The organism is Micromonospora sp. NPDC005087, assembly GCF_042872965.1.
Lineage (GTDB): Bacteria > Actinomycetota > Actinomycetes > Mycobacteriales > Micromonosporaceae > Micromonospora.
Window position 1 is genome coordinate 335,739 of record NZ_JBIALB010000005.1, and the last position, 89,889, is coordinate 425,627.

Below are 89,889 nucleotides of genomic sequence, written 5' to 3' on the forward strand. Positions count from 1 at the left end.
GGAAGGTGCCCACGGTGACGTCCTCGGCGACCGGGCCGAGCAGCCCGTCGAGGCGGTGCCGCAGCTCCTCGGCGGCCCGGCGGGTGAAGGTGATGGCCAGACAGTGCTCGGGAAAGACGTTCAGCTCCGCGCAGAGGTACGCGATCCGGTGCGTCAGCGTCCGGGTCTTGCCGGTGCCCGGGCCGGCCACGATCAGCAGCGGGCCGCCGGGCGCGGACGCGGCCACCCGTTGCATCGCGTCCAGCCGGTCCAGCAAGCCGGTGCCGACCTCCTCCATGCCCGCGAGCATCGGCTCGAACGGCTCGTGCGGCGACGGCGGCGATGCGATCGGGGGGGCCGGCGGCGGAGCGGTCTTGCGCTTCGGCTCCGCCTTCGCCGCCGCGGGGCGCTTGGCCGCCGCCTGAGCTGCCGGCTCCGCGCGCTTCCGCTGCGCCGGCACCGGTACGTCGAACAGCGTCTCCTGCGCCGCGCCGGTGCTGACGCCCAGCTCCGCCGGGTCGAAGAGGGTGATCACTCCGTACTCGCCGTCGTAGCCCGGCACCCGGCGTACGTCGCCGCGCCGCAGCCGTCCGATACCCTCGGCGAGCAGCTCACCGCCGGCCCGGGCGATGTCGGTCAGCGGCGTCGTGGTCAGGATCTCCAGCTCGGGGCCGAGCGCGGCGAGCAGCTCGTTGAGTCGCCCCTCGACCTTCTTCGACCGGGCACCCACCCTGTTGATCTCGCCGAGGATCTCGGCCAGCGGCACCAGGTGGGTGACCTCCCGGGCGTGCGCCGGCCGGTGCCCCTCCGGGCGGTCCGCCAGCTCCTCGATCCGGCTGAGCACGCCCACGGTGAGCGGCTTGCCGCACTCGGGGCAGCGCCCGTCCGCGGCGCGGGTGCGCTCCGGCGTCCAGTTGATCCCGCACAGCCGGTGCCCGTCCGCGTGGTACTTGCCCTCCTCGGGGAAGAACTCGACGGTGCCGGCCAGGCCATCACCGGTCCGCAGCGCCTCCCGGACGGCGAAGTAGTTCCGCTCGGCGGTCAGCACGGTCGCCTCCCGGCCCAGCGCCGGCGGGGAGTGCGCGTCCGAGTTGGACACCAACTGGTAGCCGTCCAGGCTGCCGACCCGCCAGTTCATCGCCGGGTCGGAGGAGAGGCCGGTTTCCACGGCGAAGATGTGCTCGGCCAGGTCGGCGTAGCAGTCGGCGATCGCGTCGAAGCCGGACTTCGAGCCCAGCGCCGAGAACCACGGCGTCCAGATGTGCGCCGGAACCAGATACCCGTCCGGGCTCGCCTCCAGGGTGATCTCCAGCAGGTCGCGGGAGTCCAGCCCGAGGATCGGCCGGCCGTCGGAGCCGAGGTTGCCGATCCGGCCGAGCGCGGCGTTGAACCGGGCCACCGCGTCCAGGTCGGGCAGGTAGATCAGGTGGTGCACCTTGCGGGTCCGGTCGTCCCGCTTGTAGATCGTGGAGATCTCCACGCTCAGCATGAACCGGACCGGGTCTGCCTCCGCCGTGCCGGCGAGTCGGGGCGGCAGCCGGCGGGCGACGTCCCGCTCCGCCTCCGGGTCGAGCCGGTAGAGCCCCGGTTCGGCCGGGCGCAGCGTCTCCCGGAGATGGTCGTACCAGGCGGGGTGGGTGAAGTCGCCGGTGCCGAGCAGGGCGATGCCCTTACGCCGGGCCCACCACGCGAGGTTCGGCGTGGTGAGGTCACGGCTGCACGCGCGCGAGTACTTCGAGTGGATGTGCAGGTCCGCGACGAATGGCGGGGGGCCACCGGGGGGTACGGCGCTGAACGGGGGCACGCCGCATCCTGTCACGCCCGCCGCGCCGGCCGCCCGCCGCCACGCGCGGACGTGACGTCCGCTATGCCGAGCGCAGCTCGACCAGGGTGATCTGCGGTTCGGCCCCGACCCGGACCGGCGGACCCCAGAAACCGGCGCCGTTGGTCACGTAGACCTTGGTGCCGTCGACCTCGCCGAGCCCACTGACCACCGGCTGTTCGAGTCGGACGGCCAGGTTGAACGGCACCACCTGCCCGCCGTGGGTGTGCCCGGACAGTTGCAGGTCGACGCCGTACCGGGCCGCCTCCTTCGCCGCCACCGGCTGGTGCGCGAGCAGCACCACCGGGCGGTTCGGGTCGCGGTCACCGAGGGCGGCGGCGAAGTCCGGCCCGGCGGCGAGGCCGGTGCCCGTGCCCGAAAGGTCGTTGACGCCGGCCAGGTCGAGTACGCCGCCCCGGGCCTGGATCTCCTGCCGCTGGTTCTGCAGCACCCGCAGGCCGAGCCGGTCCACCTCCTGGACCCACTCCTCCACGCCCGAGTAGTACTCGTGGTTGCCGGTGACGAAGAAGCTGCCGTAGCGGGAGCGCAGGTCGCGCAGCGGCGCGGCGGCCGACCCAAGCTCGGCGACCGAGCCGTCGACCAGGTCACCGACGACCGCGACCAGGTCCGCGTCGAGGCGGTTGATCGCGGCGACGATGCGCTCGGTGTGCGCCCGGCCGCGCAGCGGCCCGAGGTGGATGTCGGAGACGGTGGCGATGCGCAGGCCGTCCATGCTGCGCGGAAGCTTGCCGAGCGGGATCTGCACCCGGTCCAGCTGCGGCGGGCCGAGCGCGGTGCGTACCCCGTACCCCGTGATGCCGGTGGCGGTGAGACCGGCGAAGATGGCTGCCCCGCGGGCCAGCAGCAGCCGGCGTGCCGGGTCGTGGTCGGGCGCACGGACCGCGCTGGCGGCCGGTGGATCGGTCGGCCCGGCGGCGCCGACCAGCACCGGCGCCGGTGCGGCGGTCGTCGCATCGGCGCCGGTGACCCGGCGGCGCAGCACCAGCCGGGTGACCAGCATCGGCACTTCCAGCACGACGAGCAGGACCAGCAGGTAGAACATCAACGCGAGCCAGAGGTAGCCCGGCCAGGCGAGCCAGTAGAGCCCGGCCTGGGTCCCGACGAGGGTGGCCGGCACGAGCAGCGCCAGCACCAGGCCCGCGACACCGCCGATGCGCCGCCAGCGGCCCGGCCCGGTGGTGTCCCGGATCAGCCGCTTCCACAGGTAGAGGTGGATGAGGCCGATGACCAGCGCCAGGACGGCCACGAACCCCAGAACCGCCAACATCTGCTGTGCCTCCCTCAGCCGCCCGCGAACGGTGGCAGAACATCGATCGTGGCCCCGCCTGGCAGGGGTGCCTGCCGATCATGACAGGTGACGCCGTCCACGAGGAAACTCGCCACCCGCAGCACGGCGGCCAGCCGGTCACCGTGCCGCTGGGCCAGCTCGACGGTGAGGTCGTCGAGCGACCGGCCGGCGGCGACGGCCTCCTCGGGGCGGCCGGCGGCGGCGCGCGCGCCGGCGAAGTAGCGGATGGTCAGCGGCCTCGGGTCCACGTCTCAGCCTCCGATCGCGGACATCGGCCGGGTCGGCTGGAGGAAGGTGGGGTCGTCGATGCCGTGCCCGGCGCGCTTGCCCCACATCGCGGTGCGCCAGCGTCGGGCCAGGTCGTCGTCGTCCGCGTCGGCGCGCAGGGCGGCGCGGAGGTCGGACTCCTCGGTGGCGAAGAGGCAGGCGCGGACCTGGCCGTCGGCGGTCAGCCGGGTGCGGTCGCAGTCGCCGCAGAAGGGGCGGGTGACGCTGGCGATCACGCCGACCCGGGCCGGACCGCCGTCGACCAGCCAGGTCTCGGCCGGCGCCGCGCCGCGTTCGGCCGGGTCGGGGCTGAGGTCGAAGCGGGTACGCAGGGAGGTGAGGATCTCCTCGGCGGTGACCATCGTGCTGCGGTCCCAGCCGTGCTGGGCGTCCAGTGGCATCTGCTCGATGATCCGCAGCTGGTAGTCGTGGTCGACGGCGAAGCGCAGCAGGGCCGGTGCCTCGTCCTCGTTGACGCCCCGCATCAACACAGTATTGATCTTGACGGGGTTGAGGCCGGCGGCGGCGGCCCCGGCGAGCCCGGCGAGCACCGCGTCCAGCCGGGCGCGACGGGTGAGCTGGGCGAACCGGCCCGGGTCCAGGGTGTCCAGCGAGACGTTCACCCGGTCGAGGCCGGCCGTGCGCAGCGCCGGGGCGAGCCGGTCGAGGCCGATGCCGTTGGTGGTGAGCGAGATCCGCGGGCGGGGCTCCAGCGCGGCGACCGCGGCCACGATGCCAACCAGCCCGGGTCGGATCAGTGGCTCGCCGCCGGTGAACCGCACCTCGGTCACGCCGAGCCGCTCGACGGCCACCCGGACCAGCCGGACGATCTCCGCGTCGGTGAGCAGCTCGGGACCGGCCAGCCAGGGCAGCCCCTCGGCCGGCATGCAGTAGGTGCACCGAAGGTTGCACTTGTCGGTGAGGGACACGCGCAGGTCCCGGGCGACCCGGCCGAACCGGTCGACGAGGACGCCGTCGGTCCGCGGGGCGACGCTCACCTGTCGACCGTAGCGCGCTCGGGCCGGCCCAGGGCGGCACGGGCAGTCTGGACGACGGCATCTCGGTAACCGCCGCCGAACAGCGCGGTGTGCACCAGCAGCAGGTGTAGTTGGTGCAGCGGCACCCGGTCGGGCCAGCCGTCGGGAAGCGGCCAGCTCTCCCGATAGGCGGCCAGGGCCCGGGCCAGATGCGGGATGCCGCCGAAGAGTGCCAGCTGGGCGAGATCCGTCTCCCGGTGCCCGCCGTGCGCCGCCGGGTCGACCAGCCAGGCGCGGTCGTCGGCGCCCCAGAGCACGTTGCCCGGCCACAGGTCGCCGTGGATGCGGGCCGGCGGCTCCTCCCCGCCGAACTCGCCGACCCGACCGATCACCTGCTCGACCAGGCTGGCGTCGTCGCTGCTCAGCGCGCCGGCGTCGACCGATCGCCGCAGGTAGGGAGCGAGCCGCCGCTGGGCGAACCACGTCGACCAGGGGCCGTCGTCGGGATTGTTGTCCTGCTCGAGCGCACCGATGAAGCCGGGCCAGGTCGCACCGAAGGCCGGTGCGCCGGCCCGGTGCAGGTCGGCCAACTCCCGGCCGAAGCGCTCGGCCGCCTCCGACGTCGGCTCGCCGGGCTCCACCCAGTCGAGCGCCAGCATGTCGGGCAGCGCCACGATCACCTCGGGTACGGCGACCGCGCCGGCCTCCCGCAGCCAGCGCAACCCGGCGGCCTCGGCGGCGAAGAAGCCCTCCGGCACCGGCCGGCCTGCCCGCTCGGGCCAGGATTTGGCGAAGACCGAGTGGCCGTCGTCCAGGGTGAGTCGGGCGGCGGCGCAGATGTCCCCACCGGCGACCGGCGTCTCCCTGATCCGCTGGTGGGTCAGGAACGTCGGCAGGTGTGCCGGGTGCGCGCGCAGATACGCCAGGTCCATCAGCGCACGGTAACCGCTCCCCACGACACAACGGCACCGCCCGAACACATCAGGTCGGCCACCGGTGCCACCCGTTCCGTCCCAGCACCCGAGGATGCGCGTTGACCAGGGGCAACACGGAGAGTGACTGTGGATAAGCCGCGTGTCGTCCACAGGGGCGGCGAAGCCGGGCCAGCCCGTCGCAGGCTCCCGGCATGACCTCGACCGAACGCCCCCGGCTCGCCGTCCGCTCACCCGCCGACCTGCTCGCCGCCGTGCCGTACCTGCTCGGCTTCCACCCCGCCGACAGCGTGGTCGCGGTGGCGCTGCGCGGGCGGCGGATCATCTTCGCCGCCCGCGCCGACCTGCCCGATCCGTCGGCCGATCCGGTCGAGCCGGCCCGGCACCTGGCCGGGGTGATCCACCGCCAGGGCGCCGAGGCCGCGACCGTGGTGGGCTACGGACCGCCCGACCGGGTGACGCCGAGCGTGGACGCCGTGCGCGCCGCCCTGACCGGGGCCGGGCTGGAGGTGCTGGACGCGCTGCGGGTGACCGACGGCCGGTGGTGGTCCTACCTCTGCGCCGAGGTCGACTGCTGCCCGCCCGAGGGCCGGCCCTACGACCCGGCGGCCAACCAGGTGACCGCCTCGGCGGTCTTCGCCGGCCAGGTCGCGCTCCCCGACCGGGCCGCCCTCGTGGCGCAGGTGGCACCGGTGGACGGCCCGGCGCGGGACGCGCTGCGCGAGGCCACCGCCCGGGCCGAGCGGCGACTGACCGACCTGGTCGAGGAGGCGCCCGCGAGCGATCTGCTCGGCGGCCGGGCGCTGCGCTCCGCCGGGGTGGCGGCGGTCCGCGAGGCGCAACGCCGGCAACGGCGCGGCGAACGGCTCGACGACGACGAGGTGGCCTGGCTGAGCCTCCTGTTGACGCACCTGCCGATCCGCGACCACGCCTGGGAACGCACCGACGGTCGGGACCGGGACATCGCCCTCTGGACCGACGTGCTGCGCCGGGCCGAGTCGGAGCTGACCGCCGCTCCGGGCGCGCTGCTGGCGTTCGCGGCCTGGCGGGCGGGGCAGGGGGCACTGGCGGCGGTCGCGCTGGAGCGGACGCTGAGCCTGCACCCCGACTACTCGCTCGCCCTGCTCCTGGACGACCTGCTCCGGCGCGGCGTCCCCCCGTCCGAGCTGGACGGCTGGCCGTCGGTCGGTCTGCCCGGCGTGGTCCGCCCCCGCAGGCGGAGCCGACGTGGCCGCCGGTGACCGATCCCCTCCAGCATCTGGTAATACCGTGGGTGCTACCAGGTTTGGTAGGCTGGCGAGCATGACCGCGAAGCGCTCCGTGAGCCTCCCCGACGACGTGGCAGAGTGGCTCGACCGGCAGCCCAACGTCTCGGCGGCGATCACCGTGGCGGTCCGGGCTCAGATGGCCCGCGCGCACCTCGACGAGGTGCTGCGGCGTGCCGGCATTGAGGTGACCGAGGCGGGCAAGGCGCGGTGGCGTGAGCGCCTGGCGGCACCCATTCCGGCGGACGCCCTGGCCGAGGGGCGCCGGATGTTGGGCGACGCCGGATGAGCGATCGGATCGCGGCCGTGTTCGACGCGTCGGCGTTGACGGCCTACATCGAGGGCAACGTCTCGGTGGGGGAGTTGATGCTCCAGGTCGCCGATGAGGGACGTCAGGTGGCCGTCCCGGCCGCCTGTCTGGCGGTTGCCTTCGCGGGCGCGGGCGACGAGGTTGGTGCCGCGCTGCTGGCCCTGATGATGAGTGCCCCGGTCATACGCCTGCTGCCGCTCGATGCGGACGACGTGCGAGACGCCGGCACGCTGGCCCGCGCCGCGGATGGAGACATCTCACTCGGCCATGCCGCCAGCGCGGCACTCACCCACGAGGCGCACTACGCGACCGCGCAGCCCAGGCTGGCGGCGAAGGTGCTACCGACCAACTGGAGCATCCTCGACCTGGACTGACGAGCGGCTGCATTCCGGCGCCAGGAGGCCGGCAGGCGATCGGCGTGTTCGGTGTGGTCCGAACGATGTACGCGTTTCTCCTGTCAGCGGTCGACTCGGCAGAGCAGACGCCACCGGACAATCATCAGGTGCCCCTGCCAAACGAATGCCCCAGATGAGCGTCGGACTGCTGCTGTCGCTCGCAGGCCTGGCCCTGGTCGACAGCACCAGCATCGGGACTCTCTTCATCCCGGTCTGGTTGCTGCTCGCGCCCGGGACGGTCAACGCCCGGCGGATCCTCGTCTACCTCGGCACGATCGCCGTCTTCTACTTCGCCGTCGGGCTGCTGCTCGCCGTGGGCGGCAGCCGGCTGGCCGACGTACTCGGCGGGGCGCTGGACAACCGGCCGGTGCTCTGGGCGCAGCTCGTCCTCGGGGTCGGGCTGTTCGCGCTCAGCTTCCGCTACGACGGCAAACGACGCCCGCGCGGCGGCGGTGTGCCGCGCTGGCGGGACCGGGTCACCGCCGGCGACTCCTCGGCGCGATGGCTGGTGGGGCTGGCGCTGCTCGCCGCGCTCGCGGAGGTGGCGACGATGCTGCCGTACCTCGGCGCGGTCGGCCTGCTGACCACCTCCGGGCTCGGCGCGGCGGAGATCGTGGGGCTGCTCGCCGGCTACTGCCTGGTCATGGTGCTGCCGGCGGTGGTGCTGCTGGGGGCGCGGATGGCGTGGCCGAGCCTGGTCGAGCCGGTGCTGGTCCGGCTCAACGCCTGGATCGCGCGGCACTCCTGCGGCATGCTCGGCTGGATCCTCGGCATCGCCGGTTTCCTGCTGGCCCGTGACGCCGGGATCCGGCTGGGGCTGTTCGACTAGCTGGCCGATCAGATGGTGACCCGCTCGGTACGGGTGTAGACGTTCATCGTGGTGCCACGCAGGAAGCCGACCAGCGTCATTCCCGCCTCCTCGGCCAGCTCGGCGGCGAGGGTGCTCGGCGCGGAGACCGCGGCCAGCAGTGGCACTCCGGCCATCCACGCCTTCTGGGTCAGCTCGAAGCTGGCGCGGCCGGAAACCAGCAGCAGGTGCCCGGCCAGCGGCAGTCGTCGTTCCCGCACCGCCCAGCCGATCACCTTGTCCACGGCATTGTGTCGACCCACGTCCTCCCGGAGCACCACCAGCTCTCCGGCGGGCGAGAAAAGCCCCGCCGCGTGGAGCCCGCCGGTCCGGTCGAAGCCGCGTTGGCCGGCACGCAGCCGGTCGGGCAGCTCGGCGAGCAGGGCGGCCGGCACGGTGAGCGGGTCCGCCGCCACCGGGAACAGCGAACGGGTTCGGACGGCGTCGATGCTGGCCTTGCCGCAGACCCCGCAGGAGCTGGTCGTGTAGAAGGTCCGGGTCGGGTCGGTGGTCGGTTCCGGCACCCCAGGGGCGAGCATCACGTCCACCACGTTGTACGTGTTCGGCGTCTCCGCGCCGGCGCAGAGCTGCGCGGTCTGCACGTCGTCGGTCGACCGGATCAGCCCCTCGGTCAGCAGGAAGCCGATGGCCAGGTCCAGGTCGTCCCCGGGGGTGCGCATGGTGACCGCGAGCGGCCGTCGCCGGCCGGGGCCGGCCGGGCCCACCCGGATCTCCAGCGGCTCCTCCACCGCCAGGCTGTCCGGCCGGCGGACGGGTCCACGCCCGTCGGTCGCCGCGTCCAGGTCGATCCGGAGTACGCCCCGTCGGTCAGTCGCCCGTCCCATCCCGCCATCCTGCACCCCGCGCCGGTACGCCCGCACGGCCACCGGGCATCGGCGCCGGCCGCCGACCGGATGGTGGCACGGCTACCGTGGCCGGATGGGGACGTACGCCGCGGTGGTGCTCGCCGGTGGGGCGGCCCGACGGATGGGCGGGGTGGACAAGCCCGCGCTCCCGGTCGGCGGCCGGTCGATGCGCGACCGGGTGCTGGCCGCCGTCGCCGATGCCGCGCCGAGGGTGCTGGTCGGTCCGGCGGGCGCGGTCCCGCCCGGCGTACGGGTGACCCGGGAGGATCCGCCCGGCGGGGGACCGGTCGCCGCGGCGGCGGCCGGGCTGGCACTGCTCGACCCGGCAGCGAACCTGGTCGCGCTGCTCGCCGCCGACCTGCCGCTGCTCACCCGCGCCGCGATCGGCGAGCTGCTGACCCACCTGGCCGCGTCGCACACCGGACCGGCGGGCGGCGGCACCGTCGGGCTGGAGCGGCTACCCGACGGGGCGTGCTTCGTCGACGCGGATGGGCGGCGGCAGTCGCTCTGCGGGGTGTGGCGGGTCACCGCGCTGCGTGCCGGGATGGACCGGCTGGCGGCCGAGCGGGGCGGCAGCCTCGCCGGGGCTCCGGTCCGGGCGCTGCTGGCCGGCCTCGTCGTCCGCGAGGTGCCGTGGTCCGGCGACGGCCCGCCGCCCTGGTTCGACTGCGACACTGACGAGGACGTACGCCGGGCGGAGGAGTGGGCGCGATGACGGTGATGGACGACTGGGTGACGGCGGCCTGTACCGAGCTGGACCTGGGCCCGGCCCAGGTGCCCGTGCCGGTGGTGCTGGACCTGGCCCGCGACGTCGCCCACCAGGTGTTGCGACCCGGCGCGCCGGTCACGGCGTACCTGCTCGGGCTGGCGGTGGGCCGGGGCGCCGACCCGGCGGACGCCGCCGCCCGGCTCAGCGCCCTCGCGGCCACCTGGCCGGTCGAGCTGGGCTCCGATCCCGCCGGTCCGTCAGCGGTCTGACCGGCGGCTTCCGCGCCGATGAGAACCGCCGCGGATCCGTGGCGGGCCATGCCGGTGTCCGATCCCGGTCGGGGCCGATCCGACGCCCGGACGGCGTGGGTAGGGTGATCGTGACGGACGGAGGCGATCATGACGGCTGACCACCCCTCGGCGCCGAACAATGAGCTGCCCGGCGGTACGGCCGAGCCGGCGGAGTCGATCCTGCTCGACGAGCCGAGCACCACGGATCTGCGGGCCAAGGTGACGGAGGCGTGGCAGGAGTTCGCCCGCGCGCTCGCCGTCCGGCTGCGGGAGCTGCCCGCTGGCGCGCACCTCGAACTGACCCTGGACCCCACCGCCTCCGGCACCGGGGACGCCGTCTACTCGATCAGCGTCGACGTGGACGGCGACGGCCGGTTCTCCGCCCGGGCGGTCGGCAACGCCACCCTGCCGGCGGGCTACCGCCTGGATCGCGCCGCGGTGGCGGACATGGTCGCGCTCGGCTGGTCCCCGCCGGGGGTGGTGGCCGGCTCCGGTGGTTTCTTCGGGTTGGACGGCACGACAGCGGAGGCGACCCGGATCGCCGCGCTGCTCTCCCGGACGCTGCGCGACGTCTACGGCGCCCCGCACCCGGCGTTCCTCGTCTTCCTGGTGCAGGACGCCGAGGGTGAGCCGCTGACCGTGGAGCCGCTGGGCACCGCGCGTAGCGAGTTCGGCCCGGACGCCGACGTCGAGGCCGACCTGGAGGAGGCACTGGCCGAGGCGGCCGCCGCGCAGGTCGAGCGGGACGACGTGCTCGACCTGGCGGATCGGGTCCGCACCGTGGTCTCCACCATGCTGAAGTCCGACACCGACCGGTTGCAGGTCGACTCGGACGGCGACATCAACATCCGCGCCGGTTCGGCGATGGTCTTCGTCCGGGTGCGGGACAACCCGCCCCTGGTGGACGTCTTCTCCCCGGTGCTCACCGAGGTGGAGCCGACCGAGCGGCTCTACGTCAAGCTCTCCGAGTTGACCAACCGGATGCCGATCGGCCGCCTCTACTGCGCGGAGGACACGGTCTGGGCGTCCATTCCGGTCTTCGGCCGCAACTTCCAGGCCACCCACCTGATGCTGGCGGTGCAGGTGATGACCGGGCTCGCCGACGAGCTGGACGACCGGCTGCACGGCGAGTTCGGCGGCAAGCGGTTCTTCGGCGAGGGCGACAAGCCGGTCCGGCGTGACGAGTCCGAGCACCGCACCGGCATGTATCTCTGAGCGTGGTTTCAGGAGACGTCGAGCAGGGTCTTGCCGACCGTCGAGCGGGCCTCGATGGCGGCGTGCGCGTCGGCGGCGCGCTCCAGCGGGAAACGCTGCCCGATCACTGGCCGCAGCCGGCCGGCCGCCGCCTCCGCCAGCGCCCGACCGGTGTACGCCCGCAGCCGCGCGGGCGGCACGTCCGGCCGGATCAACGCGACCTGCCGTGCGGTGGCGGCCTCCACGGACACCGGTGACCACTCGCCGCTGGCCAGCCCGAAGCTGACCATGCGGCCGCCCGGGGCCAGCAGCTCGAAGGCCGTCTGGGCGACCGGTCCGCCGACACCGTCGAACACCACGTCGACCCCGCCCACCGCGTCCCGGATCCGGGCGGCCCAGCCCGGCGCGCGGTAGTCAACGGACAGCTCGGCACCCAGTCCGGGTAGCAGGTCCACCTTGCGTTGCCCACCGGCCACGCCGATCACCCGGGCACCGGCCCGGGCCGCGAGCTGCACCAGCAGACTGCCCACCCCGCCCGCCGCGGCCTCCACCAGCACCCGGTCCCCCGGGTGGACGCCGACCGCCTCGGTCAGCATCGTGGCGGTACGTCCGTCGGCCAGCAGCGCGACCGCCGCGTCCAGCGCCAGCCCGGCCGGAACCTCGATCGGCGCGGTCGCGTGCACCGCCACCCGTTCGGCGTATCCGCCGGAGCCGCCCGTGGCGCTGACCACCCGCCGCCCGGTCAGCCCGGGGTCGACGCCCGGCCCGACGGCGGCGATCACCCCGCCGACGCCGTTGCCGGGGATCAGCGGCGGGGTGACCCGGAACGGCCCGGGGCGACCGGAGCGCTGCTGCGTCTCGACGAAGGTGATGTTCGCGTGCGCGACGTCGACCAGCACCTGACCTGGGCCGGGTGCCGGGTCGGGTGCCGGGCCAGGCACCAGCACCTCGGGCCCACCGAATGCACGTATCCAGACCGCCCGCACGGAACCCCCTCGGCCGTGGTGGGCGTTCTGCCCACACTCCGCCGCCAGTTCATCTGTTGAACCGGGCTTGAGGTCAAGGGCGGGTGGGGCCCGGAAACCCCGAGGTCGGCCGGTGCGGCGGGCGGATCCGGTCAGCGGGTGGAGGGGCCGACGCCGGGGGATTCGACCAGCCGGGAGAGCACGATGGTGCTGCGGGTGGAGGTCACGAAGGACTCGGCGCGTAGCCGCTCCAACGCCGCCTCCAGGTGGGCGATGTCGGCGGCGCGCAGGTGCACCAGCGCGTCTGCCTCACCGGAGACGGTGTACGCGCCGACCACCTCCGGGTGCCGGCGGGCCGCCACGCCGATCTGCGCCGGGGTGGTCCGGCCGGCACAGAACAGCTCGACGAACGCCTCGGTGGTCCAGCCGACGGCCGCCGGATCAACCACGGCCGTGAATCCCCTGATCACGCCGGTGGCGCGCAGTCTGTCGACCCGGCGCTTGACCGCCGGGGCGGAGAGTGACACCCGGGTGCCGATGTCGGCGTACGACGCGCGGGCGTCGGCGACGAGCAACGCAATGATCCGCTGGTCTACCGCGTCTATCTGCAACGTTCCGCCTCTGGGAAGCAATGGTTGTGGCTGTTACCAAAGTTCAACGGTACCTACTCTTGGTGACCGTGAACCAGCAGCGAGTCCCGCGAAAGCGGACATATCTCATGTGCTCGCCCGAGCACTTCGCGGTGGAATACGCGATCAATCCGTGGATGGACGTGACCACTCCCGTCGACCGGGACCTGGCCGTCAAGCAGTGGGACCGGCTGCGCGAGACGCTGGTCGGTCTCGGCCACGAGGTGCACCTGCTCACGCCCGAGCGCGGCCTGCCCGACATGGTGTACGCCGCCAACGGCGGCGTCGCGGTGGACGGCAGTGTCTACGGCGCGCGGTTCAAACACGAGCAGCGGGCCGCCGAGGCCGCCCTGCACCATGCCTTCTACGAGTCGCAGGGCTGGCGGTTCATCGCCCCGAGCGAGACCAACGAGGGCGAGGGTGACTTCGCGTACGTGCCGGAGGCGCACGGCGGGCTCATCCTGGCCGGGCACGGCTTCCGCACCGAGATCCCGGCGCACGCCGAGGCGCAGGAGGCGCTGGGCCGGCCGGTGGTGTCACTGCGTCTGATCGACCCGCGCTTCTACCACCTGGACGTGGCGCTCGCCGCCATCGACGACTCGAACATCGTCTACTTCCCCGGCGCGTTCTCCGCGGCCAGCCAGCGGGTGCTCACCCAGCTCTTCCCGGACGCCGTGATCGCGGACGACGAGGACGCGATGGCCTTCGGGATCAACCTGGTCAGCGACGGCGCGAACGTGGTGCTCAGCAGCGAGGCCACCCGGCTGGCCGGCAAGCTCAAGGCCGCCGGCTACACCCCGGTCCCGGTCGATCTGGCCGAGCTGAAGAAGGGCGGCGGCAGCGTAAAGTGCTGCATCGGGGAACTCCGGCACTGACCGGAACACCGCCGCGTACGTCCGGGCCGGCCTCCCGTTGGGGAGGCCAGCCCGGGACCGTGCTCGTGGTGGGCGGTCAGCCCAGCGTGGCCAGCTCGTTGATCAGCACGTTCGACATGACCTGACCGTCGCGCTGCACCTCCCGCAGGTACCACTTCTGCTGCGGGGTGCGCGGCTGGTTGAACTGCCAGATGCCGCGCGGGCTGTCGATCTGGCCGATCTTGCCCAGCGCCAGGTTGACCTGCTGGGGGGTGGGTGACCCGCCGGTCAGCTGGATCGCCTGGTCGAGCACCTGCGCCGCGTCGTACGAGGCCATCGCGTAGGTGGTCGGCGTGACCTGGTACTTCTTGCGGTAGGCCGAGGCGAAGACCCGGTTGGACGTGTTGTTCAGGTCGGCCGAGTAGTTCAGGGCGGTCTGGATGCCGAGCGCGTCCCTGTCCATGCTCTCCAGCACGCTGCCCTCGGTGAGGAAGCCGGGTGCGTACACCGGCCCGGAGAACTGGTCACGCAGCTGCTTGATGAACTCCACCGCCGCCGCGCCGGCGTAGAAGCAGACGACCGCGGTCGGCTTCTTGGTCAGCGCCTTGCGGATGTCCGCGCCGTACGTGTTCTTCCCGGGGTTCGGGGTGGGGTTGGTGTTGGTCACCGGGTCGGCGATCCGCGGGTCGCTGGCGCCGAACTCCTGCCGGAAGCCCCGCACCACGTCCGGGCTGCCGACGTTCTCCGGCATGATCATCGCGATGCGGCCGTTCGACGGCAGCTGGTCGCGCAGGTAGCGGCCGAGCGCCCGGCCGGCCTCGTCCAGCACGTAGGACGTCCGCCAGATGTAGAAGACACTCTGCAGGCTGCTCGGCGAGGCGTTGGAGCCGATCAGCGGGACCCGGGCCTGCTCGACGGTGTCCCGGATGCCGACCATCACCGCCGAGTTGACCACACCGGTGAGCGCCAGCACGCCCTTCTTGAGCAGGTCCTCGACGGCGGCCTTGCCGGTCTTGGCGGTGTCACCCTCGTCGGCGGTCAGCAGCTCCACCGGGTGCCCGCCCAGCCGCTGGTCGTGCAGGTCGAGGAAGAGCTGGAAGCCGTTGGTGATGTCCTCACCGATGCTCTTGAAACCGCCGGCCTCCGGCGTGATCAGACCGATCTTGATCGGGCCCCGGCTGGCGGTCGACGGGTCGTCGGTGTCGGAGCCGCACGCGGCGGCGAATCCGGTGGTACCGAGCGCGGCCAACAGCTGGAGCGCCCGCCTGCGATTCATCTGCGACACCGAGTTCCTTCCCAGAAGCGTTGCAGGGCAGAACACCGCCCCTCCGGCGTTCTACCTGCTCCGCGACGCTGCGTCAATGGCTAATGATCATCGTGCAGGGACCGCAACATAACCAGGACCCGGGGCCAGGCCGGGGACTCCGGGTCGATCAGCCCGAAATGCTCGCATCCGGGCAGTTCGACAAGGGAGATGTCGGATCCCGCGGCACGCGCCGCCGCCACGAACTCCCGGCTCATCGTCACCGGCACCTGCTGGTCGGCCGAACCATGCATGACTACTGTGCGTGTCCGAGTCGGCACCAATGACCGTGGATCAGTCGCCGCGTACCGGTCCGGGACCTGCGCCGGGCCGCCGCCGAGCAGCGCCGCCACCGCGCCCGAGTCCAGGTCCTGCCGGTACGCCTCAACCAGGTCGGCCACCGGGGCCAGGGCGAGCACGCCGCCCACCGTCGCGGGCGCGGTGGCCGCCACGTACAGCGCCAGGTGGCCACCGGCGGAGTGGCCGATCAGGATCGGGGCGGCCCGGGACACCCGGCCGGGCAGCGCCTCGGCGGCCAGCCCGGGCAGTTCGGCGACCCCGGTCAGCACGTCGGTCATGGTCCCCGGCCAGCCGCCGCCCGGCTGCCCGGTGCGCCGGTACTCCAGTTGCGCCACCGGGTGGCCGGCCGAGGCGAGCGCGGCGGCCAGCGGCCCGGTGTGCCGCCGGTCGTACTCGGCCCGCCAGAAGCCACCGTGCACCACGACGACCAGTGGTCGTGCCGGGCCGGCGCCGGCCGGTTGCCGCAGGTCGGCCACCTGGTCGGGGTGGTCGCCGTACGCCACGGTCCGGTCGGGCTCCGGAGCGGGCCGGGTCAGCACGGCGCGCGGGTCGGCAGGCATGGCGCGACGGTAGCGCGCCCCGCCCGGGTGGTTCGGCCCCGGGAGTCGGTCCCGGGGGGCATGGGTTGCGCCCGCTGGGTAAAGATGGACCCCATGACCGAAGCGCACTCCGACGCACAAGACGACGAGACCGACCGCGACGATTCCGGCCACTCCGGCACCGTGGTGGTGGTCGGCCCGGACGGTCGGCCGATCGGCACGGTGCAGACCGAGGAGGGGCAGGGCGAGGACCCGACCCGCCTGGTCGAGCAGCCGGCCAAGGTCATGCGGATCGGCAGCATGATCAAGCAGTTGCTGGAGGAGGTCAAGGCGGCCCCGCTCGACGACGCCAGCCGCAGCCGGATGCGTGAGATCCACGAGCGGTCCATCGTCGAGCTGAAGGAGGGCCTCGCCCCCGAGCTGCGCGACGAGTTGGAGCGGATCTCGCTGCCGTTCACCGAGGACAAGGCCCCGAGCGAGAGCGAACTGCGGATCGCGCACGCCCAGCTCGTCGGCTGGCTGGAGGGTCTGTTCCACGGCATCCAGGCGGCCCTGGTCGCTCAGCAGATGGCCGCCCGGGTGCAGCTGGAGCAGATGCGCTCCGGCCGGCAGGCGCTGCCCAGCGGTCCCGGCGGGATGGTGCCGGGGATGCCGGGCATCGGCCAGCCGAGCGGTGGCGAGGGGCACAACACCGGCCAGTACCTCTGACCCGGCCGGCTCAGTCCAACCCGAAGATCTTCTCCAGGTACGCCGCCACGCCGTCCTCGGAGTTCGCCGCGGTCACCTCGTCGGCGACCGCCAGGACGGCGCGGTGTGCGTTGGCCACCGCCACGCCCCTCCCGGCCCAGCTCAGCATCGGCACGTCGTTGGGCATGTCGCCGAAGGCCAGCACATCCGCCGCGCGCACCCCGAGCCGGTCGCAGTACCAGTCCAGCCCGGCAGCCTTGGTCACCCCGGCTGCGGAGATCTCCACCAGCCCCGAGGACGACGAGTGCGTCGCCTCGGCCAGCCCGGCCACCGCCGCGGCGACCAGCGCGACGAACGCGTCCGGGTCCTGCTCGCCGGCGCGGGCGAGCAGCTTCACCGCCGGGGCCGAGAGCAGCTCCTCCGGCGTCTCGACCGGGCGGATCATTTCCGGGTCGGTGTCCCAGCGCAGCGGGTAGTCGGCCTCGTGCCGCATCTGCCGGCTGTCGAGGATCTCCACCGCGAAGCTGATCCCGGGCACCTCGGCGCGCAGCCGTCGGGCCACCTCGGCCAGGTGCTGCGGCGCGAGCGGGTCCGCCCGCAGCACCTCGTCCTCGAACGGGTCGTAGACCACGGCGCCGTTGGCGCAGACCGCCGGCAGCGGCTCGGCCAGCTGGTCGTACACCATCTTCAGCCAGCGGACGGGACGGCCGGTGACCAGCACGACCGGCGTGCCCCGCGCGGAGATCCGGGCGAGCACGTCGGCGGTGTGCGGGCTGACGGTGTGGTCGTCGCGGATCAGCGTGCCGTCGATGTCGGTGGCGATCAGTCGGGGCGTCTCTCCCATCACCGGGACAGTAGCCGGTCCAGATACACCGCCACCCCGTCGTCGTCGTTGCGGAGGGTCACCTCGTCGGCGGCGGCACGGACGGCGGGGTGCGCGTTGGCCACCGCCACCCGGGACCAGCCGGCCCATTCGAACATCGGCAGGTCGTTGGGCATGTCACCGAAGACCAGCACGTCGGCGGGGTCGACCCCGAGCGTCTGCGCGACCACGGTCAGCCCCGTCGCCTTGTCCACCCCTGGCGGGCAGATCTCGATGAACCCGAGCCCGGCCTGGGTGAGTGTGGCGACCTGCGGCGGGACGATCCGGCGGGCCACGGCCAGCAGCTCGTCCACGTGGTGGTCGGCGGTCCGGGCGAAGGCCTTGATCACGTCGCAGGAGAGGCACTCCGCGCGGGTACGCGCCTCGAACCTGTCCTGGTAGGGCCAGCTCGCGTGATAGTCGCCCCAGAGCGGGGCGTCGTGCTCGTCGGAGGCCTCGACCATGACGGTCAACGGGCCCACCTCGGCCTCCAGGTCGGCGAGCAGCCGGGCCAGCACCTCGCCGGCCAGTCGCTCCTCGCGGAGCACCACCGGGCCGGTCGGGTCGCTCTGGTCGACCACCCACCCGCCGCCAGCCATCACCAGAAAGTCGGCGGCCCGGATGTCGTTGCGGCTCAGCTCGGTCAGCCGCGGTCCGCGCCCGGTCGCGCCGACCACCGGAATGCCGGCGGCCCGCACCCGGTCGAGCACCCCATGGGTGTACGCGGAGACGGTGTCGTCGCTGCGAACCAGCGTCCCGTCAAGGTCGGTCGCGATCAGCTTGGGCAGTCCCGGGCGGGTCATCGTTCCTCCTTCGCCCGCCGCCGTCGCAGCCTGCCGTGCGGTACTGGTGCCGAGATCCGGCGTTACGGCGGGCAGCAACCGTACCTCGCGGAACAGGTCGCAACCATGGCTTCCAGGCGAATCGGGCGCCAACGCACGGCGCACCGCCGGTGTCCACGAATCGCAGGTCAGGCGGTGCGGGCAGAGCGTCGGACCGCGCCCCTGACGCGGCTCAGGCCGGGGGTTCGGGGCGGGCGAACGGAGCGGCCGAGGTGACCGTCAGGTCGGCCGGCGGGGGCGGGCCGTCCTCGTCGATCGGGCCGCGGTCCCGACGGCGGCGCCAGCCTCGTCCCGCCGCACCGTCCCCGGCCCGGTCGTCCTCCGCCGGCCCCGCCGGTGCGCCGATCGCAGCGGCCGCTGGCAGCCGCAGCGCGAGACCGAGCAGCACGCACGCGATGAACGCCATCACCAGGCCGCGACCGTACTCGACCCCGAAACCGTCCTGCGGTGAGTAGTAGAGGCTGCGCTCACTGGGGTCGTCGAGCGTGCCCGTTGCGACGGCCAGCAGCGCCAGCAGGGCGCCGGCGAGCGTAAGCCCGGCCAACCGGGCGTTCGGCCGGACAGTCGCCGTGCCCCGCAGCGCCAGCGCGACGGTGCAGACCAGGCCGAGCAGCCCGACCAGGTAACCGACTCCCAGGCCGCCGACCTCGGAAACCCCGACGGGCACCTCGATCGTGGTGTTCCCCTCCGGGCCGCCGTTCGGCATGGTCATCACCAGCCACTCCCCGACCAGCGAGGCGACCCCGGCCACCGCGCCGAGCCCCGCGAGCAGCAGAGGCAGCCGGGGGTCCCGGGCGAAACTGGCCAGGGTTCGGACCAACGCGCGCCGCCGCGTCGGATCGTCGGCACCCCACTCGACCACGGCGGGGCCGTCGGACCGCTCGCCTTGCCGGGGGATCGGCAGCTCCTCGGACATCGGCCATCCTTCCGCCGGTCACGGGCCTGCGTCGAATCATGGCACAGCCGACGGGTGGTGACGGGAATCGCAGGGCCGGCGTCCGTGCCGGTCGGTCGCCCGGTGGTCGCCTATCCGCTAGCGTTCTGGTCATGCCTATCCGTACCGCTTCCGCACAATGGCAGGGCAATCTCACCGAGGGTTCGGGCACCGTCCGCACCAGTAAGGGCGGCCTGTCGGGCACCTACTCCTTCAAGTCACGCTTCGAGGAGGGCGAGGGCACCAATCCCGAGGAGCTGATCGCCGCCGCGCACTCCGGCTGCTTCTCGATGGCGTTCTCGAAGGCCCTCGCCGACGCCGGCTCGACGCCCACCTCGGTCGACACCACCGCCAAGGTCCACCTGGACAAGACCGACGCCGGGATGACCGTGACCCGGATCGAGCTGGAGACCGTCGGCCAGGTGCCGGGCATCGACGACGCGGAGTTCCAGAAGCTCGCCGAGACCGCCAAGGCCAACTGCCCGATCTCACGCCTGCTCTCGCCGGGCGCCGAGATCACCCTCACCGCCCGCCTGGCCTCCTGAGCCGGTCGACCCGTACGCCGCGCGTTCACGGACAGGGTCTCCGCCCGCAGTCGGGCGGCCGCTCTCTCCGTGAACGCGCGGATCCCGGCCCGGCGCCGCTGATCGTGACCCGTCGGTTGGCACGAGGTCGGGCAGAATGGGTGGGGTGCCGGTGGAGATGACTCGCGAACGCTTCGAGGAGCTGGTCGGCGACGCCCTCGACGAGGTGCCCGAGGAACTGCTCGGCCTGATGAGCAACGTGGTGATCCTGGTCGAGGACGACCCGCCCCCGGGCGAGCCCGACCTGCTGGGCCTCTACGAGGGGCACGCGCTCACCGACCGGGGCTGGGACTACTCGGGTGTGCTGCCGGACCGGATCTTCATCTACCGCCGCCCGATCCTGCGGATCTGCGACAACGACGAGGACGTCGTCGACGAGGTGGCGGTGACCGTGGTGCACGAGATCGCCCACCACTTCGGCATCGACGACGCGCGGCTGCACGCGCTGGGCTGGGGCTGAGCGCGACCGATCGCCGCCTGACCGATCCGCCGCGCCGCTCGGCCGATGGCCCGTGGTTGCCCTGGTCGCCTACCGTCGGTGCAGCGACCGCGACCTTTTCAGGAGGCACCTTTCATGCGCAGCGAGCTGTTCTCCACGGAGAATCTGGAGAAGGAGTCCGCGCAGCCCGGCATGCGGCTGCAGAACTCCAAGATGTTGAAGATCGAGCTCAACGGCGAGGCGATGGCCCGGGTCGGGTCGATGGTCGCCTACCAGGGGCAGGTGCAGTTTCAGGCGCTGGGCTCGGGCGGGCTCGGCAAGTTCCTCAAGCAGAAGCTCACCGGCGAGGGCGTCCCGCTGATGAAGGTCTCCGGTCAGGGTGACGTCTTCCTCGCCGAGCTGGCCAAGGACGTGCACATCATCGACCTTGAGCCGGGCGACGCGCTCTCCATCAACGGCTCCAGTGTGCTCGCCTTCGACTCCACCCTCCAGTACGACATCAAGATGGTCGGCGGCGCCGGGATGGCCTCCTCTTCCGGCCTGTTCAACTGCGTGTTCAGTGGGTACGGCCGGATCGCCATCACGACCAGGGGCACTCCGGTGGTGTTGAACGTGGACGCCCCGACGTACGTCGACCCGCAGGCCGCGGTCTGCTGGTCGGCCAACCTCCAGACCGGCTACCACCGGGCCGAGCAGCTCGGCCTCGGCACGCTCCTCGGGCGACGCACCGGCGAGTCCTTCACGATGAGCTTCGCCGGCCAGGGCTTCGTTGTGGTGCAGCCCTCCGAGGAGCCGCCGATCATGGGCAGTGGCGCGCAGCAGCAGGAGGGCGGCCTGCTCGGCGGTCTGCTGAGCTGATCACACCGGTGCCGGCGCTCCCGGTCCAGGGCGTGCCGGCACCCGCGTTCAGCTCAGTTCGCCGCTGCGCAGCTGGGCCAGCCAGGCCGCCGCGTCCGCGTAGTCGGCGTCGGAGAGGCCGGCCGGCGCCGGCACCGGCCGCTCGCCCGCCGTCTCGGCCCACCGGTGCCGGGGGTACGAGCCCAGGAAGCGGACGTCGGCGCAGACCCGGCGCAGGCCCTGCAACGCCTCGCCCAGCCGTGCGTCGGCCACGTGCCCCGTGCAGTCCAGGAAGAAGACGTACCGGCCCAGCGCCTCGCCGGTCGGGCGGGACTCGATCCGGGTCATGTTGACCCCCCGGACGGCCAGCTCCATCAGCACCGACAGCAGTGCGCCGACCCGGTCGTGGGCGATGTAGACCGCGAGCGAGGTGAGGTCGTCGCCGGTCGGCGGCGGGGGCGGCCCGGGGCGGGAGACGAGCGCGAACCGGGTCACCGCGTCCGGATGGTCGGCGATCTTGTCGGCGAGCACCGCGAGGCGGTGCCGGGCCGCACCGATCGGCGCGCAGATCGCGGCGTCGTACTCGCCCGCCCCGGCGCCGCCGGCGGCGGCGCCGTTGGAGAGCACGTCGACCACCACCGCGTCGGGCAGGTGGTCGCGCAGCCAGCCCCGGCACTGGGTGGACGCCTGCGGGTGGGCCGCCACGGTGCGGACCGAGGTCAGCGAGGTGCCCGGGCGGGCACCGAGCACGAACTCCACCGGCAGGACCACCTCCCGGGTGATCACCAGTGGCTCGCCCTCGGCCATCTCGTCGAGGGTGACACCGACCGCGCCGCCGATCGAGTTCTCCAGCGGCACCAGCGCGGCGTCGGCGTCCCCGGCCCGAACGCTGTCCAGCGCCTCACCCACGCTGCGGGCGGGCGTACGGTTGCCGCGTTCGGCGGCGGGGACGGTGCGCAGCGCCTGTTCGGCGAAGGTGCCCTCCGGGCCGAGGTAGACGAAGCGCGTCGGCGGTGTTCCTGGCATGCGGACCAGCCTACGCACCCGGTCCGAGGACCGGCCCGGCGTCGCAGGCGAGCGTCCGGATCCCCACCGGACCGGTGGCACGTACCTCGATGGTGCACACGTCGGTGCCGGCGGTGACCAGCTCCGGCGCGGCGACCCGACCGCGGGTGACGACCTGGAGTTCCTCGTGCCCGGTCACCTCCAGCACGGTGTACTGCCAGTCGGCGGCGCAGAGCGGCCCGGTGCGGACCCGGACCCGGACGTTGTCCGGAAGCACGCCGCCCCGGCCGCGCAGCAGCTGCACGATCCGCTGCCCGGTTGGCCCGTTCTGGCAAAGCGTCGCGACCAGTCCCGCGTCCGGGGTGGCGGTCGCGGTGCCGACCGGCGGGGTGGCGGGCGCGGTGCTCGGGGCGCCGGTCGGGCCGGGTGCCGTCGGGGCGCCGGTGCCGGTCGGCGTGCTGGTCGGCTCCCGCAGCTCGGGCGGGGCGCCGCAGCCTGTCAGCGCTCCGAAGGCGAGCAGCGCGAGCGCCGCCCGCAGGACCCGGGTCGTGGGTAGCGCGCGGGTCGCCACCGGATCGTGGGTCGCCGGTGGGGCGTGGGTGATCGCCCGCGGTGGGGTGGACACGCGGCAAAACGGGGTGAACGGCACTGGCCGATCCTCGGGACATCGGAGAACGTCGTCGTGGCCGGGGTGGCCGAGCCCATCGTAGGGGGAGCGGCCGAACGGGTGAAGCTCAGCCGAGGACGCGGTGCCCGGCACGCTCCAGGGCGGCCGTGCCCTCCGTCAATCGCACGGCCGGCACCAGCAGGTAGTCGGTATCGAAGGTGGAGAACGTGACCACGCTGACCCGGGCCTCGGCGAGCGGGTCGACAAGCGCGGCCAGGGTGTCGGTGCCGGCCACGTCCACCGGGCCGGCGACACGCAGGCAGCGCCAGACGGTCTCCACCACGGCCTGTGCGGGGGCCCGCTCGGTCGGGCAGATCACCGAGATCCCGTCGGCCGTCCAGCTCACGGTGACCACGTCGGTGCGACCCAGCCCGCTCGACAACGCGTCCGGCAGGGTGGAGCCGGCGGCCAACCGGCACACGGCGTACTCCCCCGGCAGCAGAGCGATATCGAGCATGAGCGCACCTTACGGCCTCGGTGCGGACCCACCCCAGCATCGCCGCGTGCGGCGAACGACACACTCCGTCGCAGGTCAGACCTCGGAGAAGAAGGTGAGCGAGCCGGCCACGGCACCGTGGGCGAGCACCGGGGTGGAGATCGCGTCGACGGTCGCGTCGGAGCTGTTCGCCGAGGCCGCCTGCACCCGGAGCAGACCGCGGGCGAGCCGGCCGGACGAGAGCGCCAGCAGGGGCGGAATCTTGTCGATCTCGGCCTCGGTCAGCTCGCCGCGGTTGGCGGTGAAGTCCAGTAGGCGCAAGCCGCCGTCGAGCAGCGGCCGCCCGATCAGGCCGTCCGGCTCGCCCAGGCAGAGCAGCTCGCAGCCGGCCGTGGAGATCGCGATCACCCGGGTTTCGGCGTCGATCAGCAGGCACGGCTCATCGGCCCGGCCGACCGTCGAGGACCACTGGCCGAAGTTGTCGGACTCCGGCTCTGTCGAGGCCCGCGCCGCCGGCACGAACACTTCCGAGAGCGAGAGTTCGACGTGGGCCACCGAGCCTCCTATGTACACCGACGGACTGTCCACGCTAGCGGGTCGCCGACGAAACCACCGAGCGCGCCGGGCCACCGGCCGCACTGCCTGAGCCGGGGCGGCAAGTGACGGCGCGAGAGCCGGTGGGGTGGACGGGGACCGGAGCCGCGTGGCGTCGCCGGTGACGTTACCGGCGGTTGGCCGGCTTGTCAGCGGCCGTTCGGCCCTCGTCATACCACCGGTAGTCGGCGGTGTGACGGTACGTGCCGTTCAGCCAGGTGCCCGGGTGCTGCGCGACCCGGGACAGCTTCTCGGCCGTGGCGGGGCTGATCCGGCTGCCGCCGGCCACGAGGAGCCGGTCAAGCTCCCGGTGGGTGGCCATCAGACAGTCCTTCGGCAGGCCGTAGACGCTGATCACGCCGGAGCCGACGAAGGTCAGCACCGGCGTCACCGGCACGGTCAGCCGCACCGCGGTGGAGAGAGCCTTGCTGGCCCGCTTGGCATCCCGGCGGGCCTCCGCCACGTACGGCGGGCGCTTGCCGTTGATCTGCACGACGTCCCCCGCGACGAGCACACGGGCCCGGCCGTGGTCGGCGATGGTCACCGCGAACAGGCCGCTCGGCCCGATGGCGAGGAACCCGGCGCGCTCGTCCTGACCACGGTCGAGCAGGACGTCGGCCACATCGGTGCGGGGCCACTCGATGACGTGCCAGGCCGGCCCGAGATGGTCGAGCTGGCCCAGGGCCCGTGCTCCGGCCGCCTCCAGCCTCCGGGCGCCCCGCTCGGCCCGACGACGGCGGGCCCATTCGAGCGGTGTCGGACGGACCGGTGCGAGAACCCCCGGCGCCTCGACGCGGGGATGGGGCACCGCGACGGGCGGCAGTGCCCGGGCGGTTGGTACGGCTCGTCGTGCGGGAAAGACAGTCATCGCGACCTCCGGCAAAAGGTCCCTCGAAGTTATGTCCCCACTACCCTACGTTGACACTCCCCGTGTTGGGCAAGCCGGAACGCCGGAGTGACTGTGGATGAATGCCATATTCATCCACAGTTCTTTACTCGGATGCCGCCAAACCCTGCCCTACGCTGCGGGAGTGACCCACTACGTCGACAGCGAAGTCGGCCGGCTCGGCACCGTACTGCTGCACCGGCCCGGCCCGGAACTGGCCCGGCTCACCCCCCGCAACAACGACTCACTCCTGTTCGACGCGATCCCCTGGGTCGGTCGGGCCCAGGAGGAGCACGACGCGTTCGCCGCCGCGCTGCGCGAGCGCGGCGTCGAGGTGCTCTACCTGGCCACCCTGCTGGCCGAGACGTTGGCCGTCGCGGACGCCCGGGCCGAACTCACCGAGCAGGTGCTCCGCTCACGCCGGCTCGGTGACACCCTGCGCGCCCGGGTCGCCGACCACCTCTCCTACCTGGACCCGGTCGCGCTGGCCGACGTGCTCACCGCCGGGCTGGCCCACGAGGAACTGCGGATCAGCTCGGAACGGCCCGGCGGCCTGGTCTACACCCTGATGGACCGGCACGACTTCGTCATCGACCCGCTGCCCAACCTGCTCTTCACCCGGGACTCGTCGCTGTGGATCGGCGACCGGGTCGGAGTCACCAGCCTGGCCATGCCGGCCCGCCGCCGGGAGACCACCCTCACCGACGCCATCTACCGCCACCACCCGCGCTTCGCCGGCACCGAGTTCGTCTACCGCCCGCACCTGGAGCACCTGGAGGGCGGGGACGTGCTGCTGCTCGCACCCGGGGTGCTGGCGGTCGGGGTGGGTGAGCGGACGACCCCGGCCGGTGCCGAACGGCTCGGCCGGCAGGTCTTCGCCGCCGGGCTGGCCCACACCATCCTGGTGGTGCCGATCGCCCAGGAGCGCGCCACCATGCACCTGGACACCGTCTGCACGATGGTCGACGTGGACGCCGTGCTGATGTATCCCAACGTCGCCAGCACGCTCTCCGCGTACACCGTGATCGCCGGCGCGGACGGCGAGGACCCACGGGTGGACGGCCCCGCGCCCTTCCTGCGGGCCGCCGCCGACGCGATGGACCTCGACCAGCTCCGGGTCATCGACACCGGGCTCGACCCGGTCACCGCGGAACGCGAGCAGTGGGACGACGGCAACAACACGCTCGCCCTGGCACCCCGGCTCTGCGTCGGCTACGAGCGCAACACCGAAACCAACGCCCAGTTGGAGCGGGCCGGCATCGAGGTGATCCCGATCGCCGGCTCGGAGCTGGGCTCCGGGCGGGGTGGGCCGCGCTGCATGTCCTGCCCGATCACCCGCGACCCCTTGAAGGAAGGGCCCCTTGTTAACGCCTAGTGCATAACAAGGGGCCCTTCCTAACGTCAGCGGAGGGTGAGCTGGCGACCGAGCAGCCCCTGGCGGGCCCGGCGGCCGGCGGCGTCCAGCGGGTCGGTGGCGGCGAGGGCCTCGGCGTACCGCTTGGCGAACTGCGCCACCGGGTCCTCCCAGTCGGTCGCCGGAGTCTCCTCCGGCAGGTCCCAGACCGGCACCAGCCGACCGTGCGCGCGGAACATGCCGGCGAACCGGGTCTGCTCGCCCAGCGGCAGCGTGCCAGCCGCGCCGAGCCGGGCCAGCGCGTCGAGGGCGGCGTCCTCCTCGTCCGGCAGCACCCAGCGCACGTGCGCCTTCTCCGGGACCTGGCACCAGTACGCGGCCTTCGCCGCGGTCAGCCGCACCGTCGGGTAGATGGCCGCGTTCGCCCGCTCCAGCGACGCCTGCACGGTCGGGTCGTCCGTGGCGCCAGGGTCGAGCCAGAACTCGAACCCGTCGTGCATGGTGATCTCCAGTGGGCCGTCCACCACGACGTCCTGCAGTCGGGGGCCTAGCCCGGGCAGCGGCGGCACGGCCACCTGGCCGCCCGGCTCGGTCCGCAACGCGCACAGCAGCGCCTCGGCCAGATCCCGGGAGACGTCACCGGACTGCTGGTGACGTTGCAGACCGATGAGCACCCGGCCGTCCGGCTTGGTGATCGCCGGGGCGGCCATCGGCAGCACCGTGGCCAGCGTGACCGGCCGGTCCCCGAACTCTTCGACAAGGGCGGGCGACAGCCGCAGCGGCGCGGATGCGGCGGGCACCAGCTCGCGCAGCGCGATCCACTCGGGCTCGTCGACCAGCCCCTCGAACGGTCGGGGCACGAAGATGTCCCGCACCTTGTCCCGACGGGGGGCGGTATCGGCGGCGGCGCGCTGGCTCTTTCGACGCTTGCTCACGGCGTCACAGCCTAGAGGCCCGACCGGCTCGTCGTGGGCGGGACCCGCCACCGGCGGTCAGTCAGCCCGCCGGCACCAGGTCGGGCCGGGGTGCCGGGGCCGGATCGAACTCCGCCCAGACGCGCTGGCCCAGACCGTCCCGCTCGACGCCCCACCGGGTGGCCAGACCGGCCACGATGTGCAGCCCCCGGCCATCCGCCGCGTCGGGGTTGGCCGTCCGGATCCGTGGCCTGGTGCCCGCGCCGCCATCGGTCACCCGCAGCTGGATCCGCGGCCCGTCGACCGAGGGCCGCAACCGCCAGGCCACCCGGACCACGCCGCCGGGCAGCGGTCGGGCGTGCCGCACCGCGTTGCCCACCAGCTCGGCGAGCACCGCGATCAGGTCCGCGAGGAGCGTCGGGGGTACGACCTCCGCCAGGTCGTCGGCAAGCCGGTGCCGGGACAGCCGCGCTCCGGTGGGATGGTGGGGGACCACCACGCACCATGCCCGTTCCTTCGCTGCCACCGTCGCCTCCACGTCGCGCCACCGCCGGTCAACCACGCGGCAGCCGCACCTCTGCGACCGTACCGCCGCCGGCCCTCGGACGTAGGGATACCCATCCATTCTGCTGTTCAACGATCCGGCGGACGAGATAGAGGCCGAGCCCCGCGCCCGGGTAGCCGCGCCGGTCGCCGGACTCGCCCTGCCAGAACCGGTCGAACGCCCGCTCCACGTGCTCCGGGCGGATGCCGATGCCCCGGTCGCTGACCCGGAAGGCCACCAGCTGACCGTCGACCGCGGCGGTGATCTCGATCGGCGCGTGCGGCGCCGAATACTTGCCGGCGTTGGTCGTCAGCTCGGTCAGCACGGTGACCAGGCTGGGCCGGTGGCCGAGTGCCTTGGGCAGGTCCGCCGGGAGGCGGAGCACCAGTCGGCGGCGCAGCTCCGCCGGCAGGTCGACGACCGCGGAGCGCAGCGCCTCGCCGAGGTCGAACGGGGTGGGCGGGTCGTCCCCCGGCCCCGCCTCGGCGGCCGAGGAGAGCAGCCGGTCGACCAGCCGGGCCAGCTCGCTGGCGCGCTGCCCGATCACCCGGGCGGCCTGCCGCCGGTCCGACTCGATCAGCGAATCCCAGTGGTCGGTGAGGGTGTCCGCGTACCCCTTGATCACGGTGACCGGGGTGCGCAGCTCGTGGCTGGTCACCGCGACGAACAGCTCGCGGTCGTGGTCCCGACGCTGCTGGTCGGTGATGTCGCGGAAGGTGACCACCCGCAGCGTGCCCGGGCCGGGCAGCTCGCCGGAGGTGATCCGCAGCCAGCGCCCGTCCGGCAGGCGGTGGTCGCGGACCTGGCCGGACGGCGGCAGCGGGAACGGCAGCGGGCGGCTCAGAGCCTGCTCGGCCGCCCGGCCGGTGACCTGGGCGGCGGCCGGGTTCCAGAGTCGGACGTGCCCGTCCCGGTCGACCACGGCCAGCCCGTCGGCGAGCGCGGCCACCACCGGCCCGTCGCCGTGCACGGGCAGCCCGGTCTGGTCGCCGTACATGTGCGCGATGCAGGAGGCGAGGTAGGCGACGACCCCCTGCTGCTCGGCGCTCGGCTCCTCGTCGCCCGGGTAGAGCGCGTGCAGGCTGCCGACGGTGTGACCGCCGATCTCGGCCCGGGACACCACCATCCGGCGCAGGCCGCAGCCGGCCAGCTCGTCGGCGAGCTTGCCGCTGAGGTGGGCGACCCGGGTCTGGCGGACCCGGGGGCCGGAGAGCAGGCAGACAGTGTCCGGGTCGTCGGCCGCCAGCGGGCGGCCGAGGATCCACTCCGCCGCCCCCGTCGCGGCGATCACCCGACCACCGGTCGGGCCGAACTCGGCGAACGCCATGCCGGCCGCGCCGAGCGCGGGTTGGGCCACCCGTAGCAGCTGGGTGAGGACCGGCAGGCCGGCATCGCCAGAGTTGATCATCTCGATCACGACGGTGTGGCCGGCGATGAGAGCGGGGAAGTCGATACGCTCCGGCATGTGCCGAGTGTGCCCCGCCGACCCGGATTTCGGCACCCCTGCCGGGTGGGCGCCGGTCAGCGGTCCAGCCGGGCCAGGGCGTGCGCGGGCCGGTCGGTGATGATCCCGTCCACCCCGGCGGCCAGGACCAGCTCCAGGTCCGCCGGGTCGTTGACCGTCCAGACGTACACCTCGTTGCCGGCCGCACGCAGCGCGGGCAGCAGTTGCGGGCGAGCCCGGACCAGGCCGATACCCGGCCCGGCGATGCGCGTGCCGAACGGCAGCCGCCCCAGGCGGAGCCAGCGCGGCAGCACCTCCAGCAACAGCACCGTGGGCAGCGTCGGTGCCAGCTCGTGGACCCGCCGGACCGCCAGCGGGGAGAACGACATGACGGTGACCTGGACCGGGTCGTCCGGCGCCGGGTCGGTCAGCCCGTACCGGCGCAGCAGGGCGACCAGCCGCCGCTCCACGTTCGAGCCGTAACGGGACGGGTGCTTCGTCTCCACCAGCAGCCGGACCGGACGGCCGGCGGCCAGCACCGCGTCCAGCAGCCGGGCCAGGGTCAGCAGCCGGGTGTGCGACTCGTCGGGCGGCACGTCACCGCTCGGCGTGCCGCCGGGATGCCACGAGCCGAAGTCCAGCGCATCCAGCTCGGCGAGCGTACGCGCGCTGACCAGGCCGCGACCGCTGCTGGTGCGGTCCAGTCGGCGGTCGTGCACGCAGACCAGATGCCCGTCCCGGGTCAGCCGGACGTCGCACTCCAGACCGTCGGCGCCCTCGTCGAGGGCACGCAGGTAGGCGGCGAGGGTGTGTTCCGGAAGGTCGTATGAGGCGCCGCGGTGCGCGAAGACCAGAGGCCCGCCCATCCCGGCCGCCTTCAGATGACCTGGCCGGGCTGCCCGTTGGCGTCGACCACCGGGCGGCCGACGGCGGCCCACTGGCGCATCCCGCCGTCGGCGTTGCGCACCTGCTCCCAGCCGTTGTTGACCAGGTAGGCGACGACCTGGGCGGAGCGCCCGCCGGAGCGGCAGATGACCGCCACGTCCCGGTCGGTCGGCACCTCGGCCAGCCGCGCCGGCAGCTCCATCATCGGCAGGTGGTGGGCGCCGGGAGCGTGGCCGGCCGCCCACTCGTCGTCTTCCCGCACATCAAGCAGGTAGGTGTCGTCGGCGATCTCGGTCACGGGCACGGTGGGAACCTGGGGTCCGAACACAGGTACCAACACTAGATCCTCGTCGGCCGGATCGGCATCGACCCGGCCGTCGGCACCATCACAACCGGGTCACCCACCGTGGGTTGGCCTGAGTCCAGGCCGGCACCCTGGTGCCGCGTACGGCCTCGAAGAGCCCGCTGCCGCCGTTGTCCAGCATCACGTACGAGACCTCGCCGATGGTCTGCGGAGACGAGGGCACCTGGACACCCCGCAACCCGTCGGCCGGCAGCGCGCGCAGCGCGAGGAGCAGGTCCTCCAGGGGTACGCCGTTGGTGTCGACGGTCAACGAGCCGCCGACCGCCCGGAGCACCTGGTCCAGCTTGACCGGGTTGCTGCGCAGGTCCGCCTGGCCGGCCCGGTCCAGCATCGCCTTGAGCAGTTGCTGCTGGTGGTGCTGCCGGTCGTAGTCGCCGCCGGGCAGGTCGTAGCGCTGCCGTACGTAGTCCAGCGCCTGCGCGCCGTCCATCTGCTGACAGCCGGTGGGGAAGACCCGGTTGGTGTGGATCGAGCGGACTTCGGTGTCCACGCACATCCGCACCCCACCGAGCAGGTCGATCACCTTCCGGAAGCCGGAGAAGTCGATCAGCGCGGCACCGTCGAACCGGATCCCGGTGAGTCGGGTCAGGGTGGCGGAGAGCAACCGTGTGCCGGCCTGCCCGCCTCCGCCGTGCTCGTACGCCGCATTGATCTTGTCCTGGCCGCCGGGGAAGCCGTTCGTCGGCGGGATGGCCACCAGCAGGTCACGCGGGATGGAGACCAGGTACGCCTCCCTGCGCCCGGCGGGTACGTGCACGATGAGGATGGTGTCCGAACGTTGGTCCGGCCCGCTGCCGCCGGGCCGGCGGTCGGAGCCGACCAGCAGGTAGTTCAGTGGCCCGTGCAGATCGGTCCGGTCGGTGCGGGCGTCGAGGTCGAGCAGGATCTCCTTGGCCACCGCTCGGTCGTACCGGTGGCTGAGCGTCTTGAGCCCGACCACGGCGAGCCCGGCCAGCAGGACGAGGGCCAGGCCGATGCCGAGCAGGATCCGCGACCCACGGGCGCGGCGCCGACGGGCGGCTCCGGCCTCGTCGGCCCGGTCCGCCTCGTTCCGCCCCGACCTGGACGTGACCGCCTCCCCGCAGCCGATACGTGAAACCTGCTCACGTCAGGCTACGGGCGGTGACGGGACGGTCGCCGGCTTTCCGGGACTTTCGGTCGGCCGCCGCCTGCGGAAGGACCCGTCACTTCCGGCTGGAGATCATCTCCGGGTGGGCGAAGACGAATTCGCCCAGCTTGTCCTGCTTCATCGCCCGGAACATCTCCATGGTCTCCTCGTTCAACGCCTCGCGCTTGTTGGCGTTGCCGTTGAACGTGCCGTTGTTGGTCTTGAGCATGGTCAGGTCGTTCGCGGCCACCCCGCGCAGGGTGAAGATGAACTTCTCGATCGGCACACCGCCGGTGTCCAGCACCAACGCCTTGCCGGCCGCCTTGGTCAGCTGCTGGAGCTTCGCCGGGTTGGTCAGCATGCCGCCGTCGGTGGCCTTGCGGGCCATCGCCTTGATCAGCTGCTGCTGGTTCTGCTGGCGGTCGTAGTCGCCACCGGGCAGCCCGTAGCGTTGCCGGGCGTAGTCCAGGGCCGCCCAGCCCTCCATCTGCTGGCAGCCCTTCTTGTGCACCACCGTGGTCATCTGCTTGCCGGTCTTCTTGGCGTCGGCGTTCCACATCGGCTCGCCGTCGACGAACGACATGTGCTTCGACTTGACCTCGTGACTCACGCAGATCTTCACGGTGCCGAGGGTGTCGATGACGTTCTTGAAGCCACCGAAGTTGATGATCGCCGCACCGTCGAAGCTGACTCCGGTGAGCCGCTTGATCGTCTGCGCCATCAGCTGGGCGCCACCCTCCCAGCCGCCGCCGTTGCGGGCGCCCGCCTGGAAAGCGGCGTTGATCTTGTCGGTGCCACCGTCGAACCCGCTCGTCGGGAACGCCGGGATCTGCGCCTCGGTGTCCCGGGGGATGGAGATCAGGTACGCCTGGTCGTGTGAGGCCGGGATGTGCAGGATGATGATGCTGTCCGACCGGACGTCGTCCGCGGCCCAGCGCTCCCGCGCGTCCACGCCGAGCAGCAGCATGTCGATCGGGCCGTCCAGGCTCGCGCCGCCCTCGGCGTCGGACTTGCTGGCGTCACCGAGCAGGTTCCGCTGGGCGATGTCCCCGGTCGCCTGGCTGATCAGCACCTTGCTGCCGACGATGCCCACTCCGCTGCTGAGCATCAGCACGGCACCGAAGATCACCGTCAGTCGGGCCCAGAGCGGGTCCCTGCGCTTCGGGCGCTTCTTCGCCGGCCCGCCGCCCGAGCGGCCACCGCCGCTGGAGCGGCCACCGCCGCCGGGCGGGCGACCACCCGGGCCGCCGCCCGCGGGGCCCGGCTGCATCGGAATGGACGAGGCGATCCGGCCGCTGGGGACGGCGGACCCGGTAGACGAAGGGCGACGGCTGGCCTGAACCGGCATGCGTGCTCCAGCTCGTGATCAGGAGGGGGGCGGCACCACTGTACGTACATCGATTCGACTTGGCGAGTTCATCCCGGGTCAATCCGGACGCCGATTTCGCCGAGGTCGGTCGATCATCGACACCTGATGACCCGAACGGGCGGCTGCCTTTCGGGCAGCCGGCCCGGTCGCCACGGGTCGTACCCATCGTCGGCCGTCCCGCGGGTCAGCCGCCCTCGGTGCCCTTGGGCTGGTTCGCCTTGACCCAGTCCGCCATGGTGTCCGCCGACATGGCCCGGTACATCGCCAGCGCCTTCTCCCGGTCGGAAACCACCACCGACTCGCCGTTGATCGTCTGGCTGCCCGAGTTCGGGCTGGTCACGAAGGTGAGGTTCTGGCCGCGCAGGTTGCGGAACTGCAGGGCCATGTCCGTCACCGAGAAACCCTCGTCGACGGTGGCGGCCGCGGTCACCGACTGGAGGAAGCCGTTGAGCTTCTTCGGGTTCGCCAGCGTGCCCGTGCTCGCCGCCTTGTCCAGCAGCGCCCGGAGGAACTCCTGCTGGTGCCGCATCCGGGCGAAGTCGCCGTCCGGGAACTGCTTGCGCTGGCGGATCCAGTCCAGCGCCTCCGCGCCGTCCATGTGGTTGGTGCCCTTGGTGAACGTCCGGTACGGCTTGTGGATCGAGGTGATGGTCCGCTCCACCTTCAGGTCGACCCCGCCGAGGGCGTCGGTGACCTGCTTGAAGCCGGCGAAGTCGATCGCCATCACGTGATCGATCCGGACGTCGGTGAAGCACTCCACGGTGCGGACCGCGAGCGGCAGTCCGCCGAACGCGAACGCCGCATTGATCTTCGCGCGCTGGCCGGAGCCGCAGTCCGCGCCGGCACTCTGCGGGATCGGCACGTAGAGGTCACGAGGGATGGAGACCAGGTACGCCTCCTGGTGGTCGGCCGGGATGTGCATCACGATGATCGTGTCGGCCCGCCACTGGCTCTTCGTGTCGACCGGAGCGTCCGGGTCCCGGGAGTCGCTGCCGACCAGCAGGATGTTCAGCGCGCCGTCGACGGTCTTGGCCGGCCGGCCACCGGTGATCTCCGCGAACGGATCGGTCCGGGCCAGGTCGCCGTCGAGGTTGCGCGCGTACAGCCAGGCGCCGATGCCGCCGAGCAGCGCCAGCACCAGCACCGCGATCCCGGCGACCAGGCCGATCCGACCCCAGCGCGGCCGTGGGCCGCGCCGGCCCGGCCCGCCGGCGCCACCCGGCCCACCCGGTCCGCCGGGCCCCCGCGGCCCCGCCGGGCCGCCCGGCCGAGGCAGCTCCTCATCGGGCGACGGGTACCAGCGCGTCTCGCTCGGACGGGCACGTCCGGAGGCGCCCCGGTCGGGGCCGGGCACGGAGGCACGCCCGGCGCTGCGGTGCAGGTACGGGTGCGGAACGCCGGCAGACGAGGTCGCTGACATGTAACTCAGGGTACGTAGGACGAGCCACTACCGCCCTCAGGCGACACTCAGCCAGCTGTCGTGCGTCGCCGGCCGGTTACCCTAGCCGCGCCCGGAAGTGCTCGATCGTGCGTCGCAGGCCGTCTTCGGGCGCCACGGCCGGCTCATATCCGAGCAGTTCGCGGGCGAGGGTCAGGTCCGGGCGGCGCATCTCCGGGTCATCCGAGCTCCGGGTGATGTACGTCACTTCCGAGTTGCTGTCGGAGAGCGACACGATCAACTCAGCCAGTTGCCGCATGGTGAGCTCGTGCTCGGTGCCGCAGTTGATCGGACCGGTCTCGGTCGAGTCGAGCAGCAGCAGGATGCCTCGCACCAGGTCCTCGACGAAACAGATGGACCGGGTCTGGTTACCGGTGCCGTGCACGGTGAGCGGCTCGCCGCGCAGCGCCTGGGAGATGAAGGTCGGGATGGCGCGGCCGTCGTCCGGGCGCATCCGCGGGCCGTACGTGTTGAAGATCCGGACGATCGCCGCGTCGAGCCCGCGGTGGCGGTGGTACGCCATGGTGGCCGCCTCGGAGAAGCGCTTCGCCTCGTCGTAGACGCTGCGTACCCCGATCGGGTTGACGTTGCCCCAGTAGGTCTCGCGCTGCGGGTGCTCCTTCGGGTCCCCGTACGCCTCGGAGGTGGAGGCCATCAGGAACCGGGCGCCATCGGCGACCGCGCGGTCCAGCAGGTGCAGGGTGCCCACCGAGCCGACCCGCAGGATCTCCACCGGCAAATGGGCGAAGTCGGTGGGGCTGGCCGGCGACGCCATGTGCAGGATCGCGTCGAACCGCTCGGCCAGCGCCGGGTGGTGCGTCGGCAGACCGTCGGAGATGTCCGCCTCGACCAGGGTGAAGGTCGGCCGGTCCAGCAGGTGGGCGACGTTCTCCTTGGACCCGGTGACGAAGTTGTCCAGCGCCACCACCGTGCAACCCCGGGCGATCAGGGCGTCCACCAGGTGCGACGGGACGAAACCGGCGCCGCCGGTGACGAGAATGCGGTGACCGGAACCGAAGCGCTCAGCAACCTTCATGCCGATCAGCCTACCGACCCCCGGAATTAAGGAAGGGCCCCCTGTTAACGCCTGGCGTTGTACAGGGGGCCCTTCTTAACAAGGTGCCGCGGTTAGTGGGCGCCGGCGCCGGTGAGGGCGCGGACCTCCAGCTCCGCGTACTTGTCCTCGTCATGCTCCTTGGAAACGAGGGTGCCGATCCAGCCGCACAGGAAGCCGAACGGGATGGAGAGGATGCCCGGGTTGGACAGCGGGAACCACTGCCAGTCGTGCTCCGGGAACATCGACGTCGCCGCCCCGGAGACCACCGGCGAGAAGAACACCAGCAGTACGGCCGAGATCAGCCCGCCGTAGATCGCCCACACCGCGCCGGAGGTGTTGAACCGCCGCCAGAACAGGCTGTAGAGGATCGCCGGCAGGTTGCCCGAGGCGGCCACGGCGAACGCCAGCGCCACCAGGAATGCCACGTTCAGGTTCTGCGCGAAGATCGACAAGGCGATCGAGACCGCGCCGATCACCAGGGCGGAGATCCGGGCGACCCGTACCTCCTGCCGCTCCGACGCCTCGCCCCTCCGCATGACGTTTGCGTAGAAGTCGTGCGCCAGGCTGGACGAGGAGGCCAGAGTCAACCCGGCGACCACCGCCAGGATCGTGGCGAAGGCGACCGCCGCGATGATCGCCAGCAGAGCCGCCCCACCCACGTCGCCGCCGAGGAAGTCGATGCCGAGCGCCTCGGCCAGCTGTGGCGCGGCCGTGTTGCCAGCCTTGTCCTGTGCGGTGATCGCCTCGCCGCCGACCAGTGCCGCGGCGCCGAAGCCGAGGGCCAGGGTGAGCAGGTAGAACGTGCCGATGATGCCGATCGCCCAGAGCACGCTCTTGCGGGCCGCCTTCGCGGTCGGCACGGTGTAGAAGCGGATCAGGATGTGCGGCAGGCCGGCGGTGCCGAGCACCAGGGCGATGCCGAGCGAGAGCAGGTCCATCTTGCTGTAGAAGGTCTTCAGCGCGTCGCCGGGTGTCTCCACCCCGTAGCGGAGTCCGGGTTCCAGGAAGGCGGCTCCCTTGCCGGAGGCGTCCGCGGCGTCGCCGAGCAGCGAGGAGAGGTTGAACTTGTACTTCGCCAGCACCAGCAGGGTCATCACCAGCGCGCCGCTCATCAGCAGGAACGCCTTGACGATCTGCACGTAGGTGGTGCCCTTCATGCCACCCACGGTGACGTAGATGATCATCAGGGCGCCGACCATGATGATGGTGGCGATCTTCGCGGCGTCCGCGTCCATGCCGAGGAAGGTGGTCCCCGGCTTGATGCCGAGCAGCAGTGCCACCAGCGCGCCGGCGCCCACCATCTGGGCCAGCAGGTAGAAGATCGACACCGTGATTGTCGAGACCGCCGCCGCTGTACGCACCGGACGCTGGCGCATCCGGAACGCCAGGACGTCGGCCATCGTGTACCGGCCGGAGTTGCGCAGCAGCTCCGCGACCAGCAGGAGGGCGACCAGCCAGGCGACCAGGAAGCCGATGGAATAGAGGAAGCCGTCGTAGCCGTAGAGCGCGATGATGCCGGCGATGCCGAGGAATGAGGCGGCCGACATGTAGTCGCCACCGATCGCCATGCCGTTTTGGAAGCCGGAGAAGGACCGGCCGCCCGCGTAGAAGTCGGTCGCGGTCTTGGTCTGCCGGCTGGCCCAGATGGTGATGGCCAGGGTCACGGCCACGAAGACCAGGAAGAGCGTGATGGTCAGGTTACGGGCGGTGTTGCTGCCCGCCTCGGCCGCGAGGAGCGGGTTAGCCGCGAGGACCGTCTTCATGGGTCACCTCCCCGATCTCGGCGCGGATCCGGTCGGCGACCGGGTCGATCTTCCGGTCCGCGTACCGGGAGTAGAGCCAGGCGATCACGAACGTGGAGACGAACTGGAGCAGACCGAAGACCAGCGCGACGTTGATGTTGCTGCCGAACAGCTTCGTGCCCATGAAGTCCCGGGCGTACGCGGAGAGAATGACGTAGAGCGCATACCACAGGAAGAACGCGACGGTCATCGGGAAGACGAAGCCGCGCAGCGCGCGCCGCAGCCCGGCGAACTCGTCCGACCGTTGTACGGCCAGGTATCTGTCCGGCTGGGAAGCGGTCGACGCGGGTGTGTCCGTGGACATCTGTGGATCACCACCTTCACAGGCGTTGGAGGAGTTTCGCGCACGGTAAAGAGCGCGCTCCCCGCCGGGGAAGGCCGAGATCGACGCCGGTCAGCGAGTGCGCCGAGCGGTTGACTGGCTGCGCCGAGTGACCCAGGTCACTCCGGTGACCGGTCGGTCGTCGCGACGGCCGTCAGGACCTGCGTTCAGCCGGGCAGCTCGTGGTAGCGACCACGGTAGTGCAGCAGCGGGCTGGCCTCCTCGGCCAGGTCGACCGCCTCGATCGTGGCCTCCACCAGCAGCGCCCAGCCGTACTCCCGGGCGGTGTCCAGTCGGCAGCCGACCCATCCGCCGGCGTCCGTCGGGACCGGCCCGTACGGGGTGTCGGTCCACGCCCCGCTGGCGAAGAGCCCACCTGGGGCGGGGAAGAGGCCGGCGAACCGGTCGGCGAGCTGCCGGTGCGGCGGCCCGAGCGGCGCGACCGCGAACCGGCCCGCCTCCTCGATCGCCGCCCAGAGATCGGACTCCGCGTCGATCAACCCGAGCAGCCGGTCTGGCTCCCCCTCGGCGACCAGGGTGGACGAGACGGTCAGCCCGGCCGGGCCCGGCGCGGTCCAGAGGGTCACCGGCGCGGCGAGCCGACCACGCAGCCGGCGGACCGGCGACCGTTGCCCGGCCGGCACCGCGAACGGGTCGGTGTGGTGGATCTCGGCGCCCGGCTCATGATTCACGTGAAACATTGTGACCCCACCGCCCCGCCCCGAGGACCCGACCGGCGAAGGTCCGGACCAGGGCAGGTCGGCGGCCCGGGACAGCGGGCCGTGCTCAGCGGCGCGGGGTGACCGTGGCCAGCAGCTCCGGCTGCCGCCGGTCCAGCACGTCGCCGGCCAGGTACGCACCCAGCAGCGCCGCGCCCAGCCCATACGCCGCACCGACCGGCAGGGCCAACCAGAGCCAGGCGTCATCGAGCAGCGCCGCGGCCACCACCATCGGCACCCCGGCGACCGCCGCGACGACCATGGCCAGCAGGGTGAGCAGGCCCTTCGCCATGCCCGCACCGGTGTTCATCGCGAACGGGTTGCTCGTTTCCGGCAGCGAGTACGCCCCGAGTACCGACACGAAGCTGCTCACCGCCAGCCCGGCACCGTAGGTGGCGACCATGCTGCCGGCGGTCAGCCCGATCCAGCCCGGGTGGCCGAGCAGCAGCGACAGCGCCACCGCGACGACCGTCAGCATCGGCAGCACGTACAACGAGAAGGCCGTCATCCGCGCACGCAGCTCGACCCGGCCGGGCACCCCGGCCACCACGTTCGCGGCGTACGAGCTGCCGTCGAAGCCGAACTGGTTGGCCAGGGTGACCGAGGCGAGCACACCGACGAAGAGCATGGAGATGGTGACCAGGACCGGTGAGCTGTCGGCGGCACTCATCGTCATGCCCTGCTCGCCCTCGACGAAGCCCGCACCGCCGAGGTTGGTCATCACCGGCACGAAGATGCCGACCACCGCGATCGTGATCAGGTTGGCCCGGCGGCGGGCGTCCCGCCACCAGTAGCGGGCCTCCCGGGCGACCAGGGCGCCGAACCGGTCCCGACGCATCCGGCCGGTGATCCGGGGAAACAGCTGGGCGACCGCGCCACCGGCGGCGCCTCGCCGGACCGGGGCCCGGCCGGAGCTGACCGCTCCCACCATCGCCGACTCCAGCGACCGTGACCACCAGGCCAGCAGGGCGCCGAGCGCGACCACGGTGATCAGCAGCTTGACCGGAGCGGCCCAGACCCGCCCCTGGGCCATGTCGATGCCGGCGGTCCACGGTGCGCCGAACGGCGTCCACCCGATCACGGTCGCCACCCCGGTCAGCCGGTCCCAGTCCGTCTCGCGCAGCGCGGCCAGGCCGAAGATCTGCAGCGGGCCGAGCAGCGCGGCGGTCACCGCCAGCAGGACAGCCGCCAGGTCACGCACCCGGCGCGACCGCAGCATGCTGGCGAAGGCGCTGGTCACCGCCCGGCTGGCGGCCACACAGAGCAGCAGCCCGGCGACCACACCGACGACGGCCACCACTCCGGCGGACCAACCACCCAGCGTCCAGGCGGTGAGCACCAACCCGAACGTCGCGATCAGCATCGCCAGCGCCGACACGCTGACCAGGGCCGCGGAGAACAGGCCGACGACCAGGGTGCGGCGGGGCAGGGGCAGCAGCGCGAACCGGGCCGGGTCCAGTGTCTCGTCGACCCCGAAGAAGACCAGCGGCAGCAGCAGCCAACCGAGCACCAGCAGCCCGCCACCGCCCGCCGCGACCAGCATCGCGTACCGGCCGTTGTCCGTCATGCCCGGCACGGCGAAGAGGAAGAAGCCGCTGGCGGCGAACCAGAGCCCGACCAGCGCGCCGCCGATGAACATCGCGATCCGCCAGCCCTGGCCGCGGAAGCTGTTGCCCATCACCCGCAGTTTCAGCCGCAGGAAGTGCCGGGCGGAGACGGCGCGGACCGGCCCGGCGGGCGCGCCGGCGGTGCTCACCGGGAGAGCCACGACAGCTCCTCACCGGTCGCGGTACGCCCGCCGACCACCTCGACGAAGACCTGCTCCAACGAGCGGTCGCCGCGTACCTCCCCGATCGTGCCGACCCGCTTGATGACGCCCCCGGCGAGAATCGCCACGTGCGAGCAGAGCCGCTCGACGACCTCCATCACGTGGCTGGAGAAGACCACGGTGCCGCCGCCGGCCGCGTACCGGGTGAGGATGTCCCGGATCAGGGCGGCGGAGACCGGGTCGACGGCCTCGAACGGCTCGTCCAGCACCAGCACCCGGGGGCCGTGCAGCAGCGCGCAGGCAAGGCCGATCTTCTTCTTCATGCCCGCCGAGTAGTCCACCACCAGCGTCCGGCCGGCGTCGCCGAGGGCCAGCACGTCCAGCAGCTCCGCGGCCCGCTGGTCGACCACCGCCGGGTCCATCCCGCGCAACAACCCGTTGTACGCCAGCAGCTCCGCCCCGGTCAGCCGGTCGAACAGCCGGACCCCGTCCGGCATCACGCCGAGCAGCCGCTTGGCCGCGACCGGGTCCCGCCACACGTCGTGCCCGAGCACCCAGGCCGAACCGGCATCCGGCCGCAACAGCCCGACCGCCATCGACAGCGTGGTGGTCTTGCCGGCGCCATTCGGGCCGAGCAGGCCGTAGAAGGAGCCGGCGGGGACATCGAGGTCGACGCCAGCCACTGCGATCGTGCCGTCGAACCGCTTCGCCAGGCCACGCAGCGCCAGCGCGGGATGCTCACCAGTCATGAGCCGACGTTATCCGTCGGCTACCACTTGCGCGCTCCGGCGGCAGGCGGACCCGTCGTCATCCCCAGGACGGACGTCTCCTACATGCGGAGGGCCTCGGGGGTGTGCAGGCGGAGCATGGTGGCAGCGACGTCGGCGGGGGCCCGCCGACGGGTCGCCACCGACACCGCGACCATCACGGTGAAGGCCAGGGGCACCGTCCAGGCGGCCGGCTGCGCGGTGAGCGTGGCCGGCCAGCCGGACAGCGGCGGGCCGAGCACGGTGACCAGCACCGCGCCGATCGCCGCGCCGCCGCCAACCAGCACACCGGCGGCGGCGCCCAGGTCGGTCAATCCGCGCCACCAGATGCCGAGCACCAGCAGAGGGCAGAAACTCGACGCGGCGACCGCGAAGGCGAGCCCGACCACCTGCGACACGTCCAGCCCGGCGAGGTTGAGCGCCAGCACCGCCGGCACGCCCCCGGCGATCACCGTGGCCAGCCGGAAGCCGCGCACCGAGCCTCGGCCGAGCACGTCCGTCGAGATCACCCCGGCGACGCTGGTCAGCAGACCGGACGAGGTGGAGAGGAAAGCCGCGAACGCGCCCGCCGCGACCAGCGCGGCGAGCAGCCGCCCGACCAGCCCGTCGCCGAGGGCCGCGCCGGGCAGCAGCACCACCACCGCGTCGGTCTGCCCGCTGACCAGCAACTGCGGGGTGTAGATCCGACCGAGCACCCCGTACAGGGTCGGGAGCAGGTAGAAGGCGCCGACCAGGGCCAGCACGACCAGCGTGGTCCGGCGGGCCGCCGCGCCGTCGGGATTGGTGTAGAAGCGGACCAGCACGTGCGGCAGACCCATGGTGCCCAGGAAGGTGGCCAGAATCAGCGAGTACGTGGCGAACAGGCCCCGGTCGTCGTCGCCGGCGGTGCTGGGCAGCAGCCAGTCGCCGGCGTCGGTGGCGACTCCGGACACCTCCGGCACCGGGTCGCCCGCGGCGAAGGTCAGCTCATCGCCGGGGCTCACCTCCCGGACGTCGCCGTCGGGCAGGGTGAGGGTCGCGCGGTGCTCGACCACGACGGTGGTCGCGGTCCGGAACGTCGGCCCGTCGGGAGGGGTCACCGCCGGCCGGGCATCGGCCTGCCACTGCAACGCCAGGAAGATCGCCGGTACGGCGAGCGCGGTCAGCTTGAGCCAGTACTGGAACGCCTGGACGAAGGTGATCGCCCGCATCCCGCCGAGCGCCACGTTCGCGGTGACGACGGCTGCCACCAGCAGGGCGCCGAGCGGGTACGGGGAGCCGGTCACCGTGGCCAGGGTGAGCCCCGCGCCCTGGAGCTGTGGCACCAGGTAGAGCCACCCGATGAAGATCACGAAGGCGGTGGCCAGGATGCGCAGCCGGCGCGATCCCAGCCTCAGCTCGCAGAAGTCGGGCAGGGTGAACGCGCCCGAGCGGCGCAGCGGTGCGGCCACGAAGAGCAGCAGGGCGAGGTAGCCGGCAGCGAATCCGACCGGGTACCAGAGCACGTCCACGCCGTACTTGAGGACGAGGCCGGCGATGCCGAGGAAGCTAGCCGCCGACAGGTACTCCCCGCCGATGGCGGCGGCGTTCCAGGTCGGACTGATCACCCGGGAGGCGACCAGGAAATCGGAGGTGGTCCGGGCCAGCCGCAGCCCGTAGAAGCCGATCCCGACGGTGACCAGGGTGACCGCGACGATAGCCGGGACCACGTAGTCGTTGCCCACCTCAGCGCTCCGGCCGCTGCACCAGGTCGGTGAAGTCCTGCTCGTTGCGCTCGGCCAGCCGCACGTACGCCCAGCCCACCGCGATCAGGAACGGGAAGGACGCCACCCCCAGCAGCAGCCAGGGCAGGTTGACGCCGGCGACCGTCGTCCGGCCGAGCGACGGTGCGATGGCGAACAGCCAGGGCAGCCCGCCGAGCCCGATGGCCACCACGAGCGAGAGCCGCAGCGCCAGCGCGAGCTGGGCCCGGACCAGGCCGCGGACCAGCGCCTCGCCGACCTGCGTCTGCTGCGCCAGTTCGGCGCGGGTCCGCTCGGCGCGGGTGTCCTGCCGGGTGATGTCGGCCAGCACGATCCGGGTCCGGCGGGGCGGCGGTGCCGTACCGCCGGGCCCCACGTCTGGGAGTCGCTCGGCCACCCCGGCAGTCTCACCCGCCCTGCCGGAATGTCAAGCAGTCTCGTTCACCAGCGCAGTGGGTGGCATTGTGAATAACCTGTGGAGAACGGGTCACCCCTGTGGATAACCCGGTGGGCATCGCCGTGCGGGCCCCGCCTGGCAGCCCACCGGCGTCGTCCTCACTCCAGCCCGACGCGTTCCGGGCGGGCGGAGGCGGAGCCGAGCCAGGTGTGCGGGTTGCCGTGCCAGCACCAGCCCAGTTTTGGCGCGCCCTGGCTGATCCAGATCGCTGGCACCCGCTTGTCGCCGCAGCGCGAGCCGACCAGCGAGAAGCACTTGTTCTTCGCCAGCGCCGCTGGGTACAGGGTGACGAAGGCGAGCCCCTCGTCGATGGTGAGCGGCAGTCGGTCCTGGCCGATGATCACCTCCATCGCAGACGCGGGGGCCAGGTTCAGCGTCTCCTCACCGCGGTCCACATCGAAAAGCAGGTACGCGGGACCCGGCGGCACCTCCAGTTCCTTGATCGGATCGAACTTCGGCAGGTCGTCCTCGCCGTAGTGCCGGTCGAGGAAGCCGGGCTTGCGCTTGCCGGCCAGCGTGGTGAGTGCCAGCCGCTGCTCGACCGTTGCCAGGTCGCGGGTGATGACCAGCAGGAACGGCACCCGGCCCTCGGTCGGTGCGGGCAGCCCGGCCGCGCCCGCGATCGCCGCCGCGCGGAGTGGGGCGACCACGGCACGGAAGGCGTCCTCGGTCAGGTCGGCGAGCGCCGGGTATCCCAGCTCCACCAGGCGGTCGAGCTGGCGGTCGAATTCGGTGGCGGCGTCGAACACGGGCGGGCTCCATTCGTCGTTCGCTCGGGATACCGTACGACGTACGACAAGGATGGGTTATTCCCGCTGCGTGATGCAACCCTCGTGGGCGACGACTCCGTCGTACGACCGTGATGGTCAGCAAAGAGGGAAGACCGCGGTGAGGCGGGCCGACGAGGACGACTTCCACGACTTCGTCGCGGACCGGATGGACCGCTGGCGACGGAGCGCGTTCCTGCTCTGTCAGGACTGGCACGCCGCCGACGACGTCGTCTCGGTCACGGTGGCGAAGCTCTACCGGAGCTGGCGCACGGTGCGTCGGGCGGAGAACCGCGACGCGTACGCGCAGCGGGTCCTGACCCGCTCCTGGCTCGACGAGCGGCGCCGGCCCTGGAGCAACCGGGAGCAGTCGTGGGCGGAGGTGCCGGACGTGGCCGGCGCCGTGCCGGAGACGGTGACCGATCGCGACGGGCTCGCCGCGCTGCTGCGCTCGCTCGCCCCGAAGCAACGGACGGTGCTCGTCCTGCGCTTCTACCTCGACTACTCGGTCGAGGAGACCGCCAGGATGCTCGGCATCTCCGCCGGCACCGTCAAGAGCCAGTCCGCACGCGGGCTGGCGAACCTGCGCACCGCCGTCAACCGTCAGTACTGAGCGGGAGGCACCAGATGAGTCACCAACTGTTCGACGAGTTGATCGGCAACCCCCCGCCGCCCAAGGTCGATGTCAGGGGCATCGTCCGGCGGGAGCGGCGGGCCAGGGCCGCCCGGCGGCTCGGCGGCTCGTTGGCCGCCGTGCTGGCTCTGGCGGTGGCCGGCGGCGTCAGCGCCGCCGTACGCCATCAGGAGCCCGGTGCGGCACCGACCACGCCGCGGGCCGCTGCCTCCTCGCCCGCTGCGGACACCCGGTTCCGCCTGGTCTTCGACACCGACGAGACGGCCGACGCCACCGCCAGGCGCCTCAGCCAGGAGCTGGACCGGGCGCTGCGGACGGTGGCGCCCGGCGCGAAGTGGACCTGGATGCCGGACTACGTCGGCGAGCCTCGCAAGCCGGACGGGCAGCCGCCAGAGTTCACCCACCGGGGCACCCCGGACTTCGTCGGTACCTCCTCCGGCATCTCCTACCAGGGGCGCAAGGGTTCCCTGGGCGTGTCGGTCACACCGGACGTGTATCCGGACGCGTCCGACGGACCGGCCGGGTTTCACTGGCCGTGCCAGCTGCCGCCGGGCATCCACGAGGACAGCCGTTACCGCAGGATGTGCGAGGCGGGCACGACCCCGAGCGGCGCCCAGATGAAGATCGAGACGCTGACCGGTAAGCGGCAGAAGAGCGTGCAGTACCTCGTCGCGATCCAGTTGCCCGGCAACCGGGCGCTCCAGGCGGACGTGCTGAACATGGTCGGGGTCGACGAGTCGGCCGTTCCCGCGCAGGCGCAGGCTCCGCTGTCCATGGAGCAGCTGAAGGCCATCGCACTGGCGATCGCCGACCAGGTCAAGGCCTGACGACCGCCGAGGCGGAGAGGATCCGACGAGGGTGAGCGGGGCTGGGAGCCGGGGTCACCGGTTCCAGTCCTGCTTCGCCGCCCGCACCAGCTTGTCCTTCAGCTCCCGGGTGTGCCGCCGACTCACCGGCAGTTCCGTCCCGTCGATCACCACCACGTAGCCGGAGTTGACCAGCCGCAGCTCCGCGATCAACTTCAGCTGGACCAGGTACGACCGGTGCACCCGGACGAAACCGGCGTCGGCCCACCGCTCGGCGAGCGTGGCCAGCGAGACCCGCACCAGGTGTGACCCCTCCGCCGTGTGCAACCGGGCGTAGTCCCCCTGGGCCTCCACCCAGCGCACCGCCGAGCGGGGCAGCATCCGGGTGGTGCCGGCCAACTCGATCGGGATGGTCGGGTCCTCCTCGGCCCGGGCCAGCGCCGCCGGATGCGACGGCACCACCCGCGAACCGATCACCCGGCGCAGCGACTCGGCCAGCCGCTCGGCGCGCACCGGTTTGCGTACGTAGTCGGTGGCCCCCAGGTCGAAGGCGTCCACCGCGCCGTCGTCGTACGCGGTGACGAAGACGATCGCCGGTGGCCGGGCGAACCGGCGCAGCACCCGGGCCAGCTCCATGCCGTCCAGGCCGGGCATCCGGATGTCCAGGAAGACCACGTCCACGTCACCGTCGCGGAGCAGCCGCAGCGCCTCGGTGGCGTCCCCCGCCGTGTGCAGACGGGCCACCCGGGGGTCGGCCCGCAGGTGGTACGCCAGCTCGTCGAGCGCGGGCGGCTCGTCGTCCACCGCCAGCACCCGGAGGAAACCGGATGCGCTCACGACCCGGCCCGCACGCCGGGATGGAACTTCGGCACCCGCATGCTCACCCTGGTGCCCGAGCCGAGTCCGGTCTCAACGACCAGGCCGAACCGGTCCCCGAAGACCGACCGCAGGCGCTCGTCGACGTTGGAGAGGCCGACGTGCTGGCCCGTCTCGTCGCCCGGGTCGCCGGTGCTGCGGGCCAGCTCGGCGATGCCGGCGGTCAGCGTGGTCGGATCCATTCCCACCCCGTCGTCCTCCACGGTGATGTGGCATTCGGCACCCGCGTCCCGGGCCTCGATGCTCACCATGCCTGTGCCCGGCTTGCGGGACAACCCGTGCCGGACCGCGTTCTCCACGAGCGGCTGCAGGCAGAGAAACGGCAGCGTCACCGGCAGCACCTCCGGGGCGATCTGCAACCGCACCTGCAACCGGTCGCCGAACCGGGCCCGCTCGATGGTCAGGTAGCGGTCGATCGACCGCAGCTCCTCGGCCAGCGTGGTGAACTCCCCGTGCGCCCGGAACGAGTACCGGGTGAACTCCGCGAACTCCAGGATCAGCTCGCGGGCCCGCTCCGGGTCGGTGCGCACGAACGAGCCGATCGCGGTCAGCGCGTTGTAGATGAAGTGCGGGCTGATCTGCGCCCGCAGCGCCCGGATCTCGGCCCGCGCGAGCCGCTCCCGCGACGAGTCCAGCTCAGCCAGGGCGAGCTGGTTGCCGGCCCAGTGCGCGGTCTCCAGGGTGGCCTGCACCAGCCCGGGCGCCGGCGGGCTGTCGGCGATCGCCACCAGCGCGCCGACCACCCGGCCGTCCGCGCCCTGCAGGGGTGCGACCACCGCTCCCCGGATCGGGCAGTCCACCCGGTCACAGCGCAGCTCGGATTCACCGAGCACCGTCGAGCGCCCGGTCTCCATCGCCCGGCGGGCCGCCGCGAGCAGTTGCTCGCCGTGGTGCGCGCCGCGTCCATCGAGGGCGAGCACCACGTCGGCGTCGGTGAGCGCCAGCCCGACCGCCCCCACCAGAGCCCGCAGATGGCGTACGGCCTTCGCCGCGCCCGCCGCGCTCAGCCCCGCCCGCAGCGGTTCGGCGGCCAGCCCGGCGGTGTGCAGCACCTCGTAGGTGGCCCGCTGGGTGGCGGTGGCGATGCCCCGGCGGGCACGCAGGCGCAGCACCGCCAACAGGGCCGCGGTCAGCGCGGTGACCAGTGAGACGACGCCGACGACGGCGGAGAGGTTGCCACCCACGCAGCGATCCTGGCCCCTCCGGGCCGGCGAGCCAACCCCTAGTACGCGCCCTTGCGGGCGAGCACGACCCCCACGGTGCGCCACAGGATGCTCAGGTCGTACGCCAACGACCAGTTGTCGACGTAGTAGAGGTCGAGCCGGACGGACTCGTCCCAGGACAGGTCCGAGCGGCCGGAGACCTGCCACAGGCCGGTCATGCCGGGGCGGACCAGCAGCCGGCGGCGCACGTCGCCCAGGAAGTCGCCATCGTCGGCCGGCAACGGGCGGGGCCCGACCAGCGACATCTCACCCCAGAGCACGTTGATCAGCTGCGGCAGCTCGTCCAGCGAGGTGGCCCGCAGGAAGCGGCCCACGGGGAAGACCCGCGGGTCCTCCTTCATCTTGAACAGCATGCCGTCGGTCTCGTTCCGGTCGACCAGGCTCGCCAGCCGGTCCTCGGCGTCGACGTACATGGTCCGGAACTTCCACACCCGGAACGTGCGTCCCTCGTGCCCCACCCGCGGCTGGCGGAAGTAGACCGGCCCGGGGTCGGAGATCCGGATCGCCACGGCGATGGAGAGGAAGAGCGGAGCCAGCAGCAGCAGACCGAGGCCGGCGGCGACCCGATCCATCAGGTTCTTGGCCAGCAGCGCCGGCCCGGAGAGGGTCGGCTCCTCGACGTGCAGCAGCGGCAGACCCTCGATCGGCCGGATGTGCACCCGGGGACCGGCGATGTCGGTCAGCTGGGGCGCGACCACCAGATCGACGCCGGAGCCCTCCAACTGCCAGGCCAGCCGGCGCAGCTCACCCGGCTCGGCGCTGGCCGACCCGCAGATCGCGATGGTGTCCCCGCCGACCTCCCGGACCAGGGCCAGCACGTCCCGGCCGGCGTGCACCGGCACCGGGGTCGGCATCCCCCGGGCCGCGGCGTAGCCGTCGGTGATGTGGATGGCGACCGGCACCAGCCCGGCGTTCGGGCTGCGGGTGACCGCCGCGTAGACCTCCAGGCACTCCGGCAGGGTGCCGACCAGCACCATCCGGTGCGCGGCCTGGCCGGCCCGGCGGCGGATGTAGTGCAGCGCCCAGCGGGCCACGAAACGGCCCCAGAGGATCAGCACGGTGGCGCCCACCAGCGCGGTGCCCACCGTGTACCGGGAGAGCTGGGTCACAGTGGCGAAGGCGAGGAACGAGACGCTCGCGGCGACCGTCACCGCGCCCCGGATCACGCGCTTGAACTCGTCCGGCCCGAGCCCCAGGTAACGCCGGTCGTAGGCCCGGTTGCCCCAGAGGATGATCACCCAACCGAGTGGGAGCAGGAGATAGGAGATGGTGTGGAACCAGGTCGGGTCCTGCTTGGTGCCGGAGAAACCGGAGGCCGCCTGATCGAAGAGCTGGATCGCGATCCAGCTGGCGAAGGCCGCCGCCCCGAAATCGAGCACGAGGAGGATCGCCGTGTAGGGGCGGTGCCAGCGGGAGACACGGCGTCGCGCCCTGGCCCATGCCGACCGGGGGACGCCGTTGTGCGACGGCGGGGTCGGCGGCTGGATTTCGAAGCTGTCGACGTGCCGCACGAGTCTGCTCCGGCCTTCGTTGGTTACCGGGCGCTGGAGGCTTGCCGTCACCTCACCCATGTCCTCCCGCATGACACGTGCCGCTCACTCGCCGTGAGGGCCCGGGTCGCCCACCGTCCCAGTCTCCCACGCGGGATCCGACCGGTCGCGGCCCCGGAAAGGATTGGCGACCGATGGTGCCGGCGGGATCTGGCCGGCTCCGCACCATTTCAGAAGCCGGGGACCGGGCCACTATACCGATGGATGCGCGTGTGGCGGGAACCGTGGACCGGCGCTTCGGCCCAGTCGGGTCGATTCCGCTCCGTAATCGCCGAGTGGGATTACTCACCGTACGAGGCGGGACAACCGTCGGTCAGCGAGCGGCTTGCCGCCGGTCTGGCACGTCGGGCAGTACTGAAGGCTCGAGTCAGCGAACGACACCTCCCGCACGGTGTCACCGCAGACCGGGCAGGGAAGGCCGGTGCGGGCGTGCACCTTCAACCCGGAGCGCTTCTCGCCCTTCAGCTCCGCGGCACGCTGCCCGAGGGACCGCTGGACCGCGTCGCCGAGCACCTGCCGGGTAGCCGCGTGCAGAGTGGCGAGCTGGTCGTCGGTGAGCCGGTCGGTGATCGCGAACGGGGACAGCTTCGCCGCGTGCAGGATCTCGTCGGAGTACGCGTTGCCCACCCCGGACAGCACCGCCTGATCGGTCAGCACCCCCTTGACCTGCCCGCGCCGGCTGCGCAGCCGCTCGGCAAAGGTGGGCAGGTCCGCGGCGAGCGCGTCCGGGCCCAGCTTGGCCACGCCGGGCACCGCCGACGGGTCCGTGACCAGGTACGCGGCCAGCTTCTTCTGCGTGCCGGCCTCGGTGAGGTCGAACCCGGAACCGTCGTCGAGGCGGACCCGCAGCGCGATCGGGCCCTTGCCGGGGCGCAGCGGGGTGGTGGCCGGGAACGCCTCCCGGTAGTGCAGCCAACCCGCCCGGGCCAGGTGGACCACCAGGTGCAGGTCGCCCTCGACGAGCACGTCGAGGAACTTGCCGTGCCGGCGGGCGTCGACCACCGCCCGCCCGGCGACCGCGGTCGGTGCCGGGTCGTACGTTTTCAGGGCGCTGATCGCGGCGACCTCGAGCCGGTCGACACGCCGCCCCACCGCGCGCTGTCGCAGGTAACCCGCGAGCGCCTCAACCTCCGGTAGTTCGGGCACCAGCCAACGGTAGCCTTCTTTCCCGTGAGAATCGTGGTGGCACACAACCGGTACCGGGAAGCCCAGCCCTCCGGCGAGAACACGATCGTCGACTCGGAGATCGCTCAGCTCGCCGCCGCCGGCGTGGAGGTGCTGCCGTTCATTCGCAGCTCGGACGAGATCCCGTCGATGTCGAAGGTGGCGAAGGCGCTGCTGCCGATCTCGCCGATCTGGGCGCCCCGGGCCCAGCACGACCTGAGCCGGCTGCTCACCGAGCATCGGCCGGACGCGCTGCACCTGCACAACCCGTACCCGCTGCTCTCGCCCTGGGTGGTGCGGACCGCGCACCGGCACGGCGTGCCGGTGGTGCAGACGGTGCACAACTACCGACAGGTCTGCTCCTCGGGGATCTACTTCCGCGACGGCGTGATCTGTCAGGACTGCAAGGGCCGGGCATTGGGGGTGCCGGCGATCAAGCATCGCTGCTACCGCGACTCGGCGGCGCAGAGTGCGCTGATGGCGACCACCCTGGCCGTGCACCGGGGAACCTGGCGGTCGGTGGACCGGTACATCGCGCTGACCACGGCGATCGCCGACCACCTGAGCGACTACGGCATTCCGGACGAACGGATCGTGGTGAAGCCGAACGCCGTGCCCGATCCGGGCCGGCCCGCGCCGCTCGGTGACGGTTTTCTCTTCATGGCCCGGCTGAGCCCCGAGAAGGGCGTCGACCTGCTGCTGGACGCCTGGCGCCGGCATCCGGTGGGCGCACTGGGCACGCTGCGCGTGGCCGGGGACGGCGAGTTGCGCCCGCTGGTGGAGGCCGCCGCCGCCGAGCGACCCGACGTGGTCTACCTCGGTCAGCTCGACCGGGCCGGAGTGCGGGCGGCGGTCGAGGCGAGCGCGGTGGTGATCGCCGCCGCCATGTGGCACGACGTGCTGCCGACCGTGATCATCGAGGCGATGGCCAGTGGCCGGCCGGTGCTCGGCACCGCGTTGGGTGGCATCCCGTACCTGGTTGGGGCGGACGCCCCGCACGAGCCCGCCGGCACCGGGCCGGCCGAGGTCGCCTCCGCCGTCGCCGGGGGCGGCGGGTCGCCGATGCCGGCCGGAATCGGTCAGGGTGAGGCCGGCTGGGTGGTCGCCCCGGAGCCGGCCGGGCTGGCCGCCGCGCTACCGGTGGCCCGGGCCGGTGCCGCCGGGCTGGCCCCGGCCGCCCGCGCCCGCTACGAGCGGACCTTCCACCCCGACGTGGTCACCAAGCAGCTCATCAACATCTATGCCGGCATGGCCCGTACCGCGCACCGCCGCTGACCTCGGCCGTGCTTCCGCCCACCGCCCGCCACGCCCACCGCCCGCTGCTTCCCAGGGTGGCCGTCCCCCCTTCCGGCGGCCGGCGCACCGGCGGACCCGGTGGGGGTCAGCGCATGGAGGCGCGGGCGGAGAAGGCGATGCTCGCCAGCAGGAAGCCGCCGTTGACGATGGTGAACGCGACGATCACCCAGAGGACCAGCGCGGGGGCCACGGCCAGCACCAGGGCGGCCACGAAGATCACCGCGCCGTAGTCACGGACCAGCTTCACCAGGCGGACCGGCAGCGAGGTCGAGGTGACCATGCTGGCTGCGTTCGGGCCGGCCTGCATCACCGAGGTGACCAGGTTGACCATCCAGGTGCCGGCGAAGGTCGCCACCAGCCAGGTCGGGGTCGACGGCTCCTGCGCCACCGCCGTGGCGGCCAGCGCCGCCACCAGGGCGATCTGCGCGGCCACGTCGCACAGCACGTCGACCCGGGCACCGGCCGCGCTGCCCTGGCCGGTCACCCGGGCCAGTTGCCCGTCCGCACAGTCCAGGGAGTACGCCACCTGCCAGCCCACCAGGGCGAGCACGCCGACCACCCAGGCCGGCACGTCACCGGCCGCGACCGGGCCGGCGAGCGCCACCACGGTGACCGAGGTCGCCAACCCGAGCACCAGGTTGGTGATGGTCAGCGTGGTCGGCCGCAGCCCCAGCCGCTGGGCGACCAGCGCGAAGGCGGCGCCCAGCCACTGGCTGATCGACTCGCTGAACAGACCACCGCCCCGGTTCACCCGGTGGAAGTCGGCGATGGTGGGACGGGGGTCAGCCAAGCTGGTCGCGGATTGCACCGGCGTAGTCTGCCAGCCGCTCCCGCGTCTCGGTAGGCGACAACGCCAGGTGCTCGAGGATCGTGTACCGGTCCGGTCGGGTGCGCGGTGCGAACTGCACCGCCTCGACGAACTGGTCGTCGGTCAGCCCCACCTCGGCGGGAAGCCGGGGCAGCGCGTGCCGGGACAGACAGGCCGACATCTCCCCGAAGCGGCGGAGATCCCCACGCAGCCAGGTGCAGAAGAGCGCGCCCAGCCCGGCCAGCTCGCCGTGCGAGGCGGTGCCGGGGAAGAGCGCGTCCACCGCGTGCATGATCTCGTGGCAGCCGCCGCTGGACGGGCGACTGGTGCCGCAGACCGCCATGGCGAGGCCGCTGGAGATCAACGCCTCGGCCAGCACGGTGACGAACGCGTCGTCGGTCATGTCGCCCGGATGGTTCAGCACCGCTTCGGCGCCCGCCCGGGCCAGTGACGCGGCCAGTCCGTCGACGGGCTCGCCGCGTACCTGGCGGGCGAGCTCCCAGTCCGCCAACGCGCTGATGTTACTGATGACGTCACCGATGCCGGCTCGGTTGTGCCGGTCAGGACCGCTTTCCACGAAGTCCAGGTCAACGATCACCGCGATCGGGATGTGCACCCCGTAGGAACCCTTGATCCCATCGGTGATCAGGCTCGCCACCGGGGAGGCGATGCCATCGTTGGCCAGGCTGGTGGCCACCGAGACCATCGGCAGGCCCCGCCGGGTGGCCGCGTACTTCGCCACGTCTATGGTCTTGCCGCCGCCGATGCCGACCACCGCGTCGTACGAGCGGGCGCGCAGCTTGGCGCCCAGGTCGTCGGCGGCGTCCAGAGTCGCCCCGGCGACGGTGAACACGTCGGCCGACCGCAGTGACGGTCGGATCAGCTCGGCGATCTGGGCACCCTGGCCCGGACCGACCACCACCGCGACGTCGCCGCCGGCGGAGATTCGCCCGTCCGCCAGGATCGCGCCGAGGTCGGCCACCGCGCCCCGCCGCACGTCGATGTGGAGCGGGGTCAGCACGCTTCGGGCTAGTAGCGGCACGCGATCTCCCGCGCGCGGGCCAGGTCGGCGTGGTTGTCGACCTCGACCCAGGGCACGTCGCCGATCGGCGCCGCCCGCACCTCGCCACCCCGGTCGGCGAACTCCTGGTAGCCGTCCTCGTAGTACAGGTTCGGGTCGCGCCGCCAGGTGGCCTCCAGCGCGTCGGCGAGGGCGTCGGCGACCTGCGGCTCGATCAGCGTGGCGCCGATGTACTCCCCGTACGCCTCGCCCGGGTCCATCACCTTGGTGATCCGGGTGAGCTGGCCGGCGGCGTCGAAGATGGTCTTCATCTCCTCCTCGGCCAGCGGCTTGAGCGTGTCCACGGCGAGCAGGATGCCTGGCCCACGCTCCGCGAGCAGGGTCTTCTCCACGCTCACCGGGTGCACGGTGTCCCCGTTGACCAGCAGTACCCCGCGCGCGAAGTACTCCCGGGCCAGCCAGAGCGAGTAGGCGTTGTTCCACTCCTCGGCCTTGTCGTTCTGCACCAGGGTGAGCGTGACCCCGTACCGCTTCTCCAGGTCGGCCTGCCGCTCGCGGACCGCGTCCGCCGCGTAGCCGACCACGATCACGATGTCGGTGAGCCCGACTTCGGCCAGGTTGCCCAGCGCGATGTCCAGGATCGTGGTCTCCCCGTCCACCGGCACCAACGCCTTGGGCAGCGTGTCGGTGTACGGGCGCAGCCGGCGCCCTGCCCCGGCCGCGAGCACCATCCCGATCATCCCGACATCCTCCCTCGTCCTGCTCCCCGTCACCGGTGGAGGATAGCCCCGCGTGGACGAGCCGCTCCGGTCAACCAGGTCAGCCGGGCAGCGCCGCCAGGTCGGCGAGCATGGTCAACCGCTCCTCCGCGCTGAGCACGGCGTACGGGCCGGCCGCCCGCCGGTCGGTCTCCAGCTCGATGGCGAGCCGCTCCGGGCCGGCCGGCAGGGCGGCGATGCTCGACGCGGTGTGCCCGGCGGCGGTCCAGGCGGCGGCGTGCGCGTCGGCCCGGTGGTAGCGCATCGTGCCGAGCCGGTTGAGCAGCAGCACGCCCGGCGGGGTGCCGTCCGGCTCGTACGGGGGCGCCATCGCGGCGAACGCCGACGCGTCCCGGTCCCCCTCCTCGTCGGCCAGCACCAGGGCGTACGCCAGCAGCCGGCCGAGCGCCGCGACCAGCCGCGGCACCCGCTCGTCCTGCCCGGCCCACAGCTCCTCGGTGACCTCGGCGTGCACCTGGTACAGCTCGGTGAGGAACGCGGCACCGCGGTCGGTGGCGGAGAGCCCGCCGTCCGGGCGGCGGTGGATCATGCCGTGCGCCACGTGCTTGTCCACGCTCCGGTGGCAGACGACCGGGTCGCGGTACCGGGTGATCGCGGCGAACCCCGGCCCGTCCACCGTGCCGCTGGGTGCGGCCAGCCGGGTGCGCAGCTCCACCAGGAAGCCGGTCGCGGCCGGCCCGCCGTACCGCTGGCTCAGCTCGGCGCCACCACCGTTCCGACCGGCCAGCATGCCGGCGACGAAGGCCCGGTCCACGGCCGGGGCGAGCAGACCGGCGAACCGGTGCGGCGCCAGCTCGACGGTGTTCACAGACCGATCGACCGCAGGACGGCGAAGCCCTCCTCCGCGATCCGCCGGATCAGCCCGTCGTTGACGTGGCGGTGCTCGTCCAGAACGGTCACCTCGTGCTCGGCCAGCCACCGGTACTCGGTGTGCTTGCCGGCCTCCAGCTTCGGGTGGCCCAGGTCGCCGTCCACCCGGACCAGGAAGTCGTGCTCGATCCGGGCGAGACCGTCGTCGCCGACGTAGTGGTACTCACCCACCTGACCGAGGACGTGCGAGAGGGTCCAGCCGGTCTCCTCGGTGACCTCCCGCCGGAGCGCCTCGTCGACGTCCTCGCCCGGCTCCAGGTGGCCGCCGACGATGTCCCAGCAGTTGGGAAAGAGGCGCCGGTGCGGCGAGCGGCGCTGAAAGAAGATCCGGCCGTCGTGGTCGACGATCAGCGCGCCGGCGCAGCGCAGGGGCTCGGTGGACACCGTCCGACAGTAGCGAGCGTGCCGGCGAAACGGCGATGCCCGGTCTTGTCCAGGAGTCATTCACGGACCACCATGTCGGTACCGGATGCCACCGTCCCAAAGGGGTGATGCGTGATGCAGGTACGGGAAGCGATGTCCAGCCAGGTCCTCGTCGTCGGTCCGGAGCACACGCTCCGCCAGGCGGCCCGGATGATGTCGGCCCGTGGTGTCGGGTCGGCGGTCGTGATCGACCCGGACTCCGAGGGGATCGGGATCATGACCGAACGCGACGTGTTGAAGGCCATCGGCGCCGGCCTGGACTGCGACGTGGAACGCACCGGCGCTCACCTGACCTGGGACGTGGTCTACGCCGGCCCGGACTGGACGGTGGCCGAGGCGGCCGCCGCGATGGCCCGGGGCGGGTTCCGGCACCTGGTGGTGCTGGACGGCCGTGAGGTGGCGGGGGTGATCTCCGTCCGGGACATCATGCGGGTCTGGGCGGAGAGCCAGGTGGTCGCCGCGATCTGACCGGGCGCACCGGGGTTCGGGCGGGCAGGTGTGCCGGCCGGATCGACGGGTAGGGATACCTTGCGGGAGCGGAGACGCCGTGGCCCGTGGGGGAGGGTCCGATGCGCGACGCGGAGCGCCTGGTCGAGCAGCAGTACGCCATGCTCCTGCGTCGGGACGTGGCCCGGCTGCCGGACCTCTACGCCGCGGAGGCGTTCTACTCCATGCCGGGCGTCACGGTCCGCCCGATCGAGTTGCCCGCGCTGCTGCGGACCTGGACCGGCGCCTTCCCGGACCTGCGGGTCGACCCGCTGGGCGCGGTGCGCACGGCCGGGGGCGCGGCCGTGGAGCTGCGCCTGAGCGGCACCCACGCCGGCACGCTGCACTCGCCGTTCGGCACCGTCGCGCCCACCGGCCGCACGGTGAGCTGGGACGTGGCCGACGTGGTTCGGGCCCGCCGGGGACGGATCGTCGCCTGGCGGTCCTACTTCGACTGGAGCCAGCTCCTCGACGCGCTCGGCGTGCAGCTGGAGGGACTTTCCCGGGGAGCGCAGCACGACTCGCTCGGCCTTCCGGTCTGATCTGACGCCGACCGGTGGAGCCGGGTCACCCGACCCGGTGGCTCAGGATGCGGACATCGCCGTGCCGTCGGCGCGTCCCCCGCCGCCGCCCGTACGCTCAACATCCATGACCGCCGAGCAGCTGATCTCCTTCGCCCGTGGGGCTCCCTCGCTGGACATCGTCGATGTCGAGGGGCTCAAGGCCGCCGCCATCCGCGCCTTCGACGCCGACCCAGCCGGGGTCACGGCCTACGGCACCTCCGTCGGCTACGGTCCGCTGCGAAAGTGGATCGCCGAGAAGCACGGGGTCGAAGCCAATCAGGTGCTGGTCACCAACGGGTCGCTGCAGGCCGACGCGTTCCTCTTCGACCACCTGGTCCGCCCCGGCGACGCGGTGGTGGTGGAACGGCCGACGTACGACCGGACGCTGCTCAACCTCCAGCGGATGGGCAGCGAGCTGCACGGTGTCTCGGTCCAGCCGGACGGCCTGGACACCGCCGAGCTGCGCAAGTTGCTGGAGTCCGGGGTCCGGCCCCGGCTGGCGCACGTCATCCCGAACTACCAGAACCCGGCCGGCATGACGCTCTCCCTGGAGAAGCGCCGGGAGCTGCTCGACCTGGCCGCGGAGTACGAGTTCACGATCTTCGAGGACGACCCGTACGCGGACGTCCGGTTCCGCGGCGAGGCACTGCCGTCGATGCTCTCGCTGGACACCCGCAACGTGGTGGTGCACGCGTCGAGCTTCACCAAGACGGTCTGCCCGGGCGTGCGGGTCGGATACCTGGTCGGCTCGGCGGATCTGATCGCCGACATCGCCAAGAACGCGACCAGCCTCTACATCTCGCCCGGCATGGTGTCCCAGGCGATCGTGCACCAGTTCTGCGTCTCCGGCGACATCGACCGCTCGATCGAGACCGTCCGGGCGGCGCTGGGCGAGCGGGCCGGGGTGCTCGCCGAGTCGCTGCGCCGGCACCTGCCGCAGGCCCGGTTCGTGGAGCCGGACGGCGGCTACTTCCTCTGGGTGGAGTTCCCGGACGACGTGCTGGTCGACCGGCTCGCCTCCGCGGCGGCCGAGCGTGGGGTCGCCGTGGTCAAGGGCAGCGACTTCATGCTGGACGGCGGGCAGCACGCCCTGCGGCTGGCCTTCTCGGCGGTCACCGCCGACCGGATCGACGAGGGTGTCCGCCGGCTCGCGGCGGCCGTCGAGGCCGTCCGCGGCTGAGCTTTCTGTCAATTTCCTGACAGAACGACGATGCCGGTCGTCGCGGGACTCCCGCCGGGGCGGCCGGCGGCTCACAATGCTGCGAGCGTCACCCGTCAGGTGCAGTGGAGATCGCCGTCCGGTTTTCCCGGGCCAACCCCCGCCCCGGTGACGCGTGCAGCACAACCCCCGCCCCCACAGGCGCCGGGTGGGCCGTGTCGTCCCCACACCCCCCGATGCGGCACGGCCCGCCCGGCGTCGCCCCACGCGACCGCCGTCACACGTGCCCTCCGCCGGGATCGGCGTAGCCTCAAGCCGCAGCCGAGCGCGGGGAGGTGGCGCGATGACGGATCGGGCAGGTCAGGACGGGACCACACCGTCGCACGCCGCTCGGGTGCTGCGACCCCGGGCGTGGCCGTCACCGGTCCGGGCGATGACCCGGATCCTCAACGCCGACGGCTCGCCGCCCGTGCCGACCCCGGCCGGCACCGGGCGCAGCGGCGTCGTCGACTGCGCGCTCTACGTCGACGGCAAGCGGCAACCCGGCGACTGGACGTACGCCGATGCGCTGGCCGCGGCCCGCCGCGAGGAGCACGGCTTCGTCTGGCTCGGGCTGCATGAGCCCGAACTGGCCGAGATGACCGCCATCGCGGACACCTACGGGCTGCACGAGCTGGCCGTCGAGGACGCGGTGAAGGCCCAGCAGCGTCCGAAGTTGGAGCGGTTCGGCGACGTCAGCTTCCTGGTGCTGCGCACCGCCCGGTACTGCGAGCATGCCGAGCTGAACGAGAACTCCGAGGTCGTCGAGACCGGCCAGGTGATGCTCTTCATCGGCCCGAACTTCCTGATCAGCGTCCGGCACGGCGACGCCTGCCGGCTCTCCCCGGTACGTGCCGACCTGGAGACCAAGCAGGACCTGCTGCTCCAGGGCCCGTGGTCGGTCGCGTACGCGATCACCGACCGGGTGGTCGACCTCTACCTGGAGGTCGCCGAGCAGATCGAGGACGACCTCGACGTGCTGGAGGCCGAGGTCTTCGACCGCAACGGCCATGGGCGGATTCAGCGGATCTACCAGATGAAGCGGGAGCTGGTGGAGTTCAAGCGGGCCGTGGTGCCGCTGCAGCGGCCGTTGATGACGTTGACCTCGCAGGTCAACCGGGAGGTTCCGAAGGAGATTCGGCGCTACTTCCGGGACGTGCAGGACCATCTCAGCCGCACCGTCGAGCAGGTGAACTCCTACGACGACCTGCTGAACTCGATCCTCCAGGCGCGGCTGGCCCAGGTCACCGTCGACCAGAACAACGACATGCGCAAGATCGCCGCGTGGGCGGCCATCGCCGCGGTCTGGACCTCCATCGCGGGCGTCGAGGGGATGAACTTCGACAACATGCCCGAGCTGAACATGACGTACGGCTATCCCGTCGTACTCGCCCTGATGCTCGGCGTCTCCCTGGCCCTCTACCGATGGTTCCGCCGCAACGGCTGGCTCTGACGCCGCGCGCGAAAGCGCCGGCGGGCGCGGGGAACCCGCGTCGCCGGCGCTCGATGCGCTGCCGCTGGGTCAGCGGCGGCCGTTGGTGCGGGTGGTGTCCTTGCCCAGCGCCTTGGTGAGGTCGTCGGCCGGGCGCCCGGAGGTGTCCTTGGCGCCCTCGGCGACCGAGGGGACCTTGTCGGTCGGGCGGACGCCGGCCGGCTTGGCGACACCGGTGGTGCTGGCACTGTCGCCACCGGCCACCGCCGAACTACCGGCGGCGGTCATCCCGGCCATGCTGGACCCGTCGGTCCCCTTGGTGGTGGACGGGGTCCGTACCTCGATCGAATCCACCTCGTCGCGCATCGGCTCCAGGTTGCGGGTTGGGTCGTACTCGGCCCACTCCTGCTGCTCGCGGCGGCGGCGCAGCGCGACCGCGCCAGCCAACCCGACGATGGCGCCCGCTGCGAGCAGCCCGGTCATCTTCGATCCGCGACGGCGCGGCTGCTTCTTCTTGCCGGTGATCCGCATGTTGTTCGACCTGGCCTTCCTGGTGAGCGGCCCCGCCTGCGCGGCGCCGTCACGGGCGGCCGCGGCCAGCGGTGCCAGCGTGGTGAGTGTCGTCCCCCAGCCGGTCGAGGCGCTGTCGCGCACTTTCGCCGCGGCCGGCTCGACGTAGCCGCGGGCCATCTGCACCCGTGGACCGACCGTCGCGCCCGCGCCCTTGGCGGCGTGGCTGGCTGCCTGCATCAGGTGGCTGATGCTCTGGTTCAGCTCGGCCCTGGCCAGCTGCCCCTCGGACTTACGCCGCCCGATTCCAAACACGGTCCCACCTCCTGGGAGTTGTTCCTTCGTCATCCTCCACCTTCGGATGCCTCCGCGATGCCAGATCGGGCACATGGGAGGATCCGCATGGAACTGACCAACGAGTGAGGAGTACCCGTGGCCGAGGCTGTCTACGCCACCTTGCACACCAACGCTGGCCCGATCCGGCTGGAGCTCTTCCCCAACCACGCGCCGAAGACGGTTCGCAACTTCATCGACCTGGCCGAGGGCAACCGGGAGTACACCGACCCGCGCACCGGTCAGCCGGGCAGCGGGCCGTACTACGACGGCACCATCTCGCACCGGGTGATCAGCGGCTTCATGGTCCAGATGGGCGACCCGACCGGCACCGGTCGGGGCGGGCCGGGCTACAAGTTCGCCGACGAGTTCCACCCGGAGCTGCGCTTCGATCGGCCTTACCTGCTGGCGATGGCGAACGCCGGACCGGGCACCAACGGTTCGCAGTTCTTCATCACCGTGTCCCCGACGCCGCACCTCAACAACCGGCACACCATCTTCGGCCAGGTGGCCGACGAGCAGTCGGTGAAGATCGTCGACTCGATCGCGAGCACCCCGACCGGCCCGAGCGACCGTCCGCTGCAGGACGTCGTCATCGAGCGGGTCGAGATCGAGCGGTCCGCTGCCTGATCGACAGGCGAGGTACCTTTGCTCGCATGATTGAGCGCTCCGGAGCACCGCACCGGCTGGCGTCGGTGGACCGCGCGGTGGCGGACGGAGGGTCGGCCCGGTGAGCGAGTCTCCGCCGACCACCCCGGTCTGCTACCGGCACCCCGGCCGGGAGACCTACGTCCGGTGCACCCGCTGCGACCGGCCGATCTGCCCGGACTGCATGCGGGAGGCGTCCGTCGGGCACCAGTGCCCGGAGTGCGTCAACGAGGGACGCCGCAGTGTCCGGCCGGCGCGTACCGCCTTCGGTGGTGGTACCGCCGGCCGGCACGGCTACGTCACCAAGGCGCTGATCGCGCTGAACGTGCTGCTCATGCTGCTCTCCATCGCCTCCGACCGTGGTGGGGACGCGGCGGTGGGCGGCTCCGGCTTCGGCGGCCTGATGGGCGGCAGCACGCCGCTGACCAACTGGGGTTCGGTGCTCGGGCTGGCGGTCTTCCCCGACGGCACGCTCGGTGGGATCGCCGACGGCGAGTGGTACCGGCTGGTCACCGCGATGTTCCTGCACTACGGCGTGATCCACCTGCTGCTCAACATGTGGGCACTGTGGGTGCTCGGCCGGTCGCTGGAGGCCAACCTCGGGCCGCTGCGCTTCGGCGCGCTCTATCTGATCGCGGGTCTCGGCGGCAACGTCTCGGCCTACCTGTTCAGCGCCCAGAACTCGGCCACCGCCGGCGCGTCGACCGCCGTCTTCGGCCTCTTCGCCGCGCTCATCATCATCGAACGCAAGTTGGGCCGGGACATCTCCCAGGTGATCCCGATCCTGGTGATCAACCTGGTGTTCACGCTGACCGTGCCGGGCATCTCCATCCCGGGGCACCTGGGTGGCCTGGTGGTCGGCGGGGCGATGGCCCTGGTGCTCGCGTACGCGCCGCGCGGTCGGCGCACGCTGGTCCAGGTCGCCGGTGGCGCGATCATCCTGCTGATACTGCTCGGGCTGGTCCTGTTCCGCACCGCGCAGCTGCTCGCCGGCTGACCGACCGGCTCACTGTCCGGCGGCGATCACGCCGGGCGGGCGGCCCGCAGCGCCTCGGCCACCTCGTCCGGGGCGGCCCCCAGGTCGTACCGGCCGAACAGGTGCAGCGACTCCCCGGCGTCGATCTCCAGCAGTTCGGTGGTCAGGCCGAGCCGGGGTCGACGGTCCACGGTGATCCGCTCGACCGTGGCCCAGGGCAGCAGCCGGCGGCCGGCGTAACCATGGGCGACGACCACGCCGGCCGGGTCGACCGCGAGTCGGACCGGCGCCAGCAGGTCGCGCAGCGCCCAGCCGAGCAGGCCGGCGACGACCAGCCCGATCAGCGCCAGCTGCACCGGGTCGCCTTCGGCGAGGAGCAGGCCGAGCGCCACCAGGACGACCGCGCCGGCCAGCTTCGCCAGCGGCACGCCCGCCGGTACCCGCCACTGCCGGTCCGGGAAAGCTTCGGCATCCATCCGGCCAGCATGCCAGCGTTCGCCGGGGGACCGCGCCGGCACCCGTTCGCGGCCGGGCCAGACCGGGGGCGGACGACCGGTCCGTGGACGACGTAGGATCGGGACAGCCCAAGTTACCCGGGAGTAAACATGAGTGACGCGGTCATCGTCGGCGCGGTACGCACTCCGGTCGGGCGGCGCAAGGGCAGCCTCGCCGGCGTCCACCCGGTCGACCTTTCAGCACACGTGCTGCGCGCCCTCGCCGAGCGCACCGGGCTCGACGCCGCACTGGTCGACGACGTCTTCTGGGGCTGCGTGTCCCAGGTCGGTGAGCAGTCCTGGAACATCGCCCGCAACGGCGTGCTCGCCGCCGGGTGGCCCGAGTCCGTGCCCGGCACCACGCTGGACCGGCAGTGCGGCTCCAGCCAGCAGGCGCTGCACTTCGCCGCCGCGACGGTCCTCTCCGGCCAGGCCGATCTGGTGGTCGCCGGCGGGGTGGAGTCGATGACTCGGGTGCCGATGGGCTCCAGTGTGGCCGGCGGCATGCCGTTCAGCGACCAACTGCGGGACCGCTACCGGGGCGTCGAGGGCTTCGCCGACGACGCGGCGCTGCCGTTCAACCAGGGGGTCGGGGCCGAGCTGATCGCCCGGCGGTGGCGCTTCTCGCGTACCCAGCTCGACGAGTTCGCGCTGGCCAGCCACGAGAAGGCGGCCGCCGCGCAGGACGCCGGCGCGTTCGACCCGGAGCTCGCGTCGGTGCCGCTCACCGACGGCGGCAAGTTCGCCGCCGACGAGGGCATCCGCCGGGACACCTCGCTGGAGAAGCTCGGTGAGCTGGCCACCCCGTTCCGCACCGACGGGGTGGTGACCGCCGGGTCCGCGTCCCAGATCTCCGACGGCGCGGCGGCCCTCGCGGTCACCACCGGCGAGTGGGCCAGCCGGCACGGGCTGCGTCCGCTGGCCCGGATCCACACCGCCGTGGTCGCCGCCGACGACCCGGTCACCATGCTCACCGCGCCCATCCCGGCCACCGCGAAGGCGCTGCGCCGCGCGGGGTTGGGCATCGAGGAGATCGGTGTGTACGAGGTGAACGAGGCGTTCGCCCCGGTGCCGCTGGCCTGGCTGGCGGAGACCGAGGCGGACCCGGAGCGGCTCAACCCGCGCGGCGGGGCGATCGCCCTCGGTCATCCGCTCGGCGGCTCCGGTGCCCGGATCATGACCACGATGCTCCAGCACATGCGGGACAACGGGATCCGCTACGGCCTGCAGACCATGTGCGAGGGTGGCGGCATGGCCAACGCCACCATCGTCGAGCTTCTCTGACCTCCACCCGGCTCGTTACGGGAAAAGGCCTCGCCCCGGCCCGGCTCGGCCGCCTAGGGTGCGCACGTGACGACGATCGCCGGTGAGCGCGCCCCCGACTGGTCCGGAGAGCAGTGGCAGGTGCGGGCCCGTTCCTGGGTGGATGCGCAGCTGAGCCGGGCCGGCCGGCGGGTGACCGGGCCCGTGGAGCCGCGGGTGCGGCCGTGGTCGCTGGTGTGGCGGGTGCCCACCGACGGTGGGCCGGTCTGGTTCAAGGCCAACAACCCGGGCACCGTGCACGAGGCCGTCCTGATCGCGGCGCTGGCCGGGCTGGCGCCCGAGCGGGTGCTCGCACCAATCGCGGTGGACCCGGCTCGGGGCTGGTCGCTGCTGCCCGACGGCGGAGAGTCGCTGCGGGACGTGCTGGGCCGCGACGCGGACCTGGCGCACTGGGAGCGGGCGCTGCCCGGTTACGCCGCGCTCCAACTGGCCACCGCGTCACGGGCCGAGGAACTGATCGCCCTCGGCGTGCCGGACCACCGTCCCGAGGTGCTCGCCGGGCTGCTCGCCCAACTGCTCGACGATCGCGAGTCGCTGCGGATCGGCGACGAGGGCGGGCTCAGCCCGGAGACGTACGAGCGGCTGCAGGCCGAGTTGCCGGCGTACGCCGAGCGGTGCCGCCGGCTCGCCGACTTCGGCATCCCGGCCACTGTGCAGCACGACGACCTGCACGACGGCAATGTGTTCGCCGGCCCGACCGGGTACCGCTACTTCGACTGGGGCGACGCCTCGGTGGCGCACCCGTTCGGCACGCTGTTGGTGACCCTTCGCTCCATCCGGTACGCCACCGACCTGGCTGCCGACGACGCCCGGCTGGCCCGGCTGCGCGACGGTTACCTGGAGGCGTGGACCGACCGGTACGACCGTCGGACCCTGGTTGAGGCCGCGGACCTGGCGATGAACCTGGGCGCGGTCAGCCGGTCGCTCTCCTGGCGGCGCGCTCTGGACACGGCCGATCCGGCCCGGGCCGAGTACGCCGACGCGGTCCCCGGCTGGCTCGGCGAGCTGTTCGAGCCCAGCCCGCTCTGACCCACTTCTGACCACGATCCGTACGGGTGGGAAGTCGGACAGGCGGTGCGACGCGCCGCGTGGAACTTCCAAAAAATCGGCGTGACCCACGTCACCTCCGCTGAGGAGGTCGTTGGGCAGGTCATGGACGTCTTCTCCCGAACGTTCCTTCCGGCCGCCGTCGAGGCTGGCCTGGCCGCGCAGACCCTGAACCGGCACATGCCGGTCTTCCGGCGCTGTGTCGGCTCCGGTGACGCCACCATCCTGGTCACCCGCTGCAGCCGTCCGGACCGTCCGGTCACCGGCGACTACCTGCTGCTGCTCACCCACCGTCGGCTGGTGGTGACCCAGCAGACCCGGCTGCTGCACCGGCTGCGCCTGCATCTCAACACCGAGCTGCGCGAGCTGAGCAACGTCACCTGGAGCCCCGACCCGCGGCTGCACTCGGTCGAGCTGGCCGCCACCGCCATCGATGGGATCCGCGAGCGGTTCCTGATCCACACCACGCATCCGAAGCGGGTGTGGCAGCTCGACGCGCTGCTCAACCACGCCTTCCGGACTCGTCTGCGTACCCCCCGGGAGCGGATCGTCGCCACCATCGGCGAGGTGCCGGTCGCTGCGAGGCCCAGCGTGCTGCGACCCGTCGTGGCGCGCTGACGCCCCACCGCTCCACCGCTCGCGGCGGCCTTTCGCCCCGCCTTTACCGAACTCGAACACGCGCTGATCGCACCGAGCGCACCGGGTCGGCAATCATGGGCCGGTGACCGTCGAACCGCCGCACCGCGGGCTCGTCCTCGTGGTCGAGGACGAGCCGGCCATCGCCGACCTGGTCCGGCTCTATCTCACCCGCGACGGGTTCGGGGTCCATCTGGAACGGGACGGCGAGGCCGGCCTGACCGCCGCCCGCCGGCTGCGCCCGGTGGCCTGCGTCCTGGACATCGCCCTGCCCGGGCTGCCCGGCACGGAGATCTGCCGCCGGCTGCGCGAGGGCGGCGACTGGACCCCGGTCATCTTCCTCACCGCCCGGGACGACGAGGTGGACCGGATCGTCGGCCTGGAGTTGGGCGCCGACGACTACGTCACCAAGCCGTTCAGCCCCCGTGAGCTGGTAGCCCGGGTGCGCGCGGTGCTGCGCCGCTCCGCCGGCGGCCCGGAGGGTGCGGACCGGGCCCGTGTCGTCGGTCCGGTGACGCTCGACCCCGCCCGGCGGACGGTCACCGCCGCCGGCGCGCCGGTGCAGCTCACCTCCACCGAGTTCGACCTGCTGGCCCACCTGATGGCCCGGCCCGGGCGGGTCTTCACCCGGGAGGAGTTGTTGGCCGGCGTGTGGGGCTACGCCGCACACGCCGGCACCCGCACCGTCGACGTGCACGTCGCACAGGTGCGGGCGAAGCTTGGCCCGGCCAGCGTGATCCGGACCCACCGCGGCGTGGGGTACGCGGCCGATGCCTGACCGTCCCGGTTGGCAGCAGCCCGCGGCGCGACCGGAGTCGCCGACGATGGCGCTGCCGGTGGTCGGCGCCCAACCCCCGGCCGCGTCCCGGCGCAGCCGATTCGGTCGGACGCTGACCGCCCGGGCGGTGCTGGTCACCTGTGCCGTGGCGCTGGTGTCGGTGCTGGTCACCGCGATCGTCGCGGTCCCGCTGGCGATCCGGGGCGCGGAGCGACGCGATCAGGAGGCGCTCGCCGCGCAGGCCCGACTCGCCGCCGAGGTGCTGCGGACCCGGCTGGACCGGGGTCGTACCGCCGACGAAGAGCGGCTCATCCAGCAACTGCGCGCCCAGGACATCGACGCGTACCTGATCCGGCGGGGGGCGGTCGACCGGCCGGGCCTGCCGCCTCGGGTGGTGCAGCGGATCGAGCAGGGTCGCAACGTGTCGGTCCGTCGCCCGGTCAACGGCAGGCGCGCACTGGTCGAGGGCCGGGCGCTGCCCGGCGGCAACGGGGTGGTCCTCTCCCGCGCCTCGGGGACCGGGCTGTGGCGGCAGGTGCTGCTCAGCCTCTGGTTGCCACTGCTGGCCGGGCTCGCCGCCGGCGTGGTGGCCGGGCTGCTGCTGGCCCGCTGGCTGGCCGGGCCGATTCGTGCCGCGGCCACCGCCGCCGCTCGCCTGCGCGCCGGGGACCGCACCATACGGGTGCCGGTCGAGCCGCCGGACGAGGTCGCAGACCTGGCCGAGGCGCTGAACGGGTTGGCCGCCGCGCTGGCCACCAGCGAGGGCCGGCAGCGGGAGTTCCTGCTCTCCGTCTCGCACGAGCTGAGGACCCCGTTGACCGCGATCCGGGGGTACGCCGAGGCGCTGGCCGACGGGGTGATCGACGCGGACGGCACGGCCAGCACCGGCCGGACGGTGCTGGCCGAGGCCCAGCACCTGGACCGGTTGATCGGCGACCTGCTGGCGCTCGCCCGGCTGGAGGCCGCCGACTTCCCGCTGGAACCGGTGCCGGTGGACCTGGCCCGGCTGGCCGTCGACGCCGAAGCGACCTGGTCCGGCCGGTGTATGGCGGTCGGAGTGCCGTTCCGGGTGGAGACGCCGGGCGGACCGGTGCCGGTGTACACCGATCCGGGGCGGATCCGGCAGGTGGTGGACGGGCTGCTGGAGAACGCGCTGCGGGTCGTACCCCCGGGGGCGCCGGTGGTGCTCGCGGTCCGGGCGGCCGGCGCGGACCCGGCCGCTGGCGGCGTGCTGGAGGTCCGCGACGGCGGGCCCGGCTTCACCGACGACGATCTGGCGGTGGCGTTCGAGCGCGGTGCGCTGCACCAGCGTTACCGGGGGGTGCGCAAGGTGGGCAGCGGGCTGGGGCTGGCACTGGCCGCCGGGCTGGTCCGCCGGCTGGGCGGAGAAATCGTCGCGGGTCACGCGCCGGAGGGCGGCGCCGCGTTCACGGTCCGGCTGCCCGGAGATCCTTACCAGACACGAACATCGGCCTGATGATCCGCTCGTCGTCGCCGGGCAGGCTTAGGGCTCCACGGACGAGAGGGAGAGTCATGCCACGTTGGGGATCTGCGGCAGTCACCACGTCACTGCTCGCGGTGGTCGCGCTCGGCGTCAGCGGCTGCGGCGCGGCCGAGGTGGCCAGCCAACCCGCCCGGGAGGCCGCGGTCGAGGTCGCCGCGGCGATGGGTGTGGAGGGCCAGGCACTGGCCGCCATGGGCTTCGACGCCAACGACCTGGACGTGCAGACCGTCGCCGCGCCGGCCGCCCCGGCACCCGGCGGGTCGGCCACGCCCGGCGCTTCCCCGAGCGCGCAGGAGAAGGCGCGGCAGAAGCGCGGCGAGGAGTGGCGCAAGCGCCGCCAGGCCCGGGTGCTGCTGCGCAGGAACACCCTGCACGGTGAGGCGGTGGTGCAGACGAAGGACGGCGGTACGAAGACGGTCGCCGTGCAGCGCGGCGAGGTGACCGCGATCGACGGCGACTCGATGACCGTGAAGTCCACCGACGGCTTCACCATGACGTGGACCTTCGGTGACGACCTGCGGGTCGTCGAGCGGCGCGCCACCGTGCAGCCGAGCGACGTGAAGGTCGGTACGACGCTCGGCGTCGCCGGCGCGAAGGACGGCGACAAGGGCGTGGCCCGCCTCATCCTCATCCCCCGCGCCAAGTAAGCGCCCAGTGAAAGGAAGCGCCCCTTATTAACGCCAGGCGTTAATAAGGGGCCCTTCCTTTCACTTCGTCAGTAGACGCGGGAGCCGATGAAGTCGTCGTGACCGTAGCCGACCGGGTTGGCGGCGGTCCGGGGCTCGAACGACCACTGCTGCCGGGTGCTGGTGGAGCAGCCGGCGAACCGCAGCCGGGGACTGCCCAGCCACGGGTTGTCGAACGCCACGCAGAGGTTGCTGGCGCCGGCCGGCTTGATCTGGTTGCCGGCGAAGACGAACTGCTGGGCGGGGGTGCCGTTGCAGTCGTAGATGTTGACCGCGGCGCCGGAGGTCAGCGACCCATTCGCGATGTCGAGGCATCGGTCGTGGGACAGCTCCGAGTGCAACGACCGTCGGCCCGGGTCGTACCAGAAGCCCTGGTTACGCCCACCGTGGCAGGCGTACGGCTGCTGGACGGTGCCGTTGCGGGAGTCGTACCCCTTGCCGTCGACACAGGTGCCGGTGGCCAGGTTGCGCAGCTGCTTGAACTCCAGCAACCCCGGGTAGAGCACGCCGCCGCCGGTGCTGGCCGGGTCGACGCAGCTGGCCCGATCCTGCCCCGAGTTCCAGAACTGGGTGATGCACTGGGCGAACATGCCGTGTCCGCGGGCGTTGGGGTGGAACGACTGTCGGGCGGCGTTCTCGTCCCAGATTCCCAACTCGATGTAGAGGCCGCGGACCGAGGTGTTGTCCGTGCACACCTCGTGGCCGTGGAAGAGCCGGCTGGCATCCAGGTAGCGGGTGCCGGTCTGGGTGGCCGCGGCGCGCAGCGCCGACTCGAACATCGGTACGGCCTTGTTCCGGGCGAACGCCGCGTCGGCCAGGTAGAGCAGGCAGCCGCCGGAGTACCAGCCGGGGAAGTTCGGGTTGTCCTCCACGTCCGGGCTGCCCGGGCTCGGGTACGACATGAGCACCAGCTCGTAGTCCGAGCGCAGGTAGCCGGCGTTGGTCATGGTCTGCCGGATGTCGTTGAGCGCGTCGACCACGGCCTGCCGACTGCCGTCGGTGCGGATCGTCCACTGGTCGGTGTAGCGCGGGTAGCAGGGGCCTTGGAAGAAGACCCGGCTGATCGCGCAGTCGGTGGCGACCGGGCCGAACTGGATGGTGCCGTCGCCGTTCGCGCCGACGACGACCCAGATGAGCTTCACGTGCGTGTTACGCGCCTTGATTCCCAGGTAGTCGCCCTGGTTCAGCTCGTTGTGCTGGGTCGGGCCGCCGGCGATCAGGTTCCACGGGGTGGCGCCGGAGCAGGCCAGGTTGTACTGCGCGTCCGAGGGGATGCCGGTGCGGAACAGCGCCTGGTCGTACGAGCGGTCGCACCAGTTGCCGGGTTCGTGGGTGCCGGGGACGTAGTTGCCGACCCCCTCACCGGAGATCTCGCTGTCACCCATGGTGATCAGCGTGGTGCGGCGTTGGTCGATCGGGCGGATCGCCGGGGTGCCGTAGAGGGCGGTCGCCTCGGCGGCCCGGATGGCCTCCAGGTTGGCGGGGAGTGGTTGGACGCTCGGCCGGTCGGCGGCGGTGGCGGGGGCGGCCGGTCCGGCGAGCATCGGCAGGACGAGAGCGGCGACGGCGACGGTGAGAGCCCGTCGTCGGGTCGCGCGTTCGGGCCTGGCGGGGGTAGCAGGCATCGACGCACTCCTTTCGGCTCAATCGCGGGACGTCGATTGAGTTACCAGACGGTAACGTGCTGATCAACGGATGTGAATACGCTTCGGATCCTTGCGCGCGGGATGCAGAACCGCCCGGATCGGACGATCCGGGCGGCGTGGGTGCGGGGTGGGTGGTCCGGGCTCGCTGCGGGCGATGCGGTCCGGCGGTCAGCGGCCGGGCGGCAGCGCGTAACCGACGTAGCCGCGGAACTCCAGTCGCCAGCCGGCCGGGACCAGCTTGGCGCACGCCGGCTGGCTGCCGGTGCAGACGATCGCGTCCACCGAGGTGGGGTCGGCCGGCGGGCGTTCCGGCAGCACCGACTGCAACGCCACCAGGTCCGGCGAGCGTCCGTCCGGCTGCCGCAGCAGCAGCCACCACGGGTACTCCCAGTTGTCGTTCTGCTCCACCAGACCGATCCGGCGTGCACCGCTGCCGTGGACCGCTGCCGCGGCCCAGCGGAACTCGTCGGCCCACTGTGGGCGACGCAGGAACCGGGTGTCCCAGTCCGACGTGGTGAAGACCGATCCGCTGCCGACGAGCCGGCGTGGGAACCCGTACGACAGCGCGAGCACCCCGGCCAGCGCCGAGGTGGCCAGCACGCTGACCGCCGCCACCGTGGCCACCGACCGCCGCCCCCGGTCGGTCCCGGGCCTGTCTGCCGCAGCGCCGAACTGGCGGCGGAAGAGCGCGTCCAGCCACAGCCCGGCCAGCGGCACGGCGAGCACCAGGGCGTAGAGCAGCAGCCGGTTTCCCCACGGTTGCCACTTGATCATCGCGGTGTGCAGCAGCACGGTGGCCAGCACCACCACCGCGTACCCACGCATCGGCCCGGCCTGCCCCGGGTCGATCCGGCGCGGCCGGACGAGCGCGACCGCCACGCCGATCAGCGCCAGTGCTCCGGCGATCGGGTACGCCACCCGGTCCTCGTCCGGGTACCAGGCGGGCTCCGGAAAGACCTCCCGGCCGAAGGTGATCGCCCGGTCCTGCGGGTCGACGCCGATCAGGTCCGCCCCGCCGATGATCGCCTCGGCGCCCACCCGGCGCAGCGGCGCCAGCGGCGTGTCGAACGCGGTGTGCCCGATCCGTAGCGCGTTGACCAGGATCGACGGCGGGTCGTGTCGTTCCATCGGGATCGACTCGCGCAGCCGGGGTGGCCCCAGCGGATGCCCGAACTCGACGGTCACCCGGGCCAGGAACGGACCGACCACCGTGGCCGCGACCAGGAGGATCAGCGCCGAACCGCCGACGGTGCGCGCCACCGCGCCGGTCGGCCGCGGCCGACGCACCCCACCGACCGCCGTCGCGTCGGCCGGTGCCCGGTCGCCGGTCAGGGCCAGCCGGAGCTGGGCCAACCCCCAGAGCACCAGCAGCGGGCCGACAGCGATCAGGCCGCTGGTCTTGGTCACCGCGGTCAGGCCGGTGGCGGCGCCGAGCGCGAGCAGGGTGCCCCAGCCGGTACGGCGGCGCAGCCCGTCCAGCACCAGGGTGGCCGCGCAGGCCACCCACGCCGCGCAGACCAGGTCGGTCTGCGTACTCGTCGCCTGCAGCACCACCATCGGTGTGCTGGCCAGTACGAACGCGGTGATCAACTGGGCCCGCCGGCCGCCGCCGAGTTGCGCGGTGATCCGCGCGGTCACCAGCAGGCAGGCCACCCCGGCCGCCCACTGCACCAGGTTGTGCAGTTGGTCCCCACCGGTGAGCAGGCGCAGGTGCAGCAGCAGATACTCGGCGCCGGGCGGAATGGTCACCTGCCGGTGGATGGCCGTGGCCCAGAAGTCGAGGTCGCCTTGGGCCACCCAGTGCTCGACCTTGGGCAGGTGGTACGTCTGCGAGTCGAAGTTGTTCGGCTCGGCCAGCAGCGCGACCAGCAACTCCAGCAGGACCAGCCCGCCGACCGTGCCGGCGAGCAGGCGCTCGCCCCGACCCGCCGTACGCCAGGTGTCGACCGCCCTGCCGAGCAGGCCGGCGAGAGTCCGATCGACCCGCCGCGGCGCGGGGTCACGCCCGGCTTCACCGCCGTCGGCGGGCGGGGCGGACGTTTCCGGGTCGGTGCCAGCGGCCACGGTGGCACCGACCGCGACCGGCCGGGGTGCCGCGGCGGCCGGCTGCGCGAGCCGGGTCACCTGGCGCCACCGCAGCCCTGCGGCCGTCGCGGCGGCAGTCAGGAAGAGCAGCCAGGCGGCGACGAACGCCGGTCGGGTGAGCGCGTGCAGCGCGCCGAGCAACTCGACGACGAGCACCGCGTACGCGCCGGTGAGCAGGGTGGCGCGCACCACCGCGAGCCGCAGCGGTGCCACCGCGTCGACCCCGCGCGGTCTCGTCGCGACGGTGAGCAGGAGCACCGCGGCGGCAGGAACCGCCGCGAGCAGGGAGCCGGCAGCCGACATGGCGGAGAGTAAACACCATCCGGCTGAATCCGCCACGCTGACTGCCCGGTGGTGACGGCCGGCGTTCGGCCGACCAGCCAGGCTAGGCTATGCCCGACGTATTGTCGCCACCGTGGAGATTTCCGTGAAGCTCTCGATCCTCATGCCGGTCTACAACGAGGAAGAACGCATCGCGGATGCCCTCAAGCAGGCACTGGCGGTGGACTATCCGTGTGAGATCGAGCTGGTCGTGGTCGACGACGGCAGCCGGGACGGCACCGGCGAGATCCTGGGTTGCGCCGACGACGCCCGCCTGCGGGTCATCACCCATCAGCGCAACGCCGGCAAGGGCGCGGCCATCAAGACGGCTGTGGACAGCGCCGAGGGTGACTACATGGTCATCCTCGACGCCGACCTGGAATACGACCCACAGGACATCCCCAAGCTCCTCGACCCGGTGCTCGACGGGCGGGCCACCGTTGTCTACGGCAATCGCACCTTCGGCAGCCACAGCGCCTACAGCTTCTGGTACGTGATGGGCAACAAGGGCGTCACGATGGCGGCGAACGTGCTGTTCAACTCGTACATCGGTGACCTGGAGACCTGCTTCAAGCTGATGCCGGTGGCGCTCTACCGGTCGCTCGACGTGCGCTCGCGCGGCTTCGGCATGGAGGCCGAGGTGACCGGCAAGCTGCTGCGCCGCCGGATCCGGCCGTACGAGGTGCCGATCAGCTACCGGGCGCGTGGCCGGGAAGAGGGCAAGAAGATCACCTGGAAGGACGGCGTCGAGGCGATCTGGATCCTCGGCCGGGAACGCGCCCGCCGCCGTCCCACCACGCCGGCTCGCTGACCGCTCAGCGGCCGGCGGCCAGCAGCGCCCCGGCCAGGAAGGCGTCGACCGAACGGCGCAGGCCGGCGCTGTCGAGCGCGTGCCACCGGGTGTGGTCCTCGGGCGAGCCGTAGCGGCGCAGATCCTTCCTCCCCACCCCTAGGGCCAGTAGCCGATGTGGCCGGTCCACCAGTGCCGCCGACACCACCCGGCTGGACGTGCCGGCCAGGTACGGCTCGACCAGGATCACCTCGGTTCCCGCCAGTGCCCGCAGCCCGGCGGTGTCGAACGGTCGCGGCCGGTGGGTGTAGGCCACGGTGACCGGCAGGTCGGCGACGGCGGCCAGCGCCGCGTCCAGCACCGGTCCGACCGCCACCAGCAGCGGGGCCCCGGGCCCGGCATCACGCACCACCGCGAGCGAGCCGTCGCCGCCGCGTGGCCGGTCGTTCTGCAGTACCGAGAGTCGCAGGTACGCCGAGCCGTCGCCGGCCACCGCGTTCCGCAGCAGCGCGGGCACCTCCCCCGGGTGGCCGGGGACGTGCACCGTCCAGCCGTGCAAGGTGTCGATCAGTGACACGTCCGCCGGGGACAGATGCGTCCGGCCGGATGCAGCGCGGTCGTACGAGCCTCCGACGCCGACCAGCACCGCGGACGCGTCCTGGTGGTCCAGGTCCAACTTGAGCTGCTCGTATGCCCGCTCGACCAGGAACGGCGCGTAGCTGTGCACGATCGGCCGCAGGCCGGTGAGGGCGAGCCCGCCGGCCACTCCGACCATCAGTTGCTCCCGGATGCCGACGTTGAGCACCCGGTCCGGATGCCGCGCGGCGGCCGGGGCGAACGCGGCGGCGGAGATGTCGGCGAGCACCAGCGCGGTGTGCGGATCCTCGGCCAGCAACTCGGTGGTGGTGGCGGTGAAGATGTCGCGCATTGTCACTCCTTCGTCTTGACGACCGCGACGACGACGTGCGGCCGGTCCCGGTGCTGGCTGGTGAGGGCGGTGTGCAGCGCGTCGTGGTCGTGTCCGTCGACGGTGGTGGCGGTCCAGCCGTTCACCGTGAACCGGGCCGCCACGCCACCCGGCCAGCCGTGGGTGGCCGAGTGGTTGTCGACAACCACGGCGGTCAGGCTTCCGAGGCCGGTGGCGCCGGCGTACGCGATCGCCTCGTGGTTCGATCCCTCGTCCAGCTCGGCGTCGCCGAGCAGCACGTACACCCGGGGGGTGAGCTGGCCCTGGGCTCGCAGCCCGAGCGCGGTGCCCACACCAAGGCCGAGACCGTGCCCGAGCGAGCCGGAGCCGATCTCCACTCCCGGCACCAGGGTCCGATCCGGGTGGTCGCCGAGGCGGCTCGCCGGACCGCCCTGGTCGTCGAGCCAGCCGGCGGGGAGGAAGCCCTTGGCGGCGAGCACCGCGTAGTAGCCGGCTACGGCGTGGCCCTTGGAGAGCAGGAACCGGTCCCGCTCGGGGTCGTCGATGGTGCCCGGGGTGATCCGCAGGACGCGGTGGTAGAGCACCCAGAGCACATCGATGGTGGAGTACACGTTGGCGCCGAACTCCCGGCCGGCCCGTAGCCGCTCCAGTGGGCCGGCCACCGGCCCCGGCACCAGCGGCATGGCCGTGTTGGTGGTGATCGTCGTCATGTGGATAGTCTGGGAGTTGAAGGGAACTTCAACTCAAGGACCGGGTGATGCAGGACTCACTGACCATCGGGGAGCTGTCCGCCCGCTCGGGTGTGGCGCCGTCGGCGCTGCGCTACTACGAGCGGCTCGGTCTGATCCGCGCCGACCGTACCGGCGGCAACCAGCGCCGGTACGCCCGCGCCGAGCTGCGCCGGGTCGCCTTCATCCGGATCTCCCAGCAGGTCGGCGTCTCGCTCGACGAGATCCGCGCGGCGCTGGACTCGCTGCCCGAGGCGCGTACGCCCAGCCCGCAGGACTGGGCGCGGCTCTCCGCCAGCTGGCGTGGTCGGCTGGACGAGAAGATCCGGCTGCTCACCAAGCTCCGCGACGACCTGGACGGCTGTATCGGCTGCGGCTGCCTGTCCCTGCAGCGCTGCACGCTCTACAACCCCGGTGACGCCCTCGGCGGGGAGGGGCCTGGCGCCCGCCTGATGCTGCCCCGCCCGGCGGCCGACGCGTCCGCCTGACGCGCACCCCGCCCCGCCCGGTTCCCGGCGTCACCCGACGGTGAGCAGCACCTTGCCAACGTGATCGTTCGACTCGACCAGCCGGTGCGCCTCGGCTGCCTCGGTCATCGGCAGCCGCCGGTCCACCACCGGCCGGATCCTGCCAGCCTCGATCAACGGCCACACCTCGTCCCGTACGCCCTGGACGATCTCCGCCTTCTCGGTGAGCGGCCGGGCGCGCAGGGTCGTCGCCAGAACGCTGGCTCGCTTGGTCAGCAGAGCGCCGAGATCCAGTTCGGCGTTGCGGCCACCCTGTAGCCCGATCACCACCAGCCGGCCACCGGTGGCCAACGCGGCGACGTTGCGGTCCAGGTAGGCCGCACCCATGATGTCGAGGATGACGTCGACGCCGTGGCCGTCGGTGGCTCGCCGGGCCTCCTCGACGAAGTCCTGCTCCCGGTAGTCGATCGTGTGCGCCGCGCCTAGTTCGCGCAGCCTGGAATGCTTGGTCGCGCGAGCGGTCGCCAGGATCGTGGCGCCCAGGGCCGCCCCGAACTGGATCGCGAAGGTGCCGATCCCGCTGCCGCCGCCGTGCACCAGCAGCGTGTCGCCCGAGTTCAGGCGGCCCACCGGGACCAGGTTCGACCAGACGGTGCAGGCCACCTCGGGCAGCGCCGCGGCGTCGACCAGGTCGACGCCGGCCGGCACTGGCAGCAACTGCCCGGCGGGGACCGCGACCCGCTCGGCGTACCCGCCGCCGGTCAGAAGGGCGCAGACCTGCTGGCCGATCGCCCACCCGGTCACCTCCGGACCGATCGCGCTGATCACCCCGGAGCACTCCAGCCCCAGGTATTCGGGTGCGCCGGGCGGCGGAGGGTAGTGCCCCTGCCGCTGCAGCAGGTCCGCGCGGTTGACTCCGGCGGCCCGCACATCCACGATCACCTCGCCCGGGCCGGGCTCGGGATCGGGGACCTCTGCCCAGATCAGCGCGTCGGGTCCACCGGGCTGCGGAATGGTGATGGCTCGCATGGGCTCAGTCTTACCCGATGACACTGCGGGCCGCAGGCGCACCCGATCCCGTCCCGTTGCCCACTGTGGACGATCAGACGTGGTTCCGGCGCCGCGCCACCCCGTCGGGGAGGGACGCCGGGCCGCGCGCCCGGTGCCATGGCAGACTAGGCACGGCCGCGCACCCCCGGGTGGCGGCGGCCCGGGAGGGTTCGCCTAGTGGCCGATGGCGCTGGTCTTGAAAACCGGTAAGGCAGCGATGTCTTCGTGGGTTCGAATCCCACACCCTCCGCCCCCCGGAACAGCTTAAATGCCCCCTGACCAGCGCAAACGCCGGTCAGGGGACGTGTCTGTGGACGGCGAGCGGTCCCGCTCGGGGCGATCCAGCATGATTGTGGGCGTGCGCTACTTGATCTCTCACCCAGACGCGTTGGCCGAGCTTGGCGATCTGGACGTTGCGCTGTACGACGGCACTCGACCCGTGCTCGAGAATCTGGACGACGTCGAGTTCTACGCGGTTCCGTACGGGATCATCGATCCGCGCTTCTGCGAGCCGATCGCCCGGATGCCCCGGCTCAAGGTGGTGCAGACCGTGACCGCCGGTTACGACCATGTCCTGCCGTACCTGCGGCCCGGCCTGACTCTGGCCAACGGCCGGGGCGTGCACGACGCGGCCACCGCCGAGCTGGCCGTGGCGCTCACCCTTGCCGCCCGGCGTCGGCTGCCGGAGTTCGTCCGGGCCGGGGGCGAGGGCCGCTGGGCCTCGGGTTGGTCGACCGGGCTGGCTGACGCCCGGGTGCTGATCGTCGGGTACGGCTCGATCGGCGCCGCGATCGAGCGCCGGCTCGCTGGGTTCGAGGTGGAGATCAGCCGGGTGGCGCGGAGCCCCCGCCCCGGCGTACGGCCAGTTTCCGATCTTCCGGAGATGGTGCCGCAAGCGGATGTCGTCATCCTGGCCACGCCGCTGACCCCGGAGACCGAGGGCCTGGTGAACAAGGAGTTCCTCGCCAGCATGGCCGACGGCGCCCTGCTGGTGAACGTGTCACGGGGGCGGGTGGTGGACACCGATGCGCTGCTCGCCGAGCTCAGCACGGGCCGGCTGCACGCCGCCCTGGACGTCACCGAACCCGAGCCGCTGCCCGCCGACCACCCGCTGTGGTCCGCACCGAACGTCCTGATCAGCCCGCACGTCGGTGGCCTGACCGCCGCGTTGGCGCCCCGGGCCCGCCGGCTGCTGGTCGACCAGGTCCGGCGGTACGCCGCGGGCGAGCCGCTCGCGAACGTCGTCATCGGGCCGTGAGTTCCGGGTCCGACCGGGCACCGGGCCCTCGCCCGCGTCCGGCCGCCGCCTCGTAGCTGACAAGAACGACGAGGAACGCGGTGAGCAGGCCGAGACCGGTCAGGCCGGGCAGATACCGTCCGGCGGGAAGTAACAGCAGTGCCACGCCGGGGGCGAGGAATTGCCCCGGCCGCACGGACCGGACGCTGAAACTCAGGAACGTCGCCCTGCCCGCGAGGTAGAGGGCCGTCCCGCCGAACAGGGCGACGGCCGGGATCCAGTTCACGGCGTCGGTTCTGTGCGACTCGTCATGTGCCAGGCCGGCGAGCACCTGCTCCACCCCCAGCGCCAGGTAGATGGTGCCGGCGATCAGCGGGAAGTGGGCAAGGGTGTAGGCGTTGGCGGCCACCTGATCCCGTCGCAGGCCGAAATTCATGGTCAGCGCCTGCCGTGCGGCCGCCGCGCTATGGGAGTAGAGCCAGTACAGGCAGACCGTGGCGGCGAGCGTGAGGAGCGCGGCCACCAGGACCGGTCCACGGATCATTTCCGCCCCGACCCCGGCGCCCACCGAGATCAGGGACTCGCCGAGCGCGATGATCACCACGAGGCTGTGCCGCTCCGTGAAGTGGCCCGGGCTGCGCACGGGCCATCCGCTCAGCACGGAGGCGACCACCCCGCCGCCCATGTCGATCACGAGCGCTGCCGTCCAGAGCAGGATCTGCGCGGTGCCGCCGAACACGGCACCAACGACCAGTGGGACCCAGGACAGTGGGGTGGTGAGGGCGTACACGCGAATGGTCCGGAGCAGCCGTGGACTGCCCACCGCTGCCCAGTGGTAGAGGACCAGATGGATCACTCGCACCACGATGTAGGCCAGTACCAGGATCAGCCGGGGTCCCAACGCTGACGGTCCGGATTCCCACACGTCGGGGATGACGAGAGCGGCGAGGAAGACGGCTGCCATCCCGACGGTGACGCCGGCACGGATCAGCCCGACATCGATTCGGGCCTGGTTTCCCAACCAGGAGTACACCAGCCAGGAGTTCCACAACAGCAGGAGGACGAGGAAACCCTGCACCAGGGTCACCGGCGCGGGCCGTGCGCTCATGAACTCGGTGACCCGGATGAACCCGAAGACGAACACCAGATCGAAGAAGATCTCGAAAAGGGTCGTACGGTGCGTCTCTGCGGTCACCACCGGCCGTGACCGGAAGATCCGCCCCATCACCTCATCTTCATCGCTCGCCACGCCGCGCTGGCGTCATTCAGGCAACCCGAGCGGCGCGCCGGCGTCCGGTGGCTGGCTTTTCGTCGCGGAGAGACGCGCCAGCGGTTGGTTCCGTACCCCTCGCCGCCGTCACCCCGGTGGGTCCGTGGCCCGCAGGCTCTCCCGGATCGTCTCGTCGGCCAGCCGCTCGATCGCGCGCCGGCGCTCCTCGGCGATGGCCCGCTCGTCCCGGCGGCGCAGCGCGGTGAAGACGGCTGCTACGAAGTCCCGCCAGATCCCGGCCACGAGGTCCCCCTGTGGAGCGTTGGCCCAGACTCAACGGTAGCGCCGTTGACCCGGCACTACCGCTTTCCGGTCGTCGGAGAGGCCGCGAAGGGGTAAGAAGGGGCAGGAATCTCCGCGAAAACCGGAAGGACGCGTCCCGATGACCCTGGAACGACCGATCGCCCCGGACCCGTACGAGCTGCTGCCGACGGTGCCCTCGTTCACGCTGACCAGTGACGACGTGCAGAACGGCGAGCCGATGGATGCCCGGCACGCGCACGGCAGCACGGGGGGTGACAACGTCTCCCCGCAGCTGACCTGGTCGGACTTCCCCGCCGAGACGAAGAGCTTCACCGTGACCTGCTACGACCCCGACGCGCCGACCGGTAGCGGCTTCTGGCACTGGGTGCTGGTGAACGTGCCGCTCGGCGTCACCCAGCTGCCCAGCGGCGCGGGTGGCGCGGCGGGCGCGGATCTCGGTGGAGCGTTCTCGGTCCGCAACGACTACGGCGAGCAGGGCTACGGCGGCGTGGCTCCGCCCCCCGGTGACCGCCCGCACCGGTACGTCTTCGCGGTGCACGCCCTGGACGTCGACCGTCTCGACCTGACCCCCGACGCCAGCCCCGCCTACGTCGGCTTCAACCTCACGTTCCACACCCTCGCCCGAGCGGTGATCCGCCCGACGTACCAAATCAAGGACTAACCGCTCCCCTCCCCCCGCTCCCCCCACCCCCAGACCCGCGCGATCTTGCACTTCCTGCCCGGACATACCCGGCATGAGGGGCATGTCGACGACCGAAAGTGCAAGATCGCGGGGTGGGGTGGGTGGGCGGGGTGGGGCGGGGGTGGGGGTTAGGCGGGGACGCGGGCCACGGCGAAGACGGACTGGCCGAACGGGGGGCGGATGCGCTGTTCGGCGGCCTTGGTGGCGGGGAGGACGATCGTGTCGTACACCTTCACCATCGGGCCCTCCTTCGGCATCAGCCGGAAGACCTTGGTGGCCATGAAGTAGCCGAGCAGCCCCAGCGCGTTGGCGTAGTGGATCTTCTCCACGGTCAGGCCCGCCTCGGTCATCGCCGCTCCGAGCGTCTTCTTCGTGTAGCGGCGGACGTGCCCGGTGGCGATGTCGGCCGGGCTCATGGCGAACTGGAACGCCGGCACGATGATGATCACGGCACCGCCGGGTCGGACCAGGTCACGCATGCTGCGCAGCGCGCCCACGTGGTCCTCGATGTGCTCCAGCACGTTGTACGAGACCGCGGCGCTGTAGTCGCCCCGATCGTTGTGCGGCAGCAGCATCTGCCGGACATCGATGCTCGGCTGGTCGGCGAGGCGCTCCTTGAGCTGCACCAGTCGGTCCGGATCGGCCTCGGTGGCGGTGAACCGGGGCAGCCGCCGCGACCATTCCAGCGCGTAGTCACCGAGACCGCTGCCGATCTCGATCGGGTCGTCACCGAGGTACGGCACCGCCAGTTCGACGAACCAGCGACGGTGGTTGACAGCGGTCGCCAGGCCTTCCAGAACCTCGGACTGGACGCGCTGATCCCCAGTGATTTCTGCCATGCGTCGATTCCTCACGATATGAACTCGACCCGTGCCTGGACCGACAGAGTGAATCATCCGCTCGGATGGCAGAAGAATCGGGGCAGCGGCGTGGCCGAATTGCGGTCGGGGGTGGGCACGTGATCGGCGGTCGGCGAACCCGGCACATAGTACGGCAGTACCCCGAAACATGTCACGGCAGTGCCATACGCTGACTACCCTATGAATTGCCATGACTACTCCTGAATCGGACGCGCCCGGAGGCGGCCCGGTCGCCGCGTCGACGGCGCAGGGCGATGGCGTCCGTGCGGCCGGCAGCGGCAAGCGGGCCGATCTGGCCGCCGTGCTGAGCTTCGTGGTGCTCGGCTTCTGGGTCACCGGGCGGCTCTGGCTGGAGCCGGGCAGCGGGGTACGGGACAACCGCTCCGATCAGTCGCAGTTCGAATGGATGATGGCGCACGGTGCACGGGTCGTCACCCATTTCGCATATCCGTTCCATTCGGACCGGATGAACGTGCCGGACGGCGTCAATCTCATGGCGAATACATCCGTATTATCCGGTTCGCTGCCAATGACACCGGTCACCGTGCTCCTCGGACCGCGCGCGGCATTCCTGCTCTTTCTCACCGCTGGAATGATTGCCACCGCCACGGCCTGGTACTTCCTGCTTTCCCGGGTCCTGATCGGCGCCCGCGGGCCGGCTTGGCTGGGTGCCGGCTTCTGCGCGTTCGCGCCGGCCATGGTGTCGCACGCCAATGCGCATCCGAACATCGTGTCGCAGTTCGTGGTCCCACTGATCATCTGGCGAACGCTGCGGCTGGGCGAGCCGGGCCGCTGGCTGCGCAACGGGGTGCTCCTCGCGTTGGTGATCGTCTGGCAGGCCTTCCTCAACCTGGAGATCCTGCTGATGACGGCGATCGGGCTGGGCGTGATCGTCGGCGCGCTCGCCCTCGGCCGCCGGGAGCTGCGATCGCGGGCCCGGCCGTTCCTCGCCGGTCTGGCCGTCGCCGCCGGGGTCGCCGGGCTGCTGTTGGCGTACCCGCTCTACGTCCAGTTCTTCGGGCCGGGCGCGTACTCCGGGCTGTCCCGCCTGATCCGCGGCTATTCCAGCGACCTCGCCTCGTTCGTCGCGTACTCCCGGGAGTCGCTTGCCGGCAGCCCGCGTACGGCGGCGAGCCTGGCCAAGAACCCGACGGAGGAGAACAGCTTCTTCGGGTGGCCGCTGCTGGTGTTGGTGATAGCCCTGGTCTGGTGGCTGCGCCGCTCGGTCGTCGTGCTCGGGCTGGCCGCCCTCGGGCTGCTCTTCGCGGTGCTCTCACTGGGCCGGGTGATCCGGTTCGCCGGCAGGGGCACCGGCGTGCCGGGGCCCTGGGCGGCGCTGGAGAATCTGCCGGTCCTGCACTCGGTGGTGCCGACCCGGTGGGCCCTGGCGATCACCCCGATCATCGGGCTGCTGCTCGCCTACGGCGCCGAGCGGGCGCGCGAGTTGGCCCAGTCGCAGCCGGTCGCTCGACGGCAGATCCGCTTCGTCACGGCCACCGTGCTCACGATGGCCCTGCTGCCGATCCTGCCCACCCCGCTACCGGTGGCCCGCCTCGACCCGGTCCCCGCCTTCGTCACCAGTGGGGCCTGGCGGCCGTACGTGGCCGGCGGGCGCAGTGTGGTGACCCTGCCGCTGCCGGACACCAACTACGCGGAGCCGCTGCGCTGGTCCGCAGCGACCCGATTGGACATGCCCCTGGCCCGCGGCTACTTCCTCGGCCCGGACACCCGCCGGAACGCCGAGAAGCCGCGGATCGCGCTGTTCACCGCACCACCCCGCCCCACCAGCAGCTTCTTCGGCACCATCCGGCGCACCGGCGCGGTGCCGCCGATCACCCCCCAGAGCCGGGTGAAGGCGGTCGACGACCTGCGCTACTGGCGGGCCGGTGTGGTCATCCTCGGGCCACAGGAGTACGAGGCGGCACTGCGCCGGGGGATGACCGAGCTGACCGGGATCCAGCCGATCTTCACCGGCGGAGTGTGGGTGTGGGACGTGCGGCCGTTGACCGACTGACCGAGGCTCAGGCCTGGCGGACGCAGCAGCCCTGGCAGACCTTCGGGCTGGGCAGCGTGAAGGCGAGGCAGCAGGTGCGCCGCTGCACGCTCGGCTCACCGGTCGGCCCCGGCACCAGCTCGACCAGGTCCGCCAGGTCGAGCGCGCCGAGCAGGGTGTCGATCGTCTGCACCGTCGGGCCGGGCAGCCCGTCCGCGGCCCGCAGGATGCCGTGCGAGATGCCGGAGGCGACCGAGCCGAGCAGCGTCCGGGTGCCGACCCGGACCTCCGCCTGGATCGCCGCGATGAGCGGGGCCAGGTGGGCGTCGAGGAGCGAGGCGCGCAGCGCGGCCAGCAGCTCCGCTTCGCCGGCGACGACTCGCACCTCCGGGTGGCCGGCCAGCGCCAGCGGGTCGTTCGGCAGCACCGCCACGGTGGTGCTGCGGCGCAGACCCAGGGTGAGCAGCGGCCGGTGGTCCTCGAAGTGGATCAGCACGTCGGACGGGTCGAGCAGCGGCACCCGCCGGGCCGAGGCCCAGCCGAGCACGACCGGCAGCGCCGTCCAGTAGCTGTACGACTTCCAGGCCAGCGCGGCGCAGGCGTGCGGCGTGCCGCCCCAGCGCAGTGTGGCGGCGTGCAGCAGATCGGGCAGCCGGCTGCCGTCGATCAGGGTGGTCGCGGGCGCCCAGCCGAACTCGTCGTCGACCAGCAGGCCCGGTGCGAGCCCGGGAAGATTGTCGGTGCCGAACATGGCACGCAGTGCCGCGGTGACGGGGGCGAGCGGCGTGGCGGTCACGTCCCGCCTCGGCATCACCGCTGTCACCGTGTCATCCCCCGTCCGCGTGACCGAGGAGCACCTCGGCGGACGACCCTGCCGTCCTGAGCTAAGGCTAGCCTAACCACACGCGTAGGTCTAAGGGAAGCCTCACCTGAGCCGTATCGGGAGGTCAGGGTCACTCCGCTCCCGGCGGGAGCAGCGCTCCGCCCCGGCCTTCTACCCGGCCGCGGCCTCGGAAAACACCGGCGCAGGATCGATGTCGGTCGGTGGATTGTCAAGCGAAGTGTCGGCAAGGTGGCAGATGTGTGTGCGTACGGGCACGGAACGTGAAACTGATACTCCCGGCCACGAGGAAGCCGATGACGACCTCCCCCCTCGAACGGGCTGCCGACTCCTTCGCGGCCGAGCTCGCCCGGCAGCGGACCGGGCGGGGGCTGTCCAAGAAGCAACTGGCCGTCCTGATGGGGTTCGACCCGTCCTACGTCAGCCACGTCGAGGGGCGCCGGCACCGCCCGACCGAGGACTTCGCCCGCCGCGCCGAGGCCGTCCTGGAGGCCAGCGGCGCGATCTGGCAGCGCTTCCGGGAGTACGACGAACTACGGCACGCCCGCGCCGGTCAACAGCACCGCGAGCCGCACCTGCCCGGCCAGTGGCTGCCACCCGGCACCGGCCTCGTCGTGGAGCGTGAACTCGCCACCCTCACCCACACCGACGACAGCTACCGGTGCGTCATCCACCGTGAGCTCTACAACGCCGGCACCGAACCGATCAACCGCTACCTGGTCCGGGTCGCCGTCGACCGCTACCCGAACGACCCCGGTCGCTCCAACCGGCACCACCGCGAGCACCCGCTCACCTTCGCCGAGCTGCAACTACAGGCCCGCCGGGACGACGGCGGCGGTGACCAGGAGCCGATGCACTGGCGGGCGAAACACGACCGGGACGCGTTCAAGGAAATCTGGCTGCTCTTCGAGAACAGCGAGCGGCGCTTCCCGCTCTACCCCGGTGACCGGGCCACCATCGAGTACGCGTACTCCGTCGGGCAGGAGAAGTGGGGTCCCTGGTTCCAGCGGGCCGTGCGGCTGCCCACCCGACAGCTCGCCGTCCGCCTGGACCTGCCGGCGGCGCTCGACCCGCAGGTCTGGGGGGTGGAGACCTCGCTCTCGGCGGAGGAGGGCCCGCTGCGAACGGCGCCGCAGCGCCGCGACGAGGGCGGCCGGGCGATCTTCGACTGGCAGACCGAGGACCCACCGCTGAACGCCCGCTACCGCATGCAGTGGCGATTCCGGGCGCGCCCGGACACCGACCCGGACGTCGGCCCCGGCGGGGCCCGGGTCCGGCCCAGCGACCGGATGCGCGGGCTCGGCATCGTCCAGCGCGGCGCCGACCTGCTCCGCCAGCGCGGCCGCCCGTTCGACCTGCCCGCTGAGGAGCAGGTCGCCCGGGAGGTGGTCGACCGGCTCAGCACGGCCCTGGCCCGGCTCGACGAGCTGCATCCGTTCAGCAAGGGGGTCGGCGTCGCCGCCCCGCAGCTCGACATCGGTCGGGCGGCGGCCGTGGTGCGGCCCCCCGACCGCTCGGCGGAGCCGGTCGTGCTGCTCAACCCCCGCGTGGTCGACGCCGACCCGGACACCGACGAGCAGTACGAGGGCTGCCTCTCCTTCTTCGACCACCGTGGCCTGGTGCCCCGGCCGCTGCGACTGGACGTGGAGCACGCCCAGTGGGACGGCAGCCGGATCATCACCTCGTTCGAGTTCGGCATGGCCCGGCTGGTCGCGCACGAGATCGACCACCTGGAGGGCCGGCTCTACGTGGACCGGATGGCGCCCGGCGTGCCGCTGGTGCCGGTGGAGGAGTACCGGGAGACCGGGCACCCCTGGCGCTACTGAGACAGGGGCGGGACCGGGGCGCGTGCCCCAGGGGGCAGGGGCACGCGCCCCGGTGTGCGGGGAGGAACGCCTAGAGGTCACCGAAGGTGTCGTAGCGGATGTGCGGCGGCGGCACCTCGTCCGCGGCCAGCACCCGCAGCGTGGACCGGACCATCCGAGCCGACCCGGAGACGTAGCAGTCGTGCGTGGTCCACGGGCCGTACCGGGCCACCACGTCCGGGATGTCACCCAGCTCGCCGTCGAAGTCCGGGTCCTCGCTGCACGCCGCGCTGACCGACAACCACGGGTGTACGGCGACCAGCTCCTGCAACCCGGCCAGGCCGTACAGATCCGCTGCCTGCCGGGCGCCGTAGAAGACGTGCACCCACCGGGTGCGGTTGTAGCTGGCCACCTCCTCCACCAGCGCCTTGATCGGTGCCAGCCCCACCCCGCCGGCCACGCAGAGGATGTCCCGCTCCGAGGACCGGTCAAGCGTCATCGACCCCATTGGCGCCGCCAACCGGAGCAGGTCACCCGGCCGCACCCGGCGGACCAGCGCACCGGACACCCAGCCGGCCCCGGACGACCGCACGTGGAACTCCAGCACGTTGTCGTCGTTCGGGGCGTTCGCCACCGAGTACGTCCGCCACACCCGAGGGTGGTGGCGCGGCACCTCCAGGCTCACGTACTGGCCCGCCCGCCACGGCAGCGGATGCTGCAACGCCCGGCAGGTCAGCACGGCGGTGTCCGGGCCGTACCGCTCGTGGGTCAGCACCTCGGCGTGCCAGAACGGCGGGTTCTCGTCGTTCGCCGCCCCGGCGAGCATCTTCGCCGAGATGGCCGCGTACGCGTCCGTCCACGCCTGGTCGTACTCCAGGTTCCAGCCGTCGCCGGCGGTGCTGCGCAGCGCGTCCAGCAGCGCGACTCCCATCGTCTTGTAGTGCTGCTCGTCGACGTGGTACTTGCGGTGGTCGCGGCCCAGCGCCCGGAGGAACTCGTCGAAGCTCTCCGGGTCGTCGACGGTGTGGATCGCCGTGATGATCGCTTCCAGCAGACGGTCGCCCTGGCCGGTCATCTGCACCGGGAAGAGCTGCCGAAGGGCAGGGTCGAGCAGGAACAGCCGGGCGTAGAAGTGGCTGCTCAGCCGGACCCGGTCCTCCTCGACCAGGGTCCAGCTCTCTTTCAGCAACCGCGCGACGTTGTCCACGGGGGCGCTCCTTCTCCAGACGGCAGCGGATCGGGTGCCCATAGAATCTCCACGGAGCGTGCTCACCGGTCGCACAGAATGTGCGATCGGTTCATGCCGGCCGGTCGGCCGTGCCACCGGCGCCGCCCGTCGGGCAGAGTGGTGCGGTGACCGTTGAGCTGACCCGCCCGGTGTCCCGCCGGCTGCTGGGGACCGAGACGCTGCTGGTCCTCGGCCTCTCCCTCGGCCAGTCCGCGGTCTACGCGGTGGTCTCGATCATCGCGAAGCTGACCGCCGACGGTCCGCTCTCCAAGCAGACCGCCTCGCTGAACACCTCCGCGTCAGCGAGACCCTGGCTGGACCTGACGTACCAACTGCTCGGCATCGTCTTCGCGCTGCTGCCGGTGCTGCTCGCCGTACACCTGCTCAGCCGCGACCCCGGCGACCCGGCGCGGACCCTCGGCCTGGACGCCCGGCGACCCGGCCAGGACCTGGCGCGTGGCGCCGGCCTGGCCGCGCTGATCGGCCTGCCCGGGCTGGCCCTGTTCTGGGTGGCGGCGCAGCTCGGCATCAACGCCACGCTGGTGCCGGCCTCGCTGCCGGAGGTCTGGTGGGCCGTCCCGGTGCTGATCCTCGCCGCCGTGCAGAACGCCGTGCTGGAGGAGGTGATCGTGGTCGGCTACCTGGTCACCCGGCTGCGTCAGCTCCAGTGGCGGCTCGGCGCGATCATCGCGGCCAGCGCGCTGCTGCGCGGCTCGTACCACCTGTACCAGGGCTTCGGCGCCTTCGTCGGCAACGCGGTGATGGGCGTCGTGTTCAGCTACTTCTACCTGCGTACCCGGCGGGTGATGCCGCTGATCATCGCGCACACGCTGCTCGACGTGGTCGCCTTCGTCGGCTACGCGCTGCTGCCCCGGGACTGGTTCACCTGGCTCTGACCGGTCGGCCCGCCACATCGGCCGGCGACGGCCGGTAGGCGGCCACCGCCCGGGCCGCGAGCCGGTCGGCCGCCGCCGAGTCGCCCAGCGCCGCGGCGAGCACCGCCGCACCCGGCAGCAGGCGGGACGCCAGCCGCAACGCCAGCCACCCACCGGCCTGCGCCGTGAGCGGCGCGGCCAGCCGCCACGCGGCCTCCGCCGCCCGCGGCCACGTGCCCTCGACCGGGTCTTCCGCCGTCCCGACCGCGGCCAACGCGGCGCGCGCGCTCTCCGCATCCGGGTGCACCTGGGTGAGCACCAGCAGCTCGACCGCCCGGTCGGGGTGCGCGGGATCCCGGCCGTACGCCGCCGCCAGGTGCAGCACCAGGTTCGAGTGCGTCCAGAGCACCGAGGCCAGCTCGGCCAGCGGCGCGAAGAGCCCGGCCAGCGCGGCGGCCGCCCCGCCCGCGCCCGCCGCGCGGACGAACCGCCGGGTGGCCAGGCGGGCCAGGCCGTCCGCTTGGGCGTCCGGGTACCGGGCCCGCAGCCGCCCGGCCCAGTCGGCCGCGCCGGGGCCGAGAGCCCGCACCGCGGCCAGGGCCAGCAACTCCGGCGCGAAGCCGGGATGGTCGAGCAGGTGCGCGGTGACCGCCCGCAGCTCCGATTCGGGGGTGGTCTCTTGGGCCGTCGGGGTGGTCTCGCCGGCCACGACCGCGGACGGCGGCTGCTCTGCCGGGGTCTGCTCCGCTGGTTGTCGCGGTGCGGGGGCGGCCTGCTTCGGGGCCGCGTTCTTCCGGGGACCTGCCGCCCGCTTGGTCGGGGTCGTGGTGCGTTTGGTCGGGGTGGCCGCCGCCTCGGTAGAGCGCGCGGCGCGTCTGGTCGGCCCGGCAGCCGGAGTGGCCGGGGTCACGTCGGCGCCCGGCGATGTCGTGGCGGTCCCCTTCCCGGTCGAGGTGCCGGCTGCTTTCCGGGGGGCGGCCTTGCGGGCCGGGGTGGCCCGGGCCTTCGGCGTCCGGGTCGGCGTACCAGCCGGTTGCTGCGGGCCGCCCTCGGGTGCTCGCTCATCCGCCGGAGCCGCTGTGCTGCCCGGGTCGGTTGCCGCGGCGTCGGTTGGCTGGTCGACCTCCCCGGAACTGCCCGAGCGGCTCGGCTGGTCCGCGCCCGCCGCCGGACCGGGCTCGTCGACGCCCGTCGTGCCGCCGCTCGTCCCGGCTTCCTCGTCATTCCTGCTGGCGGCAGGGACCGGTTGGCGGGGAAGGGGGCGGTCCGGCTCCGGTGGCTGGAAGAGCACCGCAGGGGCGGGCTTGGCTCGTCGAGGGCGCTGGGCGCCGGGGGTGGCCGGTGCCGCGGCCGGGTCGGACCCCGGCACTGCCTTCTCCACGGACTGCTCGGCGGCCGTCGGCGGAGTGAAGGTCGGCCGTGGGGGGCGTCGGCGCGCGCGGTCAGCAGGCTCTCGGCGGGTCGGCTCGGCGGGCGGCTGCTCCTGCATATCGATGGAGCGTAGTCCCGATCACGCTGGCGCACAGCGTGGAAACACGGGGCCGGCGGCCTCGGTGGGCGTACGTCGGAAGTCGCTTTGCTCCCGGTGGGTGGCGACCTGTATCCTCGGGCGCGGTGGTCTACGGGCCACCAGGGAGACTTCGCCTAGTCTGGTCTATGGCGCCGCACTGCTAATGCGGTTGGGGTCTTAAAGCCCCTCCCGGGTTCGAATCCCGGAGTCTCCGCGCGAAAGCCGGGTGTGTACACTGGCTGAGCACCTGCGCCCGTAGCTCAATGGATAGAGCATCTGACTACGGATCAGAAGGTTAGGGGTTCGAGTCCCTTCGGGCGCACAGACAGCCCCCTAGCAGGCCTAACAGCCGCTAGGGGGCTTCTTCTTGTCTAGGCGTAGGCGTGTACAGAACCTTACTTTCAGTGCATGACCAAGATCAACTTCCTCCACATCAACGCCTACGAGCGTGACCTCAAGATCCGTAACCGCAGCCCTCGCACCGCCCAGAACTACCGGGAGACCCTGCTCCAGCTCTCGGCCTTCGTAGACGAGGCAGACCTCCTGGAGCTGAGCCGTGGCTCGGTCGAGGGCTACATCCTCCACGTCCTGGAGACGCGCTCGGCCGCTTCCGCCTCGGGCCGGTACCGAGCGCTCCGGGCCTTCTACAACTGGGCAGTCCGGGAAGACCTCATCCCCTCCTCGCCAATGGCGAAGATGACCCCGCCGAAGGTCGTTGAGAAGCCGATCCCGGTAGTGCCGGACGAGGCGCTGAAGATCCTCCTAGCCGAGTGCTCCGGCACAGACTTCGAGAGCCGCCGCGATACCGCGATCATCCGCCTGTGGTGCGAGCCCGGGTCGCCTCGGGTTAGCGAGGTAGCCGGCATGGCTGTCGATGACATTGACCAGGTGCTCGACCTCGTACGGCTGCTCGGGAAGGGCTCCCGGATTCGGGTCATCCCCTACGGCGCCAAGACCGGGCAGGCCCTCTACCGCTACCTCCGGGCGCGGAAGGCCCACCCGCTCGCCGCCGAGGGGAGCGGCTACGAGGACCGGCTGTGGCTCGGAGCGCGCGGTAAGCCCCTCACCGCCTCGGGCCTCTATCAGATGTTGGAGCGTCGGGCCCGGCAGGCCGGTATCGGGCACATCCACCCGCACCAGCTCCGGCACACGTCCGCCCACAACTGGCGGGTAGCCGGCGGGAGCGAGAGCGACGCAATGGTGCTGTTCGGGTGGATCTCCCCGGAGATGCCCCGCCGGTATGGGCGCTCCGCCGAGGTCGAGCGAGCCCAGATGGCCGCCCGACGGATCTCCCCCGCAGACCGGCTTTAGCAGGAGAGGGAGGGTAGCCAAACCTGCACAAATTGGACAAGACTCCCTAGCAGGAGTGTCCACATTGGACGCGCCCCGCCGCCGCTCAGGCGAGCGGGGTGCCGTCGTAGGGAGGTAGGTCCGATGAGCCCGATGGATCACGCGCGCTGGCTGAGCCCGCCGGAGGTTCCCCCGTGCCCTCGGTGGTGCGTTAAGGGGCTTCTCTGCCGCGAGGACGGGATGCACGCCTCCCGGCCCGCTCCGGCCAACACGTCCGACGCAACCGCCCCTATCCGCGTCTGGCTAGAGCAGCGCCACCGCCCGGCGGACGCCAGGCCGATGGTCGTGATTGAGGTATCGGAGGGGAGTGGAGAGGTCCGGTACTTCTGGCTGCCGATCGAGCAGGCCCGACAGCTCGCCTTCCAGATCCGCCGCATAGTGGACTGGTCGAAGAGGGGTTAGCACTGTACAGCAGGTTAGTGCTCCGAAAAATTGCACATTTTTGAGGGGTCAGTCCGATACTCGTGCCCGCCACTGAAGTGATCTCAACAAGATTCGGGTAGGTAGCGGTACTCGAAGTGCGTGAGATGAAGTGCGGCGCGGACGGTCGCGCCCATTCTGCCGGGGCTG

93 protein-coding genes, 3 tRNA genes and 1 pseudogene (1 of these 97 cut by a window edge) are annotated in these 89,889 nt (G+C 72.3%); 40 read left to right on the forward strand and 57 right to left on the reverse strand.

The features are described from left to right. From ACFYPS_RS15425 to ACFYPS_RS15445, 5 genes are all read right to left on the reverse strand, one after another. Positions 1–1,783, reverse strand: partial view of a UvrD-helicase domain-containing protein gene (locus ACFYPS_RS15425; protein WP_387324976.1) — the 5' portion only. Its footprint begins 1,409 nt before the window's first position; only the first 1,783 of its 3,192 coding nucleotides appear in the window; its start codon is at positions 1,781–1,783; its stop codon lies off the left edge, out of view. A gap of 61 nt (positions 1,784–1,844) precedes the next feature. Then, a complete protein-coding gene (locus ACFYPS_RS15430) occupies positions 1,845–3,089 on the reverse strand; it encodes a metallophosphoesterase (RefSeq protein ID WP_387324979.1) in 1,245 nt (414 codons plus the stop codon). 14 nt (positions 3,090–3,103) lie between these two features. Next, positions 3,104–3,358 (reverse strand): MoaD/ThiS family protein, encoded by a 255-nt coding sequence (locus ACFYPS_RS15435; protein ID WP_354967141.1) that lies wholly within the window; start codon positions 3,356–3,358, stop codon positions 3,104–3,106. A 3-nt stretch (positions 3,359–3,361) separates the two neighbouring features. Beyond that, positions 3,362–4,375 (reverse strand): GTP 3',8-cyclase MoaA, encoded by a 1,014-nt coding sequence (gene moaA, locus ACFYPS_RS15440; RefSeq protein ID WP_387324983.1) that lies wholly within the window; start codon positions 4,373–4,375, stop codon positions 3,362–3,364. Next, the gene (locus ACFYPS_RS15445; protein ID WP_387324986.1) at positions 4,372–5,286 is read right to left on the reverse strand and encodes a fructosamine kinase family protein; all 915 of its coding nucleotides are present in this window, start codon (positions 5,284–5,286) and stop codon (positions 4,372–4,374) included. Before ACFYPS_RS15445 ends, moaA begins: the two co-directional genes overlap by 4 nt. A gap of 194 nt (positions 5,287–5,480) precedes the next feature. Between ACFYPS_RS15445 and ACFYPS_RS15450 the strand changes: the two genes are divergently transcribed. The 4 genes from ACFYPS_RS15450 (at position 5,481) to ACFYPS_RS15465 (ending at position 8,085) form a co-directional block, all read left to right on the forward strand. Continuing rightward, positions 5,481–6,527 (forward strand): DUF4192 domain-containing protein, encoded by a 1,047-nt coding sequence (locus ACFYPS_RS15450; protein WP_387324989.1) that lies wholly within the window; start codon positions 5,481–5,483, stop codon positions 6,525–6,527. 61 nt (positions 6,528–6,588) lie between these two features. Next, positions 6,589–6,840: a hypothetical protein gene (locus ACFYPS_RS15455; protein ID WP_387324992.1), complete on the forward strand. Its 252-nt coding sequence runs from the start codon at positions 6,589–6,591 to the stop codon at positions 6,838–6,840. Then, the gene (locus tag ACFYPS_RS15460) at positions 6,837–7,235 is read left to right on the forward strand and encodes a hypothetical protein (RefSeq protein ID WP_387324994.1); all 399 of its coding nucleotides are present in this window, start codon (positions 6,837–6,839) and stop codon (positions 7,233–7,235) included. Before ACFYPS_RS15455 ends, ACFYPS_RS15460 begins: the two co-directional genes overlap by 4 nt. 154 nt (positions 7,236–7,389) lie before the next feature. Then, the gene (locus ACFYPS_RS15465; protein ID WP_387324996.1) at positions 7,390–8,085 is read left to right on the forward strand and encodes a GAP family protein; all 696 of its coding nucleotides are present in this window, start codon (positions 7,390–7,392) and stop codon (positions 8,083–8,085) included. Between the two features lie 8 nt (positions 8,086–8,093). On the opposite strand, the gene fdhD is transcribed toward ACFYPS_RS15465, so the two are convergent. Then, positions 8,094–8,948: a formate dehydrogenase accessory sulfurtransferase FdhD gene (gene fdhD / locus ACFYPS_RS15470; protein WP_387324998.1), complete on the reverse strand. Its 855-nt coding sequence runs from the start codon at positions 8,946–8,948 to the stop codon at positions 8,094–8,096. A gap of 94 nt (positions 8,949–9,042) precedes the next feature. Between fdhD and ACFYPS_RS15475 the strand changes: the two genes are divergently transcribed. The 3 genes from ACFYPS_RS15475 (at position 9,043) to ACFYPS_RS15485 (ending at position 11,183) form a co-directional block, all read left to right on the forward strand. After that, a complete protein-coding gene (locus ACFYPS_RS15475; RefSeq protein WP_387325001.1) occupies positions 9,043–9,684 on the forward strand; it encodes a molybdenum cofactor guanylyltransferase in 642 nt (213 codons plus the stop codon). After that, a complete protein-coding gene (locus tag ACFYPS_RS15480) occupies positions 9,681–9,947 on the forward strand; it encodes a DUF6457 domain-containing protein (protein WP_354967150.1) in 267 nt (88 codons plus the stop codon). Before ACFYPS_RS15475 ends, ACFYPS_RS15480 begins: the two co-directional genes overlap by 4 nt. A gap of 129 nt (positions 9,948–10,076) precedes the next feature. Beyond that, on the forward strand, positions 10,077–11,183 hold the full coding sequence (locus ACFYPS_RS15485; protein WP_387325004.1) for a hypothetical protein: 1,107 nt from the start codon (positions 10,077–10,079) through the stop codon (positions 11,181–11,183). An 8-nt stretch (positions 11,184–11,191) separates the two neighbouring features. Here the strand turns inward: ACFYPS_RS15485 and ACFYPS_RS15490 are convergent, their stop codons facing one another. Further along, the gene (locus ACFYPS_RS15490; protein ID WP_387325006.1) at positions 11,192–12,148 is read right to left on the reverse strand and encodes a zinc-binding dehydrogenase; all 957 of its coding nucleotides are present in this window, start codon (positions 12,146–12,148) and stop codon (positions 11,192–11,194) included. A gap of 131 nt (positions 12,149–12,279) precedes the next feature. Next, positions 12,280–12,738, reverse strand: a complete 459-nt coding sequence (locus tag ACFYPS_RS15495; RefSeq protein WP_074315467.1) for an Lrp/AsnC family transcriptional regulator — start codon at positions 12,736–12,738, stop codon at positions 12,280–12,282. Between the two features lie 59 nt (positions 12,739–12,797). Between ACFYPS_RS15495 and ddaH the strand changes: the two genes are divergently transcribed. Beyond that, the gene (gene ddaH / locus ACFYPS_RS15500) at positions 12,798–13,631 is read left to right on the forward strand and encodes a dimethylargininase (protein WP_387325010.1); all 834 of its coding nucleotides are present in this window, start codon (positions 12,798–12,800) and stop codon (positions 13,629–13,631) included. A gap of 76 nt (positions 13,632–13,707) precedes the next feature. On the opposite strand, the gene ACFYPS_RS15505 is transcribed toward ddaH, so the two are convergent. Further along, positions 13,708–14,895, reverse strand: a complete 1,188-nt coding sequence (locus tag ACFYPS_RS15505; RefSeq protein ID WP_354967154.1) for an ABC transporter substrate-binding protein — start codon at positions 14,893–14,895, stop codon at positions 13,708–13,710. 80 nt (positions 14,896–14,975) lie between these two features. Further along, a complete protein-coding gene (locus ACFYPS_RS15510; RefSeq protein ID WP_387325013.1) occupies positions 14,976–15,773 on the reverse strand; it encodes an alpha/beta hydrolase family protein in 798 nt (265 codons plus the stop codon). A gap of 84 nt (positions 15,774–15,857) precedes the next feature. Here ACFYPS_RS15510 and ACFYPS_RS15515 point away from each other — a divergent pair, with 84 nt between their 5' ends. Further along, positions 15,858–16,460 carry a bacterial proteasome activator family protein gene (locus tag ACFYPS_RS15515; protein ID WP_354967156.1) on the forward strand — a complete coding sequence of 201 codons (603 nt, stop codon included), beginning with the start codon at positions 15,858–15,860 and terminating at the stop codon, positions 16,458–16,460. A 10-nt stretch (positions 16,461–16,470) separates the two neighbouring features. Here ACFYPS_RS15515 and ACFYPS_RS15520 read toward each other — a convergent pair whose 3' ends face one another. The 3 genes from ACFYPS_RS15520 to ACFYPS_RS15530 form a co-directional block, all read right to left on the reverse strand. Continuing rightward, positions 16,471–17,283 (reverse strand): HAD family hydrolase, encoded by an 813-nt coding sequence (locus tag ACFYPS_RS15520; protein WP_354967157.1) that lies wholly within the window; start codon positions 17,281–17,283, stop codon positions 16,471–16,473. Next, positions 17,283–18,104 carry an HAD-IIB family hydrolase gene (locus tag ACFYPS_RS15525; protein ID WP_354967158.1) on the reverse strand — a complete coding sequence of 274 codons (822 nt, stop codon included), beginning with the start codon at positions 18,102–18,104 and terminating at the stop codon, positions 17,283–17,285. Before ACFYPS_RS15525 ends, ACFYPS_RS15520 begins: the two co-directional genes overlap by 1 nt. A 211-nt stretch (positions 18,105–18,315) precedes the next feature. Continuing rightward, on the reverse strand, positions 18,316–19,059 hold the full coding sequence (locus ACFYPS_RS15530) for a hypothetical protein (RefSeq protein ID WP_387325018.1): 744 nt from the start codon (positions 19,057–19,059) through the stop codon (positions 18,316–18,318). 131 nt (positions 19,060–19,190) lie between these two features. On the opposite strand from ACFYPS_RS15530, the gene ACFYPS_RS15535 reads away from it, so the two are divergent. From ACFYPS_RS15535 to ACFYPS_RS15545, 3 genes are all read left to right on the forward strand, one after another. Further along, positions 19,191–19,622, forward strand: coding sequence for an OsmC family protein (locus tag ACFYPS_RS15535; RefSeq protein WP_387325020.1), 432 nt, complete (start codon positions 19,191–19,193; stop codon positions 19,620–19,622). A gap of 151 nt (positions 19,623–19,773) precedes the next feature. Continuing rightward, positions 19,774–20,121, forward strand: a complete 348-nt coding sequence (locus ACFYPS_RS15540; protein ID WP_172899025.1) for a metallopeptidase family protein — start codon at positions 19,774–19,776, stop codon at positions 20,119–20,121. Between the two features lie 114 nt (positions 20,122–20,235). Next, complete coding sequence (locus ACFYPS_RS15545; RefSeq protein WP_354967161.1) at positions 20,236–20,958, forward strand: AIM24 family protein; 723 nt, start codon at positions 20,236–20,238, stop codon at positions 20,956–20,958. Between the two features lie 48 nt (positions 20,959–21,006). Here ACFYPS_RS15545 and pheA read toward each other — a convergent pair whose 3' ends face one another. The 5 genes from pheA to ACFYPS_RS15570 all read right to left on the reverse strand — a co-directional run bounded on the left by pheA (position 21,007) and on the right by ACFYPS_RS15570 (position 24,507). Then, on the reverse strand, positions 21,007–21,963 hold the full coding sequence (gene pheA, locus ACFYPS_RS15550) for a prephenate dehydratase (RefSeq protein WP_387325024.1): 957 nt from the start codon (positions 21,961–21,963) through the stop codon (positions 21,007–21,009). Positions 21,964–21,973: 10 nt separating this feature from the next. Then, positions 21,974–22,480, reverse strand: coding sequence for a hypothetical protein (locus ACFYPS_RS15555; RefSeq protein ID WP_387325180.1), 507 nt, complete (start codon positions 22,478–22,480; stop codon positions 21,974–21,976). Between the two features lie 196 nt (positions 22,481–22,676). Further along, entirely contained in the window at positions 22,677–23,066 is a 390-nt protein-coding gene (locus tag ACFYPS_RS15560; protein ID WP_089018469.1) for an ACT domain-containing protein, read from the reverse strand. A gap of 75 nt (positions 23,067–23,141) precedes the next feature. Further along, a complete protein-coding gene (locus ACFYPS_RS15565; RefSeq protein ID WP_387325028.1) occupies positions 23,142–23,600 on the reverse strand; it encodes a hypothetical protein in 459 nt (152 codons plus the stop codon). Positions 23,601–23,766: 166 nt separating this feature from the next. Then, entirely contained in the window at positions 23,767–24,507 is a 741-nt protein-coding gene (locus tag ACFYPS_RS15570) for a hypothetical protein (protein ID WP_354967164.1), read from the reverse strand. Positions 24,508–24,670: 163 nt separating this feature from the next. On the opposite strand from ACFYPS_RS15570, the gene ACFYPS_RS15575 reads away from it, so the two are divergent. Beyond that, positions 24,671–25,900, forward strand: a complete 1,230-nt coding sequence (locus ACFYPS_RS15575) for an arginine deiminase (protein ID WP_354967165.1) — start codon at positions 24,671–24,673, stop codon at positions 25,898–25,900. Between the two features lie 26 nt (positions 25,901–25,926). Here the strand turns inward: ACFYPS_RS15575 and ACFYPS_RS15580 are convergent, their stop codons facing one another. The 17 genes and pseudogenes from ACFYPS_RS15580 to ACFYPS_RS15660 all read right to left on the reverse strand — a co-directional run bounded on the left by ACFYPS_RS15580 (position 25,927) and on the right by ACFYPS_RS15660 (position 43,307). Beyond that, entirely contained in the window at positions 25,927–26,814 is an 888-nt protein-coding gene (locus ACFYPS_RS15580; protein ID WP_387325032.1) for a DUF5926 family protein, read from the reverse strand. A 61-nt stretch (positions 26,815–26,875) separates the two neighbouring features. After that, entirely contained in the window at positions 26,876–27,292 is a 417-nt protein-coding gene (locus tag ACFYPS_RS15585) for an ATP-binding protein (protein ID WP_387325183.1), read from the reverse strand. A 55-nt stretch (positions 27,293–27,347) separates the two neighbouring features. Further along, positions 27,348–28,802, reverse strand: a complete 1,455-nt coding sequence (locus tag ACFYPS_RS15590; protein WP_387325035.1) for an ATP-binding protein — start codon at positions 28,800–28,802, stop codon at positions 27,348–27,350. A gap of 56 nt (positions 28,803–28,858) precedes the next feature. Next, positions 28,859–29,647 (reverse strand): glycerophosphodiester phosphodiesterase, encoded by a 789-nt coding sequence (locus ACFYPS_RS15595; RefSeq protein ID WP_387325038.1) that lies wholly within the window; start codon positions 29,645–29,647, stop codon positions 28,859–28,861. A gap of 11 nt (positions 29,648–29,658) precedes the next feature. Beyond that, the gene (locus ACFYPS_RS15600; protein ID WP_089018477.1) at positions 29,659–29,994 is read right to left on the reverse strand and encodes a rhodanese-like domain-containing protein; all 336 of its coding nucleotides are present in this window, start codon (positions 29,992–29,994) and stop codon (positions 29,659–29,661) included. Between the two features lie 58 nt (positions 29,995–30,052). Further along, positions 30,053–30,988, reverse strand: a complete 936-nt coding sequence (locus ACFYPS_RS15605) for an LCP family protein (RefSeq protein ID WP_354967221.1) — start codon at positions 30,986–30,988, stop codon at positions 30,053–30,055. 226 nt (positions 30,989–31,214) lie between these two features. Then, positions 31,215–32,408, reverse strand: a complete 1,194-nt coding sequence (locus tag ACFYPS_RS15610) for an LCP family protein (RefSeq protein WP_387325041.1) — start codon at positions 32,406–32,408, stop codon at positions 31,215–31,217. Positions 32,409–32,691: 283 nt separating this feature from the next. Next, positions 32,692–33,927: an LCP family protein gene (locus ACFYPS_RS15615; RefSeq protein ID WP_387325044.1), complete on the reverse strand. Its 1,236-nt coding sequence runs from the start codon at positions 33,925–33,927 to the stop codon at positions 32,692–32,694. A 76-nt stretch (positions 33,928–34,003) separates the two neighbouring features. Beyond that, positions 34,004–34,981, reverse strand: coding sequence for an NAD-dependent epimerase/dehydratase family protein (locus tag ACFYPS_RS15620; protein WP_387325047.1), 978 nt, complete (start codon positions 34,979–34,981; stop codon positions 34,004–34,006). 92 nt (positions 34,982–35,073) lie between these two features. Next, positions 35,074–36,765, reverse strand: a complete 1,692-nt coding sequence (locus ACFYPS_RS15625; RefSeq protein WP_387325050.1) for a cation acetate symporter — start codon at positions 36,763–36,765, stop codon at positions 35,074–35,076. Then, positions 36,743–37,108 (reverse strand): DUF485 domain-containing protein, encoded by a 366-nt coding sequence (locus ACFYPS_RS15630; protein ID WP_387325053.1) that lies wholly within the window; start codon positions 37,106–37,108, stop codon positions 36,743–36,745. The genes ACFYPS_RS15625 and ACFYPS_RS15630 overlap by 23 nt, the downstream gene beginning before the upstream one ends. A gap of 185 nt (positions 37,109–37,293) precedes the next feature. Next, positions 37,294–37,845: pseudogene (locus ACFYPS_RS15635) on the reverse strand (flavin reductase family protein); the annotation flags it as partial. Between the two features lie 67 nt (positions 37,846–37,912). Beyond that, positions 37,913–39,613, reverse strand: a complete 1,701-nt coding sequence (locus tag ACFYPS_RS15640) for an ABC transporter permease (RefSeq protein WP_387325056.1) — start codon at positions 39,611–39,613, stop codon at positions 37,913–37,915. Further along, a complete protein-coding gene (locus ACFYPS_RS15645; protein WP_354967175.1) occupies positions 39,598–40,362 on the reverse strand; it encodes an ABC transporter ATP-binding protein in 765 nt (254 codons plus the stop codon). Before ACFYPS_RS15645 ends, ACFYPS_RS15640 begins: the two co-directional genes overlap by 16 nt. 80 nt (positions 40,363–40,442) lie before the next feature. Continuing rightward, positions 40,443–42,083: a cation acetate symporter gene (locus ACFYPS_RS15650; RefSeq protein WP_354967176.1), complete on the reverse strand. Its 1,641-nt coding sequence runs from the start codon at positions 42,081–42,083 to the stop codon at positions 40,443–40,445. A gap of 1 nt (position 42,084) precedes the next feature. Beyond that, on the reverse strand, positions 42,085–42,498 hold the full coding sequence (locus tag ACFYPS_RS15655; RefSeq protein ID WP_354967177.1) for a hypothetical protein: 414 nt from the start codon (positions 42,496–42,498) through the stop codon (positions 42,085–42,087). Between the two features lie 158 nt (positions 42,499–42,656). Further along, positions 42,657–43,307 carry a DUF5701 family protein gene (locus tag ACFYPS_RS15660; protein ID WP_354967178.1) on the reverse strand — a complete coding sequence of 217 codons (651 nt, stop codon included), beginning with the start codon at positions 43,305–43,307 and terminating at the stop codon, positions 42,657–42,659. Between the two features lie 139 nt (positions 43,308–43,446). Here ACFYPS_RS15660 and ACFYPS_RS15665 point away from each other — a divergent pair, with 139 nt between their 5' ends. Next, positions 43,447–43,938: a sigma-70 family RNA polymerase sigma factor gene (locus ACFYPS_RS15665; protein ID WP_387325060.1), complete on the forward strand. Its 492-nt coding sequence runs from the start codon at positions 43,447–43,449 to the stop codon at positions 43,936–43,938. Positions 43,939–43,952: 14 nt separating this feature from the next. Further along, positions 43,953–44,786: a hypothetical protein gene (locus tag ACFYPS_RS15670; protein ID WP_387325063.1), complete on the forward strand. Its 834-nt coding sequence runs from the start codon at positions 43,953–43,955 to the stop codon at positions 44,784–44,786. Between the two features lie 54 nt (positions 44,787–44,840). Here the strand turns inward: ACFYPS_RS15670 and ACFYPS_RS15675 are convergent, their stop codons facing one another. The 4 genes from ACFYPS_RS15675 to ACFYPS_RS15690 form a co-directional block, all read right to left on the reverse strand. Further along, on the reverse strand, positions 44,841–45,602 hold the full coding sequence (locus tag ACFYPS_RS15675; protein ID WP_089018492.1) for a LytTR family DNA-binding domain-containing protein: 762 nt from the start codon (positions 45,600–45,602) through the stop codon (positions 44,841–44,843). Beyond that, positions 45,599–46,825, reverse strand: a complete 1,227-nt coding sequence (locus ACFYPS_RS15680; RefSeq protein WP_354967181.1) for a histidine kinase — start codon at positions 46,823–46,825, stop codon at positions 45,599–45,601. Before ACFYPS_RS15680 ends, ACFYPS_RS15675 begins: the two co-directional genes overlap by 4 nt. A 38-nt stretch (positions 46,826–46,863) precedes the next feature. Beyond that, entirely contained in the window at positions 46,864–48,435 is a 1,572-nt protein-coding gene (locus ACFYPS_RS15685; RefSeq protein ID WP_354967222.1) for a sugar transferase, read from the reverse strand. Positions 48,436–48,699: 264 nt separating this feature from the next. Beyond that, positions 48,700–49,560, reverse strand: coding sequence for a DNA-formamidopyrimidine glycosylase family protein (locus ACFYPS_RS15690; RefSeq protein ID WP_354967182.1), 861 nt, complete (start codon positions 49,558–49,560; stop codon positions 48,700–48,702). Positions 49,561–49,584: 24 nt separating this feature from the next. On the opposite strand from ACFYPS_RS15690, the gene ACFYPS_RS15695 reads away from it, so the two are divergent. Continuing rightward, complete coding sequence (locus tag ACFYPS_RS15695) at positions 49,585–50,853, forward strand: glycosyltransferase family 4 protein (RefSeq protein WP_387325067.1); 1,269 nt, start codon at positions 49,585–49,587, stop codon at positions 50,851–50,853. A gap of 106 nt (positions 50,854–50,959) precedes the next feature. Here ACFYPS_RS15695 and ACFYPS_RS15700 read toward each other — a convergent pair whose 3' ends face one another. The 5 genes from ACFYPS_RS15700 to ACFYPS_RS15720 all read right to left on the reverse strand — a co-directional run bounded on the left by ACFYPS_RS15700 (position 50,960) and on the right by ACFYPS_RS15720 (position 54,736). Next, on the reverse strand, positions 50,960–51,682 hold the full coding sequence (locus ACFYPS_RS15700; RefSeq protein ID WP_354967184.1) for a CDP-alcohol phosphatidyltransferase family protein: 723 nt from the start codon (positions 51,680–51,682) through the stop codon (positions 50,960–50,962). Then, on the reverse strand, positions 51,657–52,724 hold the full coding sequence (locus ACFYPS_RS15705; RefSeq protein WP_387325071.1) for an iron-containing alcohol dehydrogenase family protein: 1,068 nt from the start codon (positions 52,722–52,724) through the stop codon (positions 51,657–51,659). Before ACFYPS_RS15705 ends, ACFYPS_RS15700 begins: the two co-directional genes overlap by 26 nt. Beyond that, positions 52,712–53,443, reverse strand: coding sequence for a phosphocholine cytidylyltransferase family protein (locus tag ACFYPS_RS15710; RefSeq protein WP_354967186.1), 732 nt, complete (start codon positions 53,441–53,443; stop codon positions 52,712–52,714). The genes ACFYPS_RS15705 and ACFYPS_RS15710 overlap by 13 nt, the downstream gene beginning before the upstream one ends. Before the next feature lie 79 nt (positions 53,444–53,522). Next, complete coding sequence (locus ACFYPS_RS15715; RefSeq protein WP_387325074.1) at positions 53,523–54,290, reverse strand: hypothetical protein; 768 nt, start codon at positions 54,288–54,290, stop codon at positions 53,523–53,525. Continuing rightward, positions 54,287–54,736, reverse strand: a complete 450-nt coding sequence (locus ACFYPS_RS15720) for an NUDIX hydrolase (protein WP_387325077.1) — start codon at positions 54,734–54,736, stop codon at positions 54,287–54,289. The genes ACFYPS_RS15715 and ACFYPS_RS15720 overlap by 4 nt, the downstream gene beginning before the upstream one ends. Positions 54,737–54,850: 114 nt before the next feature. Between ACFYPS_RS15720 and ACFYPS_RS15725 the strand changes: the two genes are divergently transcribed. From ACFYPS_RS15725 to corA, 4 genes are all read left to right on the forward strand, one after another. Next, on the forward strand, positions 54,851–55,243 hold the full coding sequence (locus tag ACFYPS_RS15725) for a cyclic nucleotide-binding/CBS domain-containing protein (protein WP_387325080.1): 393 nt from the start codon (positions 54,851–54,853) through the stop codon (positions 55,241–55,243). Between the two features lie 101 nt (positions 55,244–55,344). After that, entirely contained in the window at positions 55,345–55,803 is a 459-nt protein-coding gene (locus ACFYPS_RS15730) for an ester cyclase (RefSeq protein WP_387325083.1), read from the forward strand. A 106-nt stretch (positions 55,804–55,909) separates the two neighbouring features. Beyond that, positions 55,910–57,004, forward strand: coding sequence for a PLP-dependent aminotransferase family protein (locus ACFYPS_RS15735; protein ID WP_387325086.1), 1,095 nt, complete (start codon positions 55,910–55,912; stop codon positions 57,002–57,004). A gap of 322 nt (positions 57,005–57,326) precedes the next feature. Beyond that, complete coding sequence (gene corA, locus ACFYPS_RS15740) at positions 57,327–58,475, forward strand: magnesium/cobalt transporter CorA (RefSeq protein WP_354967191.1); 1,149 nt, start codon at positions 57,327–57,329, stop codon at positions 58,473–58,475. A 69-nt stretch (positions 58,476–58,544) separates the two neighbouring features. On the opposite strand, the gene ACFYPS_RS15745 is transcribed toward corA, so the two are convergent. Continuing rightward, entirely contained in the window at positions 58,545–59,312 is a 768-nt protein-coding gene (locus tag ACFYPS_RS15745; RefSeq protein ID WP_354967192.1) for a hypothetical protein, read from the reverse strand. An 84-nt stretch (positions 59,313–59,396) separates the two neighbouring features. Between ACFYPS_RS15745 and ACFYPS_RS15750 the strand changes: the two genes are divergently transcribed. Both ACFYPS_RS15750 and ACFYPS_RS15755 read left to right on the forward strand, forming a co-directional pair. Continuing rightward, positions 59,397–59,927, forward strand: coding sequence for a peptidylprolyl isomerase (locus tag ACFYPS_RS15750; RefSeq protein ID WP_354967193.1), 531 nt, complete (start codon positions 59,397–59,399; stop codon positions 59,925–59,927). Between the two features lie 100 nt (positions 59,928–60,027). After that, positions 60,028–60,942: a rhomboid family intramembrane serine protease gene (locus tag ACFYPS_RS15755; protein ID WP_387325091.1), complete on the forward strand. Its 915-nt coding sequence runs from the start codon at positions 60,028–60,030 to the stop codon at positions 60,940–60,942. 26 nt (positions 60,943–60,968) lie between these two features. Here ACFYPS_RS15755 and ACFYPS_RS15760 read toward each other — a convergent pair whose 3' ends face one another. Continuing rightward, complete coding sequence (locus tag ACFYPS_RS15760) at positions 60,969–61,397, reverse strand: PH domain-containing protein (protein ID WP_387325094.1); 429 nt, start codon at positions 61,395–61,397, stop codon at positions 60,969–60,971. 129 nt (positions 61,398–61,526) lie between these two features. Between ACFYPS_RS15760 and ACFYPS_RS15765 the strand changes: the two genes are divergently transcribed. The 6 genes from ACFYPS_RS15765 to ACFYPS_RS15790 all read left to right on the forward strand — a co-directional run bounded on the left by ACFYPS_RS15765 (position 61,527) and on the right by ACFYPS_RS15790 (position 67,350). Beyond that, the gene (locus ACFYPS_RS15765; RefSeq protein ID WP_387325097.1) at positions 61,527–62,699 is read left to right on the forward strand and encodes a thiolase family protein; all 1,173 of its coding nucleotides are present in this window, start codon (positions 61,527–61,529) and stop codon (positions 62,697–62,699) included. A 66-nt stretch (positions 62,700–62,765) separates the two neighbouring features. Beyond that, positions 62,766–63,767 (forward strand): aminoglycoside phosphotransferase family protein, encoded by a 1,002-nt coding sequence (locus ACFYPS_RS15770; RefSeq protein ID WP_387325100.1) that lies wholly within the window; start codon positions 62,766–62,768, stop codon positions 63,765–63,767. 123 nt (positions 63,768–63,890) lie between these two features. Further along, a complete protein-coding gene (locus ACFYPS_RS15775) occupies positions 63,891–64,403 on the forward strand; it encodes a hypothetical protein (RefSeq protein WP_387325186.1) in 513 nt (170 codons plus the stop codon). Positions 64,404–64,506: 103 nt separating this feature from the next. Further along, positions 64,507–65,199 carry a response regulator transcription factor gene (locus tag ACFYPS_RS15780; RefSeq protein WP_354967198.1) on the forward strand — a complete coding sequence of 231 codons (693 nt, stop codon included), beginning with the start codon at positions 64,507–64,509 and terminating at the stop codon, positions 65,197–65,199. 46 nt (positions 65,200–65,245) lie between these two features. Continuing rightward, positions 65,246–66,676 (forward strand): sensor histidine kinase, encoded by a 1,431-nt coding sequence (locus ACFYPS_RS15785; protein WP_387325189.1) that lies wholly within the window; start codon positions 65,246–65,248, stop codon positions 66,674–66,676. Between the two features lie 56 nt (positions 66,677–66,732). Beyond that, positions 66,733–67,350: a hypothetical protein gene (locus tag ACFYPS_RS15790; RefSeq protein WP_354967199.1), complete on the forward strand. Its 618-nt coding sequence runs from the start codon at positions 66,733–66,735 to the stop codon at positions 67,348–67,350. 68 nt (positions 67,351–67,418) lie between these two features. On the opposite strand, the gene ACFYPS_RS15795 is transcribed toward ACFYPS_RS15790, so the two are convergent. Together ACFYPS_RS15795 and ACFYPS_RS15800 are read right to left on the reverse strand one after the other, a co-directional pair. Beyond that, the gene (locus tag ACFYPS_RS15795; protein ID WP_387325103.1) at positions 67,419–69,014 is read right to left on the reverse strand and encodes a ricin-type beta-trefoil lectin domain protein; all 1,596 of its coding nucleotides are present in this window, start codon (positions 69,012–69,014) and stop codon (positions 67,419–67,421) included. Between the two features lie 189 nt (positions 69,015–69,203). Further along, complete coding sequence (locus ACFYPS_RS15800) at positions 69,204–71,423, reverse strand: hypothetical protein (protein WP_387325106.1); 2,220 nt, start codon at positions 71,421–71,423, stop codon at positions 69,204–69,206. A gap of 124 nt (positions 71,424–71,547) precedes the next feature. Between ACFYPS_RS15800 and ACFYPS_RS15805 the strand changes: the two genes are divergently transcribed. Beyond that, positions 71,548–72,252 carry a glycosyltransferase family 2 protein gene (locus ACFYPS_RS15805; RefSeq protein WP_354967225.1) on the forward strand — a complete coding sequence of 235 codons (705 nt, stop codon included), beginning with the start codon at positions 71,548–71,550 and terminating at the stop codon, positions 72,250–72,252. Between the two features lie 4 nt (positions 72,253–72,256). Here the strand turns inward: ACFYPS_RS15805 and ACFYPS_RS15810 are convergent, their stop codons facing one another. Both ACFYPS_RS15810 and ACFYPS_RS15815 read right to left on the reverse strand, forming a co-directional pair. Continuing rightward, complete coding sequence (locus ACFYPS_RS15810) at positions 72,257–73,159, reverse strand: transketolase family protein (protein WP_387325109.1); 903 nt, start codon at positions 73,157–73,159, stop codon at positions 72,257–72,259. A gap of 2 nt (positions 73,160–73,161) precedes the next feature. Next, entirely contained in the window at positions 73,162–73,869 is a 708-nt protein-coding gene (locus tag ACFYPS_RS15815) for a transketolase (RefSeq protein ID WP_387325112.1), read from the reverse strand. A 47-nt stretch (positions 73,870–73,916) separates the two neighbouring features. Here ACFYPS_RS15815 and soxR point away from each other — a divergent pair, with 47 nt between their 5' ends. Continuing rightward, the gene (gene soxR, locus ACFYPS_RS15820; RefSeq protein WP_387325115.1) at positions 73,917–74,375 is read left to right on the forward strand and encodes a redox-sensitive transcriptional activator SoxR; all 459 of its coding nucleotides are present in this window, start codon (positions 73,917–73,919) and stop codon (positions 74,373–74,375) included. A gap of 30 nt (positions 74,376–74,405) precedes the next feature. Here soxR and ACFYPS_RS15825 read toward each other — a convergent pair whose 3' ends face one another. After that, entirely contained in the window at positions 74,406–75,383 is a 978-nt protein-coding gene (locus tag ACFYPS_RS15825) for an NAD(P)H-quinone oxidoreductase (protein ID WP_387325118.1), read from the reverse strand. A gap of 184 nt (positions 75,384–75,567) precedes the next feature. Between ACFYPS_RS15825 and ACFYPS_RS15830 the strand changes: the two genes are divergently transcribed. Then, positions 75,568–75,654, forward strand: a tRNA-Ser gene (locus ACFYPS_RS15830). A 108-nt stretch (positions 75,655–75,762) separates the two neighbouring features. After that, entirely contained in the window at positions 75,763–76,662 is a 900-nt protein-coding gene (locus ACFYPS_RS15835) for a 2-hydroxyacid dehydrogenase (RefSeq protein ID WP_387325121.1), read from the forward strand. On the opposite strand, the gene ACFYPS_RS15840 is transcribed toward ACFYPS_RS15835, so the two are convergent. After that, positions 76,649–77,866, reverse strand: coding sequence for a low temperature requirement protein A (locus tag ACFYPS_RS15840; protein WP_387325124.1), 1,218 nt, complete (start codon positions 77,864–77,866; stop codon positions 76,649–76,651). The genes ACFYPS_RS15835 and ACFYPS_RS15840 overlap by 14 nt on opposite strands. Before the next feature lie 132 nt (positions 77,867–77,998). Further along, positions 77,999–78,154: a hypothetical protein gene (locus ACFYPS_RS15845; protein WP_387325126.1), complete on the reverse strand. Its 156-nt coding sequence runs from the start codon at positions 78,152–78,154 to the stop codon at positions 77,999–78,001. Positions 78,155–78,293: 139 nt separating this feature from the next. Between ACFYPS_RS15845 and ACFYPS_RS15850 the strand changes: the two genes are divergently transcribed. Continuing rightward, complete coding sequence (locus ACFYPS_RS15850) at positions 78,294–78,836, forward strand: YbhB/YbcL family Raf kinase inhibitor-like protein (protein WP_354967208.1); 543 nt, start codon at positions 78,294–78,296, stop codon at positions 78,834–78,836. A gap of 149 nt (positions 78,837–78,985) precedes the next feature. Here ACFYPS_RS15850 and ACFYPS_RS15855 read toward each other — a convergent pair whose 3' ends face one another. After that, positions 78,986–79,696 (reverse strand): class I SAM-dependent methyltransferase, encoded by a 711-nt coding sequence (locus ACFYPS_RS15855; protein WP_387325129.1) that lies wholly within the window; start codon positions 79,694–79,696, stop codon positions 78,986–78,988. Positions 79,697–79,907: 211 nt separating this feature from the next. Between ACFYPS_RS15855 and ACFYPS_RS15860 the strand changes: the two genes are divergently transcribed. Then, positions 79,908–81,731 carry a hypothetical protein gene (locus ACFYPS_RS15860; RefSeq protein WP_387325132.1) on the forward strand — a complete coding sequence of 608 codons (1,824 nt, stop codon included), beginning with the start codon at positions 79,908–79,910 and terminating at the stop codon, positions 81,729–81,731. A gap of 7 nt (positions 81,732–81,738) precedes the next feature. Here the strand turns inward: ACFYPS_RS15860 and ACFYPS_RS15865 are convergent, their stop codons facing one another. After that, positions 81,739–82,521 (reverse strand): IucA/IucC family C-terminal-domain containing protein, encoded by a 783-nt coding sequence (locus ACFYPS_RS15865; RefSeq protein WP_387325192.1) that lies wholly within the window; start codon positions 82,519–82,521, stop codon positions 81,739–81,741. 326 nt (positions 82,522–82,847) lie between these two features. On the opposite strand from ACFYPS_RS15865, the gene ACFYPS_RS15870 reads away from it, so the two are divergent. Then, positions 82,848–84,377 carry a peptide deformylase gene (locus tag ACFYPS_RS15870; RefSeq protein ID WP_387325133.1) on the forward strand — a complete coding sequence of 510 codons (1,530 nt, stop codon included), beginning with the start codon at positions 82,848–82,850 and terminating at the stop codon, positions 84,375–84,377. Between the two features lie 70 nt (positions 84,378–84,447). Here ACFYPS_RS15870 and ACFYPS_RS15875 read toward each other — a convergent pair whose 3' ends face one another. Next, the gene (locus tag ACFYPS_RS15875) at positions 84,448–85,563 is read right to left on the reverse strand and encodes a globin domain-containing protein (protein WP_387325136.1); all 1,116 of its coding nucleotides are present in this window, start codon (positions 85,561–85,563) and stop codon (positions 84,448–84,450) included. Between the two features lie 146 nt (positions 85,564–85,709). Between ACFYPS_RS15875 and ACFYPS_RS15880 the strand changes: the two genes are divergently transcribed. Next, complete coding sequence (locus tag ACFYPS_RS15880) at positions 85,710–86,480, forward strand: CPBP family intramembrane glutamic endopeptidase (RefSeq protein ID WP_387325139.1); 771 nt, start codon at positions 85,710–85,712, stop codon at positions 86,478–86,480. On the opposite strand, the gene ACFYPS_RS15885 is transcribed toward ACFYPS_RS15880, so the two are convergent. After that, positions 86,467–87,948, reverse strand: coding sequence for a hypothetical protein (locus ACFYPS_RS15885; RefSeq protein WP_387325142.1), 1,482 nt, complete (start codon positions 87,946–87,948; stop codon positions 86,467–86,469). The genes ACFYPS_RS15880 and ACFYPS_RS15885 overlap by 14 nt on opposite strands. A gap of 144 nt (positions 87,949–88,092) precedes the next feature. On the opposite strand from ACFYPS_RS15885, the gene ACFYPS_RS15890 reads away from it, so the two are divergent. The 4 genes from ACFYPS_RS15890 to ACFYPS_RS15905 all read left to right on the forward strand — a co-directional run bounded on the left by ACFYPS_RS15890 (position 88,093) and on the right by ACFYPS_RS15905 (position 89,721). Then, positions 88,093–88,183, forward strand: a tRNA-Ser gene (locus ACFYPS_RS15890). Positions 88,184–88,218: 35 nt separating this feature from the next. Beyond that, a tRNA-Arg gene (locus tag ACFYPS_RS15895) sits at positions 88,219–88,291 on the forward strand. A gap of 86 nt (positions 88,292–88,377) precedes the next feature. Next, a complete protein-coding gene (locus tag ACFYPS_RS15900) occupies positions 88,378–89,280 on the forward strand; it encodes a tyrosine-type recombinase/integrase (protein WP_387325145.1) in 903 nt (300 codons plus the stop codon). 132 nt (positions 89,281–89,412) lie between these two features. After that, positions 89,413–89,721, forward strand: a complete 309-nt coding sequence (locus tag ACFYPS_RS15905) for a DUF6907 domain-containing protein (protein WP_387325195.1) — start codon at positions 89,413–89,415, stop codon at positions 89,719–89,721. Positions 89,722–89,889 lie beyond the last annotated feature (168 nt).

Bases quoted from the DNA above. Each gene is read 5' to 3' on its own strand.
- ACFYPS_RS15430 (WP_387324979.1), bottom strand. From the start codon at position 3,089: ATGTTGGCGGTTCTGGGGTTCGTGGCCGTCCTGGCGCTGGTCATCGGC.
- ACFYPS_RS15445 (WP_387324986.1), bottom strand. From the start codon at position 5,286: ATGGACCTGGCGTATCTGCGCGCGCACCCGGCACACCTGCCGACGTTC.
- ACFYPS_RS15450 (WP_387324989.1), top strand. From the start codon at position 5,481: ATGACCTCGACCGAACGCCCCCGGCTCGCCGTCCGCTCACCCGCCGAC.
- ACFYPS_RS15455 (WP_387324992.1), top strand. From the start codon at position 6,589: ATGACCGCGAAGCGCTCCGTGAGCCTCCCCGACGACGTGGCAGAGTGG.
- ACFYPS_RS15460 (WP_387324994.1), top strand. From the start codon at position 6,837: ATGAGCGATCGGATCGCGGCCGTGTTCGACGCGTCGGCGTTGACGGCC.
- ACFYPS_RS15465 (WP_387324996.1), top strand. From the start codon at position 7,390: ATGAGCGTCGGACTGCTGCTGTCGCTCGCAGGCCTGGCCCTGGTCGAC.
- fdhD (WP_387324998.1), bottom strand. From the start codon at position 8,948: ATGGGACGGGCGACTGACCGACGGGGCGTACTCCGGATCGACCTGGAC.
- ACFYPS_RS15475 (WP_387325001.1), top strand. From the start codon at position 9,043: ATGGGGACGTACGCCGCGGTGGTGCTCGCCGGTGGGGCGGCCCGACGG.
- ACFYPS_RS15480 (WP_354967150.1), top strand. From the start codon at position 9,681: ATGACGGTGATGGACGACTGGGTGACGGCGGCCTGTACCGAGCTGGAC.
- ACFYPS_RS15485 (WP_387325004.1), top strand. From the start codon at position 10,077: ATGACGGCTGACCACCCCTCGGCGCCGAACAATGAGCTGCCCGGCGGT.
- ACFYPS_RS15510 (WP_387325013.1), bottom strand. From the start codon at position 15,773: ATGCCTGCCGACCCGCGCGCCGTGCTGACCCGGCCCGCTCCGGAGCCC.
- ACFYPS_RS15515 (WP_354967156.1), top strand. From the start codon at position 15,858: ATGGACCCCATGACCGAAGCGCACTCCGACGCACAAGACGACGAGACC.
- ACFYPS_RS15520 (WP_354967157.1), bottom strand. From the start codon at position 17,283: ATGGGAGAGACGCCCCGACTGATCGCCACCGACATCGACGGCACGCTG.
- ACFYPS_RS15525 (WP_354967158.1), bottom strand. From the start codon at position 18,104: ATGACCCGCCCGGGACTGCCCAAGCTGATCGCGACCGACCTTGACGGG.
- ACFYPS_RS15530 (WP_387325018.1), bottom strand. From the start codon at position 19,059: ATGTCCGAGGAGCTGCCGATCCCCCGGCAAGGCGAGCGGTCCGACGGC.
- ACFYPS_RS15535 (WP_387325020.1), top strand. From the start codon at position 19,191: ATGCCTATCCGTACCGCTTCCGCACAATGGCAGGGCAATCTCACCGAG.
- ACFYPS_RS15545 (WP_354967161.1), top strand. From the start codon at position 20,236: ATGCGCAGCGAGCTGTTCTCCACGGAGAATCTGGAGAAGGAGTCCGCG.
- pheA (WP_387325024.1), bottom strand. From the start codon at position 21,963: ATGCCAGGAACACCGCCGACGCGCTTCGTCTACCTCGGCCCGGAGGGC.
- ACFYPS_RS15560 (WP_089018469.1), bottom strand. From the start codon at position 23,066: ATGCTCGATATCGCTCTGCTGCCGGGGGAGTACGCCGTGTGCCGGTTG.
- ACFYPS_RS15570 (WP_354967164.1), bottom strand. From the start codon at position 24,507: ATGACTGTCTTTCCCGCACGACGAGCCGTACCAACCGCCCGGGCACTG.
- ACFYPS_RS15590 (WP_387325035.1), bottom strand. From the start codon at position 28,802: ATGCCGGAGCGTATCGACTTCCCCGCTCTCATCGCCGGCCACACCGTC.
- ACFYPS_RS15595 (WP_387325038.1), bottom strand. From the start codon at position 29,647: ATGGGCGGGCCTCTGGTCTTCGCGCACCGCGGCGCCTCATACGACCTT.
- ACFYPS_RS15610 (WP_387325041.1), bottom strand. From the start codon at position 32,408: ATGCAGCCGGGCCCCGCGGGCGGCGGCCCGGGTGGTCGCCCGCCCGGC.
- ACFYPS_RS15615 (WP_387325044.1), bottom strand. From the start codon at position 33,927: ATGTCAGCGACCTCGTCTGCCGGCGTTCCGCACCCGTACCTGCACCGC.
- ACFYPS_RS15620 (WP_387325047.1), bottom strand. From the start codon at position 34,981: ATGAAGGTTGCTGAGCGCTTCGGTTCCGGTCACCGCATTCTCGTCACC.
- ACFYPS_RS15625 (WP_387325050.1), bottom strand. From the start codon at position 36,765: ATGAAGACGGTCCTCGCGGCTAACCCGCTCCTCGCGGCCGAGGCGGGC.
- ACFYPS_RS15630 (WP_387325053.1), bottom strand. From the start codon at position 37,108: ATGTCCACGGACACACCCGCGTCGACCGCTTCCCAGCCGGACAGATAC.
- ACFYPS_RS15645 (WP_354967175.1), bottom strand. From the start codon at position 40,362: ATGACTGGTGAGCATCCCGCGCTGGCGCTGCGTGGCCTGGCGAAGCGG.
- ACFYPS_RS15670 (WP_387325063.1), top strand. From the start codon at position 43,953: ATGAGTCACCAACTGTTCGACGAGTTGATCGGCAACCCCCCGCCGCCC.
- ACFYPS_RS15685 (WP_354967222.1), bottom strand. From the start codon at position 48,435: ATGGGTGAGGTGACGGCAAGCCTCCAGCGCCCGGTAACCAACGAAGGC.
- ACFYPS_RS15710 (WP_354967186.1), bottom strand. From the start codon at position 53,443: ATGATCGGGATGGTGCTCGCGGCCGGGGCAGGGCGCCGGCTGCGCCCG.
- ACFYPS_RS15725 (WP_387325080.1), top strand. From the start codon at position 54,851: ATGCAGGTACGGGAAGCGATGTCCAGCCAGGTCCTCGTCGTCGGTCCG.
- ACFYPS_RS15730 (WP_387325083.1), top strand. From the start codon at position 55,345: ATGCGCGACGCGGAGCGCCTGGTCGAGCAGCAGTACGCCATGCTCCTG.
- ACFYPS_RS15735 (WP_387325086.1), top strand. From the start codon at position 55,910: ATGACCGCCGAGCAGCTGATCTCCTTCGCCCGTGGGGCTCCCTCGCTG.
- corA (WP_354967191.1), top strand. From the start codon at position 57,327: ATGACGGATCGGGCAGGTCAGGACGGGACCACACCGTCGCACGCCGCT.
- ACFYPS_RS15745 (WP_354967192.1), bottom strand. From the start codon at position 59,312: ATGACGAAGGAACAACTCCCAGGAGGTGGGACCGTGTTTGGAATCGGG.
- ACFYPS_RS15760 (WP_387325094.1), bottom strand. From the start codon at position 61,397: ATGGATGCCGAAGCTTTCCCGGACCGGCAGTGGCGGGTACCGGCGGGC.
- ACFYPS_RS15765 (WP_387325097.1), top strand. From the start codon at position 61,527: ATGAGTGACGCGGTCATCGTCGGCGCGGTACGCACTCCGGTCGGGCGG.
- ACFYPS_RS15775 (WP_387325186.1), top strand. From the start codon at position 63,891: ATGGACGTCTTCTCCCGAACGTTCCTTCCGGCCGCCGTCGAGGCTGGC.
- ACFYPS_RS15785 (WP_387325189.1), top strand. From the start codon at position 65,246: ATGGCGCTGCCGGTGGTCGGCGCCCAACCCCCGGCCGCGTCCCGGCGC.
- ACFYPS_RS15790 (WP_354967199.1), top strand. From the start codon at position 66,733: ATGCCACGTTGGGGATCTGCGGCAGTCACCACGTCACTGCTCGCGGTG.
- ACFYPS_RS15795 (WP_387325103.1), bottom strand. From the start codon at position 69,014: ATGCCTGCTACCCCCGCCAGGCCCGAACGCGCGACCCGACGACGGGCT.
- ACFYPS_RS15800 (WP_387325106.1), bottom strand. From the start codon at position 71,423: ATGTCGGCTGCCGGCTCCCTGCTCGCGGCGGTTCCTGCCGCCGCGGTG.
- ACFYPS_RS15810 (WP_387325109.1), bottom strand. From the start codon at position 73,159: ATGCGCGACATCTTCACCGCCACCACCACCGAGTTGCTGGCCGAGGAT.
- ACFYPS_RS15815 (WP_387325112.1), bottom strand. From the start codon at position 73,869: ATGACGACGATCACCACCAACACGGCCATGCCGCTGGTGCCGGGGCCG.
- soxR (WP_387325115.1), top strand. From the start codon at position 73,917: ATGCAGGACTCACTGACCATCGGGGAGCTGTCCGCCCGCTCGGGTGTG.
- ACFYPS_RS15825 (WP_387325118.1), bottom strand. From the start codon at position 75,383: ATGCGAGCCATCACCATTCCGCAGCCCGGTGGACCCGACGCGCTGATC.
- ACFYPS_RS15840 (WP_387325124.1), bottom strand. From the start codon at position 77,866: ATGGGGCGGATCTTCCGGTCACGGCCGGTGGTGACCGCAGAGACGCAC.
- ACFYPS_RS15850 (WP_354967208.1), top strand. From the start codon at position 78,294: ATGACCCTGGAACGACCGATCGCCCCGGACCCGTACGAGCTGCTGCCG.
- ACFYPS_RS15855 (WP_387325129.1), bottom strand. From the start codon at position 79,696: ATGGCAGAAATCACTGGGGATCAGCGCGTCCAGTCCGAGGTTCTGGAA.
- ACFYPS_RS15860 (WP_387325132.1), top strand. From the start codon at position 79,908: ATGACTACTCCTGAATCGGACGCGCCCGGAGGCGGCCCGGTCGCCGCG.
- ACFYPS_RS15865 (WP_387325192.1), bottom strand. From the start codon at position 82,521: ATGCCGAGGCGGGACGTGACCGCCACGCCGCTCGCCCCCGTCACCGCG.
- ACFYPS_RS15870 (WP_387325133.1), top strand. From the start codon at position 82,848: ATGACGACCTCCCCCCTCGAACGGGCTGCCGACTCCTTCGCGGCCGAG.
- ACFYPS_RS15885 (WP_387325142.1), bottom strand. From the start codon at position 87,948: ATGCAGGAGCAGCCGCCCGCCGAGCCGACCCGCCGAGAGCCTGCTGAC.
- ACFYPS_RS15900 (WP_387325145.1), top strand. From the start codon at position 88,378: ATGACCAAGATCAACTTCCTCCACATCAACGCCTACGAGCGTGACCTC.
- ACFYPS_RS15905 (WP_387325195.1), top strand. From the start codon at position 89,413: ATGGATCACGCGCGCTGGCTGAGCCCGCCGGAGGTTCCCCCGTGCCCT.